The sequence below is a fragment of the Nostoc sp. genome (assembly GCF_036917555.1).
Classification (GTDB): domain Bacteria; phylum Cyanobacteriota; class Cyanobacteriia; order Cyanobacteriales; family Nostocaceae; genus Nostoc.
The window spans coordinates 1-115,343 of record NZ_JBALDD010000080.1 but is presented as its reverse complement, the minus strand read 5'-3'; the positions used below and the strand labels follow the sequence as shown (position 1 = coordinate 115,343).

At 42.0% G+C, this 115,343-nt stretch carries 97 protein-coding genes, 1 tRNA gene and 4 pseudogenes (1 of these 102 running past the window's edge); 56 read left to right on the top strand and 46 right to left on the bottom strand.

Annotated elements, in window-relative coordinates:
- A protein-coding gene (locus V7K60_RS31430; RefSeq protein ID WP_334931612.1) for a serine/threonine-protein kinase crosses the window boundary here: on the bottom strand, window positions 1–1,930 show its 5' portion. The gene continues 143 nt to the left of window position 1, outside the view; the window shows 1,930 of its 2,073 coding nt (coding positions 1–1,930); it begins with the start codon at window positions 1,928–1,930; the stop codon falls past the left edge of the window.
- A 544-nt stretch (window positions 1,931–2,474) separates the two neighbouring features.
- On the opposite strand from V7K60_RS31430, the gene V7K60_RS31425 reads away from it, so the two are divergent.
- Window positions 2,475–3,716, top strand: a complete 1,242-nt coding sequence (locus V7K60_RS31425) for a pre-peptidase C-terminal domain-containing protein (RefSeq protein WP_334931610.1) — start codon at window positions 2,475–2,477, stop codon at window positions 3,714–3,716.
- 58 nt (window positions 3,717–3,774) lie between these two features.
- On the opposite strand, the gene V7K60_RS31420 is transcribed toward V7K60_RS31425, so the two are convergent.
- The 6 genes and pseudogenes from V7K60_RS31420 to V7K60_RS31395 form a co-directional block, all read right to left on the bottom strand.
- Window positions 3,775–5,802, bottom strand: a complete 2,028-nt coding sequence (locus V7K60_RS31420; RefSeq protein WP_334931608.1) for a serine/threonine-protein kinase — start codon at window positions 5,800–5,802, stop codon at window positions 3,775–3,777.
- A gap of 528 nt (window positions 5,803–6,330) precedes the next feature.
- Window positions 6,331–7,440, bottom strand: a complete 1,110-nt coding sequence (locus V7K60_RS31415; protein WP_334931639.1) for a serine/threonine-protein kinase — start codon at window positions 7,438–7,440, stop codon at window positions 6,331–6,333.
- A gap of 394 nt (window positions 7,441–7,834) precedes the next feature.
- Window positions 7,835–8,395 carry a hypothetical protein gene (locus tag V7K60_RS31410; protein ID WP_334931606.1) on the bottom strand — a complete coding sequence of 187 codons (561 nt, stop codon included), beginning with the start codon at window positions 8,393–8,395 and terminating at the stop codon, window positions 7,835–7,837.
- Between the two features lie 145 nt (window positions 8,396–8,540).
- The gene (locus V7K60_RS31405; RefSeq protein ID WP_334931604.1) at window positions 8,541–9,767 is read right to left on the bottom strand and encodes a type II secretion system F family protein; all 1,227 of its coding nucleotides are present in this window, start codon (window positions 9,765–9,767) and stop codon (window positions 8,541–8,543) included.
- A gap of 75 nt (window positions 9,768–9,842) precedes the next feature.
- Window positions 9,843–10,973 (bottom strand): annotated as a pseudogene (locus V7K60_RS31400) (type IV pilus twitching motility protein PilT); the annotation flags it as partial.
- 135 nt (window positions 10,974–11,108) lie between these two features.
- Window positions 11,109–13,115, bottom strand: a complete 2,007-nt coding sequence (locus tag V7K60_RS31395) for a GspE/PulE family protein (RefSeq protein WP_334931600.1) — start codon at window positions 13,113–13,115, stop codon at window positions 11,109–11,111.
- 438 nt (window positions 13,116–13,553) lie between these two features.
- Here V7K60_RS31395 and grpE point away from each other — a divergent pair, with 438 nt between their 5' ends.
- On the top strand, window positions 13,554–14,300 hold the full coding sequence (gene grpE, locus V7K60_RS31390; RefSeq protein WP_334931598.1) for a nucleotide exchange factor GrpE: 747 nt from the start codon (window positions 13,554–13,556) through the stop codon (window positions 14,298–14,300).
- A 227-nt stretch (window positions 14,301–14,527) separates the two neighbouring features.
- On the top strand, window positions 14,528–16,486 hold the full coding sequence (gene dnaK, locus V7K60_RS31385) for a molecular chaperone DnaK (protein ID WP_334931596.1): 1,959 nt from the start codon (window positions 14,528–14,530) through the stop codon (window positions 16,484–16,486).
- Between the two features lie 231 nt (window positions 16,487–16,717).
- Here the strand turns inward: dnaK and V7K60_RS31380 are convergent, their stop codons facing one another.
- Entirely contained in the window at window positions 16,718–16,978 is a 261-nt protein-coding gene (locus tag V7K60_RS31380; RefSeq protein ID WP_334931594.1) for a hypothetical protein, read from the bottom strand.
- A gap of 167 nt (window positions 16,979–17,145) precedes the next feature.
- Here V7K60_RS31380 and dnaJ point away from each other — a divergent pair, with 167 nt between their 5' ends.
- The 8 genes from dnaJ to V7K60_RS31340 all read left to right on the top strand — a co-directional run bounded on the left by dnaJ (window position 17,146) and on the right by V7K60_RS31340 (window position 23,827).
- A complete protein-coding gene (dnaJ, locus tag V7K60_RS31375; RefSeq protein WP_334931592.1) occupies window positions 17,146–18,276 on the top strand; it encodes a molecular chaperone DnaJ in 1,131 nt (376 codons plus the stop codon).
- Window positions 18,276–18,533 (top strand): sulfurtransferase TusA family protein, encoded by a 258-nt coding sequence (locus tag V7K60_RS31370; RefSeq protein ID WP_334931590.1) that lies wholly within the window; start codon window positions 18,276–18,278, stop codon window positions 18,531–18,533. The genes dnaJ and V7K60_RS31370 overlap by 1 nt, the downstream gene beginning before the upstream one ends.
- Window positions 18,530–19,654: a small ribosomal subunit biogenesis GTPase RsgA gene (gene rsgA, locus V7K60_RS31365; RefSeq protein ID WP_334931589.1), complete on the top strand. Its 1,125-nt coding sequence runs from the start codon at window positions 18,530–18,532 to the stop codon at window positions 19,652–19,654. The genes V7K60_RS31370 and rsgA overlap by 4 nt, the downstream gene beginning before the upstream one ends.
- Window positions 19,655–19,746: 92 nt before the next feature.
- Entirely contained in the window at window positions 19,747–20,487 is a 741-nt protein-coding gene (locus V7K60_RS31360; protein ID WP_334931587.1) for a Uma2 family endonuclease, read from the top strand.
- A gap of 44 nt (window positions 20,488–20,531) precedes the next feature.
- A complete protein-coding gene (locus V7K60_RS31355; RefSeq protein WP_334931585.1) occupies window positions 20,532–21,101 on the top strand; it encodes a Uma2 family endonuclease in 570 nt (189 codons plus the stop codon).
- 646 nt (window positions 21,102–21,747) lie between these two features.
- Entirely contained in the window at window positions 21,748–23,337 is a 1,590-nt protein-coding gene (locus tag V7K60_RS31350; RefSeq protein WP_334931583.1) for a glycoside hydrolase family 57 protein, read from the top strand.
- Between the two features lie 117 nt (window positions 23,338–23,454).
- Entirely contained in the window at window positions 23,455–23,646 is a 192-nt protein-coding gene (locus V7K60_RS31345; RefSeq protein ID WP_442944500.1) for a DUF6888 family protein, read from the top strand.
- 4 nt (window positions 23,647–23,650) lie between these two features.
- Window positions 23,651–23,827 carry a DUF6887 family protein gene (locus V7K60_RS31340; protein ID WP_334931579.1) on the top strand — a complete coding sequence of 59 codons (177 nt, stop codon included), beginning with the start codon at window positions 23,651–23,653 and terminating at the stop codon, window positions 23,825–23,827.
- 83 nt (window positions 23,828–23,910) lie between these two features.
- Here the strand turns inward: V7K60_RS31340 and V7K60_RS31335 are convergent, their stop codons facing one another.
- From V7K60_RS31335 to petC, 4 genes are all read right to left on the bottom strand, one after another.
- The gene (locus V7K60_RS31335) at window positions 23,911–24,597 is read right to left on the bottom strand and encodes a Uma2 family endonuclease (protein WP_334931577.1); all 687 of its coding nucleotides are present in this window, start codon (window positions 24,595–24,597) and stop codon (window positions 23,911–23,913) included.
- Between the two features lie 246 nt (window positions 24,598–24,843).
- Window positions 24,844–26,193, bottom strand: a complete 1,350-nt coding sequence (locus tag V7K60_RS31330) for an ATP-binding protein (protein WP_334931575.1) — start codon at window positions 26,191–26,193, stop codon at window positions 24,844–24,846.
- 100 nt (window positions 26,194–26,293) lie between these two features.
- Window positions 26,294–27,295, bottom strand: coding sequence for a cytochrome f (petA, locus tag V7K60_RS31325; RefSeq protein WP_334931637.1), 1,002 nt, complete (start codon window positions 27,293–27,295; stop codon window positions 26,294–26,296).
- Window positions 27,296–27,400: 105 nt separating this feature from the next.
- Window positions 27,401–27,940, bottom strand: coding sequence for a cytochrome b6-f complex iron-sulfur subunit (petC, locus tag V7K60_RS31320; RefSeq protein ID WP_334931573.1), 540 nt, complete (start codon window positions 27,938–27,940; stop codon window positions 27,401–27,403).
- Between the two features lie 229 nt (window positions 27,941–28,169).
- Between petC and V7K60_RS31315 the strand changes: the two genes are divergently transcribed.
- The gene (locus V7K60_RS31315) at window positions 28,170–28,478 is read left to right on the top strand and encodes a DUF3067 family protein (protein ID WP_334931571.1); all 309 of its coding nucleotides are present in this window, start codon (window positions 28,170–28,172) and stop codon (window positions 28,476–28,478) included.
- A gap of 100 nt (window positions 28,479–28,578) precedes the next feature.
- On the top strand, window positions 28,579–29,193 hold the full coding sequence (locus V7K60_RS31310; protein ID WP_334931569.1) for a hypothetical protein: 615 nt from the start codon (window positions 28,579–28,581) through the stop codon (window positions 29,191–29,193).
- A gap of 22 nt (window positions 29,194–29,215) precedes the next feature.
- Here the strand turns inward: V7K60_RS31310 and tatC are convergent, their stop codons facing one another.
- Window positions 29,216–30,010, bottom strand: a complete 795-nt coding sequence (gene tatC, locus V7K60_RS31305) for a twin-arginine translocase subunit TatC (protein ID WP_334931567.1) — start codon at window positions 30,008–30,010, stop codon at window positions 29,216–29,218.
- 439 nt (window positions 30,011–30,449) lie between these two features.
- Between tatC and V7K60_RS31300 the strand changes: the two genes are divergently transcribed.
- Entirely contained in the window at window positions 30,450–30,680 is a 231-nt protein-coding gene (locus V7K60_RS31300) for a hypothetical protein (RefSeq protein WP_334931565.1), read from the top strand.
- A 56-nt stretch (window positions 30,681–30,736) separates the two neighbouring features.
- Entirely contained in the window at window positions 30,737–31,594 is an 858-nt protein-coding gene (locus tag V7K60_RS31295) for an SDR family oxidoreductase (RefSeq protein WP_334931563.1), read from the top strand.
- 19 nt (window positions 31,595–31,613) lie between these two features.
- Here V7K60_RS31295 and V7K60_RS31290 read toward each other — a convergent pair whose 3' ends face one another.
- Complete coding sequence (locus V7K60_RS31290) at window positions 31,614–31,757, bottom strand: hypothetical protein (protein ID WP_334931561.1); 144 nt, start codon at window positions 31,755–31,757, stop codon at window positions 31,614–31,616.
- Window positions 31,758–32,229: 472 nt separating this feature from the next.
- Here V7K60_RS31290 and V7K60_RS31285 point away from each other — a divergent pair, with 472 nt between their 5' ends.
- The 4 genes and pseudogenes from V7K60_RS31285 to V7K60_RS31270 form a co-directional block, all read left to right on the top strand.
- On the top strand, window positions 32,230–33,561 hold the full coding sequence (locus tag V7K60_RS31285) for a P-loop NTPase fold protein (RefSeq protein WP_334931560.1): 1,332 nt from the start codon (window positions 32,230–32,232) through the stop codon (window positions 33,559–33,561).
- Window positions 33,537–38,663, top strand: coding sequence for an nSTAND1 domain-containing NTPase (locus V7K60_RS31280; protein WP_334931558.1), 5,127 nt, complete (start codon window positions 33,537–33,539; stop codon window positions 38,661–38,663). Before V7K60_RS31285 ends, V7K60_RS31280 begins: the two co-directional genes overlap by 25 nt.
- 63 nt (window positions 38,664–38,726) lie before the next feature.
- The gene (locus V7K60_RS31275; protein WP_334931556.1) at window positions 38,727–38,957 is read left to right on the top strand and encodes a DUF433 domain-containing protein; all 231 of its coding nucleotides are present in this window, start codon (window positions 38,727–38,729) and stop codon (window positions 38,955–38,957) included.
- Between the two features lie 23 nt (window positions 38,958–38,980).
- A pseudogene (locus tag V7K60_RS31270) lies at window positions 38,981–39,307 on the top strand (DUF5615 family PIN-like protein); the annotation flags it as partial.
- A gap of 39 nt (window positions 39,308–39,346) precedes the next feature.
- Here the strand turns inward: V7K60_RS31270 and V7K60_RS31265 are convergent.
- Together V7K60_RS31265 and V7K60_RS31260 are read right to left on the bottom strand one after the other, a co-directional pair.
- Window positions 39,347–40,369, bottom strand: a complete 1,023-nt coding sequence (locus tag V7K60_RS31265) for a DUF262 domain-containing protein (protein ID WP_334931554.1) — start codon at window positions 40,367–40,369, stop codon at window positions 39,347–39,349.
- Window positions 40,370–40,382: 13 nt separating this feature from the next.
- Complete coding sequence (locus V7K60_RS31260) at window positions 40,383–40,982, bottom strand: hypothetical protein (protein ID WP_334931552.1); 600 nt, start codon at window positions 40,980–40,982, stop codon at window positions 40,383–40,385.
- A gap of 405 nt (window positions 40,983–41,387) precedes the next feature.
- On the opposite strand from V7K60_RS31260, the gene V7K60_RS31255 reads away from it, so the two are divergent.
- From V7K60_RS31255 to psb35, 5 genes are all read left to right on the top strand, one after another.
- Window positions 41,388–42,032: a Uma2 family endonuclease gene (locus V7K60_RS31255; RefSeq protein WP_334931550.1), complete on the top strand. Its 645-nt coding sequence runs from the start codon at window positions 41,388–41,390 to the stop codon at window positions 42,030–42,032.
- Between the two features lie 495 nt (window positions 42,033–42,527).
- A complete protein-coding gene (locus tag V7K60_RS31250) occupies window positions 42,528–43,688 on the top strand; it encodes a KamA family radical SAM protein (protein WP_334931548.1) in 1,161 nt (386 codons plus the stop codon).
- 229 nt (window positions 43,689–43,917) lie between these two features.
- Window positions 43,918–44,304 carry an SET domain-containing protein gene (locus tag V7K60_RS31245; protein WP_334931546.1) on the top strand — a complete coding sequence of 129 codons (387 nt, stop codon included), beginning with the start codon at window positions 43,918–43,920 and terminating at the stop codon, window positions 44,302–44,304.
- Window positions 44,305–44,394: 90 nt separating this feature from the next.
- Window positions 44,395–45,384, top strand: a complete 990-nt coding sequence (locus tag V7K60_RS31240) for a D-alanine--D-alanine ligase family protein (protein WP_334931544.1) — start codon at window positions 44,395–44,397, stop codon at window positions 45,382–45,384.
- Window positions 45,385–45,578: 194 nt separating this feature from the next.
- On the top strand, window positions 45,579–45,806 hold the full coding sequence (gene psb35 / locus V7K60_RS31235) for a photosystem II assembly protein Psb35 (protein ID WP_099102136.1): 228 nt from the start codon (window positions 45,579–45,581) through the stop codon (window positions 45,804–45,806).
- 125 nt (window positions 45,807–45,931) lie between these two features.
- Here psb35 and V7K60_RS31230 read toward each other — a convergent pair whose 3' ends face one another.
- Complete coding sequence (locus V7K60_RS31230) at window positions 45,932–46,372, bottom strand: Crp/Fnr family transcriptional regulator (RefSeq protein ID WP_104909222.1); 441 nt, start codon at window positions 46,370–46,372, stop codon at window positions 45,932–45,934.
- Between the two features lie 628 nt (window positions 46,373–47,000).
- Between V7K60_RS31230 and V7K60_RS31225 the strand changes: the two genes are divergently transcribed.
- Window positions 47,001–47,672: a cadmium resistance transporter gene (locus V7K60_RS31225; protein ID WP_334931542.1), complete on the top strand. Its 672-nt coding sequence runs from the start codon at window positions 47,001–47,003 to the stop codon at window positions 47,670–47,672.
- A gap of 232 nt (window positions 47,673–47,904) precedes the next feature.
- Here the strand turns inward: V7K60_RS31225 and V7K60_RS31220 are convergent, their stop codons facing one another.
- A complete protein-coding gene (locus tag V7K60_RS31220) occupies window positions 47,905–48,195 on the bottom strand; it encodes a hypothetical protein (protein WP_334931641.1) in 291 nt (96 codons plus the stop codon).
- Here V7K60_RS31220 and V7K60_RS31215 point away from each other — a divergent pair.
- The 3 genes from V7K60_RS31215 (at window position 48,107) to V7K60_RS31205 (ending at window position 53,876) form a co-directional block, all read left to right on the top strand.
- A complete protein-coding gene (locus V7K60_RS31215; protein WP_334931635.1) occupies window positions 48,107–48,571 on the top strand; it encodes a pentapeptide repeat-containing protein in 465 nt (154 codons plus the stop codon). The genes V7K60_RS31220 and V7K60_RS31215 overlap by 89 nt on opposite strands.
- 365 nt (window positions 48,572–48,936) lie before the next feature.
- Window positions 48,937–49,920, top strand: a complete 984-nt coding sequence (locus V7K60_RS31210) for a formylglycine-generating enzyme family protein (RefSeq protein ID WP_334931540.1) — start codon at window positions 48,937–48,939, stop codon at window positions 49,918–49,920.
- Window positions 49,921–50,312: 392 nt separating this feature from the next.
- Window positions 50,313–53,876 carry an AAA-like domain-containing protein gene (locus V7K60_RS31205; RefSeq protein ID WP_334931538.1) on the top strand — a complete coding sequence of 1,188 codons (3,564 nt, stop codon included), beginning with the start codon at window positions 50,313–50,315 and terminating at the stop codon, window positions 53,874–53,876.
- A 325-nt stretch (window positions 53,877–54,201) separates the two neighbouring features.
- Here the strand turns inward: V7K60_RS31205 and V7K60_RS31200 are convergent, their stop codons facing one another.
- Both V7K60_RS31200 and V7K60_RS31195 read right to left on the bottom strand, forming a co-directional pair.
- A complete protein-coding gene (locus V7K60_RS31200) occupies window positions 54,202–54,324 on the bottom strand; it encodes a hypothetical protein (protein WP_334931536.1) in 123 nt (40 codons plus the stop codon).
- A gap of 108 nt (window positions 54,325–54,432) precedes the next feature.
- Window positions 54,433–56,118 (bottom strand): SulP family inorganic anion transporter, encoded by a 1,686-nt coding sequence (locus V7K60_RS31195; protein ID WP_334931534.1) that lies wholly within the window; start codon window positions 56,116–56,118, stop codon window positions 54,433–54,435.
- A gap of 306 nt (window positions 56,119–56,424) precedes the next feature.
- Between V7K60_RS31195 and V7K60_RS31190 the strand changes: the two genes are divergently transcribed.
- The 5 genes and pseudogenes from V7K60_RS31190 (at window position 56,425) to V7K60_RS31170 (ending at window position 61,895) form a co-directional block, all read left to right on the top strand.
- Window positions 56,425–57,288, top strand: coding sequence for an alpha/beta fold hydrolase (locus V7K60_RS31190; protein ID WP_334931532.1), 864 nt, complete (start codon window positions 56,425–56,427; stop codon window positions 57,286–57,288).
- A gap of 25 nt (window positions 57,289–57,313) precedes the next feature.
- The gene (locus V7K60_RS31185) at window positions 57,314–57,496 is read left to right on the top strand and encodes a hypothetical protein (RefSeq protein WP_334931530.1); all 183 of its coding nucleotides are present in this window, start codon (window positions 57,314–57,316) and stop codon (window positions 57,494–57,496) included.
- Window positions 57,432–59,063, top strand: coding sequence for a hypothetical protein (locus V7K60_RS31180; protein WP_334931528.1), 1,632 nt, complete (start codon window positions 57,432–57,434; stop codon window positions 59,061–59,063). The genes V7K60_RS31185 and V7K60_RS31180 overlap by 65 nt, the downstream gene beginning before the upstream one ends.
- A gap of 116 nt (window positions 59,064–59,179) precedes the next feature.
- Window positions 59,180–59,781: pseudogene (locus V7K60_RS31175) on the top strand (Uma2 family endonuclease).
- Between the two features lie 662 nt (window positions 59,782–60,443).
- Window positions 60,444–61,895 (top strand): glycoside hydrolase 100 family protein, encoded by a 1,452-nt coding sequence (locus V7K60_RS31170; RefSeq protein WP_334931526.1) that lies wholly within the window; start codon window positions 60,444–60,446, stop codon window positions 61,893–61,895.
- A gap of 406 nt (window positions 61,896–62,301) precedes the next feature.
- Here V7K60_RS31170 and V7K60_RS31165 read toward each other — a convergent pair whose 3' ends face one another.
- The gene (locus V7K60_RS31165) at window positions 62,302–62,652 is read right to left on the bottom strand and encodes a hypothetical protein (protein ID WP_334931524.1); all 351 of its coding nucleotides are present in this window, start codon (window positions 62,650–62,652) and stop codon (window positions 62,302–62,304) included.
- A gap of 225 nt (window positions 62,653–62,877) precedes the next feature.
- Between V7K60_RS31165 and V7K60_RS31160 the strand changes: the two genes are divergently transcribed.
- From V7K60_RS31160 to V7K60_RS31150, 3 genes are all read left to right on the top strand, one after another.
- The gene (locus V7K60_RS31160; protein ID WP_334931522.1) at window positions 62,878–64,368 is read left to right on the top strand and encodes a 16S rRNA (cytosine(967)-C(5))-methyltransferase; all 1,491 of its coding nucleotides are present in this window, start codon (window positions 62,878–62,880) and stop codon (window positions 64,366–64,368) included.
- A 57-nt stretch (window positions 64,369–64,425) separates the two neighbouring features.
- Window positions 64,426–64,848 carry a tellurite resistance TerB family protein gene (locus V7K60_RS31155; protein WP_334931520.1) on the top strand — a complete coding sequence of 141 codons (423 nt, stop codon included), beginning with the start codon at window positions 64,426–64,428 and terminating at the stop codon, window positions 64,846–64,848.
- A 711-nt stretch (window positions 64,849–65,559) separates the two neighbouring features.
- Complete coding sequence (locus V7K60_RS31150; RefSeq protein ID WP_334931518.1) at window positions 65,560–66,213, top strand: hypothetical protein; 654 nt, start codon at window positions 65,560–65,562, stop codon at window positions 66,211–66,213.
- Between the two features lie 89 nt (window positions 66,214–66,302).
- Here V7K60_RS31150 and V7K60_RS31145 read toward each other — a convergent pair whose 3' ends face one another.
- On the bottom strand, window positions 66,303–66,455 hold the full coding sequence (locus V7K60_RS31145) for a hypothetical protein (RefSeq protein WP_334931517.1): 153 nt from the start codon (window positions 66,453–66,455) through the stop codon (window positions 66,303–66,305).
- A gap of 145 nt (window positions 66,456–66,600) precedes the next feature.
- Between V7K60_RS31145 and V7K60_RS31140 the strand changes: the two genes are divergently transcribed.
- Window positions 66,601–68,352, top strand: coding sequence for a hypothetical protein (locus V7K60_RS31140; RefSeq protein ID WP_334931515.1), 1,752 nt, complete (start codon window positions 66,601–66,603; stop codon window positions 68,350–68,352).
- Window positions 68,353–68,730: 378 nt separating this feature from the next.
- Here V7K60_RS31140 and V7K60_RS31135 read toward each other — a convergent pair.
- Window positions 68,731–68,922, bottom strand: a pseudogene (locus tag V7K60_RS31135) (ISAzo13-like element ISMae28 family transposase); the annotation flags it as partial.
- Window positions 68,923–69,082: 160 nt separating this feature from the next.
- Window positions 69,083–70,516: a cobyrinate a,c-diamide synthase gene (locus V7K60_RS31130; RefSeq protein ID WP_334931513.1), complete on the bottom strand. Its 1,434-nt coding sequence runs from the start codon at window positions 70,514–70,516 to the stop codon at window positions 69,083–69,085.
- 180 nt (window positions 70,517–70,696) lie between these two features.
- On the opposite strand from V7K60_RS31130, the gene V7K60_RS31125 reads away from it, so the two are divergent.
- Window positions 70,697–71,386: a glutathione S-transferase family protein gene (locus V7K60_RS31125; RefSeq protein ID WP_334931511.1), complete on the top strand. Its 690-nt coding sequence runs from the start codon at window positions 70,697–70,699 to the stop codon at window positions 71,384–71,386.
- Between the two features lie 425 nt (window positions 71,387–71,811).
- Here V7K60_RS31125 and opcA read toward each other — a convergent pair whose 3' ends face one another.
- The 7 genes from opcA to V7K60_RS31090 form a co-directional block, all read right to left on the bottom strand.
- A complete protein-coding gene (opcA, locus tag V7K60_RS31120; RefSeq protein ID WP_334931509.1) occupies window positions 71,812–73,194 on the bottom strand; it encodes a glucose-6-phosphate dehydrogenase assembly protein OpcA in 1,383 nt (460 codons plus the stop codon).
- 139 nt (window positions 73,195–73,333) lie between these two features.
- Window positions 73,334–74,863 carry a glucose-6-phosphate dehydrogenase gene (zwf, locus tag V7K60_RS31115; RefSeq protein WP_334931507.1) on the bottom strand — a complete coding sequence of 510 codons (1,530 nt, stop codon included), beginning with the start codon at window positions 74,861–74,863 and terminating at the stop codon, window positions 73,334–73,336.
- The gene (locus V7K60_RS31110; RefSeq protein WP_334931505.1) at window positions 74,856–74,981 is read right to left on the bottom strand and encodes a hypothetical protein; all 126 of its coding nucleotides are present in this window, start codon (window positions 74,979–74,981) and stop codon (window positions 74,856–74,858) included. Before V7K60_RS31110 ends, zwf begins: the two co-directional genes overlap by 8 nt.
- A 40-nt stretch (window positions 74,982–75,021) precedes the next feature.
- On the bottom strand, window positions 75,022–76,167 hold the full coding sequence (gene tal / locus V7K60_RS31105; RefSeq protein ID WP_334931503.1) for a transaldolase: 1,146 nt from the start codon (window positions 76,165–76,167) through the stop codon (window positions 75,022–75,024).
- A 292-nt stretch (window positions 76,168–76,459) separates the two neighbouring features.
- Window positions 76,460–77,509, bottom strand: a complete 1,050-nt coding sequence (fbp, locus tag V7K60_RS31100) for a class 1 fructose-bisphosphatase (RefSeq protein ID WP_334931501.1) — start codon at window positions 77,507–77,509, stop codon at window positions 76,460–76,462.
- Between the two features lie 325 nt (window positions 77,510–77,834).
- Window positions 77,835–78,098 carry a hypothetical protein gene (locus V7K60_RS31095; RefSeq protein WP_334931499.1) on the bottom strand — a complete coding sequence of 88 codons (264 nt, stop codon included), beginning with the start codon at window positions 78,096–78,098 and terminating at the stop codon, window positions 77,835–77,837.
- Window positions 78,095–78,226: a hypothetical protein gene (locus V7K60_RS31090; protein ID WP_334931497.1), complete on the bottom strand. Its 132-nt coding sequence runs from the start codon at window positions 78,224–78,226 to the stop codon at window positions 78,095–78,097. Before V7K60_RS31090 ends, V7K60_RS31095 begins: the two co-directional genes overlap by 4 nt.
- A 196-nt stretch (window positions 78,227–78,422) precedes the next feature.
- On the opposite strand from V7K60_RS31090, the gene V7K60_RS31085 reads away from it, so the two are divergent.
- Window positions 78,423–78,911: a DUF1499 domain-containing protein gene (locus tag V7K60_RS31085; protein ID WP_334931495.1), complete on the top strand. Its 489-nt coding sequence runs from the start codon at window positions 78,423–78,425 to the stop codon at window positions 78,909–78,911.
- Between the two features lie 338 nt (window positions 78,912–79,249).
- Window positions 79,250–79,321 (top strand) — tRNA-Val (locus V7K60_RS31080).
- Between the two features lie 41 nt (window positions 79,322–79,362).
- Here V7K60_RS31080 and V7K60_RS31075 read toward each other — a convergent pair.
- On the bottom strand, window positions 79,363–80,127 hold the full coding sequence (locus V7K60_RS31075; RefSeq protein WP_334931493.1) for a methyltransferase domain-containing protein: 765 nt from the start codon (window positions 80,125–80,127) through the stop codon (window positions 79,363–79,365).
- A gap of 402 nt (window positions 80,128–80,529) precedes the next feature.
- On the opposite strand from V7K60_RS31075, the gene hisC reads away from it, so the two are divergent.
- Entirely contained in the window at window positions 80,530–81,579 is a 1,050-nt protein-coding gene (gene hisC, locus V7K60_RS31070) for a histidinol-phosphate transaminase (protein WP_334931491.1), read from the top strand.
- 18 nt (window positions 81,580–81,597) lie between these two features.
- On the opposite strand, the gene V7K60_RS31065 is transcribed toward hisC, so the two are convergent.
- Complete coding sequence (locus V7K60_RS31065) at window positions 81,598–83,709, bottom strand: caspase family protein (protein WP_334931489.1); 2,112 nt, start codon at window positions 83,707–83,709, stop codon at window positions 81,598–81,600.
- A gap of 289 nt (window positions 83,710–83,998) precedes the next feature.
- Window positions 83,999–85,177, bottom strand: coding sequence for a sulfate adenylyltransferase (gene sat / locus V7K60_RS31060; protein ID WP_334931488.1), 1,179 nt, complete (start codon window positions 85,175–85,177; stop codon window positions 83,999–84,001).
- 193 nt (window positions 85,178–85,370) lie between these two features.
- Between sat and V7K60_RS31055 the strand changes: the two genes are divergently transcribed.
- A complete protein-coding gene (locus tag V7K60_RS31055; protein ID WP_334931486.1) occupies window positions 85,371–86,024 on the top strand; it encodes a Uma2 family endonuclease in 654 nt (217 codons plus the stop codon).
- A gap of 263 nt (window positions 86,025–86,287) precedes the next feature.
- Here V7K60_RS31055 and V7K60_RS31050 read toward each other — a convergent pair whose 3' ends face one another.
- The 3 genes from V7K60_RS31050 to mnmA all read right to left on the bottom strand — a co-directional run bounded on the left by V7K60_RS31050 (window position 86,288) and on the right by mnmA (window position 88,165).
- Window positions 86,288–86,689 carry a hypothetical protein gene (locus tag V7K60_RS31050; protein WP_334931485.1) on the bottom strand — a complete coding sequence of 134 codons (402 nt, stop codon included), beginning with the start codon at window positions 86,687–86,689 and terminating at the stop codon, window positions 86,288–86,290.
- Entirely contained in the window at window positions 86,679–87,023 is a 345-nt protein-coding gene (locus V7K60_RS31045) for a hypothetical protein (protein ID WP_334931484.1), read from the bottom strand. The genes V7K60_RS31050 and V7K60_RS31045 overlap by 11 nt, the downstream gene beginning before the upstream one ends.
- An 86-nt stretch (window positions 87,024–87,109) precedes the next feature.
- Window positions 87,110–88,165 carry a tRNA 2-thiouridine(34) synthase MnmA gene (gene mnmA / locus V7K60_RS31040; protein WP_334931633.1) on the bottom strand — a complete coding sequence of 352 codons (1,056 nt, stop codon included), beginning with the start codon at window positions 88,163–88,165 and terminating at the stop codon, window positions 87,110–87,112.
- Window positions 88,166–88,494: 329 nt separating this feature from the next.
- On the opposite strand from mnmA, the gene V7K60_RS31035 reads away from it, so the two are divergent.
- The 8 genes from V7K60_RS31035 (at window position 88,495) to V7K60_RS31000 (ending at window position 97,467) form a co-directional block, all read left to right on the top strand.
- Window positions 88,495–89,400 (top strand): hypothetical protein, encoded by a 906-nt coding sequence (locus V7K60_RS31035; protein ID WP_334931482.1) that lies wholly within the window; start codon window positions 88,495–88,497, stop codon window positions 89,398–89,400.
- Between the two features lie 12 nt (window positions 89,401–89,412).
- Window positions 89,413–89,631: a hypothetical protein gene (locus tag V7K60_RS31030; protein WP_334931480.1), complete on the top strand. Its 219-nt coding sequence runs from the start codon at window positions 89,413–89,415 to the stop codon at window positions 89,629–89,631.
- A gap of 288 nt (window positions 89,632–89,919) precedes the next feature.
- Window positions 89,920–90,753: a helix-turn-helix transcriptional regulator gene (locus tag V7K60_RS31025; RefSeq protein ID WP_334931478.1), complete on the top strand. Its 834-nt coding sequence runs from the start codon at window positions 89,920–89,922 to the stop codon at window positions 90,751–90,753.
- Between the two features lie 132 nt (window positions 90,754–90,885).
- On the top strand, window positions 90,886–93,501 hold the full coding sequence (locus V7K60_RS31020; RefSeq protein WP_334931476.1) for a TonB-dependent siderophore receptor: 2,616 nt from the start codon (window positions 90,886–90,888) through the stop codon (window positions 93,499–93,501).
- Window positions 93,502–93,611: 110 nt separating this feature from the next.
- Window positions 93,612–94,787, top strand: a complete 1,176-nt coding sequence (locus V7K60_RS31015; RefSeq protein ID WP_334931475.1) for a PepSY-associated TM helix domain-containing protein — start codon at window positions 93,612–93,614, stop codon at window positions 94,785–94,787.
- 300 nt (window positions 94,788–95,087) lie between these two features.
- Window positions 95,088–96,062, top strand: coding sequence for a cysteine synthase A (locus V7K60_RS31010; RefSeq protein ID WP_334931473.1), 975 nt, complete (start codon window positions 95,088–95,090; stop codon window positions 96,060–96,062).
- A gap of 87 nt (window positions 96,063–96,149) precedes the next feature.
- Complete coding sequence (locus tag V7K60_RS31005) at window positions 96,150–96,488, top strand: (2Fe-2S) ferredoxin domain-containing protein (RefSeq protein ID WP_334931631.1); 339 nt, start codon at window positions 96,150–96,152, stop codon at window positions 96,486–96,488.
- A gap of 52 nt (window positions 96,489–96,540) precedes the next feature.
- Window positions 96,541–97,467 (top strand): DUF5331 domain-containing protein, encoded by a 927-nt coding sequence (locus V7K60_RS31000; protein ID WP_334931471.1) that lies wholly within the window; start codon window positions 96,541–96,543, stop codon window positions 97,465–97,467.
- Window position 97,468: 1 nt separating this feature from the next.
- Here V7K60_RS31000 and ygfZ read toward each other — a convergent pair whose 3' ends face one another.
- Window positions 97,469–98,464, bottom strand: coding sequence for a CAF17-like 4Fe-4S cluster assembly/insertion protein YgfZ (gene ygfZ / locus V7K60_RS30995; protein ID WP_334931469.1), 996 nt, complete (start codon window positions 98,462–98,464; stop codon window positions 97,469–97,471).
- Between the two features lie 313 nt (window positions 98,465–98,777).
- On the opposite strand from ygfZ, the gene V7K60_RS30990 reads away from it, so the two are divergent.
- The gene (locus V7K60_RS30990; protein ID WP_334931467.1) at window positions 98,778–99,629 is read left to right on the top strand and encodes a toll/interleukin-1 receptor domain-containing protein; all 852 of its coding nucleotides are present in this window, start codon (window positions 98,778–98,780) and stop codon (window positions 99,627–99,629) included.
- Between the two features lie 361 nt (window positions 99,630–99,990).
- Here V7K60_RS30990 and V7K60_RS30985 read toward each other — a convergent pair whose 3' ends face one another.
- Window positions 99,991–100,479: a hypothetical protein gene (locus V7K60_RS30985; RefSeq protein ID WP_334931465.1), complete on the bottom strand. Its 489-nt coding sequence runs from the start codon at window positions 100,477–100,479 to the stop codon at window positions 99,991–99,993.
- A gap of 163 nt (window positions 100,480–100,642) precedes the next feature.
- Between V7K60_RS30985 and V7K60_RS30980 the strand changes: the two genes are divergently transcribed.
- On the top strand, window positions 100,643–102,571 hold the full coding sequence (locus V7K60_RS30980; RefSeq protein WP_334931463.1) for a serine/threonine protein kinase: 1,929 nt from the start codon (window positions 100,643–100,645) through the stop codon (window positions 102,569–102,571).
- Between the two features lie 98 nt (window positions 102,572–102,669).
- On the opposite strand, the gene V7K60_RS30975 is transcribed toward V7K60_RS30980, so the two are convergent.
- The 6 genes from V7K60_RS30975 to ndhL form a co-directional block, all read right to left on the bottom strand.
- Window positions 102,670–103,683, bottom strand: a complete 1,014-nt coding sequence (locus tag V7K60_RS30975) for a tetratricopeptide repeat protein (RefSeq protein WP_334931461.1) — start codon at window positions 103,681–103,683, stop codon at window positions 102,670–102,672.
- The gene (locus V7K60_RS30970; RefSeq protein ID WP_334931459.1) at window positions 103,644–104,141 is read right to left on the bottom strand and encodes a hypothetical protein; all 498 of its coding nucleotides are present in this window, start codon (window positions 104,139–104,141) and stop codon (window positions 103,644–103,646) included. The genes V7K60_RS30975 and V7K60_RS30970 overlap by 40 nt, the downstream gene beginning before the upstream one ends.
- A gap of 114 nt (window positions 104,142–104,255) precedes the next feature.
- Window positions 104,256–104,921: a heterocyst differentiation related protein gene (locus V7K60_RS30965; RefSeq protein WP_292872812.1), complete on the bottom strand. Its 666-nt coding sequence runs from the start codon at window positions 104,919–104,921 to the stop codon at window positions 104,256–104,258.
- Window positions 104,922–105,157: 236 nt separating this feature from the next.
- On the bottom strand, window positions 105,158–105,985 hold the full coding sequence (gene trpA, locus V7K60_RS30960) for a tryptophan synthase subunit alpha (RefSeq protein WP_334931457.1): 828 nt from the start codon (window positions 105,983–105,985) through the stop codon (window positions 105,158–105,160).
- A gap of 88 nt (window positions 105,986–106,073) precedes the next feature.
- Window positions 106,074–106,385, bottom strand: coding sequence for a DUF3007 family protein (locus tag V7K60_RS30955; RefSeq protein WP_334931455.1), 312 nt, complete (start codon window positions 106,383–106,385; stop codon window positions 106,074–106,076).
- A gap of 24 nt (window positions 106,386–106,409) precedes the next feature.
- Entirely contained in the window at window positions 106,410–106,622 is a 213-nt protein-coding gene (gene ndhL, locus V7K60_RS30950; RefSeq protein WP_094347179.1) for an NAD(P)H-quinone oxidoreductase subunit L, read from the bottom strand.
- Window positions 106,623–107,746: 1,124 nt separating this feature from the next.
- Between ndhL and V7K60_RS30945 the strand changes: the two genes are divergently transcribed.
- A complete protein-coding gene (locus V7K60_RS30945) occupies window positions 107,747–109,069 on the top strand; it encodes a hypothetical protein (RefSeq protein ID WP_442944498.1) in 1,323 nt (440 codons plus the stop codon).
- A 12-nt stretch (window positions 109,070–109,081) separates the two neighbouring features.
- On the opposite strand, the gene V7K60_RS30940 is transcribed toward V7K60_RS30945, so the two are convergent.
- On the bottom strand, window positions 109,082–110,002 hold the full coding sequence (locus V7K60_RS30940; protein ID WP_334931451.1) for a lysylphosphatidylglycerol synthase domain-containing protein: 921 nt from the start codon (window positions 110,000–110,002) through the stop codon (window positions 109,082–109,084).
- 335 nt (window positions 110,003–110,337) lie between these two features.
- Here V7K60_RS30940 and V7K60_RS30935 point away from each other — a divergent pair, with 335 nt between their 5' ends.
- The 3 genes from V7K60_RS30935 to V7K60_RS30925 all read left to right on the top strand — a co-directional run.
- Window positions 110,338–110,931, top strand: coding sequence for a hypothetical protein (locus tag V7K60_RS30935; protein ID WP_334931449.1), 594 nt, complete (start codon window positions 110,338–110,340; stop codon window positions 110,929–110,931).
- Window positions 110,932–111,698: 767 nt separating this feature from the next.
- Window positions 111,699–113,234, top strand: coding sequence for an AAA-like domain-containing protein (locus V7K60_RS30930; protein WP_334931447.1), 1,536 nt, complete (start codon window positions 111,699–111,701; stop codon window positions 113,232–113,234).
- Window positions 113,227–115,343, top strand: a 2,117-nt coding sequence (locus tag V7K60_RS30925; RefSeq protein WP_334931445.1) for an AAA-like domain-containing protein, incomplete at its 3' end; no start/stop codon positions are given. The genes V7K60_RS30930 and V7K60_RS30925, both read left to right, overlap by 8 nt.

The window sequence follows — 115,343 nt, the reverse complement described above, 5'->3', positions numbered from 1 at the left end:
TCCAAAGTTTGATTGTCTTGTCACTACTACCACTTACAAGGGTGATACCATTTGAACCTACGCTTGGCAAAAAGGCGACAGAATTAACCTTATCATTATGTCCTTTTAAGGTGTGAATTACCTTTCCTGTTTTCAGATTCCACAATTTAATTGTCTTGTCTTTACTGCCACTGGCAAGGATGACGCCATCGGGAGCAAAAGCGACTGAAAGAATCGACTCTGCATTTCCCTCTAAGGTGCGGATTAACTTTCCTGTACCCAGATTCCACAATTTAATTGTTTTATCCCAGCTACCGCTGGCAAGGGTTTCACCATCAGGACTGAAAACGACAGATGCAACACCACTGGTATGTCCCTCTAAGGTGCGGATTAACTTTCCTGTCTCCAGATTCCACAGTTTGATTTTCATATCCTTACTAGCACTGCCGCTGGCAAGGGTTTTGCCATCAGGACTGAAAGCTACAGAAGTAACTCCGTCGCTATTTCCCTGCAAGGTGCGGATTAACTTTCCTGTCTTCAGATTCCACAGTTTGATTGTCTTGTCTGCACTGCCACTAGCGAGGATTTTGCTATCAGGACTGAAAGCTATAGTCCAAATCCAATTGGAATGTCCTTCTAAAGTGCGGATTTCCTGTCCACCTGTCAGATTCCATAGCTTGATTGTCTTATCATCACTGGCACTGCCAAGGGTTGTACCATCAGGACTGAAAGCTACGGAATTCACGTCACTAGAATGCCCCTTGAAGGGTTTGGGTAGATAAGAATTTTCTGAGACGTTTTTTTGGGGCTGAATAGGCTGAGAAATAGGCTGAGAAATAGGTTCAGGAACCTCGCTGACTGTATGGGGACGAGACTGAAAATACCAAACTCCCCCTAATCCCAACACCAAAATGCTAGAACCTAACAGCAGTTGACTTTTCAGATTGTTAGTTGATTTTGGTGAAACTGGTTCCTTGTTTGCTGGGGTAGTTGCAAATGTTGGTGTAAGTATAGTTGGAGGCACTGATGACAATGGTGGTAGTTGAGGTGTCAAGTCAGTGATGACTTCATCAGCCGATTGATAACGCTTTTGGATGTCTAGTTGCAGCAGCTTATCCAAAACTTCACCCAACTCTACAGATATAGAAATTCCGTCTCTACCTGAACTGGTTAAATGTTCCCGCCAAGATGCAACCCAACCATAACCTTGGTATATCCACAGTTGAGATGGGCGAACTCCAGTCAGGAGATGAAAACAAGTAGCCCCCAAACTGAATAAATCACTGGCTGGGTAAGCTTTTCCATCTTGCATCTGTTCAAGTGCAGTGTAACCGTGTGAGCCAATAACAGTGCCTATTTTAGTCTGCACTGTTGCTGTCAGCAGCTTGGAAGCTCCAAAATCAATTAGGACTAATCGCCCGTCAAAGTGACGGCGAATAATATTCTGTGGCTTGATATCCCGGTGAATCACTCCCCGCACATGGATAAACTTCAGTACCAGCAGTAAATCTAGCAAAAGTTGGCGAATCTCCGTTTCGTTATAGTTTCCCCGCGTTTGCGATTCTTTGAGCAAGTTTTCCCCATTGATAAACTGCTGTACCAAAAATAGATAGCTATTTTGCTCAAAATAAGCTAATAAAGTTGGAATCTGCGGATGTTCTGCCAGTTCTTGGAGTCGGCTCGCTTCTTGTTTAAATAGTTCAACGGCCTTTGTTAGTGGCCCAGTTCCCTGAAGTTTTGGCGCGAATTGTTTAATAACACAACATTCATTCAGTTTGTGTACATCTTTTGCCAGATAGGTTCTACCAAATCCGCCTTCGTCTGATAAAACCTGAGTGGGACGATAGCGACCTCCTAGCAGGGGTATCAATTCCGCTCTACAACTGTGGCAATAGTTGTTTTTATCAGGATTTAAGGGTTTTTGGCAATCGGGATTCACACAACAGAGCATACTGGGAATCCATTTGAATTGGGGTATATATTCATCTTAAGTCATCCAGTATAATCTCTCTTGTTAGTAAATATCACTGAGACACCATAAAAATCCCCAATTTCCTTACCTCATCAGGTATTGAACAATTTAGATAACTTGCAAAAAATTGTGTTTGAGCGATGCCTCTTGACGAATTGATGGGCATCAAGTCTTTGTACATTACATCTGTGTGAGTCATTTAGTCAGGTTTACAAAAATATCTAGGCAAAAATCCGAAAAGCAGCAATTTAAGTTTGTAGCTCAGTATATACTTACGAAATTGAGATTTCCTCTAGTAGTCTAAATTGAAAATATAATTTTTCCGATTTGATTGTGGCAAACATTTGGGTATGTAGGATATACGAATTCATTTGATTACAGGCGATGCCTTTAGCAAGCCGCTAAGGTATATACACTAAATTTCCCTTTCTGTTTAAATAACTGCTGCGGTTAAAACAGCAACTAATATTAATTTTGTCTTTCAGAAAGAGACAAAATTACCAGCAAAATTAGGAGTGTAGTTATGCTATTAGACAACAAAAACTATCGCCACAAATTAAGTCATGTTTTAATTGGTTGCGTGACTAGTAGTTTGTTAATCACAAGTAATGTGCTGCCTATAAGTGCTTTGGTGAAATCTCAAAGTTCTCAAGACTTCATAATTGCTAAATCACCAGATGAGAGACAACCAGAAGCAGTAAAAAAAGGAATTGAGCAAATTCCTGCTTCTCAAGCATCAATATCTCCGAGACGGAAGACTTCTATTGAGTCACCAATACAGCAGACTCCTCGTGTATCGTCTCATAGAGAAAATTCTCAGCGAACTTCCAGCGTTTCAGATAATAGCTCTACTCCTAGATCGTCTAGACGTAGGACTTATAACTCGAACTCTAATCGTTCCAATGGTGGTGGCTCTGCATCTAGATCCTCTGGAACTAGAACTGCAAATTCAAACGCTAATCGTTCTAATGGTGGCTCCGGGAGAGTTCGCAAGCCAAGTTCTAATATAGCTACAACTGGGAACCAAAATCTCGATAATTCAGCACTTTCTTCGTCTGCAACACCAACTTACAAAGAGATTAACTTTGTAGATGTTGCATTAGGTATTTTAAGTAAGAGTGACTTTCAATCTGAAGGTAGATATTTTCATTTCTATGAGTTTGAGGGCAGAGAAAATCAATTAGTTCAAATTAGACTGATTGGCAGTAATGATACACGTAGATCCAATAACTTGAGTTTAAAACCCTTGTTGTTTCTGCACGATCCTGATAACAATATCATCGTTAAAAAAAGCGCTTTGGATAAAAGCAGTGGTGGCGATGATGCATTCATTTTTGCGCGACTGCCTAAGAATGGCACTTACAAGATTGCAGTTACTAGTCAAGATCCTGGAGATACAGGTCGCTATAGCTTGGCTCTTAGGAATGACAGAGCTAGCTATACTTTAGATGAATCAGACCAATTAACTGCCAAAAGCTCAACCCTGAAACAAAATGGAGGCGCTTACAATGTTTCTAATTTTCAAGGTAAAAAAAATCAGCTTATAAGTATTCGTGTAGATAGCGTTGATGAAGAGTTTTCTCCTTATGTAGCTTTACTAAATTCTCATGGACAGACGATCGCTATCGATAAAGACAAAGACAAAAGTGGTGTCTACAGTGCTTTAATTGACCGAGCTAGGTTGCCTGAAGATGATACATACTATATAGTTATTACTTCCAAAAATCCACAGGAACGCGGTAAATATAGATTGACTATTTTCTGAAGTAATTACTGATTGGGGATTTGTCATTAATTGTTGGTTATTCCTCCCCAATCCCCACTCACTCAGATAACCGCCAAATCTTAATAGTGTTATCTTCACTACCGCTAACAAGGGTTTTGCCATCAGGACTGAAGGTAACAGATGTGACGGTGTTGGTGTGCCCCGCTAATGTGAGAATTTCTTCTCCTGTAGCTGTATTCCACAGTTTGATAGTGCGATCGCGGCTACCACTAGCAACAATTTTACCATCGGCACTGAAAGCTACGGATGTGACAGTGTTGCCATGTCCCGCTAGGGTGCGAATTTCTCTTCCCGTAGCTAAATTCCAAAGTTTGATGGTGCGATCGCGGCTAGCACTGGCTAAAGTTTTACCATTTGGGCTAATAGCCACAGTTGTCACTGTTTGAGAATTTCCTTCTAGTGTGCGGATTGGGTATCCCTTTGCTAGATTCCAGATTTTGATTGTCTTGTCAAAACTGCCACTAGCCAGAATCACACCATCGGGACTGATAGCCACTGATCGCACCCAGAATGTATGCCCTGCTAGTGTCCGAATTTGCTCTCCTGTTGCCAAATCCCAGATTTTAATGGTGTTGTCATCACTCCCAGTAACTAGAGTCTGGCTATCAGCACTGATGGCTAGGGCATGAACTGAGTCAGAATGCCCTATAAGAGTGCGAATTTGTTTTCGCGTTGCTAGATTCCAGATTTTAATGGTGTTGTCATCACTAGCACTAACCAGAAGTTTGCCATCTGGACTAATTACTACGACATTCACCTCCTGAAAATGCCCGTTGAGTGAAGAGATTAGTTTTCCGGTTGCAAGATTCCAAAGTTTGATTGTGCGATCGCTGCCACTGCTGGCTATAGTTTTGCCATCGGGGCTGATGGCGACAGATAAAACTGAGTTTTCGTGCCCTTGGAGGGTGTTAACTAAGGAAACCTTACCCAAGCTAATCTGACTCAAAATCGCGTCATTTTTACCAGGATTATTGTGTTGAATCAACTTAGAAATCAAACTGGTTTGAATACGGCGAAAATTTTTATACCAAGATTCGCTGAATCCAAATAACAGAATGAAAGCACTTAGCAAGATTAAAATTCTCAGTAAGGGATAACTTTTTGCTAAAGATGGTGCTTTAGTTGGTGGTAATTTCCCAGATGACTTACCCGCAGGTGGCAGGGCGAGGAGTTGTTTTGGAGTCAAGTCTCTAAGGACTTCTTCGGCTGACTGGTAACGTTCATGGATATCTTTTTTCAAAAGCTTGTCGATGACAAAATCCAACTCAGGATTTAGCGGACTTTGCAAATACTCCCGCCAATTACTTACCCAGGCGTAACCAGATTCCATCCACAACTGAAACGGGGAATTTCCCGTTAGCAGATGAAAGCAGGTAGCTCCCACACCGAACAAGTCGCTGGCAGGGAAAGCTTTCCCATCTCTAATTTGTTCTAGGGGAGAATAACCATGTGAACCAATAGATGTGCCAGATTTCTGTTGAACTTTGGCAGTAAATTGCTTTGAGGAGCCAAAATCAATCAGACTTAATCGTCCATCATTTTTATTGCGAATAATATTTTCTGGCTTGATGTCCCGATGAATAATTTTGCGATCGTGGATAAATTTCAGGATGGGCAATAAATCTAGCAAAATAGATTGAATATCTCTAGCGTTATAAGCCTTGCGCTGTTGTAACTCCTTTAATAAATTTTCCCCATTGATAAACTGCTGTACCAAATATAGGCAACCGTCTTGCTCAAAGTAAGCTATCAAAGTTGGAATTTGCGGATGTTCTCCAAGGTCTTGTAATCGCTGCGCTTCTTCCGCAAACAACTCCATCGCCTTTTTTTGCGACCAAGTTCCTTGGAATTTTGGAGCTAATTGCTTGATAACACAGCGTTCATTGAGTTTATCTACGTCTTCTGACAGATAGGTTCTGCCAAATCCCCCCTCATCTGAAAGGACTCGGATGACACGGAAGCGATTTCTTAAAAGTGACACCAGGGGGGTGCTACAACTTTGGCAAAACTTCTTTCCATTGGGATTCAGGGGATTTGAGCAATCGGGATTTAAGCAGCAGATCATGATCTGACAGGCGCGACTGCATGACAACTTAGGCTAAGTTTGCCCCGAACTTTCCCTTAAGATAATTGACTCTCGCTTACTTGTGGTAGATAAACCCTGTTCTGGGGATTGGGGAATTACTTATATAATTAGCTTTTGTAAATAGTAGTCAGTCTTCCTCATCTGTGGAAAACTACGAGAGCCATAAGATTAATTATTCTATCGATTATATAATAATCTGAATAAAAATATTTTTTTGAACTTTTAAACCTAGTAATTTTGCTTGTATATTGGCAAGCGGTAATTGACTAAGTATTGAAGATAAACCCTGATTAATTAATCATTACTGACTATCAAATATAGTTAAAATGCTTACTAAATTTGTTTTGGCTATTTTAAATTGCCCATAATTAATTATTCATTTGATACTTTAGCTAAAAAAGGCTGCAACTTACAGCAGATTTCAAGTTAGTGAGGTACACAACGATTCGTCTGTTACTCAGGGATAAAGCGTGTTTTACTCCTGAATTCTGAATTCTGCTATATGGGCTATCTTGTTTCCTTGAATCTTGCTCTCCATTTCCGAATGGCACTAGCAGTTCTGGCTACAGGTGGCATGTATACATCATAATTTTCATGTTGTGTAATTTCATGTTGGGTCATTTTGTGTTGTGTAATTTCGTGTTGTATAATTTCGTGTTGTGTAATACTTTTATTATTTAATTTTTGGGTAGTTAGACAGTTAGCCAAAGTAGGCAAATAACTTTCATTACTTAAAGCTTTTATCACTTCATCGGCAGTCTTAAACCGCTCCTCTAAGGTAATTTTCACCATTTTTCCTAAAATCTGGGCGAAACTGTTGCTGATATTTACCTGTTTTTGCCAAGATATTTCACCAGTCTTTGGGTCGTAGTCCAATTCTAAAGGACTTTTAGCAGTCAACATATAAATACAAGTTACACCCAGTGCATAAAGATCACTGGCATAAACTGGACATAGAGAAAACTGTTCTGGTGGTGCAAATCCCTTAGTCCCGATAAAGTTGGTATTTGCAGCTTGATTGATTGAGTTTTCACAAGCATCAACTAATTTCTCTTTCACCGCACCAAAATCAATCAGCACTATGCGCCCATCATATTCACACCGCAATAAATTCTGGGGCTTAATATCCCGATGAATCACATGATGTTTATGAAGATACTGTAATACGGGTAATAATTCCTGTAAGAACTGCTTAACTGAGGCTTCACTTTTGGGCCCAGTTTGCCGCACTTCTCGCGCCAAAGTCAAACCCGGCACATATTCTTGAATTAAAAAGAACTCCCCATTTGCTTGAAAGTAATCTAATAGCATGGGAATTTGCGAATGACTACCGAGTTGTCCCAAAGTTCTTGCTTCTTTTTCAAAGCGCATACATGCCTTTTGCCAACTTTGGGGAGTAGTTACTTTTGGACAAAGCTGTTTAATGACACACAGTGGATTCCCAGGTAATACGGCATTTTTGGCTAAAAATGTCACACCAAAACCACCTCTACCCAAAATTTGTAGTATTTCATAGCGATCGCGAAATAGCCGTTTGGAACCACACATCTGAATCAACTGAGTTTGTTGTAAAATGCTCTCTTGAGAATTCGTTGTTTTTTGAGAAAAACGATTCAGATTCATTAGTATAAAATATCTACTCTTAAATGAATGTCTCTAATTCTATGACAATTCTTTATTGACAACAGTAAGATTACTGAATCTTTGCCAAATCCTCATTACTCTTCAAAAAGTAAAAATAAATTTTTGTAGAACTAGCCCTTTCACGGATGTGTGACGAGCTAATTTGTAGTTTAGTAGAGGTGAAAGTTTGTTTGCATGGGTACTTATAACAATTTTGTATGAAGATGCACATAATAAAACCCCTCTGGTTTAGCAAAAGGGGGACGGCGTAGCCGGGGGGTAAAAATATGTAGTTTCACGCTTAGTACATTTATAGAGATGCAAGTCGTTGCATCCTGACGTTCGCGGAGCGTCCCGCAGGGATGGGATGTTTTTTAACTATAAGTACCTAAGCTGGTGGAGTTTGTGAAGAGAAAATATCTGTGAGATTCTCCTCAACCAGCAAATCTGGTGTTTGCATAATAAATGGGAGTTCGGCTCCCACAAGACCTCTTTGGATGCGTTCTAAAGTCTCACTAAAAACGATAAACAGAGGATATATAGTATTAGCTCCCTCACTCAAAATATGACTGTGACGCAAAGGCATCAACCACTCATAGTCATTGTCTAGATAAACTTGGGTTTGTCGCCAACGTCCTAACAAATCAGAAAAGTCTTCGTGAGCGCGATGAATAAAGACTAAAATTTCGGCTCCAGTTTTAATTTTCCACTCTGGATCGCACATCAAAATTGCCACATCACAGGGTAAGCAAATCGTTTGTGGGGCTGTTGTAGCAGTATTGCGAAGCCGGACAATTGGCAAGGGTACAGTGATGACACTTTCATCTGGACGGCGCAGACTGGGAATCATCTCCAAGTATGGCCGATATTGCTTTAGTAAGGCGATCGCAGCTAGATGATTGCTGTACTCTGCCAAACTCGCTTCGTACTGAGATTTTTGCACAGTCATAGTTTATTAAATAGTGAGGAGTAAAGACGCGATTAATCGCGTCTGTACAGGAGTTAAGAATAAAATTAATCAGTTAGGAGTTAAAAGTTAGAAATCAAAATTTTAATTCCTAACTCATAACTTGTAACTCTTAACTATTAATCCTTTATCCCAGCTTTTCAAATACCGCAAACATAGGCAGATACATCGCTAGCAAAATAGTTCCAACCATTCCCCCTAGAACTACAATCATCACCGGTTCCAAAATACTGGTCATTGCTTTTACTGCTTGCTCAACTTCATCTTCATAGAAATCGGCAACTTTCATCAACATTGCATCTAATTCTCCAGTTTCTTCTCCGATACTAATCATCTGAATTGCCATAGCCGGAAAAACACCATCACTTTGTTGTAAAGCAATGCTAATCATACCTCCTTGTTGAATCTCCATACGGGCTGAGTCTATGGCATTGGCAATCACTTGGTTTCCTGATGTATCTCGGACAATTTCTAAGCAAGTTAAAATTGGTACACCTGAACGAGTCAAAGAACCAAAAGTCCGGCTAAAGCGGGCAACCGAAGATTTTTGAATTAAGTCACCAAACAATGGCATTTTCAGGGAAAGGCGATCAATTGTGATGCGACCAACAGGAGTTTTACCGTATTGTGTAAAGGCAAATTTTAGTCCGATAAGAGCAGCGAGAAGGACGAAAGCACCCGGACTTCTCAAAAATTTACTAGCATCCATCAAGAATTGCGTTAGAGGTGGTAATGAGATTCCAATTTGTGTAAAAATTGTGGCAAAAATTGGGATAAGAAAAATCGTCATACCCAGAAAGATTGCAACTGCGATAAAACCCACAACCGTTGGATAAGACAGTGCTGATTTAATTTGGTTTTGTAAACGGGCAACATCTTCTAACAACTTAGCTAAACGATTCAATACTTCGTCTAGAACACCACCAACTTCGCCAGCTTGAATCATACTCACGTATAATCCATCAAAACAGTCAGGATGCTTCCGCATTGCCTCTGAAAGATTCATTCCGCTTTGAACATCGGTGCTAATTTCCACAAGGGCTTGTTTCAATTTAGTATTACTACACTGTTCAGAAAGCACCCCCAGACTTCTAACGATCGCAACTCCCGCATTCATCAAAACGGCAAATTGACGCGAAAAAACGGCTTTGTCTTTCACAGAAACCTTAACTAAGGAATTCTGGAATTTTTTGAAGGCAACATCTGGCTGAAATCCTTGAGATTGCTTGAGTTCTTGAACTACAAAACCTTGATCTCTGAGATTAGTACGAGCTTGTACCAAGGATTCAGCAACAATTTTTTCTGTTCGGGATTTTCCTTGTGAGTCGCGAACACGGGCAACGTAGTTTGGCATAAATAAATTCAAAATTCAAAATTCAAAATACTCAAGGGGATGAAATATTCTTCATCTCCTCTATCCTTAGTTTCTTTAATGTGCTTTAGCAGCCACACCGGGTTTAGCACCTGCGGCAGCTTGCGGTGTAGAATTACCAATGAGACGTTGAATTTCATCTGGCTTAGAAGTCTTAGACATTGCCGCTTCAAAGGAAATCGTTCCTGCTTTGTAAAAATCGGCTAAAACCTTCTCTAAAGTTTGCATTCCCAATTTGCCACCAGTTTGAATAGCTGAGTAAATTTGAGATGTTTTGCCTTCTCGAATCAAGTTGGAAATAGCAGGAGTGACAATCAGAATTTCTTGAGCCATCACCCGACCATACTCACCAGGTTTAGGACTTTTCTTGGACACCAAGGTTTGGCTAAATACGGCCACTAACGAGTTAGACAACTGCACCCGCACTTGGGTTTGTCTTTCATGGGGGAAAACGTCAATAATCCGGTCAACTGTCTGTGCGGCGGAACTAGTGTGTAGGGTGCCAAATACCAAGTGTCCTGTTTCGGCAGCGGAAATTGCCAAAGAAATCGTTTCCAAATCGCGCATTTCCCCCACCAGAACGATATCTGGATCTTCCCGCAAAGCTGCTTTCAAAGCATTAGCAAAGCTCTTAGTATCTTCACCCAGTTGGCGCTGGTGAACCAAGCTTTTAATTGGTTCGTAGACAAATTCAATTGGATCTTCCACCGTCAAAATATGCTCTGCCTTGGTGCGGTTAATCAAGTCAATCATTGCCGCTAGAGTAGTAGTCTTGCCGGAACCTGTAGGGCCTGTCACCAGAATTAGCCCTCTGGGCTTATCTGTCATTTCCCGCACGATATCTGGCAAACCTAATTTTTCAAAGTTAGGAATCTTAGAACTTAATGCCCGTAAGCAAGCAGCATAAGAACCACGTTCTTTATAGACATTGACCCGGAAGCGAGCCAAACCTTTAACACCATAAGAACAATCCAACTCCCAGTTTTGCTCTAAGGTTTTACGCTGGGTGTTGTTGAGCATACTAAAAATCAGCCTTTGACATTGATCGGCTGTCAATACATGCTCACCTATGGGGGTGAGTTTGCCGCTGATGCGGAAGTAGGGAGGCAAACCTGCGGATAAATGCATATCCGAGCCACCCAATTCAATCAATTGCTCCATCAAGTCTTCAATCATCATTTCCATAGTTCTGCTTCCTTTTAATGTTTTTTATTTGTCCTTTGTCTGTTGTCATTTGTTTAAAGTTACTAAGTATCGACCAATGACCAATGACCAATGACTAATGATTAATAACCAATGACCAATGACCAATGACTATTAGTCTTAAAACCGAGCTGTCATACAGTAAGGACAATCCAGCCATTCTTGTTTCAATGTGGCATCACAACTCCGACAGGTAAGACCAGTCTTGCGTTTGGCTTTTAACTCTGCTTCCAAGCCAGTATCAGTAAACGTCACTCGTTCTACTTCTTCTAGAGTGGTGGAACCTTCACGCACTAAGTCCAAACTGTAAGCCAGTAAGGTTTTCATCCCCTCTTCTATTGCCACTTCCTTGATGCGTTCCGTGGGTGCATCTTCGTTGATCAGAGTTTGCAGATTTTCAGTGACTTGCATGACTTCATAAACACCACAACGCCCTTTGTAGCCGACACCATTACATTTTGGGCAAAGGTGATTTTTGGCTTTGGCATCTGCGATCGCATCTAATGTCAAGGTGTTAGCTTTGTAGAAGGTGACTCCCACATCCGAGGAAGCTGATAAACCATAACGAGCCAGTTCCTCAGTTGTGGGAGTGTAGGGAACACGACATTCAGAACATACACGCCGCACCAAACGTTGAGCTAAAACGCCAATTAGGGAACTAGAAACCATGAAAGGCTCAATCCCCATTTCTCCCAAACGAGCGATCGCTCCTGGGGCATCATTGGTATGTAAGGTAGTTAATACCAAGTGACCGGTCAAGGCAGCCTCTATTGCTGTTTTTGCCGTTTCCTTATCCCGTGTTTCACCCACCAGTAGCACATCTGGATCTTGCCGCAAGAAAGCCCGCAGAGCGGTAGCAAAATCTAACCCTTTTTCTCGAATCACCTGTACTTGAGTAATCCCTGGAAGACTGTACTCAATTGGGTCTTCTACAGTACTGATATTAATTCCGGGATCGTTCTTTTCAGAGAGTGCAGAATACAGCGACGTTGTTTTCCCAGAACCAGTTGGGCCAGTCACCAAAATTAGACCAAAGGGACGGCTAACCATATCCTGGACAATATGTAAAGTCTCTGGATCGGTAATTAACTTATCTAATCCCAATTGGGTGGAGGAGTTATCCAAAATCCGCAGTACCACCTTTTCCCCGTAGCGACTGGGTAAGGTATTCACCCGGAAGTCCACCTTACGTCCCTCAAACATCCGGCGGATACGTCCATCTTGGGGTAGACGGCGTTCAGCAATGTCTAGATTGGAGATGATTTTAAATCGGGCTGTCACTGCTGGGATGATTTTTTTCGGTAGGGGATCGAAAGCTTCGCGCAGTACCCCATCCTTCCGAAAGCGAATGCGTAAGTTTTCTTCTTGCGGTTCAATATGAATATCAGAAACGCCCTCATGCAAGGCTTTAGCCAGGATTCTGTTAACTAGGTTGATAACTGGGGCATCCTCTGCACCCTTCATCGCTGCCCCTAAATCAGCCTCCATTTCTTCAGGAGCATCCGAAATATCCAGATTTCCGAGGTTTTCTAAATCCTGATTAATATCTGTAAACTTTTCTTGTTCCAGATGCTTCTGCTTAACAGCCATTTCATCCAGGTATTGGTTGATTAGCTGCTGGTAGTCTTCCTGGGTAATCACCATGCGCTGCAACGCCAAACCTTGGGGGCGCAAGATCCGGTTCAGATCATCGGAAGCCTCTAGATTATCTGGAGCGACCATCGCCACTAAAACTGAGGGCGGGGTTTGGTCTTCGTGTTTCGACAGTGGTACTAAACGATGGCGACGGCAGATATCCACTGGGATGAGGGTTTCAATCAGGTTCCCCATCATCGTGTTGCCAACGGAATTGACTTCTGGATCGAGAAATTCAACTCCGTATAGTATTTTCAGTTCAAATAGCTGTTGTTTTTTGTATTGCCTAAGCAACTCAGGCGATAGTTGTTGCCCAGTGATTGACTCTAATACTTCTGTTAAGGGTCTGCCAGATTTGCGGCTTTCAATTAGTGCCTGCCTCATCTGTTCGGTATTGACATAGCCAGATTGCACTAGCTGGTTGCCGAAGGGCGAAAACTCTGTTCTGGTAGTTAGAGCGGTACTGCGCCGTTGTGGTGACGAGTAAGTCATAAATGAGCAATTGATTTGGGGAAACCTCTGCTTAAAGTATTCCCCTACCGTGAGACAGAATTCTCATTTCCCAAAAAAGTCCTGAGTCACGTCGCTTTGCTTTGAATTCAAAATTCAAAATTAAGGTGAGGTACAGATAATCGTAGGGAACATGGCTGTGCCTCTACCGTGTACTTCATTTACCTGAAATACGCTGTATTTTCAAATAAGATGAGGGGCGAGTCACATTTGGCGCTACTATTGCAAATTACTCGTTCGGGTTCCCGCCTTAGTAGCGTCTGGGCTAACGTGTTCACCATTTGTCACAATAAGAGGACGGTTACATCACTTCCAGGAACTTGTCGGCAATAAAATCAGCCTCAGTTGCAAGTCGTGGATGACGACGGTTGCAAGCTGTAGAGATACACTGCCATAAATAGGATCTGGAATGAGTAGACAATGATCAATGAAAATAAACAGATAAACAATACAAGCCAGCAATTGGGTGAACCAACAGAGGTAAAGCAAGCAATGAAGAGTGACTTTCCAGCCCAAATTAATTTCAATGAATCTGGTAGCGAGGTGACAGAGCAAGTGGCAGCCCAAACAAATATATCAGGAGATACTGCTGTCAATTCAGAAAATAGCGTTGCAGCAACTGAAAAAACTGAAGTAGAAAGGGCAGCTTTGGCAGAACTGACTCAACAAATCGAGTCTGTCAAAACGCAACTGGAAGAGCGTAGTACTCAATATATGCGGATTGCCGCTGATTTTGAGAATTACCGCAAACGCACTAGCAAAGAAAAAGAAGACCTTGAGTTGCAGGTGAAGCGGAATACGATTTTGGAATTGCTACCAATAGTCGATAATTTTGAGCGGGCGCGATCGCACCTCAAACCGCAGTCTGATGCCGAAATGACCATGCACAAAAGTTACCAAGGCGTTTACAAACAATTAGTAGATAGCCTGAAGCGCTTGGGTGTATCGCCAATGCGTCCCGAAGGTCAAGAATTCGATCCTAACCTGCACGAAGCAGTAATGCGGGAACCTACGGATGAACATCCTGAAGGAACAGTGTTAGAAGAGTTAGTGCGTGGATATTACTTGGGCGATCGCGTGCTACGCCATGCAATGGTCAAAGTAGCTGCTCCCAAGGAAGATACACCTTTTGCACCAGAAGATCAGTCGAGTTCAGCCAGCAGTTAAGCTGTAGTCGCTCGCCTCGCTGACCTGAAGTGCCTGGGTTATAGCAAGGACGAGCATCGCGTACCTAAAACTTGGACAAGGCTTGGATAACTCTGTTGTGTTTCAACTTCTTGATTGCTACCAGCAATAGGGGTTCCACAGACGTTATCCGCTAGCCTTTGTTCTTAACAAAAAAGTTAGTCCGCGACATATTACAGCAGAAATATTCAGTAAAAATACTGACAAATATGGGAAAAGTTATTGGGATCGACTTAGGCACTACTAACAGTTGCGTCGCAGTTTTGGAGGGTGGTCAACCACTTGTGATCTCCAATTCTGAAGGGGGACGAACTACTCCAAGTATTGTGGGATTTGGGAAGAGTGGCGATCGCTTGGTTGGTCAATTGGCAAAGCGTCAAGCCGTAACCAATGCTGAAAACACAATTTACAGTATTAAACGATTCATCGGGCGGCGTTGGGAAGACACTGAAGTAGAACGCGATCGCGTTCCCTATAACTGTGTCAAAGGTCGAGACGAAACCGTTGATGTCCAAATTCGCTCAAAAAACTACACGCCACAAGAATTATCCGCCATGATCCTGCAAAAGCTGAAGCAGGATGCGGAAAACTTTTTGGGTGAGGAAGTCACTCAAGCAGTGATCACCGTACCAGCATATTTTACAGATGCCCAAAGACAAGCAACTAAAGATGCTGGCACAATTGCTGGACTAGAAGTCCTGCGAATCATTAATGAACCAACAGCTGCGGCCTTAGCTTTTGGATTGGAAAAGCAAGATCAAGAGCAGCTAATTTTAGTATTTGACTTGGGAGGTGGTACCTTCGACGTATCGATCCTGCAACTTGGGGATGGCGTTTTTGAAGTGAAGGCAACTTGTGGTAACAACCACTTGGGGGGAGACGACTTTGATAATGCGATCGTCCTTTGGATGATGGAACGCTTCCAGCAACAAGAGAAAATCGACCTTTCCCAAGACAAAATGGCATTGCAACGCCTGCGAGAAGCAGCGGAAAAGGCAAAAATTGAACTCTCCAGTATGGTGAATACCTCTATCAACTTACCCTTTATCACAGCTGATGACACTGGGCCAAAGCATCTGGAAATGGAACTCAGTCGCTCAAAATTTGAAGAACTTGCCGCCAAATTAATTGAAGCGACCATCGAACCAATGATCCAAGCGCTCAAAGATGCGGATCTCAAACCACAATCCATAGATCGGATTATTTTGGTAGGTGGTTCTACGCGTATTCCCGCAGTCCAAAACGCGCTGATTAAGTTTTTCAACGGCAAAGCTCCCGATCGCTCTATCAACCCTGATGAAGCCGTAGCATTGGGAGCAGCTATCCAAGCAGGTGTGTTGGGTGGTGAAGTCGATAATCTCTTACTATTGGATGTCACCCCTCTATCCTTGGGAATTGAAACTTTGGGTGAAGTGTTCACCAAAATTATTGAACGCAACACCACAATTCCTACGAGTCGGTCACAAGTTTTTTCCACAGCCGTTGATGGACAAACCTCAGTGGAAATTCACATCCTCCAAGGTGAACGGGCGATGTCACGAGATAACAAGAGTCTCGGCAAGTTTTTGCTAGCAGGAATTCCCCCATCCCCCCGTGGTGTACCGCAAATTGAAGTATCCTTTGAAATCGATGTCAACGGCATCCTGAAGGTTTCTGCCCAAGATAAAGGTACAGGTAGAGAACAGAGTATCAGGATTACTAATACAGGTGGTTTGAGTAGCAACGAAGTCGAACGGATGCGCCAAGAGGCAGAACTGTTTTCTGAAGAAGATAGAAGACGTAAAGAACTGGTTGAACTCAAAAACCAAGCAGATAATTTGTTGTTCAGTTATGAATCCACGATTAAGGATAATAGCAACTTTATCGGCGACCAGATGAAAACCTTGGCCAGTGAAAAAGTTGTACAACTCCAAGCTGCAATGATTGACTCCAGCATTTCCACAGTGGAATTTAAGCAGCGCTTAGATGACTTCCAACAAACCTTGTTTGCAATTGGTGCTGATGTTTACAATCGAGCTAACAGCCAAACTGATGAGATTGAGGGGGGTTCATCTAGTCAATTTACCCCAGAAGTAGACTCACCAATGAATGGCACGCTAATACCACAATTCAACTTTGATTTTGACGAAGAAAGTACCGCTCAGGCTGATTATGAGGCGATAGATTAGGGGTTGGGCATTGGGTATTGAGACAAGACGCAGAGGGGCAGAGGGGCAGAGGGGAAAAACTTACTGCAACTTCTCCTCTGCTCCCCTGCTTTTCGACTCTCCCATTTCCCTAATTTGTAAATTTTTATTAAGATATTTTAATATATTTAAATATTTAGCGAAGTTTCACAAGACCCCAGCGGTTTGCTAGATTGTAGAAGCAAATTACTTTGGGCTAGGCAATGTGCAAGTTCAGGGCCAATCCAAAGCATAAGGGTGGTTTTCCACACCTAATGGTGCGGCTAGCCCCTCTGGTTGATGGGCGAGGTTTTCCTCTCCTACGTAGCACAATTGTAAAAGAGACAGCCGACTCGGCAGTGAGAAGTCTGAGCAGAGGCTTCCCCTGTTCTTAACTTCTATAGCTTTTGTCGTCTCCCACGAGGAAAGCACCTGTTGCTCAAGATTTGTCGGTGATTTTTGTAAAAGGTAAAGGGTAAAATCAGTTATTAACAAAAATTAATTTTATCTTCTGCCTGCCTTCCGGCAAGCCGCCCTCTAAAGGATAATGTGTTGCTCTTGCATATCTGTAGGCAAAACACTTAATCCATAGGGTAGCAAGTGACCGTGAATGGCGTTCTACTGACTTCTGCTTTCTTCCTTCTAACTTTTACCTTTGCTATATGGCCCGCGACTATTATGAAATTCTGGGTGTCTCTCGTGACACTGACAAAGAAGAAATCAAACAAGCCTATCGCCGTCTAGCCCGGAAGTATCACCCAGATGTGAACAAAGAACCGGGGGCGGAGGATCGATTTAAAGAAATTAACCGCGCTTATGAGGTACTCTCAGAACCCGAAACCCGCGCTCGTTACGATCGCTTTGGTCCAGAGGGTGTATCGGGTGCTGCTGGCGCGGGCTTTCAAGATGTCGGTGATATGGGTGGTTTTGCCGATATCTTTGAAAGCATTTTTAGTGGCTTTGCTGGCGGTATGGGTAATCCCACGCAACAAAGACGGCGCAATGGGCCTGCTAGGGGTGATGACCTGCGGCTAGACCTGAAGTTAGACTTTCGGGAAGCAATATTTGGCGGTGAAAAAGAAATTCGCATTTCCCATCTAGAAAATTGTGAAGTTTGTAGCGGTTCTGGTGCTAAACCTGGAACCCGCCCTCGGACTTGTTCGACTTGTGGTGGATCGGCTCAAGTACGCCGTGTGACTAGAACACCCTTTGGCAGTTTCACTCAAGTCTCGACTTGTCCCACCTGTAATGGAACAGGGATGGTAATTGAAGATAAGTGTGATGCGTGTGATGGTAAGGGCGCAAATCAAGTCACAAAGAAACTCAAAATTACCATTCCAGCGGGGGTGGATAATGGCACACGTTTACGGATTTCTAGTGAAGGAGATGCTGGTCAACGTAGTGGCCCTCCTGGGGATTTATACGTTTACTTGTTCGTGAATGAGGATGAAGAATTCCAACGGGATGGGATTAATATTCTCTCGGAAATCAAAGTTAGCTACCTGCAAGCGATTTTAGGTTGTCGGTTAGAGGTAGATACAGTAGATGGGCCAGTAGAACTAATCATTCCAGCTGGAACTCAGCCAAATACAGTGATGAAGTTGGAAAACCGTGGTGTACCCCGCTTGGGTAATCCCGTAAGTCGTGGAGATCACATGCTGAACGTATTAATTGATATTCCCAATAAAGTCACCCCAGAGGAGAGGGAACTGCTGGAGAAGCTAGCTAAAATTAAGGGGGATCGGACTGGTAAAGGCGGTCTAGAAGGATTCTTGGGAAATTTATTTAAGTGATGATGCCCTCTTCTGTTTTAACTCCCGATGCTCAACTTGATTTACGCGGCACCCCTTGCCCGATTAATTTCGTGCGGACAAAACTACGTCTGGAGAAAATGCCATTGGGGGGTTTGCTAGAAGTCTGGCTAGACCCTGGTGAACCGATTGAGCAGGTTCCTGATAGTTTGACAATGGCAGGTTATCAGGTGGAACAAATTACAGACTGCACTAATTATTTTTCTCTGTTAGTGCGCCGTCCAGCTGCTGACCAATGACAGGGGAAATTTTTGCCGCAACTGGACAGTTATTGGGTACAGTGGTGGCTGTACAGGCTAATTTTTACCGAGTACAGATGGATCAAGAGGCTGGGGAGCAGAGGAGCAGGGGAGCAGAGGAAAAACTGAATTTAAATGCCCCTTTGCCTTCGCCTCCTCCTCTCCTGCTTTGTACCCGGAGAACACGTCTGAAAAAAATCGGACAACAGGTGATGGTAGGTGATCGCGTTGTGGTAGAAAAGCCAGATTGGGCTGGGGGAAGGGGTGCGATCGCTGAGGTTTTACCCCGCCAAAGTGAGTTAGATCGTCCAGCGATCGCCAATGTCAACCAAATTCTATTGGTATTTGCCGTTGCCGATCCACCTTTGGAACCTTATCAGCTGAGTCGGTTTCTAATTAAAGCTGAGTCTACTGGTTTGGATGTGCTTTTATGCTTGAATAAAAGTGATTTAATTTCATCGCCAGAACAGCAACAAGTTAGCGATCGCCTGCTCGGTTGGGGCTATCAACCAATATTTATCAGTGTTAAAGATGGTATTAATACTGAGCAAGCAGCCAAATATTTGAGCAATAAAATTACTGTAATCGCTGGGCCTTCCGGCGTTGGTAAATCCAGCCTGATTAATATGCTGATTGACTCTCTTGATCTGCGAGTCGGAGAAGTTTCTGGTAAACTAGCTCGTGGTCGTCATACCACTCGCCATATAGAATTATTTAAGTTACCTAGCGGTGGTTTACTGGCAGATACTCCCGGCTTTAATCAGCCAGATATGGATTGTATCCCAGAAGAATTAATCCATTATTTCCCAGAAGCAAGAAAGCGGTTAGCAGTTGCTAGCTGTCGGTTTAGTGATTGTCTGCATCGAGACGAGCCTGAGTGCGTGGTGCGGGGAGACTGGGAACGATATGAACATTATTTAGAATTTTTGGACGCGGCGATCGCTCATCAAACACAGCTACACCAACAAGCCGATCCAGAATCTACCATGAAGTTAAAAAGCAAAAGCAAAGGCAAAGGGCAGAGTCAATACGAACCCAAGCTAGAAAGTAAAAAATATCGCCGGATTTCCCGGAAGACTCAGTTACAAGACTTGCAGGAGTTATATCGGGATGAAGAATAAGGAGCGCGATGTTTACGATCAGCTGCGCCTACGCATTTATAATCCAAAGGTTGGTCACGATAGCATAGATACAAACAGAAAAAGTATCTTGTATGTCTCAGCCCATTGCCAACACCCCTAGTTTACAAGCTGTCACTGAGAGTATAATTTTCCCACCAGGTGATATCTATAGTGATGAACCCCCCTTGGAATCTGATTTACACCGCGAACAAATTGATTTACTTATCCGCCTGATTAAATGGTGGTGGCGCGATCGTCAGGATTTTTATGCTACCGGCAACCTGACAATCTATTTCAGTCCCAACCAGAAAAAATCAGAAGAATTTCGAGGACCGGATTTCTTTGTGGTTTTAGATACAGAGAAAAAAGACCGCAAAAGCTGGGTTGTGTGGCAAGAAGACGGCAAATACCCCAATGTGATTATTGAGCTATTATCTAATTCCACTGCCTCAGTTGATAAAGGTTTGAAAAAGCAAATATACCAAAATACATTTCGCACTCCAGATTACTTTTGGTTTGACCCAAATAACCTAGAATTCCAGGGATTTCACTTAGTTGATGGGCAATATCAAGACCTTGTACCCACTGAGTCGGGTTGGTTGTGGAGTCAGCAGTTAGGACTGTATTTGGCAGTATCTTTGGGCAAATTACGCTTCTTTACACCAGATAGGCAGCTGGTGATGTTGCCAGAGGAAGAATCAAATCAACAGTTAGAGCAAGCAAATCAACAATTAGAACAAGCAAATCAAGAGCTAGAACAAGAACGTCAACGGGCTGCAATCTTGGCAGAACGCTTGCGAGCCGCAGGTATAGACCCTGAGCAAATATTCTGAAAAATAGAATTTTATCTCTAAACTAGGTATAGGAAAATAATGCTATGAACCAAACAATATTTAATAAAGTCCGTTGGACAACCTCGGACTTAGAATTACTTGCAACTGACGAATGGAAGCGCTATGAGATTATTGACGGAGAACTATTCGTGACTAGAGCGCCTCACTGGAAACATCAAGGCACTGCGGGCAATATATGCTTAGAATTACAAATTTGGTCTCGCTCTAGTGGGCTGGGGGAAACCCGTCAAATTCCCGGTATAATTTTTACAGATGCCGATAATGTTATACCCGACGTAGTTTGGATTAGTCATGAGCGTTTAGCACAATTGCTAGATGACGAAGGGCATTTGAGAGGAGCGCCAGAACTCATTGTGGAAGTGCTTTCTCCTGGGACAACTAACGAACGTAGAGATCGAGAAGCCAAGCTAAAACTATACTCATCCACAGGAGTCCAAGAATATTGGATTGCAAATTGGCAATTACAGCAGCTAGAAGTTTATCGCCGAGAAGCTGCCCAATTAAAACTGATCGCAACCTTGTTGGCTGATGACGAAATCACATCACCACTTTTACCAGGTTTCGGCGTTCGAGTTCAGCGTTTTTTTGTATAATTCTAGCGTAGGCGTAGCCCGCACTTCGGCTGCGCACTTCGGCTACGCTCAGGACAGGCTCAGTGACCACCGTAGGCATCGCTCATCAAACTTAGCTGCACCAACAAACTAGGCAAAGGGCAGAGCCAGTACAAATCCAAGTTATAAAGTAAAAAATACTGCCAAATTTCTCGGAAGACTCAGTTATAAATGACGTTTTTTTTAACCAACGTGAGTCTCCTACAAAAACGCACGTTAACCCAGAATATTGCCAGAAGAAGCAAACCCACAATTAAGTAAGTCGGCGATCAAAATTCAATGTACATGAAAAAATATAAATTTGAAGTAGGGTGTGTTACGCCATAGGCTAACGCACCTTGAATTGTTGAGGTGAGTTAGCTGAAAAATTGGCATAACGCTTACAAGCCAAAGGTCTTGAACCTGAGTAAATCTTTTCAGTGTAGGATTATACAATAAACAAATAGGCAGATTTTACAACTAGTTAACAACAAAAGGCGATGGAGGTACAACAATTGTTGTGTCCTCACAAGCACTGTAATTAACTCAATTGAAAACTATTCTTACGATCCCCATAAAGTCTTAAAATATTGTTAATTTCAGCCAAACCTCTCGACCTTCAACTTACAAGTATCACCCCAAAATCACTATGGCTATCGGCTACATCGCGCTTGTACTCCACGCACATCTGCCCTTCGTTCGTCACCCGGAAAGTGACTACGTGCTGGAGGAAGAATGGCTCTATGAAGCCATTACAGAAACCTACATCCCCTTATTGAAAGTATTTGAAGGCTTAAAGCGAGACGGTATCGACTTTAAAATCACGATGAGTATGACACCCCCTTTAGTGTCAATGCTTCGCGATCCTCTGCTTCAAGAACGCTATGAAGCGCACTTAGCCCAACTAGAAGAACTTATAGCATTAGAGGCAGAACATAATGTCAACAACGGACATCTTCGTTATTTAGCCGAACATTACGCTACTGAGTTTAGTGAAGCGCGTCAGCTATGGGAACGCTATGGCGGGGACTTGGTGACAGCTTTTAAGAAGTTCCAAGACAGTAACAACCTGGAAATTATCACTTGTGGCGCTACTCACGGCTATTTACCGTTGATGAAAATGTATCCACAAGCAGTATGGGCGCAAATTCAGGTAGCCTGCGAACATTACGAACAAACCTTTGGACAAGCACCCAGAGGCATTTGGTTGCCGGAATGTGCCTACTATGAAGGTTTAGATCGGATGCTAGCTGATGCTGGGTTACGCTACTTCCTCACTGATGGGCATGGCATCCTTTATGCCCGTCCCCGGCCGCGCTTTGGCACTTATGCCCCAATTTATACAGAAACTGGTGTTGCTGTTTTTGGTCGAGATCATGAATCTTCCCAACAGGTATGGTCTTCTGAGGTGGGTTATCCTGGAGCGGCGGAATATCGAGAATTTTATAAAGATTTGGGCTGGGAAGCAGAATATGAGTACATCAAGCCCTACATTATGCCCAATGGTCAGCGGAAAAATACGGGCATTAAGTATCACAAAATTACAGGGCGTGGCTTAGGTTTATCAGATAAGGCGCTCTACGATCCTTATTGGGCTAGGGAAAAGGCAGCAGAACACGCTGCTAATTTTATGTATAATCGAGAGCAGCAATCTGAACATCTCTATGGTATAATGCAACGACCGCCAATTATCGTTTCGCCTTATGACGCAGAGTTATTTGGACATTGGTGGTATGAAGGCCCTTGGTTCATTGATTACCTATTCCGCAAATCATGGTATGACCAAGGAACATATCAAATGACCCATTTAGCAGACTATTTGCGAGATCAGCCAACGCAGCAAGTCTGTCGTCCTTCGCAGTCGAGTTGGGGTTTCAAAGGTTTCCACGAGTATTGGTTGAATGAAACGAATGCGTGGATTTATCCGCATTTGCATAAAGCCGCTGAACGGATGATTGAAATCTCGCACTTGGAACCAGAGGATGAGTTGGGGGAAAAAGCATTGAACCAAGCAGCGCGGGAATTGTTATTAGCACAATCTTCCGACTGGGCTTTTATTATGCGGACGGGAACGATGGTACCCTATGCAGTTAGACGGACGCGATCGCACCTGATGCGATTTAATAAGCTCTATGAAGACGTTAAAGTTGGCAAAATTGATAGTGGTTGGCTGGAAAAAGTCGAGTTAATGGATAACATCTTCCCCGAAATCAACTATCGCGTCTACCGTCCGTTATAGTCTCATACAAAGTAATCAACAGTAGTAAGGTGGGCATTGCTCACCTTACATTACTAGTAAGGAGCGTTTACTTCGGCACCTTTCGGCTTCGCTCAAGGCAAGAAGCTCAGTACAAGTATTTTACCAACAACAGAGCAAGCCTTAGCCTGTGTACGGGTTTGTCAAATGCTGTCAAATCTTTATAAAGATATCCGCTTATTTCGAGTTGACGACAAAACTGGAGAAGTTTACATTCTATCTGCGGATGAACTGCAAATTATTGTTTATCGCAATGGCGAATGGGAGTTTGTCAATAAACCAGAATTATGAGCAAATGAGTTTTTCAGAATTGAGAGCTTATGTCGTAGAAAACTGTGAAGATATTGAAGCTATACGTTTTTTGATGAGTAAACGCGACCCTAATTCTCCAAAGTATCCTATGCCGATGACAGAAGCTGATATGCAAGCCCAGATGGAAATCATTAGGCGCAAGATTAATGGAGAACTTTGAGATTATTGTCTAACTTCAGTAAGCATAATTAGGGTGGGTAAATCATACTCACCCTATTATTTTATTAACACTGCCGGATTTAGCTAAAGGCTATCTGGATCGATATTTAATTCTCGGAGTTTAGCAGCTAATCTTTGCGCTTTCTCTTCTGCGGCTTGCCGTACAGTTGCTTCCTCTTCATGAGTTAGCAGTGTTTCACCCGTAGCTGGATTGTAAAAACGCAGTTTTCCTGCTTCCAGGCGCAACTCTAGCCCCAAAACTTGACTGGGTAAGGACACTGTACCATCTAGCAGGGTATTGGCTGCCACTAGGAAATAATTTCCATCGACCAAGTGTAAACCCTGGAGTTGGGGATTGAGATAATCCCCTGTGGGGTCATATTGGAAATATTCACGCACTCCCAAAAAGGCGTAAATTCCTTTCTTTGCCCCTTGGTCTTTGCTGCGGGTGGTTTTTGAGGTAATCTCTAGAACGAACTCTGGGGTTTGATTATTTTCTTCCCAGGTTTTGTAAGAGCGTTTGTCACGGTTTTCCACTCCAAACACCACAAATACATCTGGGGCTACGACTGATTCTGGATAACCTTTTTCGTAGTAAATAAATAAATTACCAGCCACGTATACATTTGGACGATTTTGGAAATAAATCCGCAGCGCATTTCTTGCATAAGTCAGGTAACTGCACTGGATATCTCCTTCAGCCATTGGCTTACCGTCCTCATCTGGATACTCTATTGGGGTAACGAAGATATACTCTACTGAGGCTGTCATGGGTAGTACCTCAACTCAACTAGGGCTAGATTCAATACTATCGCTCAAAATCCTGTTGCCATGACTGGGAGGTTGAGAAATCACGAAAAATTCCAAATCGCGTAGGCGTAGCTAGCCGTAGGCATCGCTTTCATTGAGCATCTGAATGAGAAATATTAGACGTTTCCAGATAAGATAAAGAAAAACTGGTGCGATCGCTAGTGCAGCGACTTGTTATGACGCAACCCCAAACCGAGAAATGTTCGCTTACTCTAGTTGACTGTCGCTTGTCAAATATGCAGCAAGCTCTTCTGAAATAACAAAACGAGCAACATCATTATAAGTAATTTCGTAAATCAGTCCGTAATTCTCTAAAATTCGTAATTTATTTCTCAAATGAGAGTGATCTTCAAAATAATACGCGAGAACCATGTTATTAGGGTCTGAATTGTAAACCCATTTATTGCTTAAAATGACAAATTCACGGATAAACGGATACTCACACAAGCCATTTTTCATATCTGCTAGAAGCTCTGGAATTAGTTTCTCAACGGACGAGAATACACTGTCTGATTGTTTAGGTAACAGAAGGCTGGGCTTAACGACACTCTCACGTGAAACTCTTAACCCTGAAAGCGTCTTCTCGATTTTTTCGAGTGTCCGTACCATTTTTTCAGGATTATCGTTCCTGATGGTAATTGGTGGAAGTGAGCCAACAACTTCAATTGGTGTTTCATAAATATAACGATTTGCAGAAAGATCGTAGTACTCTACTTCAAGACGAATATCTTTTCCAAATTGCTCTTCTGCTTGAAAAAAAGTTGCTACATCAAAGAAGAAAGGATTGTGGCGATCAATGAGAGATAGTTTTAGCGGAAAAAGTTTTTCAGAGTTCTTCATTATCTGAGGTGCAGGCGAGATTGTAATCTTGACATCGACTGCTGGAGCTTCGGTAAGAGCAAGAATACCAAGTTGAATAGCTTGTTCTTTTTCTGGTTTAAGTCGAAACAGATGAGTTAATCGCGGTTTTGAAAAGTGCCGTTTAGCCCAAATAGCATCAACAATAAAGTGTTTAGCCTGAACTGTATGGGCACCTGCTCGGATGTAGTAGTGCTTATCTGGAGCCATGTGTGGAGCAAAATAACTCTCATGAATCACAACTAGCAAAACTGCTGAATCAGTTTGGATTGTTCCTCTACCAGATGGATCTTGTATTAGCTTGAGGTCATAACTAGGAACTGGCTCTACTTGACTGATTATTTGATCAACCCAATCGCGTAAATCCTGCCTTCCAATCTTCAGAGGCAACCCCCTATCCGCATTACCATTACCTTCAACACCACCAACAAAGCACCCGCCTCCAGAATTCGCAAAGCCTGACACTGCACAGCCTAGTTTCTTTTTGAGTTCATTGTGTGAAGTCTCGCTTGACTTGAATTCAAAATTATCATCCTCTGCAATTGGAAGTTGCGTTAAGTCAAAGGTTTCGAGGTTGATTTTAGACATACTGTTAAACAATAATACCAATAACCTCAAATTAACACTGGACAGATTCTTCCATAAATCCTTTTTCAAAAAGGTGTATTTTGTTTGTGCTTTTAAAACATTTTCGCTCAAATACTAGCAGTTAAGTCCAAAATTTCCAGGCTTTGTGTAACTAACATATAAAAAAGACAGGCAAGATGCCTGTCCTACAAGAAATGATTTAGCAAAGAATTTAGAAATTCATTTCAGCAGCTTGGACTTTTTCAACCTGCTTCTTCTTCAGCACAAGCATAACTTGAGCTAACATTACAAGAGCGATGAACGCAATCATCCATTTGACTCTAGAAGCGTCTTGCAATACGATTTCTGCATCTATTTGACCGAATCCACCGACGTTCGGGTTGCTGGTCAAAGCATCACCAGTCTTAACTGCTTGACCTTCGGAAACAAGCAGGTCTGGCCCTAAAGGAATCGTATCAACGACAACATTACCCGATTCAGGTTGGATGTTTACTAAATATTTAACGTTACCGTCTCCATCTTCCTCTTTAGCAATCTTGGTAATTGTGCCAGTAGCGGAAGCGTTGTAAACATTGTTATTGCTCTTTTCACCTGTGGGAAAAACTTGTCCGCGTCCCCGATTACCACCTACGTGAACTGAATATTTACCGAAGTGGATGTTTTTGTCGGTTGCGGGGTTGGGAGAAAGAACTGGGAAGACGATTTCCTGATACTGTTCACCGGGTAAAGGGCCGACGATGACGACGTTATCTTTGTCTTCGCTGTAGGGTTGGTAGAAAGTGTCGCCAACTTCTTCTTTAAGTTCTTCGGAAAGACGGTCTTCAGGAGCAATCTTAAAGCCTTCGGGTAGCATCAGTACAGCGCCGACGTTCAAGCCAACTTTAGAACCATCGGCACCAACCTGCTGGGCGCTCAAATCGTAGGGGATTTTCACCACAGCTTTGAATACAGTGTCAGGTAGCACCGATTGGGGAACTTCCACTTCTGTAACCTTGGCGGCTAGGTGACAGTTGGCACAAACAATTCGCCCTGTTGGTTCGCGGGGGGTTTCGGGATAGGTTTGCTGTGCCCAAAAGGGATAGGCAGCAGCTGATTGGGGAAGGGCTAGATCGCTGGTGAAGTAAAATGTCACAGTAGCGATCGCTATGAGCAATGTTTTTACAATCGCTCTAGCACTGCGAGTTAACCTCGCTGTTATGAAAACATTTCTCATCTCTATAAGGGCGACAATTGAATTAGTCATTAGTCATTGGTCATTAGTCATTAGTCATTAAGCCCTGAACGAAGGACGAATGACTAAGGATTAAGGACAAAATTATTAAGCCCACCAAGCTGCATCGCCGGTGCGGAAGTCGGTTTCAGTCCAAGGGGTCAAAACGATTTTGTCGTCTTTTACATTGGTATGGGCCAAAGGTAAAGACAATGGTGCTGGGCCCCGAACAACCTTACCAGTTTCGTCATACTGGGAACCATGACAAGGACACTTGAATTTGTTCTCAGCAACATTCCAGGGGACGACACAACCTAAGTGTGTGCAGATGGCGTTAATGCCATAATCTTTGATCGCCTCTTTGCTGTCTACCACAATATAGGTAGGATCTCCCTTTAGTCCTTGGACTAGGTTGCGATCGCCTGCGTTCCGATTTTCTAGAAATTTAGTGACACTAACATCGTTACCTAGCTCGTCTTTTGCCGTTACACCGCCACCAGCACCACCTGCTGCTGGTGGAATAAAGTACTTGACAACGGGATACAATGCACCCAGAGCTACTCCAGTGACAGTCCCAAAAGTGAGCAGATTCATGAACTGACGACGCCCCATATCGGGCACGTCTGCTGATTCAGAAAATTGAGCCATAATCTACGCGCTCTTTGTGTATTTTGTTAAGCATTTTGACAAAAGTACTAGTACTTGAGCAACTCTTGTCTAAGTCGAAATGCTAGCGCTCACAACGATGCCATAATTCTTTGTTCCAAGATATAAAAAGCATCTTTTCTGTTAGCATTACATTTCTTTATATCCTTATCATACTGGAGTCACGGAACTTAACATCATAACTAAATGTAAAATCTGATTGAGAAAAGCTATGACAGGACAGGAATTACGCCAGATATTGCTTGATAAGTGGGGATACTCTTACGATGTCCAGTTCCGGCGGGCACAGGGAAAGATATTTTTGCAAGTAATGTGGAAATATCTGGAGCAAGCTTCTTTTCCCTTGAGTGAGGTGGAGTACCAAGAACATCTTGATAGCATTGCCAATTATCTTCATGGCTTGGGTGGGTCAACACAGGTACAAACTTTTATTGCCCAAACACGCGATCGCCCCCGGCTTGGCAAAGCTGTTAGCATCCCTCTAGATTTGGGTGAACGTTCTTCGGAATGGATATTATGACTGATTACTACATTAACGTTAATAAATTTCTGAGTATTTACAGTATTTTTTATTCAAAAATACCTTCAGAAAAAATATTGACAAATTGGAGGAAACTCAAATGAGCCGCCAACCATTGCTAGATCCAAATCGTTCGTATACTTTTAGTAATTACTTTGAGTTAGGGTTTGCGGTTGACGATTTAGTTGCGGAATTTGGTTATTCGTTCGAGCGGAAATTTATTGATTTACCTCAATATTCTGGCATATTAGACCGACTTGCTGACCTCAAGCAGCGAATTGAGGAAGTTTTACCCTATGTAGATTTGGAGAACGAAGCTACACGCCGAGAAATCCTAATCGCGCCAATTGTTGCCGATTTAATTCACTATTCCTGCGCTAAATTACGAATTGAATACACTATTAAAGTTGATAACCGACTTCAAGGTAATTTTGATTATTTCCTCAAAACACAAACTAATTTAATTGTGATTGAAGCCAAGCAAGCAGATATAAATAGGGGATTTACACAACTAGCAGTTGAGATGATAGCTCTTGATAGGTGGACTGATTCCACTCAAACAGAAATATTAGGAGCAGTAACAACAGGTAATGTTTGGCAATTTGGCAGATTGTATCGACAGACACAGCGTATTGAGCAAGCAATCAACCTTTATCGAGTTACCGAAGAGTTGGAAATGGTGGTTAGGATCTTACTAACCGCACTTATCAACTAAGTTGAGATTTTTTGGAATATCGTTATTTACCTGTAAGCTTCACCAGTCCAACACCGCCGAAATAAAGCGCTAAAACTGCTCCAGCTAAGAGACTTTGAGTCAAGGGGTCAGTAGAAGGTGTGAGGACGGCTCCTAAAACCACTGCTCCCATAATTACGTAACGCCAACCAGAAACCATGCGTTCTGACGAGACAATGTTCAAATTACCGAGCAACAGTTGGATGATAGGAATTTGAAATGCTAAACCAGTGCTGAATAACAATAGCAGCACAAATTCAAAATATTTATCAATTGACCAAAGTTGTTCGACTACATCTGCTCCGTAGCTAATGAAAAATTTCAACGCTGCGGGGATAAGAAGTAAATAGGCAAATACTAAACCCGCCCCAAATAGCACACTCGAACCTAAAACCACAGGCCCTAGTAAACGGCGTTCGCGGCGAGTCAGTCCTGGAAGCACAAACTGGATAATCTGGTAAAGAATGAAAGGACTAGTAAGTACGAAGCCAGTGTATGCTGCAACTTTCAGGGAGACAAAGAAATATTCTCCAGGTGCAAGTTGGAGAAATTTTACTCCTTGTGCTGGAACCTCAAGTAACTGGACAATCGGCTTAACGGCAAAGAAACAGCCAATAATGCCTACTGCTACGGCAATCAACGAATAGAAAATCCGCTGCCGCAACTCTTCTAGATGGTCGAAAAGGGACATTTCGACTTCACCAGGCAACTCATCAAGAGGATCGGTGTCTGAGTTGTCATATCCTTCTGGGTCGAGGTTAGGAACGTTTACAGTATCTACGTCTTGTGAAGGCGTCACGTCGCTTCGCTCCGAATTCAAAATTCAAAATTTGTACTGAGCGTAGCCGAAGTATTCAAAATTCACGCATTAACAATCCCCTAAATTTATTTATGGGCTTGTATCATGAGTGTTTGTCGGTCATCGACCATTTCGGTGACTCAGCATTCTTCATTATTTTATCTGGGGAATGCAGTTATTAAGATATGTTTTTGGGTGCTGTGGGTTTTTTTTCCTGTTTTTTGGGTTTGCATCTGCATAAGTTAGTAGGAAGCCATCTTGTAGGCAATGCCTAACCTAAAAAAAGGTGGAACCGATAATTTAGAAATCACGTCTTTGTAGCTAGTAGCGCTGCATAAATTCACACAACATCAACATTTTATACTCAGTTTTAAAAATCCGGTTCATCAAGGTGGCATCTATACATAGGGTAATCGGAAATTGTTAACTGAGGTTAGGTATGAACCGGATAATTTGCATTGCCCTCATGGCATTGCCTGTTTATTTATACAATGTTGAGCTAGGCAATACTTCTAGTAGTGACGTGACAATTGTTAAAAACCAATATCCCACAATAGTTGCTCTAATTGCTTACAGTACAAATGCTCAGTTACACATCTTGCCGTGGCAAATATCAGCTAGAGATGACCAAACCGAAGATTGCCTTCGTGCTGGCACTTGCAAAGATTGATACTAATTCGTAATTTGTAATTCGTAATTACGGCAGCCCATCATCAAAGAAAATTAATGGTTGTAGAAAATCAACGTACAGTAGTGGTTACAGGAGCCTCAACAGGAATTGGTCAAGCGTGTGCTTTGCTTTTAGACCAATTGGGCTTCTCTGTTTTTGCTGGAGTGCGTCAAGATGTTGATGCTCAAACGCTTAAACAGAAAGGGTCACAAAGGCTGATTCCGATTTTTTTAGATGTTACTGATGCTGAATCGATCGCAGCTGCGGTTGATACGGTAACAAATGCAGTTGGTGGTGGGGGAATTTTAGGTTTGGTGAATAATGCTGGAATTGCTGTTCCTGGGCCGTTAGAATTATTAGCGATCGCTGAATTTCAACACCAGATGCAAGTTAATGTCACTGGACAATTAGCAGTGACACAAGCATTTCTTGGTCTTCTACGCCAAAGTCGGGGTCGAATTGTCAATATGGGTTCCATTGCTGGTAGGAGTCCAACGCCGTTTTTGGGTGCTTACAACGCGTCTAAATTTGCTTTGGAAGCACTGACTGATGTGATGCGGATGGAATTACGACCTTGGGGAATCTCGGTTTCAATTATTGAACCTGGTTCGATTGCTACCCCAATCTGGGAAAAGTCTCTTAGTCAATCTGAAATAGCACAGCACGACCTACCACAATCGGCACAAAATCTCTACGGTCAAGCGATGAATATTGTCCGCAAGAAAATGCAGATTTTCGCATCTAAGGGAATTTCTGCGGATATTGTCGCTCAAGTTGTTGTCCATGCGCTGACTGCAAAACAACCCAAGACGCGCTATCTGGTTGGACAAGATGCCAAAATTGGAGCTGTGCTGAAGCATATTTTGCCCGATCAGCTACATGACAAGATAATTTTATACTCAATGGGGCTGTAGATTACTGATTGTCAATACTTCAGAGGTCGTCACTCTGAATGCAAAGGCTGTCATTAACAAAATCATGGTTTTCATCAACAAAATCATGATTTTCGTTAACAAAATCGTGATTTTCATTCACAAAGTCGTGATTTTCATTCACAAAATCATGGTTTTCGTTCACAAAATCGTGCTGATTTAAGAACGAAAAGCAAAATTTAGTCAAAAAGTAACTTTAAACTCAAGTTTACTTAACCAGCGTTTTGGTTAAAAGCCTTATGCTACAAGGATTGTAGATTATTATTTTGTAAAATTGCCGAAAGCTCGTTAATAAATCAAACTGATAATAAGTTCAAGAGAGCTACAAAACTGTACTTAACAGTACCTTTTTTTGTGTTGGATATTTTTAATATTCATAAGAGTACCTTATTTGATATTAGATATTTTTGCTATTTGTACTTATAGTAGTATTTCTGCTTACTTTAACTAAAACATCACCATTAATATGTGCTATATCGAACATAGATATAAACAATTATCCTGAATGCTGCTAGTTTAGTTAGTAGTTTGATTAAAATAAGGCATAAATTACCTAAAATCAATATATTTATCTAGTAAATTTTTGCATCCCCATTCCTGAGTGAACTTGATTAGTTATGCTCCTAGATTTAGAAAGATTTTATCAGGCTTGCAATCCCAGCAGACCTCTAATTATAGGAAACGCTAGCGATCGCAGGTACTATATCGATTTTGCTGCGGTGCGGGGTGGCAAAATTATCGAAGCTTTGCAGCGCACGATCGCTAGAATATCGCCGGATATCCCAACTTGTCAACTATTTACAGGACATCTCGGCTGTGGAAAATCAACAGAGTTGTTGCGCCTCAAAGCTGAGTTAGAAGTGGAGCAATTTCATGTAGTTTACTTTGAGTCTACCCATGTCTTAGAAATGGCCGATGTGGATGTGACTGATATTTTGTTAGCGATCGCTGGACAGGTGAGTGAAAGCCTAGAAGCGATGAAAATTAGGCTCAAACCTACCTACTTTAGCAAGTTGTTTGGTGAACTTGTAGATTTTCTGCAAACGCCAATTGACCTTGGGGTAGAAGCAGAGTTGTCTGTAGGGATTGCCAAAATTACAGCTAAAACTAAAGAAAGTCCCCAATTACGGCGGCGGTTAAGAGATTATTTAGAACCACGAACCGCAAATATTTTACAGTCAATTAATCAAGAATTACTAGAACGTGCTAACAAAGAACTGAAAGCCAGGGGTAAAAAAGGATTGGTGGTGATTGTTGATAACTTAGATCGAGTCGCAATTCGACCTTTACCATCGGGGCGATCGCTGCCAGAATATTTATTTATTCAGCGGGGCGAACAGTTACGCAAACTGAATTGTCATGTAGTCTACACTATTCCCCTAGCCTTGACTTTCTCCAACGATAGCGCCGAACTTCAGCATCGTTTAGGCGGTGGAGTCGCACCAAAAGTTTTACCGATGATACCTGTACGTCTACGCTCTGGTGAGATTTTTCCGCAAGGGCTAGCAATGATGCGGCAAATGGTGCTAGCTAGAGCTTTTCCAGACATTTTACCTAGCGATCGGTTAGGCTTAATTACAGAGGTGTTTGATAATCTGGAAACCTTAGATCGATTGTGCCTGATGAGTGGCGGTCATGTACGCGACTTACTAGGTTTACTGTTTGACTGTCTGCGAGAACAAGATCCACCCTTTGAGCGGGAATGTGTCGAACTGGTGATTCGAAGACAGCGGGATTACCGAGCCAACGCTATCGACCCTCATGAGTGGGAACTAATCTTTCAGGTGGTGCAACAGCAACGAGTTAGAGGTGATATAGAATACTACACCCTTTTGCGAAGTCTATTTGTATTTGAATACCGCGATCATCAGGGAGCTTGGTTTGCCGTCAACCCAGTTTTAGCGGAGACAGAAAAATTTAAATCATGGTTGAAGGACACGCACAAGTAGATATAACAGCAGCTAACGAGCGTGCTTTACGGAGTTTGGGGAGAGCAATTACCCTTTCTAGCGGTCAATTTTCCCTGGTTTTGGTGTGCTGCAATTATCGAGTTTTGCAAGAGCTTATGCTGCAACGACTCGAAGAACTCTCTTCAGGAGTACACTACATTCAAAAGGTAGTTCTGCCGCATAATGCCAGAAGTCTTTACACAAGTATTCATTTACAACTGCTAACCGAAGCTAATCCGCCATCGGCGTTGATGATTTTGGGTTTAGAGTCAGTAGATGGACTCGACGATTTACTGAGGTCTATCAATCATATTCGGGATGAATTTCGCAAACGCCACCCATTTCCCATGATTTTGTGGGTGAACGAGGAAATATTGCAAAAGGTAGTCCGTTTAGCACCAGATTTTGCAAGTTGGGCGGCGACACCGATTCGGTTTGAAATGACAACTCAATCACTGCTGCAATTTCTGCAACAGGAAACTGACTCTTTATTTGCCACAGTGTTAGCAAACGATGCTGCACAACACCAACCTCCTCAAGTTGCAAAGCATTATTTTACTGTCGAGCAAGTCTGGGAACATAGCTATGAACTCCACTTTGCGATTAGAGAGTTGCACAATCGTGGTATTAGCTTAGAGCCAGAATTACATGCTAGTTTAGAGTTTGTTTTTGGTCTAGATAATTATATTAGCGATCGCATCAATACAGGTTTAAGCCATTTTCAGCAAAGCTTGCAGGTTTGGCAAAAATTGGCAGAGACAGGGGAAGCAGGGGAAGCAGGGGGAGATGAGGGGGTATTTTCTTCGTCTACGCCTCCTAATCGCCCATCTCCCCTACTGCTGCGACAGGGAATCTTGCTGTTTTATATTGGGTTGTGTTATTGCCGTTTTGCAGAGCAAAATCAAATAGAAAACCGCCGCCATTGGTATACTGCTAAATCTTATTTTCAGCAATGCTTGAATATTTTGCAGGTGGCTGGGCGTTTAGATATAGTTGCTGGATTTATTAATCAACTCGCTGAGGTTTTGCAATATCTGCAAGAGTGGGAAGAATTGCAGACAGTTGCTCAAAAGTCTCTAGAGTTACATCAAACTTATGGTAGTCAAATCCAATTAGCTTGTGACTACGGTTTTCTGGCGCAGGTGGCTGTGCAGCAGTCGCGGTGGGTACAGGCGAGTATCTTAGCACACGTATCACTGCTGAAATTAGGTGAGGCACAAAAGCAGAACGACCCTTATAACTGCTTATTTCCATTATTATTGGGGCAAATTTACTATTTAGTTTTGGCGAAAGCACAGCGAAATTTAGGTGAGCTAGAAGTTGCTCGTGAATATCTCGACAAGGCGACAAAAGAACTGCCAGCAGCCTTAGAAAGCAGTGCCCATCAATACGATGCCCATCGTTATATTCGCTTATTGCGGAGACTGCGATCGCTCTACTTTGAAGAAGGGCGATATTTAGAAGCCTATTACATTCGACAAAAACGGCGTTCTGTTGAGCAGCAGTATGGTTTTCGGGCTTTTATTGGTGCAGGGCGTTTGCAACCCCAAAGACAGGCGACAAATCCAGCATTGATGTCACCTTCTGGAAGTAGTAGCGTTGCTTTAGAAATTGCGGCTTCTGGTCGAGAGCGTGATATTAATAACTTAATTGGTAGAATTAGCCGCGCCGATCAAAAATTGACGGTGATTCACGGTCAATCGGGGGTGGGTAAGAGTTCTACCGTCACGGCGGGTTTAGTGCCAGCACTGCAAAATCGAGCCATTGGCGATCAAATAGCTGTGCCTGTGGTACTACAAGTTTATACCGATTGGGCACGAGAATTAGGAAAATCTTTAAGTGAGGCGATGTCTAGTGATGCATCCCTGGCGATTTACGCTGATATTCAGCCAGAAGCAGCCATTGAACCGGAGGCTTTGCCTTACCCTGGCACACCGTTCACCATCGGTAGCATTTTACAACAACTCCAAGAAAATGCCGATCGCCATTTGATCACAGTTTTAATTTTTGACCAGTTTGAAGAATTTTTCTTTGGTTATAGCGATCGCAATCAAAAGCAAGAGTTTGATAAATTTATTAGCGATTGTCTGAATATACCCTTTGTCAAAGTCATCCTTTCCTTGCGAGAAGATTATTTACATCGTTTATTAGACTTTAAACATCTCTCAGCACTGGAAGCGATTAATAATAATATTCTCGACAAGCATATCCGCTATCAGTTAAATAATTTTTCGCCAGAATATGCTAAAGCAATTATCCGAAAATTGACGGAGCGATCGCAGTTTAATTTAGAACCTGCTTTAATTGATGCCTTAATCGAAGATTTATCCACAGAATTTGGAGAAGTCCGCCCCATTGAATTACAAGTTGTGGGAGCACAAATTCAAGATGAACGCATTACTACACTAGAAGAATATCAGCCATATAGACCCAACAAACTCATCGAACGATATATTAAGGAACTAATTAAAGACTGCGGCACAGAAAATGAACGAGCCGCTTTACTCGTCTTATACTTATTAACAGATGAAAGCAAGAACCGACCTTTTAAAACTCGTGCTGAGTTAGCGGCGCAGCTATCAGAGTTAGAAAATGCTGATAAATTAGAGTTAGTATTAGAAATTTTAGTGCGCTCCGGTTTAGTAGTTCTCTTTCCTGATGTCCCAGAACGCTATCAACTGATTCACGATTATTTAGTAGACTTGATTCGCTACCTGCAACAACAAGAATCGAGCTTACAGGTACAGCTAAATCAGTTGCGCTACAAAGTAGAACAAAGTAAAGCTGAGATTGAGCGACTTAAGAGCGAACTTAGTCAAAATAAGCAGCGTTCTAAATTGGTTGCTCCTCATCCCCAACAGGGATTAGACTTACTAACAGAACTGCGAGAATTACACAAGCGGGAAGAATTAAGTCAGTTAGAAATTGAGCAATTACGAGCTGAACTTAAAGAAAAAGAGTTAACAGCTAAACTTGCTGAAAGTCAAAAGAAACAAAGACTTAGTGAAGCTCAATTAAATCGTTCACTGAAAATTGCTCTAACCGCTTCCGTTCTCGCCATCTTGGGATTAAGTGTTTCCATAGTGACAGCAGTAGATAGCGAAATTAAAACCCTCAGTGCATCCAGTGAAGCCCTCTTTGCCTCGCAAAAAGGTATTGATGCCTTAAAAGAAAGTTTAAAGGCAGGGAGAAAATTACAACAAACAGTCTGGGTAGATTCCTATACAAAAGAGCAAGTACAGACGGCGCTTTATCAAGCAGTTTCAGGGGTAAGAGAATATAACCGCTTGGACGGGCATATATCTGGCGTCAATAGTGCTACATTCAGCCCCGATCGCTCTTTAATTGCCTCAGCTAGTGCGGATACTACAATCAAACTCTGGCATCCCGATGGTAGCTTAGTCAAAACCTTGTCGGGACATGAAGATGTGGTTAATAGCGTCAGTTTCAGCCCAGATAGTCAAATCATTGCTTCCGCCAGTCAAGACAAGACGATAAAACTTTGGAGTCGAGAAGGTCAATTGTTTGCCACCTTATTAGGGCATCAGGGTGTAGTGAATAGTGTTAGTTTCAGCCCAGATGGCCAGGTTATTGCTTCAGCGAGTACAGACAAAACAGTGAAACTGTGGAGTCGGGATGGTAAGCTGCTCAAAACTTTACAGGGACATGATGGTGCAGTTTTGAGTGTCGCTTGGTCAACCGATGGTCAAACTATTGCTTCCGGGAGTGCTGACAAGACAGTGAAATTGTGGAATCGGGATGGTAAGCCGCTCAAAACCTTGCAGGGACATGAGGATGCAGTCAAAAGTGTAGCTTGGTCGCCCGATGGTCAAACAATTGCATCTGCTAGTTTAGACCAGACAATCAAGCTGTGGAATCTGGAGGGAAAGCTACAGCGAACCTTATCAGGTCATAGTGCTGGAGTTACCAGCGTCAATTTTAGCCGCGATGGTAATACGATCGCTTCTGCAAGTACTGATGAGACAATCAAACTCTGGAGTTCTGAAGGTGTGCTGTTGGGAACCCTGAAGGGACATAATAATTGGGTGAATAGCGTCAGTTTCAGCCCAGACGGTCGTACCCTTGCCTCCGCCAGTCGAGACAAAACTATTAAACTTTGGCATTGGGACGATGTGTTACTACGAAAGCCCAAAGCCGATAATGATGACTGGGTAACTAGCATCAGTTTTAGCCCAGATAATCGCACCTTAGCAGCAGCAAGCCGAGACAAAACTGTAAAACTTTTCAGTCGTGATGGTAAACTACTTCGTACATTCACGGGGCATCAGGGTCAAGTTTGGGGTGTAGCTTGGTCGCCTGATGGTCAAATAATTGCCTCGGCTAGTAAAGATAAAACAGTAAAACTTTGGAGTCGTGACGGTAAACTGCTCAACACCTTACAAGGTCATAAGGATGCCGTTTTGGGTGTAGCTTGGTCGCCTGATGGTCAAGTAATTGCCTCAGCTAGTAAAGATAAAACAGTAAAACTTTGGAGTCGCAACGGTAAACTGCTCAATACTTTACAGGATCATCAAGAAGCAGTGAATTGGGTCAGCTTTAGCCCTGATGGCAAGTTGCTAGCCTCAGCCAGCGATGATAAAACCGTGAAAATCTGGAGTGTAGAGGGTAAATTACTATATACATTAACTGGTCATAGCCGCCGGGTGAATGGGGTTGCTTGGTCGCCCGATAGTCAAAGTATTGCTTCAGTGAGTATTGATAGCACAGTGAAGATTTGGAGTCGAGACGGGAATTTACTAGATACTCTCACAGGCGATGGCGATAGTTTTATCAGTGTTAGTTTTAGCCCCGATGGTAAGACTCTAGCAGCTAGCAGTGATGACAAAGTGAGGATTTGGAACCGAGCAGGGACGTTGCTGATTGCTTTGAAAGGTAATAAAGATGAGTTGACCAGCGTCAGTTTCAGCCATGACAGCAAGACTCTGGCTGCTGGTAGTGGCAATGGCACAGTAATTTTCCGAGATTTGGCAGATATCCAACTGGAAAAATTACTGGCACGAGGTTGCGATTTGCTACATGATTATTTGCAGACTAACCAAAAAGTAATGAAAAGCGATCGCGCCTTGTGTTCTGGTAGGTGATAGAGAAGAATGTTGAAAGGCGTTATATATTAAATTAATCATCTATCCAAATAATCCTAATTCATGCAAAAAATCGTATCCGATCCAAAAATAATGATGGGCAAACCTGTCATTTCAGGAACTCGTATTACAGTTGAATTAATTCTCGAAAAGCTTGCTGCTGGTGAAACATCTCAGCAAATAATCGAAGCGCATCCGCGACTTAGTGATGAAGGAATTAAAGCAGCTTTGGCATTTGCGGCTCAAGCTTTGCGTTATGATGTGGTTTATCCAACGATTGAGAAAGCTTCTTGAAGTTTTTATGAGACGAAAATTTAGATTGGCATATCGTTGAACGTCTACGGCTAGATGGTCACGAAGTTTTTTATGTTGTGGAAATGCAACCAGGAACTCCTGACGATGAAGTTTTGAACTTGGCTAATAATGAAAGTGCAATTTTGTTGACATCAGATAAAGATTTTGGTGAGTTAGTTTTCCGTTTGCGTCGAATTGCGGCAGGTGTGGTGTTAATTAGGTTATTCGGTTTATCTTCAAATGATAGAGCAGAAATTATTGCTAATGCCATTAATGAACACGTAAATGAATTATTAGGAGCTTTTACTGTTATTTCATTGAAAAGTATTCGCATTCGTAAAATAACGTAAATTTTAGATAACATTGAAGTCCCAACTTTACAACGTTCACTAGTTTACATTCATACTTTCTTCTAAAATATTACTTATAACTTGACCGCGAACATTACGCCCTTTTCTACTAGCAGTACCTTGATGTGTATAATAATAATATTGAGCAAACATATTTTTGGATACATTTTCTTTTTTATTTATATGTAGTTCTTCTTCTAAAGATTTTAAAGCATGAGCTAAAGTTTGCTCTTGAGGTAAATAACCATATTTGTTTTTTATTTTAATTAATTCAACAATTAAAGTAAATAAACTAGACTTCTTTATCCACAAGCTATCTGGAGGAAGATGAGAGCCAATAATTAATTTAGATGCTTCATTAAAACTATTAGACATTAATTCTTTATTTTGATATTCATTATTATACTTTTCTACATAGGTTTTTACTTCTTTATCACTATTAAAATAACCACCTTCTTCTATTGTTGACATAATTAACAATACATATTCAAGGTCTTTCATACGAGAAAATTCACCTTCACTAAATACCTCTAAACTTGTAAAAAGAGCATTATTTTCTAGAATATCTTTAGCAGTTGTGATGAACTCTCCTTCGTATAAAGAGTTGCTAATCTCTATTGCATTAAGTGCGTATTGTACAGAGTTTATTCTCTTAAAAACTTCTCTTATTTCACTTTCAGGAATTCTTCCTAAATCTCTGACGACAACTGTGTAATCAAAAAAATCTGTTTTTTCTTGTGTAGACAACTTTTCAAACTTCCTGATGTTTTTTATAGTGAATTCTGGTGATGCTGTGACATATTGGTAGATTGTACTTAATCTTTGTTGACCATCTACAACAAGCGTTTTTGATGTTTGAATATCAAGATCAATTTCACCATCAGCGAGATATACTTCAGGAAAAGGAAGTTTTAATAAAATTGTTTCTATAAATTTTTCTTTATGTGCATCATTCCATACAAGCTTTCTTTGAAAAGATGGAGCAAGTATTAAAGTACCAGTTTTCATCATATTAAATAAATCTAAAACTTTTTTATTAGTTGCAATACCATTTTTGCTCATTTTAAACATCCTCCTATCTCAGATTTTTGATATTCTGTATATGATATTTTTCAAACAGATCGGAATTATAATAAATACCCGCTGCTATTTTTTGGGGTGTATATTTATAAGAGATTGATTTAAAATATTCAAACCACTCATTTTTACGAGAATATTTAAATGGAAATAAATCTGGTCTTAGCCACCCTTTAAAAAAATATTTTAAAAAGTTTTTATATTTTTTTTCTTCTTTGTCAGTTCTAGATACCAGATTTATGTCGAAATCATATAACTCTGACCAAAATTTTTCAAAAATTTCTTTAGATATAATAGCTATATCTATATCTGATTCTTCAGAAAAAGAATTCCATAATTTCCTTGGAGCTATACTAAATCCTAATTTAGCTGAACCAACCATCAGTACACATTCTGGTCTTTCTTCAAAATAAGTAGCAATTTCATGTTTGAGGTCAAAATATTTATCTTCATCATCTTTAAAAACATAAGGCGTACCATGTATTATATATTTTTGAACAATTAATTTCTCTGTTAGAGAGTAATCACTTAATGCTGCTTTGAATATATCAATCTTTTGATTAATATGGCTTTGGTCAATTATTAGAGTCTGCCACATGGAGTATTTTATTTAATCAACATAACTTGAGCCAAGTTTTTATGGCTAAAAATACACATAATAGTAAATGTTAAAAGCTATCAAGTCAATAAGTGTATATACTTGAATAAATAGTAATTTGATTTTTTAGCTTTGTTAGGCCGAACAAAAGACACAGAATTTACGAACTATTAATAGTCACAGAATACAATCGGATAATTAAAATAAATATTTTCACAAAAAAGCGATCGCTTCTGACACCAACCAAAGGTGCGTAGGCGTAGCCCATCGGAGATATCGCTTTCTGTTACCTACCTCAAGCCGTTGTTTCAGAACTACGGCAGGAAAACCAGCCAGGACTCATAAACAAAGCTATACATCTTGGTAGGATTGAGTGAAGTACCCGTCAGCAAGGGAGCGAGGGCGATGTACGCAACCGTCACACAACCACTGACTTTTGAAGAGTTTCTTGCCTGGGACGATGGTTCAGGCAGAGAGTTTGAGCTTTTGGATGGGATTCCCGTGCCATTATCAGAACCAAATGCAAATCATGAGGATTTGATCGAGCGACTGTGTGCCTACTTAGAAAATCACTGCCAAGAGAATGACCTGCCTTACGTGTCGCGCCAGTCCAAGCAGGTTAGGCTCAAAACAGCACCAGGAGAAAAGGAAAAAAGCCGGAAAGCAGATATTGTCATATTTGCTAGAGAAGAATGGCAGAGGATGAAAACTAGCTCTAGTTCTGCTGCTGCATATATTCCACTACCCGGAATCATTGAGGTCGTTAGCAACAACTGGAAGGACGACTATCTGACAAAACTTGCTGAATATGTTCGCGTAGCGTCTCGAAGAGAAGACTTGGGCGTTTTCGAGTACATCATTGTGGACTATGCTGCTTTTGGTGGCATTCGGTTCATTGGCTCTCCCAAGCTGCCAACCATTACAATCTACCAACTTGAAGATGGAGAGTATTTACCCCCAAAGGTGTTTCGAGGGCAGGATCAAATTGATTTTAGATTGTTTGGGAACATTCCCTTAACGGCTGAACAGATTTTTGCAATGAGTCGCTGATTAGCAACGAGGAAATTTATTCTAGTCGTCTTCTCGCCACAATCGCCCAACGCTAATCAAATGTGGTGTAGCTGGCTGCATTATTTACACAGGTTGTAGATTGAGCGATCGCACCCAAAAAATCATTACATAATTAAATATGTGACATTGGTGTATGTATTAATACGGTGCAACAACACAGAAAGACCGACCGACTCAAGGTAACAAAGACACTGTAAGAGCGATCGCTATTATCACAGCACAAGTATATTTTGTATAAAAGTATATTTATCATGAACCTTGAAATAGATTTTTTTATTTTAACTAAAAATCTAGGTAAACATACTAATACACTGTGACAGAAATTTGCTTACCTTTAACAAGGGACTTGAGTAGGGACAATTCATGAATTGCCCCTACTTGTCTGCTTGCTTAATTGAGATGGTAGCTGGATTTGCGCCGCACTCTATTAGGCTGTGATTTGTTTATTTTTCTCAGCTTAATTTCGGTCTAATCATGATCAAAAACACTATTTTAGAGCCTCTAGTAACTGATATTCGGTGTGAAGAAATTTGTCAGATTTTGGGAGAGACTTACAATCAAGAACGCTGGAACGATTGGCGCTGGCAAATGCGGCATCGATTGACTAAGCTAGAACACTTTCAGAAATTATTAAGGCTTAGTACTACTGAAGAACAGGGACTTTTAATTGCACCAGAAAAGTTTGCTGTAGCTGTAACCCCATACTTTGCATCACTACTCGATCCAGAAGATCCGCTTTGCCCATTACGGTTACAAGTGATACCACGGCAAGAAGAATTAATCACTAGTCCAGCAGACATGGTAGATCCATGCGGTGAAGATAACGACACTCCAGTGCCAGGACTCGTACACCGCTACCCTGACCGAGTATTGCTGCTTGCCCTAGACAGCTGCGCCGCTTATTGTCGTTACTGCACCCGCTCTCGTTTGGTGAGCCAAGGTGAGATGTACCCAGTAACGCGGCGGTTGGATGCGATTGCTGCTTACCTGGAGGAACACACCGAGATCCGTGATGTGCTAATTTCCGGTGGCGATCCTTTATTGATGGCTGATGAACCTTTAGACAACTTGCTTAGGCGGCTGCGTGCCATTAAGCATATTGAATTTATCCGCATTGGTTCCCGCGTGCCAAGTTTCTTACCGCAGCGAATTACACCAGAACTGGTTGCCTTGCTTCGTAAACATCGTGTGTGGCTATCTTTGCACTTTTGTCATCTGCGAGAACTTACTCCAGAAGTCGCACAAGCTTGCGATCGCCTAGTTGATGGCGGCATTCCTTTAGGCAGTCAAACCGTACTGTTAAAAGGTGTGAATGATTCTGAAAAAGCCCTGAAGAATCTGTTTCACGGTCTTCTCAAGCTGCGTGTACGACCCTATTATCTTTATCAATGCGACCCAGTTGTTGGTACTGCACATCTGCGAACGAGTGTGCAAACTGGGCTTGATTTAATTTCTAAATTACGTGGTCATACTACTGGCTACGCTGTACCAACTTATGTAATTGATGCCCCTGGTGGTGGTGGCAAAGTCCCAATTCAAGCCGAGACTCTAGTTGCTTATGATAAGGGCACAGTTACAGTGCAAAATTGGGCAGGTAAGACGTACACCTATGTAGATCCAGTGGAGCAAGGCTAATATCGTGTCCGGCTAAAGACTTATCATTATAGACCGCAGTTCTTGCTGGGGAAAGAGGCTTTTCCGATTTTTGCACAGATGCGGTAATTATAAGTGATTAACCGGACTTGATATAACACTATATATTTGTACACGAGTTGATCGCCATCATCTAAAAGAGCCGATTGGAATATTTTTATTGAGTTCTTGGCAAACCAAAAAGCTAAGTAATAGCAGGAGATTAGTTGGAATGTTGATTGTTGGTAATACAAACCTAAAAGGTCGAGGTGTCTTCGCACAGAAGCACTTTTTGAAAGGAGAGATCATTGAGAGAGTGCCAGTTGTTGTTATATCCGCAGAACAGGTTGAATTCCTAGATAAAACAATTTTGGGCAACTATTACTACGATTGGGAAGATAAAGCTGCGGCGATCGCTCTAGGTTTATCTTCCTTGATCAACCATTCTTACCATCCCAATAGTTATTATGTGAAAAAATTCGCCGACCGAGAGTTGGATCTGATTGCCTACCGAGATATAGAAGCGGGAGAAGAAATTACTGCCAACTACAACGGTTCTCCTGATAATAAATCTCCTATATGGTTTGATGTTGTTGATGAGATATTGTCACTTAATTAACGATTTAGTAATTGGAATTCCTTAATTAAGATATCTGATTTGTACGTTAAAGCTAACAGAGAAAGTTTTCTCACTGGGAATTATCGGGCTATGGGGTTATTTATTGGTCTGTGTTATGACCTGAAAACAGACTACCTTAAGGCTGGTTTCAGTGCCTCTGAGGTGATGGAGTTCGACGATGAAGAAACTATCATCGGGCTGGAAACTGCACTGTTGCAGTTAGGTCATCAGGTTGAACGTGTCGGTAATGGTAAAGAACTTGCTCTGCGTTTGGCAAAAGGCGATCGCTGGGATCTGGTTTTCAATATTGCTGAGGGTTTAAAGGGTCGCTCTCGTGAAGCTCAAGTCCCGGCAATCTGCGAATTATTCGCTCAACCTTACACCTTTTCCGATCCGCTTACCTGCGCCCTGACGTTAGACAAAGCGCTGGCTAAGAGAGTAGTGCGCGATCGCAGTTTGCCGACAGCCCCCTTTGAGGTCGTGAATACTACCGCAGAAGCAGCAGCTGTGTCGCTGCCAATGCCACTTTTCCTCAAACCTATGGCAGAAGGCAGTTCTAAAGGGGTAACTGGACATTCTCTTGTCAAAGAACATGAGGAGCTAGTAAATGCTTATCAAGTGTTACACAAACTTTTTCAGCAACCAATACTCGTGGAAACCTTTCTTCCTGGTAGAGAAGTAACAGTAGGCATTATTGGCAACGGTAGCAACTCACGGGTAGTAGGTGTGATGGAAGTAATTTTTACAGGGCAAGTAGAAGCTTTCGCCTACACCACCCTCAATAAGGATGAGTATTTGGAACGGGTATCTTATCGTTTACTCATAGATCCTGAACCACTGGCAGCACAAGCAAGGCAACTGGCGCTGGATGCTTACCATACTCTTGGTTGCCGTGATGCTGCCCGCGTGGATCTACGCTGCGATGCTAGCGGTGTGTTGCAGTTTATAGAGGTTAACCCATTGCCAGGGCTAGATCATATCCGCTCAGACTTGCCAATTATGGGATGTTTGGGTGGTGTGACATACACAGAAATCATTGCTCAAATAGTCGAGTCTGCATGGCAAAGATATAAATGCTGAACAAGAGGCAGGGGGGCAAACTGACAGGTACAACTAGGTGCAACAAATCTACACCTGTCAGCTACTTCCCCCGCCCCTCTGCCCTTATTTTATGCAATATGAAGTTGCTCAAACTAAACTACAGAGGGATGTTAGGTGATACGCTCATCTTATAGTGTGTTAAATACTGTTACCTAACTGTGGAGAATATACTCATGAATTTATTATTTATGCAAACAGCAGCACCAGCTATAGATGCTGCCCCTCATTTTCCTGTTGCTTTTACCTTGGTGTATGTCGTTGGTTTTATTGCCGCTGTCACCATTGGGTCAATAGCTTGGTACAACTCGAAACGCCCCGCAGGTTGGGAAAGCAAAGAACGTCCTGATTTTGTGCCTAAAGTTGATAAAGAAGAAACTCCAGGTCTGGGTGAACCTAAGTAATAAGCAGTGATCAGTGCTGAGTTTAGTAGTCAAACTTACAGCAGTTTTCATTTATTTTGAACCACATTTACATTATCCAGAACCCCTGTAGAGACCTAGCACTGCGACGTCTCTACATTTGTCTATTAACTCTGCAAAGAGGTTACATTCATATCATCGTTCAATCTGCGAATCAGACGAGATAACTCACGAATGATATTCACCGCAATTTCGGGAGTTTCTTCGATCGCATCATATAGTTGCTCTTGCGTCAGTTCTAAAAATTCACAAGGCTCCAAAGTAGTTGCAGTGGCGGATCGAGGTTGAGTATCGAATACTGCCATCTCACCAAAGTATTTTCCCTGTTCCACCTCTGCCAACTGTTTATTCCCAATGTGAACTTTAACTCGACCGGAGACGACAATATAGAGCGATCGCCCTTCTTCTCCCTGTCGAAAGATGGTGTAATTAGCTGGAAATGACAATTCGTTCATCACTGAAGTGAGCCGCACAATAAAATCATCCCGCAATTCCTTAAAAATTGGGACTCGCCGGACAAATAATAAACGGTCAACACTGGTTAGCATAATTACAAGTTAAAATTCCAACATTACTGAACATCTCACAACTGAAGTCAGAGGGCGATTAGTCATATTAACCGATGTTAAATGCTAGCCGTCAAGGATATCCGAGGCTTTACTATCTGACAAGGGTTCTCTTCAATCAGAGCGATGCCTACGGTGGTCACTGAGCTTGCCGAAGTGCGGTAAACTACGCATAGAAGTTTCTCAAACAATAGCTCAGTATTCAATACTACTCGCTTTGTGCATTTTGAACTCAGAATTTTGTTTAGGGAAAAGGTTAAAAGTTTTTTCTTTCCCTTTTCCGTTCATGAGTGTCAATGGGTAGAAAGCCCAAAATATATAGTAAAATTTTCAATCACTTTTATTTATCCTTTTAAAAAACAAGAGTATTTGCTCTTATTTGGTAGAAAGCCATAATATTGACTCCATGAGCTCCCAAGGTACCTTGCTGAGAAAAAATCACCAATTTGATTGGAGGTGATGCCTCTAAAAATTGGGTAATTGGCTGATAAATAACGAATCTCGATCGGTTGTCGTTAGGAAAACAGTCACAAAATCTCCTAACCTGCCCTCACATTGAGAAGCAGAGAGGACTAAGACAAACAGCCTTGAATTATCGTGAGCAACAATTATGGCTTGGCTAATTAGTACATTATTGATTGGAATCTCTGTCGCTTTTGCAACTACCTTTGACGACAACTTATATTTGACAGCTTTCTTCGGGAAAGTCAATCGTAGCTTTCGTCCTAAGCATATTGTGATCGGTGAATTTCTGGGATTCACAGCCTTAGTGTTTGCTAGTCTCCCTGGTTTCTTCGGCGGTCTGATTATTCCCAGCACCTGGATTGGTTTGCTGGGTTTGCTTCCCATTGCCATTGGTATCAGTAATTTCATTAGTCGAGAAGAGGGAGAGACAGTGCAAGCTGTATCAGTTGACTTAACTTCTCCTATCAAATCTGCACGCCAGAAGAAATCACTATTAGCAACCATCCGCGATCCGCAAACCTACCGCGTTTCCACTGTCACCATTGCCAATGGAGGAAATAACATTGGAATTTATGTACCGTTGTTTGCCAGTAGCAATCTTCCAAGTTTGGGTGTAATTCTGTGTGTTTGCTATTTTACTGTTGGAGTGTGGTGCTTACTCTCTTACAACCTAACTCGTAATCCTCTCATGGCTCCCGTTTTAACTCGCTACGGTCGAAAAATCTTCCCCTTCGTCTTAATTTACTTGGGACTCTCTATCTTAATTAAAAGTGAAACATATCGACTTTTACCTAGTCTGGCAATGCTTGGGAATTAGGTATGAGGCGATTGCAATTCCTGATGAGTGCTATGTCCCTGATGTCAGCAAAAAAATCAGCGATCGTTTCCCATCCAAAAAGATTTTTAATCACTTTAATTTATCAATATGAATAACAATAATATTTGCTCTTATCAATCAAGTTATCTAAAGTGAGAATAAAGCACATTATCGATGGCTCTTATAAAAGCAAGCCCACCAATAGGAATCAGATTATGAAGGAACTAATGAATCAATCAAATTCTAAAAAATTAACTCGGTGGCTCGTAACAGCAGTATTTCTGGTAGTTGTCGCGGGATTTACTCTGCTTATCCAGCCCAGCGCTAGAGCGCGAACACTAACACGATCCATACCTACAGAATCTGAACTAGCTCCAGTTGAATTACCAATGGAGTCTGTAACAGTACCAGTAATATCTCCGGTTGTATCGCCAATGAAGCCTGTGACAGCACCAGTGATATCTCCGGTTGTATCGCCAATAGTGTCTGTAGCAGAAAACGTTAGACATTTATTACAGACCAATGAATGTGTTGGTTGTAACCTGGCTGGGGCAATGTTAAAAGATGTAAACCTGCAAGCAGCAAACTTGGAAGGTGCTAACTTACAAAATGCAGACTTAGAAAGGGCTAACTTGCAGCAAACAAACTTACAAGGGGCTAACTTTCAAGGAGCAGATTTAGGCAAGGTAAACCTTTGGGGAGCAAACCTGGTGGGAGCAAACCTATTTGATGCAGACCTAGAGAAAGCCAACCTCTTGGGAGCAAATCTGCAAACCGCTAACTTACAAAACGCAGACTTGGAAAAGACAAATTTGACAAATGCAAACATCCAGGGAGCTAACCTGATGGGCGTTGATTTGGAAGATGCTATCAGACCGGAAGGATTCGCTATTCAGTAACATCTTTTGTAGGGGCGCAAGGCCTTGCGTCCCTAAGTGGAATGCCCCAGATTCTGAGTCTGTGACTTAAGAGAAAGATGATTTTAACACCGTAAGCCGTCGCACCAATCAAAAATTAACAAACGCTTGTGATCTCAAAACTGTAGATAGCTGACCACAAGCGTTTTTGGTAGGTAATGCTGTGCAACACTTTTGCGCTGTCGGGGCTATTACTTTTGGTATTAACCACTCTCTACGCGCTTATTAACGTATTATTAAGTGTATAAACATTGGCAAATAATCCTGGTCGAAACGGATGATTGCAGGCTGGTTGATTATAGCCAAAGAGTACAAAGTACACAACTAAATTTGAGTTTGGCAATACTATGATAGGTACACAAGAACAGAAATATCTCTACCGTTTCAGCAAAGCACAGTTATTCTTTGAAAGCGTTGGTAATCAAGAGAAACTAGAAATGCTTGCAATTCCCGGTGGCATTTTTCAAATGGGATCTCCAGAAATAGAAATGGGGAGGGATGAGCATGAAAGTCCAAGGCACTTAGTAAAGGTAGCGCCTTTCTTCATGAGTAAGTATCCAATCACCCAGTTACAGTGGCGGCTCGTAGCAGCCCTACCCCAAATTAACCGCCCACTTGACCCTGAACCATCCGATTTTTTAGGAGACAACAGACCAGTGGAACGTGTCTGTTGGAATGATGCGGTAGAATTTTGTGCTCGGTTAGCCAAACAAACCGGACGAAATTACCGACTACCCAGCGAAGCTGAATGGGAATATGCTTGTCGCGCCGGAACCACGACTCCTTTTCATTTTGGTGAGACTATAGTTACTGAATTAGCGAACTATAATGGACGCTTCACCTATGGTTCTGCCCCTAAAATTATATTGAGTCCTGAAACAGCAAGTTTTGAGACTTTTGCAAATGGCAATGACTCTGGACGTGGGGATAAAGATGACTCTGGAGGTAAGGATAAAGATGACTCTGGAAGTAAGCCTAACAATCCCAGTCAAAATCACACGGGGGAAAATATATCTTCCTTTCTGCAGAAACACCAAGGCGAATATCGTAAACAGACTACTCCAGTAGGAATTTTTCAGGTTACTAATGCCTTTGGCTTATGTGACTTACATGGTAATGTCAGGGAATGGTGCGCTGACCAGTGGCATGATAACTACGAGCAAGCGCCGTCAGACGGAAGTGTATGGCTGTCTAATGATGAGAATCCATTCCGAGTGACGCGTGGGGGTTCGTGGAGTGACTACTCAGAGCTATGTAGGGCAGCAAGCCGCGCCAAGAGTGGATTGTACGACATAAGCTACTACATCGGCTTCCGAGTTGTGTTTACCTAAGCGTAAGTCTGTCAAGCTAGAGCCACTAGATAGAAATATATTGGCGTTGCTGAATAATAGGATGATTGAGGCGGAGGCACAGACGCAAAGACGCGGTGATTATTTATTGATGTAAATTCTCAAATCATCCCGCAATTATGCAACGCCAAATTATTAATAGACTTAGAAAGTCAGTGTGAAAAATGAAAGGTTTGCAGGGGAGCATCCCAATTTTGCACAAATAAATGCCGAACGACTATAAGTCGTGCGCCACATGATTGACTGCACCAAGCCGCAGGGTGAGGCGCTCCCGCAGGGTACGGCCGTTCGCCCCCATCCGTGTATTTCATTTGCCAGAGAAATGCTATAAGTGCTTCATAACTATGCATAATATATTAAATAACTGATTAGTGATGGATAGACAGCTAAACCCGTCTTATGAGTATCAAGTTGGTGGTACTTTACCAAGCGATGCACCAACATATGTGCAACGGCAAGCTGACCAAGACCTGTATGAAAGCCTAAAAGCAGGGCACTTCTGCTATGTCCTCAACAGTCGGCAGATGGGGAAATCAAGTTTGCGGGTGCAGACTATGCAACGTTTACAGAAAGAAGGAATTGCTTGCGCTGCTATTGATATCAGTGTTATTGATGCAACACAAGAGCAATGGTATGCTGGCATAATAGACAGTATTACTAATAGCTTGGAATTATACAGTTTTGATATAAATACTTGGTGGGAAAGCAATAGATTTTTACCATATGTTCAAATATTCAAAAAATTTATCCAAGAAGTATTACTAAAACTAGTTGAGACAAAAATTGTTATTTTTATTGATGAAATTGACAGTATTTTAAGCATAAAATTTAATACTGATGATTTCTTTGCAGTCATCCGAGAATGTTATAACAGCCGTGCAGACGAGCCAGCATATCAACGCCTTACTTTTGCACTTTTGGGTGTGTCTACTCCTTCAGACTTAATTGAAGATAAGCAACGGACACCGTTTAATATTGGTCGAGCCATTGATATAACAGGATTTCGGCTGGAAGAAGCACAGTTACTAGCAAAAGGGCTAGCTGCAATAGGTAATTTACAAGACTTGATGCAAGCAATACTAGATTGGACTGGAGGACAGCCGTTTCTAACTCAGAAAGTTTGTAACCTGGTGGCACAATCTGCAAAGGAAATCAAAGCGGAAAATCGGAATATAGCAGAAGACACAGAAGCACTAAATCCTGATTTTAAATCTACAATATATAAACCGCAAGATTTTGTTGCTCATGTTGTACAAACTCATATTATTAAGAATTGGGAAATGCAAGATGAGCCAGAGCATTTGAGAACAGTACAACAAAGACTGTTGCAAAGTAGCGAACAACGTACTGGAAGATTGCTAGCTTTGTGCCAACAGATTTTACAACAGAAAGAGATAGAAGCTGATGATAGCCCTGAACAAACTGAACTGCGGCTGACAGGAGTAGCAGTTAAACGCGATGGTAAGCTCCGAATTTACAACCGTATCTATGAGCAAGTATTTTCCCTAAATTGGTGCGAACGGGAATTAGTGAAACTACGCCCTTATGCTAATGCATTGAGTCAGTGGCTCACTTCTGGATGTCAAGATGAGTCGCGTCTGTTACGAGGACAAGCCTTGCAAGATTCACAAGCTTGGGCGGTGGGAAAAAGCTTGAGTGATTTAGATCATCAGTTTTTAGCCGCCAGCCAAGAGCTAGACAAGCAAGAAGTGAAGAAACGTTTAGATGTAGAAGAAAAAGCAAGGCTTTTATTGGAGCGAGCCAACAATGTTTTGATAGAAGCAAATCAAAAAGCTAATCGGCTGATACGTATAGGTACTGTAATCTTTGGGCTAACTCTTGCAGGTTCTGTAGTACTGGGAATAGTTACCTTACGGGGTATAGCAAAAGGTGATATTAATTCTCTTGTTTATGCTTCAGATGTTGCATTGTTGAGTTTAGATTCAGAGGGAGCTTTGAAAACAAGTTTAGAAGCTGTTGTGCAAATGCAACGTACACTGTGGGTAGATGCCGATACCCGCAGGGAAGTAGAACTAACATTACTGCACACAATTCACAACGTCGTGGTGCCAAGTACGTTAGGAGGACATGCCAAGGGAGTTAATAGCGTCAGTTTCAGCCCAAACGGTAAGATACTGGCATCTGCAAGTTCTGATAGAACTGTGAGACTGTGGGACATTGCCACTGGCAAAGAAATTAAAACTCTCACTGGACATACAAAGAGAGTTAATAGCGTCAGCTTCAGCCCAAACAGTAAGATTTTGGCATCTGCAAGTAGTGACAACACTGTAAAACTGTGGGACATTTCCACTGGCAAAGAAATCAAAACTCTCACTAGCCATACAGACGCAGTTGACAGCATTAGCTTCAGCCCGGATAGCAAGATACTAGCATCTGCAAGTAGTGACAACACTGTAAAACTGTGGGACACTACCACTGGCAAAGAAATCAAAACTCTTACTGGGCAGACAAATTCAGTTATTGGTATTAGTTTTAGCCCGAATGGCAAGACACTAGCAACTGCAAGTTCTGATAGAACTGTGAAACTATGGGATATTACTACTGGTAAAGAAATCAAAACTTTTGAAGGACATACAGACGGGGTCAATAACGTCAGTTTCAGCCCAAATGGTAAGATACTGGCATCTGCAAGTTCTGATAGAACTGTGAAACTATGGGATATTACTACTGGTAAAGAAATCAAAAATTTTGAAGGACATACAGACGGGGTTAATGACATCAGTTTCAGCCCAAATGGTAAGATACTGGCATCTGCAAGTTCTGATAGAACTGTGAAACTATGGGATATTACTACTAATAAATTACTCAAAACTTTTCAAGGGCATACAAACGGGGTTAATGACATCAGTTTCAGCCCAAATGGTAAGATACTGGCATCTGCAAGTTCTGATAGAACTGTGAAATTGTGGGACACTGCCACTGGCAAAGAAATTAAAATCCTCAGTGGACATACAGACGTAGTTCAAGACGTTAGCTTCAGCCTAGATGGCAAGATGTTGGCATCTGCAAGTCGTGACACCACGCTGAAACTGTGGGATACCACCACTGGTAAGTTACTCAAAACTTTTATGGGACATACAAAATGGGTTTTTGGTGTCTGTTTCAGCCCAGACGGCAAGATACTGGCATCTGCTAGTTATGACACCACGCTGAAACTGTGGGATATTACTACTGGCAAGTTACTTACAACTCTTAAAGGGCATACAAAGCCTGTTAATAAAGTTAGCTTTAGCCCAAACGGCAAGCTACTGGCATCTGCTAGTGCTGACAGAACTGTAAAACTGTGGGATACTACTACTGGTAAGTTACTCAAAACTCTTACTGGGCACACCCTTGAAGTTTGGGGAGTTGGCTTCAGTCCGAATGGTAAAGTACTGGCATCTGCCAGTGCTGACAGAACTGTGAAACTGTGGGATACTACCACTGGTAAAGAAATCAAAACTCTTACTGGGCATAGAAATGAGGTTAATAATGTCAGTTTCAGCCCGAATGGTAAGGTACTGGCATCTGCAAGTTCTGACAATACAGTGAAACTGTGGGACACTACCACTGGTAAGTTACTCAAAACTCTTAAAGGACATACAGAATGGGTTAGTCGTGTTAGTTTCAGACCAGATGGTAAGGTACTGGCATCTGCAAGTGGTGACAATACAGTGAAACTGTGGGATATTACCACTGGTAAGTTACTCAAAACTCTCACTGGACACACAAACTCGGTTCATAGCATCAGCTTTAGCCCGGATGGTAAGGTATTGGCCTCTGCAAGTGCTGATAATACCGTGAGACTGTGGAGGTGGGATTTTAATTATTTACTGAACGAAGGGTGCAATTTTATCAGCGAATATTTTAAAACTAATCCTCCTGATGATCAGAGTGACATGCATATATGTGACGGTTTAAAGAGAAACTCTGACTAAGTGTTACTTACCTTAAAATACATATTTTTATGCGCTAAACAGTACTAACAGAATTTTATAAATAACGAGATTTAAACTGCTTAAATTTTCTTATTTTCAAAGACTTTTAGGAATATTTTGTAGTAGAAATTTTATAGTCATACTAGATAGTGAACATACTACGAATCAGTACATTCGTTGATTGAATTTTTAAATGTCAAAAAAAAATATAGTAAAATTTAAAATTAATCTATTAGCGTATCTAATTAATCCATGATTCCTAGTGAGAGTAATGTGAAGGGCGTGATATACAAAGTCGAATGTTGGAAGTCTAATCTCTCTTTTGTCACTTTTGGCAGAGAATAATCTGTAACTCTTGCCCAGACAGCATTTTGCCTATAGAGCTTTGTTTTGAGGTTTCTATTAGTTTGCGATCGCTAATCTTCTCACTAAATCTAGGTTTCATCATTTAGGCTCAATTTTTATTTCCCCAGAGTGACAAAAGAGGGATTAGGCTTGCTTTTAGGGAAAACAAAGCATCGCTTTAGTTATTTTGGGTTGAATTAAAAAAATATTTTTAGTCATTTAATTCCATCAATTCTTTTGTTTTCAAATCAGCAGCTACAGGTTGAGAACATGCAATCTGAGGAGAGATAGAGCAAATCGCCTCTGTGGTTGTTTCAAAACAATTTGATAACCCAATTGTTTTTAACAATCCTGTGCGTTCTAGCAGTTGTTGGACTTCGGGTTGTAAACCTGTGAGAATTAATCGGCAATTGTGCCGTTCTAAGTCGTGATAAATATCCTCTAAGGCTACTAACCCAGTTGTGTCCATATTTGGCACAAACCGCAACCGCAGAATTAAATACTTTACTTCCGGTTCATCGCGGAGGAAGGTAGCAAATCGTTCAGCAGCACCAAAAAATACGGGGCCATCTACCCGATAAACGGCAATTTCCTTACCTAATTCTAGAGGAGTACCAGAGGGAAATACTTCAGTTTCAGGTATTTTAACTAAGCTTAAATCGCTCATCCGTTTAATAAATAAGGCTCCGGCTGCAATCAATCCCACTTCGACAGCGAGAACTAAGTCAAACAAGATTGTCACTAGCCAGGTGAGAATCATCACAGCAAAGTCTGAGTAGGTAGCACGCATCAATAAACCAATGGCTTCCCACTCAATCATCCGCAAGCTAACCACCATCAGAATCCCAGCAAGTGCTGCTAAAGGTATCTGTGCTGCCAGGGGTGCTAAAGTTAAAATGATGATGGCTAAAGCAAGACCGTGAATTACTCCAGATAGTCGGGTTTTACCGCCAGAACGGACATTCACAGCAGTCCGAGCGATCGCACCTGTGGCGGGGATGCCACCAAAAAATGGCACAATCATATTAGCCAAACCTTGACCAATTAATTCGCGATCGCTATTATGTTTCTCGCTGACTGTCATGCCATCAGCCACTACCGCCGATAGCAAAGATTCAATACTTCCCAATGCAGCTAAAGCCAAAGCTGGGTTAATTAGTTCTCGAATCACACTAAAATCATTCCAGTGGGGAATACCTTGAGGCATCGGTAAAGATTGAGGAATCGTGCCAATTGTTGGTACATTTAGATGGAAAGCAGAAGCGATCGCTGTTGCTAACACCAGTCCCACTAAAGAACCTGGTATTGTCGTATTAATTCTGGGCCATAAAACATTGGTTGCAATCACCACAACTGCCAAGGCAACTGCTGCCCAATTTAGAGCTTCTACATGAGTTAGACTTTGCCACAGCCCCGGCAAAAAATGTTCGCTACGTGGTAATTTTAAACCAAAGAAATTATTTAACTGACCACAAAAAATAATCACGGCAATACCATTAGTAAAACCTGCCGTCACTGGATAGGGAATAAACTTCACTAGTTGTCCAAGTTTGGCAACCCCTAAGGCAATTTGGATAATCCCAGCCATCACCCCAGCAATCCAAACTTTCTCAAGGCCGTACTTGGCGACAATTCCCACCAAAACCACAGCCATTGCACCTGTTGGCCCTGTAATCTGTACTGACGAACCACCAAAAATTGCGGCGACAATTCCCGCCACAATCGCGGTGTAAAGTCCCGCCTTTGGTTCTACACCACTGGCCACCGCAAAGGCTAAAGCTAAAGGCAATGCTACCACTGCTGCTGTTAGTCCTCCCGTCAAATCGCCACGCAGTCCACCAAACAAGCTACCCAGACGCAAAAGCTGTGGTTCTTTGAGGATATTAGATGTTGCCATATCGTCATTTTCAACTCTTATACACAATTTGCTGAAGCACACACAAATGTTATTCCATCTTTTCGGTAGATTTCATCAGAGTTGTCGAAAATTCCCTGATTGCGTATGGGTTTTGGTTCAAGTTCGCCTATTTGTTGATTAATGAAAGCGCAAGTTTGCTTGACATAATGGATATAATGTGTACTGTATGGTGTGCGATCGCTAACTTTGTTCTTTGGGATTTATAATAACAACGGTTGTAGCATTGCCAACAGCAGGAATTATGAACAATGAACATTGCCGTAAAGCTTTAAGTCTTTTTTCAAAATGAATTCATACACTGAAACAGAATTCTTTGTTGGTGCTATTCCGTACCAAATGTATGTTCAATATTACCGGCCGAGTCAAGACCAAAATTTAGTTCCGATTGTGCTTTTACATGGCGCCTTTCATACAGGTACTTGCTTTGTCAAAACACCCGATAATCGTCAAGGTTGGGCAGCATATCTGGCAGAACTTGGCCGGGAAACCTATATTGTTGACTGGCCAGGGCATGGTCGGTCGGGCTGTGTGCCAGACTTCGCTGTGATGTCATATCAACGGGTAATCAATGCTACAGTCGCGCTACTCCAACGGATTGGCCCGGCTGTGATTCTTACCCACAGTATGTCTGGTATCGTTGGTTGGCAGACGGCACAAACTCATCCCAAACTTGTTAAAGCTATTATAGGCATTGCACCAAGTTTACCAGCCAATCTATCACCAGTTATCACAAAAAACTCTTCTTTGGCTTTTCCCGAAGATCGTCCACGTATCCTGTCACGTGAAGATACTAAAAAGTACTTCACCAACTCAGATACTTTTCCGCAAGAGGCATTTGAGAATTACTTTTGCAGTTTGATTGCTGAGAGTGCGCGGATGAGCAATGAACTCAGAAATGTTGAAGGACGAGGGCTTTATATTGGCGACCCTCAGATACTATATGGTATTCCCATCTGTGTTATTACGGGCGACCAAGACCCGCGCCATCCTCGTGAGACAGATGCAAAAACTGCAAAATACTTCCGGGGTGATTTTATTTGGCTTCCTGAAGTTGGCCTCTCTGGTCACGGTCATCTGCCAATGCTTGAACACGGTAACTTAGCGATTGCTGACCTGTTTATCAATTGGCTGCATAGCAAAGGTCTATAGTTGAAGGCTTCAAAAACAAAAACCAGTGACACAAAACTCTAAAACAGGCGCAGCATTTATTGCAGGCGGAACTATAACAGGTGTTAGTGTTTCTGCAACGGTAGGTGGCATGGGACTAGCAGGCGGATTTGGTGCAGTCGGTATTGGTTGTAACTCCTGTAGTCGGTGCTGGCGCTGTAGCTGGTGCTGCTACTTATGGTGGTTTTAAAGCTATAGCAGAGGGAGATGCTGCTGCGATCGCTACAATGGGAATTGGTGCAGTCAGTGGTGCTGGTGTTTATAGCGTCGTCGGTGGTATGGGTTTAGTTGCACCGAAAGTAGGGCTGGCATTTGGGATTGGTGCAGTACCGATGGCAGGAATTGGTGCAGTAGTTGGACTCGCCGCCTGTGGTATTGCCAAACTGTTAGACGAATCAGGAATTAGCGAAACTCCAGCACAGCTTTTTGAGCGGATGGAAGAGAAAGTTTTGCAGATGAGCTACTATTGCGAAGCAGTGATGGAATTAGAAGCATTTTTATCTGGTGACGATCTCAACCAAAAATTTGCTGTTTTGGAAATCGAGGATGAGTTACAAGCGCTTAAGGCTAAATTCAAGAAAAAATCAGAATTTGTTACGCTTAAACCTTCTACTCCCAATATTGAACCAGAAAAAATATCTCTGACAACCCAGCTACCTGAAACTTGGAGATGTGTACGCACACTCAAGGGACACTTAGCGGCAGTTAATGCGATCGCAATCAGTCCTGATGGTACTACCTTAATCAGTGGCAGTGATGACAGACAAGTTAATTTGTGGAACTTGAAAACCGGAAAATGGCTTTACACATTCTTTGGACAAGCAGAAGCAGTTTTATCTGTTGCTATCAGCCCTGATGGACAGCAGATTACAAGTGGTAGTGTTAATGTCTACGACGGGCTACGCCTACGCAAAATTAGCAGTTGGCAGATGGACACAAAAAAATTTCTTCACACATTATTTTATTTAAACTCTAGTTATAGTCATAATGGTTTTGTTAACTCAGTAGCCTACAGTTCTGATGGAGCAATTCTTGCTAGTGGTGCTGCCGATAAAACGATTATAATTTGGGGACGCTACACGGGAACAGTAAAACGCACTTTGAATGGACACTCAGATGCAATTTTGTCTGTCACCATCAGTCTTGATGGTAAAACCCTTGCAAGTGGTAGTGCCGATAAAACTATTCGGCTTTGGGATACCAAAACTTGGGAACAACGCTACATTCTCACTGAACATTTGGGTGCAGTTAATACAGTTGCTATCAGTCTTAACAGTCAAACTCTTATTAGTGGTAGCACAGACACCACAATTAAACTTTGGAATCTCCCAACTGGAGAATTACTTTCCACTTTAACTGGCCACACAAGGGCAGTTTTGTCTGTTGCCATCAGTCCCGATGGAAAAACCCTCGCCAGTGCCAGCAGAGAGAGTACAATCAAACTTTGGAACCTCCACACTGGGGAATTACTACAAAATCTTTCTGGATGTAATCCCGTTGCTTTCAGTCCTGATGGCAAGACGTTGGTAAGCGGCGGTAATGGCGGAAGCATCAAGATTTGGAGTCAATTTACTTTCGACTCTGGATTATCTGGGGAATGGTGGGAAGTCTTGGGCTTAAATCAGAGCGATCGCCCCAATGTTGTTAAACTTGCCTACCACCGATTAGCCAGATTGTATCATCCTGATGTAAATAGTTCTACAATTGCAAAAGCCTCAATGCAAGCAATCAAGCTTATAAAGAATTCCAGCAGGTAACATAATGTTAGCAATTTATCGATGCTAATCAAAATATGAATAATATTTGAGGAAATAGTGTTATGTTTCAACATTTAGTAAAAGCGATAACTTTTGAATAATTTGTCGAATGGAAACTGGAGAACAGCAGATATGAATTATATAAAGAAGTAATAGTTGAAATGCAGCCGACAGGGGAACATGAGTTAGTCAGAGCATTTCTGATTATAGAACTCAATTTTGAGATTCAGAGGTTTAACCTAGCTTCTTCGATTCCTGCTCAAGTATTAATCAAATCTGTTGATAAAAAATCTGGTTATATTCCAGATTTGCTGGTATTAAATATCCCTAACTTAATGAACCACTTTGGAAAAAATCATCAACAGTTACTCAAGCTGCATCAATTCCATTAGTAGTAGAAGTTGTGAGTACCAATTGGCGAGATAATTACTTTCTCAAATTTGGTGAGTATGTTCGCGTAGCGTCTCGTTGGCGCAGCCTCTCGTAGAGAAGAGAGGAAATTATAATTTCAGAATATTGGATTGTTGACTATGCTGCTCTTGGTGGAAAACGGTTTATTGGCAATCCAAAACAACCGACAATATCAGTTTACAGATTAGTGGAAGGCGAGTACCAAGTAACTCAGTTTTATGGTAATGACCAAATTCAATCACCAACTTTAATAGAGCTAAATCTAACTGCTGAACAAGTGTTTAAGGCTGCTTTGGGAGAACAGTAATGAACATCATGCTAATACTCAGTACTTATGTATTTAGTATATCTCTATGCCTTATGGGCGGTATTTCGACTCAGTACTCTTGATTATTTTTGACGTACTCCGATAAATATTCCATATCATCTGTCAGCAGGGTAAGATATTTAAACCTTGAGAAGTATTGACATCTTAAAAATTTTGATAATTCATCTTGCATATTTTGAAAAAACGTTATAAATTATTAGATAATAGGGGAATAATCTGACTTATTAGTGTCAAAAACTAATCCTGCTCAAGTAAATACACTGCAACCAGTTTTAACTTCACACAAACCCTAAACAGCACTGAGGATATGTTTTTGTTTGGTAAAGCAAAGATTCTGGACAGACAACAAAACAATAAATAATCTAAAAATATATCTTATATGACTGTTTTTAGGAATTATGTTACTACTTGCAGTGGAGAGCAACAACTATAATTCACCAAAATAGTAATAGCTTACAAGCAATTAACTAACAATAAAGTTGTATAAATATCAGCAAATTTATTCCTTGTTAGTTGATTATTTTTTTGCAAAATTATCTTTGCTATTTAAAGAATCGTTTTTGTTATGCTGAGAATAGCAAAAATAATAAATTAAGACACATCTACCACAAATTCACAATCTTTATGGAGTTATTCTGGCAATGCACCTAAACGAATTGGAAACTACTGAGAATTTAAAAGAAGTGGAAGAAGCATGGCTAACACTAGAAAAATCAATTCTCTATTATCAAGGTCGCCCTGTTGGGACAGTAGCCGCTTATGATGCCTCTGTAGAAGCGCTCAATTACGATCAGTGCTTTGTGCGTGATTTTGTTTCTTCTGCTCTAATTTTTCTGATTAAAGGTAGAACCGATATTGTTCGTAATTTCTTAGAAGAAACCTTAAAGTTACAGCCTAAAGAAAAGGCATTAGAGGCCTATAAGCCAGGACGAGGATTAATACCAGCTAGCTTTAAAGTGGTATCAGACAATGGGCAAGAATATTTAGAAGCAGACTTTGGTGAACATGCGATCGCTAGAGTGACACCTGTAGATTCTTGCCTATGGTGGATTATTTTATTGCGTGCTTATGTAGTCGCTACAGAAGATTTTTCTCTCGCCTATCAACCTGAATTCCAAAATGGTATCAGGTTAATCATGGATATCTGCTTGGCGAATCGTTTTGATATGTACCCAACACTGTTGGTTCCAGATGGCGCTTGTATGATTGACCGTCGTATGGGCATTTATGGGCATCCTCTAGAATTACAAGTCCTCTTTTACACGGCATTGCGTGCATCTCGTGAACTGCTAATTTGCCAAGGTAATTCTGATATTGTTGAAGCCATTGATAACCGATTGCCTCTTTTATGTGCTCATATTCGCCAGCATTATTGGATAGATATTAATCGTCTGAATACAATTTATCGCTTCAAAAGTGAAGAATATGGCAAGGCTGCTGTTAATCTGTTCAACATATATATAGATTCTGTTCCTTATTATGAATTGGATAAGTGGCTACCAAAAAAAGGTGGTTATCTAGCAGGTAATGTTGGCCCGTCACAGCTAGATACTCGCTTCTTTTCACTCGGAAATTTAATGGCAATAATTTCAGACTTAGCCACCGAAGAACAGTCACAAGCTATTATGACTCTGATTGAGGAACGATGGGATGATTTGGTGGGAGATATGCCAATGAAAATTTGTTTCCCAGCTTTAGAACATGAAGAATACAGAATTGTGACTGGATGTGACCCCAAAAATATACCTTGGTCGTATCATAATGCTGGTAGTTGGCCAGTTTTAATGTGGATGTTGGCAGCGGCGGCTGTGAAAACTAATAGAACAAGTCTTGCACAAAAGGCGATTGAAACTGCCCAAGGACGCCTTAGTACAGATGAATGGCCAGAGTATTACGATGGGAAAAAAGGGCGACTGATTGGGAAACAAGCGAGGAAATATCAAACTTGGACAATCACTGGGTTCTTATTAGCAAAAGAACTGATGGCAAACCACACTTATTTACCATTAATTAGCTTTGGAAAATTACCAGCAGAACAGGTTTCTAGAGCATGTGAGTTCGAAATTGCCAGTGTAGACCCGTACATGTCTTGATAGGGTAAAGCGATCTCAAGGCTTACGTCTTTAATCATTCAAAAGCCCCCTGTAACTACAAGGGGGCTTTTACTGAATGTTTCCTGAGACGAAATTATTAAACAATACCTATTTTTACTTTTGTAGTCATGGCTTTCGACCTGTTACCTTAACCGCAAACCGAACAAAAGTGGTGCTGCGCTTTATCTTGTTCAAATCCTCTAATTTTTCAACGATTATTTGTGCGTGCTGCCTATCAATATAGGGATAACCCGCGTGTTCTTGGAAGATTTTGTTCAGTTGCTTTTTTGGATTTTGTACACCTTCTGGATTTTTCTTGTCCTTGACTTGAACCTGATGAGTTGGTCTTGAGAGAACAGCAGATATAGCACAAGCATCAGCGAGTAGCCATGCTTCTAAGTCTTCCTCAATACCAAACTAAGTGTACGTCTAGCGATGTCACTCCAGCTTGAACAAGGGATTCCATAATTGCGTCACAATCCTCTTTCTGGCAAGGGCGTTGTTTTTTCTCACGCCAAGGTAGATAGAGATCCCAAACAATAATAATGCGATCGCACCTTTCATTTAGCAACAAAGCAGCAACTTGACCACGTTTAGACAGTAAATTGGGCTTATTGTCAAGGGTAACACTGGAAATTTCGATGTCTGGTTGGAGCCTTCGCACTAGATTGCCTATAAAAACAGTTAAAGGAGTAAAATTGACAGTTCTACTGTCTTGCACAGCCTTGAAATTTTTTAATCGAAAGGATTCGAGCATGATTGTTTAATTAAAATTATTCTTGTTAAGATTTATTGATATATTGTCAAAAATCCCTGTTATTGGCATTCTATACTCCTGAAATGATTTTCCTTGACGGGAGTTAGGAAGTGGTAAGTGACGAGTCAGAGTGTGGAAAGCGAAGAAGAATAAGAAAATAAAAACTCTTCTATGCTCAGGGGCATCCTTCCCATTTTGGTACAATCCCAAATCTCAAATGTTTACATGACTAACCCCCGTCAACTAGCTTTTATCGCCCTGCGAGATGTTCATAAGGGGGCTTATGCTGATGTTGCCCTAGATAGAGTACTGCAAAAATTTAATTTGCCTGATTGCGATCGCCGCTTAGTGACAGAATTGGTTTATGGGAGCGTCAGAAGGCAACGCACTCTTGATACTCTCATCGATCAACTCGCTAAAAAGAAATCTCATCAACAACCACAAGACCTCCGCACCATCTTACATCTGGGCTTCTACCAACTGCGTTATCAAGAGCGTATTCCCACCTCAGCTGCTGTTAATACCACAGTCCAACTCGCTAAAGAAAACGGTTTTTTTGGACTCACGGGTTTTGTTAACGGTCTATTACGACAATACATCCGCCTTGCAGAGAAGATAAAGGGTGATCCGTTACAACTTCCAGAATCACCGGATCTGGAAAACCTCACTTCCATTCCTCTCTCCCCTAAAAGGGGAGAGGCTTTGAATTCTCCCCCAACCCTACAAGGGTTGGGGGCTGAGGGGTTAGGTTTCGCGTTAACTTTTCCAAATGATGTGAAAAGTCAGGTGGAACGCTTGGGCATTTTACACAGTTTTCCTGACTGGATTGTTCAAGTTTGGTTAGAACAACTGGGTTTGACTGAAACAGAACAACTGTGTGAATGGATGAACCAATCACCAACAATTGACTTACGCATCAACCCACTTCGCACTTCCATTGAAGAAGTTGAGGCGGCTTTGCAATCTGTTGGTGTTTTAGTGAGACGGATTCCTGATTTACCCCAAGCTTTACGATTTATTGGTAATACTGGGTCAATTCAAAAACTACCGGGTTTTAAAGAAGGTTGGTGGACTGTACAAGATAGCAGCGCTCAATTGGTAGGTCATTTGCTCGACCCCCAACCAGGTGAGGTGGTAATTGATGCCTGTGCTGCACCAGGGGGGAAAACAACCCACATCGCTGAGTTAATGGCAGATCAAGGTAAAATTTGGGCTTGCGATCGCACTCCTTCTCGTCTTCGCAAACTCCAAGAAAATTCTCAACGGCTGAATTTACAATCTATTCAAATTTGCACTGGTGACAGCCGCCACCTCAACCAATTTCAAAACACTGCAGACCGGGTATTACTTGATGCTCCATGTTCTGGTTTGGGAACCATGCACCGTCATGCTGATGCGCGTTGGCGACAGACACCAGAATCTGTCCGAGAACTTTCGCTATTGCAACAAGAATTATTAACACATACATCAACTTTTGTCAAACCTGGTGGTGTACTAGTTTATGCCACCTGTACATTGCATCCCGCAGAAAATGAAGAAGTAATTTCGGCGTTTTTAGCTGATTCACCTCAGTGGCAAATTGAGTCTCCCAGTGACGTTGAGTTACCTGATTTTACTGATAGTACACCTCAAGGTTGGTTTAAACTTTGGCCCCATCGACAGGACATAGATGGTTTTTTTATGGTGCGCTTAAGAAAAAACAATAATTCCCAGTGAATACTGTTTGGGATTGTACGATTTGGTAGAGGCCTGAATCTACCAGAGGAGGCAGCAATGGTTCCCCCTGACAATGTGAAAAATTTAGTTAAAATCCTGATTGGAGCAGCCTGGATCGATGGCAGAATCCAGCCAGAAGAACGGCAATATCTCCGCGAAATAGCTCAAGCTAAAGGTTTAGCTAACGACCCAGAAATTAAGCCTTGGCTGTACGAATTAGTTCCTGTACAGCCAAAAGAATGCTACGACTGGGTGCGGGAGTATTTAGGCGATCGCCCCAGTCTTGAAGATTGTGAAAATCTGATTGAAGCCATCAGTGGCCTAATTTATAGCGATGGTGAAGTTGCGGTCGAAGAAGCCAGACTCCTGACGCAATTGCAGGATATAGCGAAGCCGAATGAGTCAACTCAATCAGCTCCTACTGCGCTTCTCAAACAAATTCAAAAGCTTTACCGTCGTTGGGTTGAAGTCCAAAACTAACATGGAGTTATAAGTTGATCCAAGAGGAGGCGGTGAATTATCTCACCGCCTTTTTGTGTCTCTTTATCCCCATACTCCGCGATAAATCGCGTCTCTACATGAGGGTTTTGGGGTTATCGGGACTTAAACATTTTTGAAGCATAAACAAGCCTCAAATCCATACAAGGCAAGGAAAATACACCAAATGCTCAAGAATGCTTGAAACCCAGATATATCAAGAAACTAGGCAAAACGATGTCAAAGTCTCTCTGCATATAGATTTAAGGCTTTTTTATAGCTATTTTTTGTCTAAGTCCCATTAGGGACTTCCAGAAAATAAAATATACAGATAGTAAAAATGATAATCATTGTTAGGGGGGCGTGGGAGAGGCTGCCAACGGCAGCCTCTCCCACGCCAATTTTAATCTCTGGGATGTTGTAAAGACAAAAAGTAAGAAAGGTAGGAAAGGTACGATGTCTTACTATTTCTGTTGATTTCACTATTTACAGTTGTTAGCCTGTTATTAAATGTCTGTTAACTGATATTTAGGATTGCTGGATATGAGGTAAATAAAGCCTCTTTTTATTTCGCGTATTTAATTTAAAGCTTCTAATAATATCTGTAAAATTACTGGACAAAATCTCTGACAGTATTGTATTCTCCGTTTGTCCTCTTAGACCAACAGTATGAAATCATCCTATTATTCTTGCTTTTCAAAGTTCAATATATTGATGACTCTTTGCACATTTGGTGTATCAGTATTCAGTATTCCTGCGTTAGCATCTCCCGATGATGTTTGCATGAAAACATCATCAGGTCAAGTTGTCTGTGGAAAACCTGTACAAAGCCCAAATTCAAGTTCCCAGAAACCTGATAGTGATGAGACGATACAAACTGAAACAGTTGGTTCTTTAATCGTGGAACTAAAATTCTGTGCAAGAAAAATGAAGACAGTTAGTTGCACCTTTTCTCTGAGTAGTACTGTAGATGTAGAAGGGGTTGGTTTTAGTACGAAGAATTCTAGAATGGTAGACCCGGAAGGTACTGAATATCGCCCTAGTAAACTTCAAATCGGAAAGAATATTGCTGGAAGTAATGGCTTTACAAGAGTAAATATGGTGAAAGACATAAAGTATAAGGGTATTGTTGATATTGCAGAAGTACCCACTTCAACTCCTTATATCAGTTTATTAGAAATAGTGCTTGATTATACCATTAATGGCGCTCATTTTAACTTTCGGAATGTTCCTATTATTAATCCTGACGGTTCATCTGCTCCCGTTCCTGATACGCCAAAACCTCGCGTTTCACAACCATCATCAAATAATAATCCTGTTTCTATACCCAAAGTTTGCTTACCTATTGTAGGTTGCTTGCATCAGTGATGGGCTAAAATAAAGCGCATTTAACTTTGTTAAAAATTGACACTATTTGTTGATTTATCGTCGCTGAAATTTTTTGGCTCGTATGGTGGTTAGCTGCTTATGAGTGGATGTCGGGAAATAGAAGTTTCTACTAAAACTGAATTAACCTGCTCAAAAGCCCGTTGACGCCCCAATGCCAAACACTCACCAATGCGATTTAACAACTGCTGATATGAATCATCATTAACCGTTAAATCACTCATAACTCTAACCCCAACGAGAGCCAACTGCGTCTGAAATCTCTAAACAGTTGTAATAATGTAATTATCTATTTATGTAAATACAAATAGAATAAATTACTTTATTACATTAGCTTTTTAGCTCCTCCTCAACTGGAGAATTATTGTAATGAATGGCGTGAGAAAATTTGCTATTATAGCTGTTCTGTCTGGGCTTACAGCTTTAAACGTAATACCCTATAAAACTTTTGCTTACGATATACCACTAAAAAAACAAACAATCAAAGAAAATAGTTTTCAGTTCGACCATAAAACAGCACAAGTTAACCCGCAATCAGTAGCCAATTACCCATGCGACAACTTTTCAATTAACGCGGAGGATAAGATTTCTCCTGATGTTCCCAAAACAGAAGAAGAAAAAAAGCAGTTTGAGCTTGCCAATCCACCTAACCCTGGCTTAGTTACCTATAACTATTTATATAGGTCGGGTGATGTTCCAGACGCTGCCCGGCTTGCGCGTGTTTACGGTGTAAAGCCAGAAGATTGGAATGAACACCGCACACCAGGTTTTATAGTGAACGGACGTAAAGTCTATTTACGCTGGTTCCGTAATCAATACAGCGTGGTTGATTACGAGTATAAATTCGTAGCAGAATGCTATCAGAAGCCAGAGAAACCCAAAAATAAAAATGAACTCACTTTAACCAAAGCTACAACAACTGATGCTCAAAGTGTGACCGTAGACTATACCATTGAAATATCTGATCAAGAGGAAGCCAGCCAGCCTATTCATTTTGAGATTTATCGCTCACCCGTTGAGGATGCCGCTCCTGCAACACAAAAAATTGGGGAACAAGACATTTCCGATCCAACTTTATTAAGTTCAGGTAAGCATAACGTCAAGTTGATTTCTGGAACAGACCTAAAACCAAATACAGCTTTTCCTTACGTTGTTGTTGTCGCAACTTACAACGGTAAGAAAAGTACAACTTATTTTCAGAAGTGGATGCTTGGAGCTATATCGCATGGGTTTAATCGTTATGATTACATAGCTCCTACCTGGCTTGCGAGATATGCGGCTGGGAAAGTTAGCGATCATTTTGTGATCCCGGATTGGGAAATCCTTATGGCTGAGAAGCTAAAGAGTATAGACAAATATGATGATGTTATCGAGTTTAACTGGACTAGCACTTCCGGAACATCTAAACCGGGACTAGCAACAGAAGCTGGCACTAAACTTCGAGAAAAAATCTTAGATTGGATATCAATTCATCGTAAACAGCATACTGGGGATGTAGTTGATATTCATTTAATTGGCCACAGCCGAGGAACTGTTGTAGTTACCCAAGCATTAGTCGATTTAGTAACACAACTACGTGAGATTCATCTCGGTAGCTATATACAACTTACCCTTCTCGATCCCCACCCAGCAAACAATAAGCTTGAGCAAGCAACTTATGATTTGGGAAATAATCCAAATAACATGAAATCTTTGTGGGATAATATAAGTTCTGGTTCTCCACTTAGAGCTTGGATATCTTTTCCTAATCCTTTTATTCCTACAATCGTGGAGTTTCAGGAGTACGTGAATGAATCTAAAATGGCAACCATAAATTTCCAGAATGCGGCCGATGATCCTGCTGTAGAGATACCTTCGGGAGTAAAAAAGATTGATATATGGTATCAGAAGACTCTTGCAGATAATTTGGTCGAATCCCCAGATGAAGAATGGATGATAAATCTCTGGGGACTAAAGGACAATGCTATTCATAACAATAGTGGTGTGCCAATAGAATTAGGTAAAAATCTTTTTGATCTAACTACTGGAGCTAACGTGAAACCTGCTATTGGTCATAATGAAGTTCCAGATGTTTATGAAAAGCAAGTTGTTGAAACAGGGAATTTAAATCGCAGTGAATAGATATTCAAATTAATTTAAAATCTCCGTTTCAGAAAATAAAAAATAGCTGAGGAAAAGTAATGAATTTCCTCAGCTATTTTGTTGATAGAAATTTTTACTTCGTGAGCAATTACCTATTTCTCAAACTACGTGGAAATATCTGTAACTGCCTTTTAGAGAATTCGTAGTGGCAAAGATTTTTAGATTAATAACTATTTTTTAAAAATATGTTACTCCATAGCAAATATCAATAAACCATTTCCCTAAATCCGGGAAAGTTTCATGGTCATCAGTTTCTGTCGGAACTCGATTTCTACCACCACGGTCAAATGAACCAATACTTAGGGACTTCCAGGAAATAAAGTATACAGTTATTGAAAATGATAATCATTACAGAGTTATACCACTAGTTAATTCTTTAATTCCTTTATTAATAGTTACACGGTTCCATCCTAACTCTTGCTCTGCTAACGACCGTCCTCCGTGTCCTAATGCCACAACTGTTTGTGCTATAAATTTACGTTTGTTGGCTCCTTTTAATTGCCCGGCAGTTCCCTTCAACAACTTTTTTAATGAATCCGTTAGTTGTATTGACACCTATGCACACCCAAAAATCGAATCATCATCGAATTTACTACAAAAAGGGGAGGGAGAGGCTGCCGTTGGCAGCCTCTCCCTCCCCTCATAATGATTATCATTCTTATTGTCTGTATATTTTATTTTCTGGAAGTCCCTTATCTGAACTGTATTGTTAAATCCACGTTGCTGAAGATGCTACTTTTAGACATTCTTTAAGAAACTGCTGGGGAATTTCTCTACTTTCTCCCCAATGCAGATGAACATAAGAAGCATAAATATTTGCAGGTAAACCCCATCCTTCCCATCCCATATTTTCTTCACAATCGTAGCGATAAGTTTCAAATAGGGGCTGAGTGGGAGCTAAGGTTAAATGGGAACGATGAAATTCATGTCCGTAAACAGTTGTATTTGCCTTCACTAACAAATTATCTTGCAAAGCGACTGCACGACGATAGCCCAAAGTTAAACGCCCACTCATCACAGCAGATGTTGGTAGTACTCCCGCCATCGACCAAGATTTACCCTCAAAATCGATAATTTGCTCACACAAATACATCAATCCTCCGCATTCGGCAACTGTAGGCATTCCTTTAAGTATTGCCGTTTTCACTGCATCACGAACACTGGTATTTTTTGCTAGTTGCTGGGCAAAAACTTCCGGGAAACCACCGCCAAAATACATTCCCTGGATATCTTTTGGTATGTCAGCATCTTTTAAGGGACTCCAGAAAACCAATTCTGCACCAAGTTGTTGCAACAAATCGAGATTGTCTTGGTAATAAAAATTAAACGCGCGATCGCGGGCTACTGCAATCCTAACTGGGGATGAGGGAGATAAGGAGGATGAAGCAGAGCCAGAAAGGGGTTCTGATTTTAACAAAGGTAATAAGCGTTGCCAGTCAAAGCAAGTATCTCCTAAATCGGCGAGGCGATCGATTAAAGCATTAAGTTCGGGAAGTTCGGCTGTGGGTACTAAACCCAAATGGCGATCGGGAATTGTGATGTTATCTTGACGGCGCATTACGCCGAGAATAGGTAATTGTAAAGGTTCTAAGGAATCTTTGAGAAGAGAGAGATGGCGATCGCTCCCAACACGATTTAATACTACCCCAGCTATTTTAATTCGGGGATCAAAAGATCGATAGCCGTGAGCGATCGCAGCTACAGAACCAGATAAACGACTGCAATCCATCACCAACACCACAGGCAAATCTAACAGCCGCGCGATGTGGGCAGTACTCGCAAAATCAGTTGATTTTTGCTTTTCTTGCCCATGCCCCATACTTCGACTACGCTCAGTACAAGTGCCCCATTCCCTATGCCCAATTCCATCAAACAACCCCATCACCCCTTCCACGAGGGTATATTCACTCAGTTGACTATGATGGGCAAAACATTGCTGAACGTAGGCTTCAGAAGTCAATACGGGGTCTAAATTGCGACAAGCACGACCAGTTACGTGTTGATGAAACATGGGATCAATGTAGTCTGGCCCTACCTTAAAAGATTGCACCAGGCGATCGCGACGGCGTAAAGATGCTAAAAGGGTGAGCGTGACTGTTGTCTTACCCACCCCACTACGTTCCCCAGCAATGACTAAAGCCATAAATGAAACAAATTAGGTTTTATGCAGCAACTATTTCGATTATTGGCTGTGTGTCTATCGTCACTTTTTGCAAAAGCAGATACACCAGTTTCTCCAACCGACTAACTCAAACTTATACCAATTAGAAACAAGAAAACCAGCCAATTAGGAGAGTTAGGCTGAAAAAGTCTAATAGTATAGTTGGAAATTAGCCAAGAATCAGATAACAATAAGCTACCAAAAGAGGAACGTTTTATGATAGTTGTGCATCATCTTAACAACTCGCGATCGCAGCGGGTGCTGTGGCTGCTTGAAGAATTAGGTATTGAATACGAGATCAAATTCTATGAACGCGATCCAAAGACGATGATGGCACCGGAGTCGCTGCGCCAAGTTCATCCCCTCGGCAAGTCACCAGTAATCACAGATGCAGACTTGACGATCGCTGAGTCGGGTGCAATTATCGAATACCTAGTCGATCGCTACGGGAATGGTCGGCTAGTTCCAGCCTCCGGTACGCCAGAGCATCTGCGCTACAAGTATTGGCTGCATTACGCCGAAGGCTCTGCAATGCCACCGCTGGTGATGCGGCTGGTATTGAACAATTTCGGGGCAGGGGACAGCAGCGTGGTTAGCGGATTCGTCGCGCCCCAGATCAAACTTCACTTTGACTACATAGAAGGTGAACTCCGTAAAAATACGTGGGTTGTAGGCAATGAATTTACTGCCGCTGATATCCAAATGAGCTTTCCCCTAGAAGTAGTGGCTACGCTTCCCCAAGAGGTTGAGAACCGGCCAAAGCTCAAAGAATTTGTCGAGCGCATTCATGCGCGACCTGCTTACAAACTCGCCCTGGAGCGTGGAGGCAAATACGACCTATCCTTTCAATAGACTTCTTGTATGAATCAATGAGCTTTCACCCTAAATCCCTCTCCCAAGCTTAAGAGAGGGTCTTTGAAATTGGCTCCCCTTCTGCCAAAATTGGGAGAAGGGGTTGGGGGATGTAGCAAGATCCCGCAGGGCTGGCAAATTTTGCATTTTGTCAAGAAGCGATCGCCTTCAACAGGGCAACTGTACCAATCCTATAGGCGTTCCCGCTTCTTTTGTTGGAGACGCTACGCGTAGCTTGCTTCCCCGTTCGCGGAGCGTTCCGTAGGAAAGGGATACGGGTTGCCGTAGCCATCTATCCAAACTACTGACTTACTTAAAACCAAGGAAAATAAAAAAAACCTCCAGATTATTGAAATATCCAAAAATCTGAAGGGCTTGTAGTTGATTTTCACAATTTTGGTAACTTTTATGCTTTCCAAGCGAAACTAACTATTTGTTTCCAATTTGAAAATATTCGCTGTAATCCCCAGACTTTCTTCAAAAAGTGACTCACGACCCCAGCGTTGTACTTGCTGACTCAGCAATGCTTCCGCCTTTTGTTCTGAAAGTGAAGTCACCTGTTGAAACAGACCGGCAGATTGAGCACCACCGTGGGTTTCCATCCGCATACAACCACCAGTTTCTGAGCAAATTACTGTACCACAGTCTGCCTTCGGATTGGTCGAACTGAGACGCAAAGCAATCAAGTCGCCAGCAATCTCACCCACATCAGCAAGGGGAACACCCGCTAATTCGGCTTCTATTTGCCGTTGATCTTGAGCAATAAAGTTAATGCGAGTGATATCATAATCTCCGGTTTCCCTTTGATAGGAAACTGGCTGCCATTCTAGACGACTTGCCAACCAACCTAAAAATAATAATGCTTGTGCGGGGTTGCCTTTTTCATAATCAATAGTTACTCGGTCAACTTCCCGAAGGGCTGCCCGACGATGAGGTGAGTCGTATGCTTCAGCTGTCAATTCCTGCCATGCTGAGAGGCGACGCCAGTTGAGGTCAGCTAGGGGAACCCCACTTTCCACCAATTCTTGGAGGCGGAGTAAATCACTTTCTGGCTCGTTAAAGCGGCAAGAGTCCACAATCACATTATTGCAGACGTCTGCCAACCGCTTGAATAGAGTGTTATTGGGGTCTGGTGTTGCTTTCCACCAGAGAAACTTTGGTAAGCCGCCAATTAACAATGCTGGAATCATGCCCCCTACCCGTTCCAAGGCAGCAGCAGTTCCACTGAGAGTGATGTATTCGCAGCAAATTAGTGTACTTGACGATTGCTTTTGAATCGGGCAATAGGCAGAAACTTGAGCCTTGACCCCTTTATCTTCGCCAGTAATCGGAAATAGCGCGATGATGCGGCAAGGGTTGCGGAGGGCAATTTCATCAGCAATTCTGGGGCTTGGGGCATTTAAGCTTAAGCTGGGAAGTTCAATAGAACCATTGTCTCCCGTAGCCGCGTTTCCTTGACGTTTGATGAATTCTTCTCTCAAGAAAGCCAGGGTTTCAGGTGTTGCTGTTCCAGTATTTGGCAGTGCATATTTTGTCTGCACTTGCCGCAAGGCAGCTACCATCTGAGGCCCTAAAATCCCGTCAAGCGGGCCGTTGTAAAATCCCAAAGTGGCCAAAAGATACTGGGTTTCTTCGGGTTCGTAAACCACTAAGGTAAATGTAGTGGCGCGAGTAGCAGCAGGAAGCCCACCGTTTTCGCCAGTAATGCCGTAGCTTTGCCAAATTTGATTAAGTTCCGCATCTAATTCGTCAAGCGAAATATCTTTTGGTGCCTGAAGTGAAAAAATTGTAGAAGCTTGGGGAGCCATAGGAAATTTTGGATTTTGGATTTTGGATTTTGGATTTTGTCATTTGTCATTTGTTTTTACTAGTGACTAATGAGCGCCACTTGCTTCAACGGGGGGAACCCCCGCAACGCAGTGGCTCCTAATGACAAATGACTAATATTTACAGTCTGCGCCAGCGACGGCCATCCTGGTTAATTAAGAATTCTGCTTCTGCTGGTTCCCAAGTACCGGCTTCGTACTGGGGAATAGTAGTTGGGTCGGCGGGTGCATCCCAAACAGAAAGGGCTGGTGTTACTACTTGCCAAGCTGCTTCTACTTCGTCCGCCCTTGTGAACAATGTTTGATCGCCCATCATACAATCAAGGAATAGGCGATCATAGGCATCGGATGTTGCTTGGATGCCAAAGGAACCATAACTAAAGTCCATGTCAACGGAACGGGTACGAAATTCTGCCCCCGGCATTTTCACATCAAAACGCACGGAAATTCCTTCATTTGGCTGAATCCGCATCGTCAAAATGTTGGCGTTTGTCTGTTGGGCGGCAGATTGAAACATCCGAGACGGAACTTCGCGGAAGTGGATGGAAATCTCACTAACTTTTTTCGGCATCCGCTTACCAGTACGCAGGTAGAAGGGAACACCTTGCCAGCGCCAATTGTCTACCAAAAACTTCATGGCGACATAGGTCGGTGTGGTGGAGTTGGCAGCAACGCCTGGTTCTGTCCGATACCCTGGCACTGCTTGACCTTTCATCCAGCCAGCACTGTACTGTCCGCGTACTGCTGACCGCGACAGATTGTGAACATCAGCTAAACGAGTAGCTTGGAGTACCTTCACTTTTTCTGTGCGGATGCTGTCGGCATCCATTGCATTGGGTGCTTCCATCGCCGTTAGGCAGTAAAGTTGCATTAAGTGGTTTTGCAACATATCCCGTAGTGCGCCAACGCTTTCATAGTAACCAGCCCGGTCTTCCACACCTACGGTTTCTGCCACGGTAATTTGCACGTGGTCAACAAATTGACGATTCCACAACGGCTCAAAAATCGCATTGGCAAAGCGAAACACCAGCAAATTCTGGACTGTTTCTTTACCCAAGTAGTGGTCAATGCGGTAAACTTGGTTTTCTTTACAAAATTTCTGTACCACTTGGTTAAGACTCTGGGCAGAAGCCAAGTCGCGACCAAAGGGTTTTTCAATTACTAGACGATGTTTGTAGGGATCTTCTAGCATCCCGGCGCTTCCTAGCTGCTTAATCGCTTCAGGAAAGAATGAGGGGGCAACCGAGAGGTAAAACATTCGATTCCCTCGTGTGCCCCGTTTTTCGTCTAATTCACTCAATAAGTTTTTTAGTTTCTGGTAGCCTTCAGGGTTGTCTATATCCCCAGGACTGTAGAACAGACCTTGGGAGAAATCTTGCCAGAGTTCCCCTAAATCGACATCAGAATGTGCTTCTTCCATGCCCTTTTGCATTTGTTCACGGAAGTATTCGTGGCTCCATTCTCGACGTGCCACACCGACAATGGTTGTTTCTGGTGGAATACGCCGTTCTCGCCGCAATTTGTAAAGTGCTGGCACTAGTTTGCGCCAAGTGAGATCGCCAGAAGCGCCAAAAATGACTATAATCTGGGGTTCGGGCATCCCTTGTTGTTGCAGACCAACGCGCAAGGGATTTTCTAGCAGACTAACCATAACAATTTTGGATTTTGGATTTTGGATTTTGGATTTTGAGATTGGGCATGGGGGATGGGGCACTTGTACTGAGCGACTTGCCTTGAGCGAAGTCGAAAGGAGTCGAAGTATGGGGCATGAGTTATTTTCCTTGTCCCCTTATCCCCAATACCCAGTCCCTACACTGGTGACAATACCTTGATCTTTTCTTCTAAAGAGTTCATCAAGGACTGGAAGGGCTGGATAAACTTGTCAATACCATCGACTAACAGTTCATCCATTACAGTATCGAGATCGATGTTGATGTCGGGATCTTTGAGGTTTTCGATCAGCGTGTAAGCATTTTCTACATCCGTTTCTAAGCGATCGCCTACGTTACAATGATCGGCACAAGCTTTAATTGTCGCTGGTGGTACGGTGTTGACGGTATCATGGCCAATCAACTCTTCGATATACATCACGTCTCTGTAGTTGGGGTCTTTGGTGCTGGTGCTAGCCCAAAGTAGCCGTTGTACTGTGGCCCCTTTTGCTGCCAAATCTTGCCAACGCTCGCTTCTAATGATTTTCTTGTATTCTTGATACGCAATCTTAGCGTTAGCGATCGCTACTTTTCCTTTAACAGCCAAGAGCTTTGCTTCCACGGAAATATCATCAACGCCTTTTTTCAACTTAGCATCAATCTTGCCGTCAATGTTGCTATCGATCCGGCTGAGGAAGAAGCTAGCGACTGAAGCAATTTTACTGATGTCCTTACCTTCAGCCACCCGTTTTTCTAAGCCCCGAATATAAGCCCAAGCTGTGTTGATGTAGCTTTCTACAGAAAACAGCAGCGTAACATTAACATTTATCCCTTCGGCTATTACCTGTTCTACTGCTGGCAAACCAGGTTCTGTGCCGGGAATTTTAATCATTAAATTTTCCCGACCAACTTCTTGGAAATAGCGTCGGGCTTCAGCTATTGTTGCTTCAGTATCATGGGCGATAGTTGGCGGGACTTCGATACTCACATAACCATCTAGTCTATTCGAGGCTTCATAAACAGGGCGTAAAATATCACAGGCATTACGGATATCTGCAAAAACTAGGGATTCGTAAATTTTGTATATCGGTAAGCCAGCCCGAACTCCGGCTTCGATATCGCCATCATAAATGACGTTACCTGCGATCGCTTTTTCAAAGATGGCTGGGTTAGAGGTAATCCCAGAGATCCCTTGATTTTCAACCAGTTCTTTGAGTTCCCCTGATTGAATAATGTCACGGGTCAAATTATCCATCCAGATACTTTGACCGTATTGGTTAATTTCTAGTAGATGATTGGTAGCCATAGCTAGTTCATTTCACTCCTGTATAGTGATGCTTCTAAGTAAATTTGGCAAAACGCATCAAATATTGATGGTTACTTTTGAATTGTGACGTTGCCAATCACTTATTGCATCGGCCAGCTGAGATAATCCTTAATTGATCTTCAAAAAGCGCTATTTTGCATTTCCAATCCTAAATCACCATGATTAACGTTTAATTAATGGCAGATGAGAGTACAGCACAGAGGAAATAAGTCACTCTTATAAAACGTCTAAAACCCTTACGTAACAATAATTACGAATTACGAATTGTCTTCTAGTGTCCGTTTTGAATAAAAGACTCCACCTTTGCTACATCCTCTTTGCTACCAATAATTAAAGGCGTGCGCTGATGCAGTTTTTTTGGCACCACATCCAAGATATTTACTAGTCCTGTAGTAGCACGACCGCCTGCTTGCTCAATTAAAAAGGCGAGAGGAGCTGTTTCATAAAGCAAGCGTAATTTTCCTTCTGGGTTTTGAATTGTACCTGGGTAAAGAAACACGCCGCCTTGAACTAAAATTCTATGGATGTCGCTTACCATTGCGCCACTATAACGAGCGCTGTAGCCTTCTGTGCGATGAACGTAGCGAATGTATTCTCGAATCGATTCTTCCCACTGCCAAAAGTTACCCTCGTTCACACTGTAAACAGAACCGTGTTTAGGAATGCGGATATTCTCTTCTGTGAGAATAAATTCTCCTAAGCTGGGATCGAGGACAAAAGAATGAACGCCCTTACCTATAGTATAAACCAACATCGTGCAGGGCCCATACAGGATGTATCCCGCAGCGAGTTGCTTACGTCCATTAGTGAGGAGATCGGTTGCCTTACCATCGCTATCAGTTCCTTCTTGCTGGCGAATGGCGAAAATGGAACCTAAGCTGAGATTATTATCAGTGTTGGATGAGCCATCAATTGGGTCATACAGTAGGGTATAACGGCCAATGGGGCAATTTTCCGGGATGTAGTAGGGATTTTCCATTTCCTCAGACGCGAGGCGACATACTAAGCCGCTTTGCTTAAACACTGAGATAAATACATCATTGGCATAGACATCCATCTTTTTGACGGATTCGCCTTGGACATTAACTTCCCCAGTAAATCCGAGAACGCCTTCCATTAAACCAGCGCGACTCATGCGACGAGCAACCAGTTTCCCGGCCAGGGCGATGCGATTCATTAGCGCACTTAAATCCTGTGCATCTGGCGAAAAACTCTGAAGTTGTTGGAGGACGTGACGAGATAAGGTTGTACAGTCACGATCTAAAGCTCTGTCTGTAATATCGTCGGTAGATAAGTCTAAAGATTCTGGCGCTTTAGCCATTTTTATGTTCTCCGCAGCCACTAGCTGTTAATTGGATTTTAGTCATCTATAGCAACTTATAGTTGCTGCTTCTATCTTAGAAAGGTAATTTGATAACTTAGATGCGACTTTAGATAAACTAAAGAAATGAATCTTCTGTTACCCCTGCACGCAGAGCCTAGCTACTTCGACTTAACACGACTTTCTCAAACAAGCGGGTTATGCCTACACATCCTATTAACAAACTAAAATCCCCAGATTTGCGGCAGGGACTATAGGTTTACTCTGAAACATTAATACGAAACTACTATCAGATTTGCCCAAGGCAAGCAATCTCCCTAGTTAACTAAGATACTTTTGGTTGCTGCCATAAGATAAGTTTCAATTCAGAGCAGTAGCAAGCCTCATCACTGATTTGGTGTTCATGGTCAGCTATCCAATCATAAATTTGTGTTGCTTTTGCTAATGCCACTTTTTCTGAACGATAAAGCTGAGGAGTAGGGCAGTAGGCTTGGCCATTGATGTGTATAGCTGCAATCTGCCAATAATCGCTCTCTGGTACAACTTCTAAAAACCCGTTATTGTAAGGCTGGATTATTCCTATGTTCATCTACAACCATCAAACTTTCTAAGATTGGCCACAACAAAGCCGATACCAGCCAATTCTTCTAAGTCAAAGCTGGAATCACCAGGGAATACAGTCGCAACCCCTGCTAATGATTTTGGGTTCGTAGTCAATGGAAATCTGAATTATTGGTCACTTTTTTGGCTTGATTCCGTTATTGGCAGCAACAATGGCAAAAGGGACTGGTCGGCGCGGGTGCATTGGGATTGCCCAAACTCAGAGTATGGCTGGATAGATGATAATCTGTAGAGCAAACAGGCAACTGGCAGTACTCACCCGAAATAACCAAACAAAAGGAGTAAATTTATTATGTTTCTTTTGCTAACAGCGTTCCGGCAGCAATTCTTACGGAGTATCGCTTTTGCAATACTCTTAACTTTGATTAGTAGTTTAATACTTCCTGGGGCTACTTGGGCAGCTTCTAGCTTGGGAGTTGATAATGGTCATCTTAGTTCTTGCCCGGCTTCAAACAACTGTGTTGTCAGTCAAAACGCAGATGAAAAACACGCTATCGACCCGATTCCCTATCATGTAGACCGCAATGCAGCTAGAGAAATTTTACTAAAAGTTCTCAGCGTTGTTCCCCGTACAGAAATTGTAGAACAAACAGATAATTATATCCACGCTCTTTCTAAAAGCCGCATCTTCAAATTTGTTGATGATGTAGAATTTTATTTACCTGCTAATGAGTCAGTAATTCATCTGCGATCGGCTTCTCGCGTGGGAGAGTCTGATCTCGGTGTCAACCGCAGACGAAGCGAACAAATTCGTCTGGCTCTACGCGATTTAAACATTTGATTTTGTCGCTACTGTTCTCATTTAACTGATAGAAGTGCGATCGCAATACCATTTAAAAATTTATACTTAGTGGAGAAATGTCAGACTATCTGCAATGATTGTGCTTTGCATACCTTAGTAGAAGAAGCGATAACGTGCATTCACCCTGACGAATTTGAGGTTAATTGTTCTACTGTCATTTTCTGCAATTCATTTGAGCCAGCACTCATAATTGACAGTCCTTGCGTGACATACGGCAATGATGAAGAATAACGTCAAAAGTGTAGGCGCAGCAAGTCAGCCTTAGGCATTTCAGCTTACGTTGCTATTTAGTAAATTATGGTAATATAAAAGGTCTTGGGCGATTAGCACAGGGGTAGCGCACATCCTTCACACGGATGGGGTCACTGGTTCAAATCCAGTATCGCCCACTTATACATAGCAAAGTTTTCAGCTAACTAGCTTCAGTTTCTTAAATATGCCCCCACATTAAGATGCGCTTATAGGGGAAAAAGAACGGACGCTCATCCTCTAACAACTCAAATAGCTTCTGCTGATAGCTTTCCACAAATTGCTCATAGGTTTGGGCATCCAGTTGGGACTCATAAGCCGTTAGCAATGTCCCGCGATACCACTCCACCACGGCTTCTCGTGAGGGCAACACATGTCCATAAATTTGAAGCTTGACTTCCTGCTTGACAAACCCCAATTTATAAAGCAGCCTGGCGTATGTTTCTGGGGGAAGTACCTCTAAACGCCGCACATATCCTCCTAATTCTTGACTGAATTCCTTTGCAGTCTCAACTGCTATCTGATGCACTGGCTCACTATCCATCGTTGGTATTTGTACGGCAAGCTGTCCACCAGGTCGCAGTTTTGCCCGCAATTTCTCAAATAAAATCTCATGTCCCGTCAACCACTGCAATGCCGCATTAGAAAATACCACATCAAACTCCCCATCTCCTGGGTTTTCCTCAATCCGTCTTTGCTCAAACCGTAGTCCATTGCCTTCAAACTGACGCGCCTTTTCCAGCATTTTCTCAGAAGCATCTATCCCCAAAGTCTCCTGTGCTGCTAAGGTTTCATGCAGATATTTAGTTAACTTTCCGGTTCCACACCCTAAATCGAGAACTCGTAAGTTTTCTTGCCGATGTACCATGTCTACCAAGTCGTAGAATGGACGGTTTCTTTCAGCTTGAAATCGTTCGTATAGTTCTGGATTCCATTTATCTGGCATATTTTTATAATTCGTAATTCGTAATGACGCTCTCTACGTTCGTGCAGCGTGTCGAAGACAGACGCTCTTGATAGCTTGCTTCTCTGTAAGAGTATGCAGACCCGCTACCGCTACGCTAACGTAATTCGTAATTTATAAAGCCGTATTTTCTGATGTAAAGGACAAAAACCGATATCGTCAGAAATTGCGGGTTGAAATTTGCTTTAAGATACGCCATGAGGTGCGTAGGCGTAGCCCGCACTTCTCTACGAAAGGCTGCGCGTAGCTTGCTTCCACGTTCGCGTAGCGTCCCGTAGGGAAGTGGTACGGCATGGTTCGACTCCGGCTCCATCGAGCGAAGCCGAGATGCTCACCAGCCGCTCTGTTACCACCGTAGACATCCCACCCAATTTACTATGCCTTATGACCAACTACTTTCGCTCTAATGTTGATACAATGGCTAGCTATGTTCCTGGTGAGCAGCCTCAACGCGGTACACCAATTATTAAACTTAACAGCAACGAGAACCCCTATCCTCCTTCGCCTGCGGCATTAGCTGTGCTACAGAATATTGATGGTGAATGGTTGCGGCGGTATCCAGAACCCTTTGGGGGGGAGTTTCGGCAAGCTGCAAGTAAAGTTTTAGAAGTTCCTAGTGATTGGATAATTGTCGGAAATGGCAGTGACGAATTGTTGAGTGTAGTAATTCGAGCTTGTGCAGAACCTGGGAAGAAGGTAGTTTATCCGATGCCTACTTACGTGCTATATCGCACATTAACAGAAATGCAAGCGGCGGAAATTATTGAGATTCCCTACAGCAAAGACTACAGTTTACCAAAGGACGAATTAGTTGCTGCTAATGGGGCTGTGACATTTATTGCGTCGCCCAATAGTCCATCGGGGCATCTGGTGGCAACAAATGATTTGCGAAAATTAGCCAGCCAGTTATCTGGAGTTTTAGTGATTGATGAAGCATATATAGATTTTACCGAAGAGAATGCATTGGCTTTGGTTAAAGAATACGAAAACGTCATCGTGATTCGGACACTATCTAAGGGATACTCTTTGGCAGGATTGCGATTGGGCTTTGGGGTGGCAAATCCCAAACTGTTGCAGGGATTGTTTAAGGTTAAAGATAGCTATAACATTGATGCGATCGCTTGTGCAATTGGCACGGCTGCCATCACTGACCAAGCTTATAAAAATGCTTGTGTAGCAAAGATTAAGGCATCACGGACTAAGTTAGCAACAGACTTGAAACAATTAGGTTTTCATATCTGGGATTCCCAAGCTAACTTTTTGCTGGCGCAGCCAAGAGAAGGAAACGCAGAATATCTCTATCAAAAACTCAAGAAACGGGGAATTTTAATCCGCTACTTCAAGCAGCCTGGACTAGATGATAAATTACGCATCACTGTTGGGACAGATGAGCAAAATCAGGCTTTAGTAGAGGCACTAGTTACAAACCTTTAATTATTCACACCCACTTACTTACAACACTTGAAAACTAAAGCTAAGACTTGCCCAATTATTCACATCTAAGCTATGTGAATCGACTGTTGTACTGTTCATCTCTGTTTTGAGGGCACTAGCGTTATGTAGGTCTTGTAGCAAGGCTTGTACAACATCTAAAGAATTCAACAATGGGCCAATTGGCCCTTCTTCGGCTGTGGAATACTTGGCAGTGTTTAAGGCGGCAAGAGTTGTGTTAAAGGGGGCAGTACTAAAAATCAGTTGGTGTTCGCACTCAGAAGCTGGCCCTGAAATCATCCATTCGGAAGCAGTATTAGTTTGGGGTAGGGTGAGAGTTTCACCTGGAGCAATGACGACTTCTTTCAGGAGAGGCTTGGTGTCCGCAGTATTTGCTTCTTGGGGGGTTTCCCAAGAATAGAAGGCGATCGCTGTATGATTATTGTTTAATCCCAGTAAGATTAAATATACTGGGCGATCGCTCTGGTTTTCTACCCGATATTGCATTCGACTACCGATAGGGACAATCGGAGTAGGTAGTGATTTTTGAATCGAAGTTTCAGTTTTGAAATTTCGTACTGTTTCGCGCTGCATGATAACGCGAGGCGATATCTTGTTAATTATTTCTAAGGTTGCCTTCACACCCAAGCGGGAAGAACCTTGATTTTCTGTAAGTCGCCATAACTTGGCTGCTAACAAGGTTGATAATTTTGGTGCTAACTTTTGCACTGTTAATTTTACTGCTTCTCCTGCTTCCCCTATGGCATTAGAAATTAGTTCGCCACTAAGAGAAAATAGACCATAGCGACTAGGTGTTTGCTGTAGTTTGGCAAATAAATAATCAGCTGGTTTTTCCCCTACGACTACAGTGGAGACATGGGGAAATGCAGCAAAGGCACTTGTGGCATCTACCCGCTCAATTCTTTCCAATCCAGTATCCAAAGCAATTATTAAATGAATATTTCGGAGTAAAACCCGGACTGCTTCTTGGACAAGTTGCCCGACTTCTAGGGAATTTGCACCTTCTATTTGGGCAATTTGCGCTTTTGCTGTTAATCCAGTCCGTGATCGTAATACTAATTCTTCTGTTGTTGTTGCTAAGGTGAATCGAGAATTAACTCCGTAGTATAGCAGCACTTGGGGGGGTAATCCTGCTAACCACAGATGGACTGTTTTGCCATCTTCTTCAATCGCTCTCACAGCGCCTTCTGCACCAATAATACCGTCTGGTGGTAGAGACGTTAGATGTTGATTTTTTTGACTATTTAATAACGCTGGTTGCTGTTTACTACCCAATTGGGATAGAGAATTTTCTATATCCGAAAGGGCGACTTGAATTCTGGTAGTTGGGGTGAATTCCCACAAATACTGCGTCAAGGCGTAGGTAAATAACCCAGCACTAAAACCAGAAAAGAGTTCTTCCCTGGCAGGCTGCTTGGGATTTGAGGTAGCTGCTAAGACAATCGGCGTGCTGGATAACTTCTGAGTTTTAAGTTGTTGGAGAAAGTCGAGTTCTTCTGATGCTAGCTTTGCCTCTACTGATTCTGGAAGGGCGCGACTTTTTAATCCTAATAGTGGGGTTGCCGCATAATAGCTAGTATCTAATACTGCTGTGACTCGATCTGTAGGGAGCGATCGCAATAATAGCAGTAGAGTTTCTTCTAATACATAGTTGACTATTTTCTCATTTTGTGATATAAGATTGGCATTAGCTGACACCAGAGCATTTTGCATTGTTTCTGATGATGTCTCCAATTTGACACGACTGCCATAGCCGCTAAAGTGGAAGACGACTACATCACTGGGTTTAGCTTGCTTACCCAGGTGATCCAAAAAAGCTGCCTCAATGAATTCTCTACTAGCTTCTTCCTCAGTTAAGGTTAGGATATCTGACCCTTGGAAACCAAAGCGATGAATCAAAAGCTCTCTTTGTAGTTCTACATCCGTCAGACAACCACTGAGGGCTGGAATTTTTGGGTATTGGTTAATACCTATTAACAATGCCAACTTGCGCGGACTGGGTTGTGCCAAAGCCTGATAATAGCGATTTCCTAAAGACAACCACTCAGCTTCAGTTATCCCCAATACCGCGAGTATTGAGCCAATTCTCTGTAAAAACGTGCGACGTTTCATAATTAGCTATCAGCCCTCAGCTATCAGTTAGCAGCTTACAGGGCTGAACTCTGTATTGTAAAGTTACAAAAACGTGGGGAGTCGGAGGAGCAGGTAAGCAGGGGAGACAAGGGGGACAAGGGGGACAAGGAGGAATTATTGAAAATCTCTTATTTGTCTCCCCCTTCTTCCTTGTCTCCTTTGTCTCTTCTCCATGCCCACTTGCCCTGAGTTTACGGTGAGCGTAGTCGAACTGCGACTTGTGCTGAGCGAAGCCGAGGTAAGCCGAAGGGATGCCCAATGCCCTAAACTAAACCGTTACTTCTATCCGCATTGCCCGCGCCAACTCAGCTGCTACCTCTGGACGGGAAAATTCTGGTGGAGGTAACTCACCACGCCGCAGCATTTCGCGGACTTTTGTCCCTGATAGGTGAATGCGTTCTTCTGGCCTGCTGGGACTGGTTTTAGATGTTGCCATCTGCTTAGTGCGCGTGCAGTAGAAAGCGTGTTCAAATTTCATCGGCACAATGCCTAATTCACTTGGTGCAAATTCATCAAAGATATATTGAGCGTCGTAAGTGCCGTAATAGTCACCGACACCAGCATGATCTCGTCCGACGATAAAGTGAGTACAGCCGTAGTTTTTACGGACTAAAGCATGGAATATAGCCTCACGAGGCCCAGCGTAGCGCATTGCAGCCGGATTAATTGCCAGAGTTACCCGGTCTAAGGGGTAGTAATGTTCCAGCAAAATTTCATAGCAGCGCATCCGCACGTCAGCAGCGATATCATCCTCTTTTGTCGCCCCGACTAATGGGTGCAAAAATAGACCATCAACGATTTCTAAAGCGCACTTTTGAATATATTCATGGGCGCGATGGATGGGGTTGCGAGTTTGAAAGCCGACGATGGTTTTCCAACCCTTGTCTTGAAATAGTTGCCGTGAGGCAACTGGATCGATTTGGTAACTGGGAAACTGGGGATGAGGTTCGCGTTGCAACAACCAAATATCACCCGCCAGATTTACAGTACCTTGGTTATAAAGTACCTGTACGCCGGGATGATTGACATCATTAGTACGGTAGACTTTTATTGCTTCGCGGATTTTGTCGTAGTCATATTTTTGCGTAAGTTGCAAAACTCCGATAAATTCGCTTCTGGAGTTATCCAGACGGATTAAGCCGCCTTCTGGCAAAGGGGAAGCTACTTCTTCGCTTACCGATAGTGTAATCGGGATTGACCACACAAGACCGTTAGCTAATCGCATTTCTGTGACAGTGCGATCATAGTCTTCTTGGTTCATAAAACCCGTCAGTGGACTAAAAGCACCGATCGCAATCATTTCTAGATCGGAAACGGCGCGATCGTCAAGTTGCACTCGCGGCAAAAAGTCAGCTTTTGAGAGAAACTCTGCTCTTTGTTCTGGTGTGGCAATACGGTTAACCAACTGTCCACCGTGGGGGGCTATGGCATCTGGATTGTGACTCAACGTAGATCCCCTCTCTGCTTTTACTGTTATTGTTTCAGATTATGTACTAACTTATCAAATGCTGGTACGTACAGAAAAATAGTTTAGGGAATGGAAGAAATTTTGCAACTAACCTCCAACCGATCTGATTAGGTTAGGCTAAAGCTAATCCAGCCTCAAGTTTCAGAATAGTTCCTGTATAAGGAAAATGCTTATGACTGCTGTATCCCCCGTTGTTAAACCTGTTAGCCAAATGCGGCTAGCGCCTGGTAGTACAGTGAATATCCAGGATATAAGTTGGGAGGAATTTGAGTCTATTTTGCAAGAACTGGGGGAAAAGCGATCGCTACGAGTTGCTTACAGCAAGTCTACGTTAGAAATTAGGGTTCCTCTACCCGAACACGAAAAATCAAAGGACTTAATTTCGGATATTGTAAAAATCTTGCTGAAGATTGCAGGGAAAAGTTATGAACCCTTCGGTTCAACCACCTTCAAGCGGGAAAATATAGCGGGGGTAGAACCAGATGCTTGCTTTTACATTCAAAATTATCAAAGAATGATCGGTCGTCGCAAACTGGAACCAAACGATCCGCCTCCTGATTTGGTAATTGAAACAGATGTGACATCAAAAACAACTCTTGATGCTTATGAAGCGATCGCTGTTCCAGAACTATGGATTTACGATAGTAAAAAGCTGAGGATTTATTTACTCAGGGATGGACATTACATCGAATCTGATAACAGTCCTAACTTTCCAAATATCCCTCTAACTCAAATTATTGCCGCTACAGTTGAACGAGCTTGGCAAGTAGGAACCGTACAAGCTTTGAAAGAGTTTGAAGGGGCATTAGATAGAAGTAGTTTTTGATAGAAAGCACGTAGTCGTAGCTCTTTGCAAGTATCAATTTTGCCAATTCTTCCTAGTATCAATACGGTTCAATTAAGGAAATTTATCTTTTAAGGCATGGAAAGCAGGGGGAGAACAAAAGCTTAACTAAACTGTATTATTATCTTTTCTGAATCAGTTTTATGACAGTAAATAAAGAAAATTTAAAGCGAATCATACGACAAGCTGTGCGGGAAAGAATCGCCAAGCATAAAGGGTCAAACCAAAATTAATCAGTAATGATTTTAGTCACTCTGAAACTGCAAATATTCCAACAGTAGTAACCGCAAGTAATCTAACGTTCTAATATAACTTTTTATCTGTTCATAATTGCCATTACTGCCAAAATAAAAACTCGCAATCTGAGGTATATTTAAAACTCGCATAGCTTGTAATTGCTCAATTGCCTGGTCTTGATTGACAATTTGACCTGTGCTTTGAATTTGACTTGCATAACCTCTGAGATTTACTGTTAAAAGTTCAAGTTCTTCTAAAAGTGAAAACTCTTCATCTTCTGCTGGAAACTGAATAGAAATTTCTTGTCGTTCGCCTCGTATATTTTGATAAGTATTAGTCAACTGTGCTAATAATTGAATAATATTTTTCTTAATCAATTCTTGCTGATTTAAAATTGCTTTAGTCATCATTGACTCCATAAGTAACTATCTTTTCAGTACCATATTGGTCAGGTCTAACAATCAGATATTCATTGCCTTTACGGTATACAGCTGAACTATCTCCACGATATCCAGTTTTCGGAACTCTAATCGCTCCTTTTTTATTAAAGTTATGAGCTTTGCGTAGATACTTTAATGGGTCAATTCCTTTTCTATTAGCATGGTCTAAGATACTTTGGGCAACACTGGTATAGGTAGCAGCATTCCACTCACTTATGTATTGTTGAATCTCTGTCGTCTCTGTAGAAGTATAGCCTTCTAATAGCTGTATCAAAAACTGGTCAGAGATAGGTTTTTCCGGCATATATCCCATTTAAAAATAAAAATACCCCTCCTTACAAGTGAGGAAGGGTGATTTTGCTTTATGCCAAAACAGGGTAAGAGTTATTATTAACTAAATTGTTCAATAATTCCGCCACCTAACACTTTCTCGCCGTGGTACCACACCGCCGCTTGTCCAGGAGTGATGCTGATTTGGGGTTCATCAAACACCAAACGCACGCGGGAGTTTTCCAACGGAATCACCGTCACTGGTGTAGCCGTTGAACGATAGCGAATTTGCACTTCGGCATGAATTGGGGTAGATGGTTCCGCAATGGAAACCCAATTTACCCGATTTACAGTGCATTCTGGCTGAGTTACCTTGGTGCGATCGCCTACTACTACCTTATTATTTTCCGCATCTAATTCAATCACATACAACGGTTCGGCAGCAGCAATTCCCAAGCCTTTGCGCTGGCCAATGGTGTAGTGATGGACACCATCATGCTGTCCCAAAACTTTGCCTGTAACATCGACAATATCGCCTGTTTTGGGAGCTAAATATTTATCCAAAAATGCCCGCATGGAACCGTTACTTTCCACTAAGCATAAATCTTGACTTTCTGGTTTATCAGCAGTTTTCAGTCCGTATTCAGTCGCAATCCGGCGGGTGTCAGTTTTTTCTAGTTCGCCTAGAGGAAATATAGTTGCTGCAAGTAAATCTTGAGACAAATCATAGAGAAAGTATGACTGGTCTTTGTTACGGTCAACAGCCCTTAATAATTGATAACGTCCAGTTGCTTCGTCATAGTTAATTCGGGCATAATGACCAGTGGCAATGCGATCGCATCCCAATTCTTCACGAGCATACTGCACCATTGGCCCAAACTTCACCGTTTTATTGCACTGGGAACAAGGTAAAGGCGTAATCCCAGCACTGTAACCAGTTACCAGGTAATCGACAATATGCGTCTGAAAGACATCCCGAATATCGACAATCTGATGAGGAACACCCAGTTGTTCACAGATATCAGCCGCGTCGATCATACCTTCAGAGCAACATTGACCTTTGCCTTTCATTAGCCAAAGAGTCAAACCAATCACTTCATAGCCCTGATGGTGCAGGATAGCTGCGGCGGTGGAACTGTCAACGCCACCAGAAAGACCAACGACGACTTTTTTCATACAAAGCACGACACGATAGCTGCGTGGTTGTCCAATTGTAGCACACACTCTTTCAAAGCCTTGCTACTAAAGCGCTTCAGTTTTAACGTCACTGAATTAGCGTCGGCATAGCCCATCCTAGACATCGTTATTCACTCTTTCATCTAAGATTAATTACAGATGTATTTTTTGCCACGCAGATGAGCTAACTTTACGTTAACGCTATATAGTTGCTACAACGGTAAACTAATTAGTTCCTGATGGAAATTACCTAAAAATACTGTGACTACTTTCTAACTATTATGTCGAGTATGTCGAGAGGAATATCAAGTCAATTTATCCCATTTCAAATGCCGTGCCAAAGTTCTCAAGGTTGGAAGCCCACTATCAGACTTCTCTTTTTGTTAGTGGGAGGATGCTTTGTACTGATTCCCGACTCTACCCCAGCACAAGCACAAATCTTCAACAGCAACGTGCTATTGGCTCAAGAAACTAGTGAGATTTTACCGCCAATTCCCTTTGGTCAACAGCCATCACCGCAGTTACAACCAAGTCAAGCACAGGACTTCAATCAACCTGAAGTTAACTTTCAGCCCTCTCAACCATTACCGAACAATCAATTTGAGCAGAATTTTCAGCCCTCTCAACCATTACCGAACAATCAATTTGAGCAAAATTTTCAGCCCTCTCAATCTTCACAGTTTAGTCAATATAACCAGAACTTTGAGCGCTATTTAGTTTATGTTGATGGTAGTAATTTCCAGACACTACAAGCAATACGTCAGATTGAACCCAGTGCTTACATTCGCCAGTTCCAAGGTCGGACTGTAATTCAGTCAGGAGTTTTTAATAGAGTAACCAACGCCCAACAACGGGTGAATGAGCTACAATCACGAGGCATATATAACGCCCGAATTATCAGCTTTGGTAACGGACAGGAAATAAATGCAGACAATGGCAACTATAACTATAGAGACGATCGCAATATTATAAATGCGAATAGACAAGTTTCTAGATATTATGTCGCCATTCCCACCACTTCCGAACAGTTAAGAGCGATCGCAGCACAAGTTAGGCAGAATTTAGGCGGATTGACACAAGATTTAGGACGATCTAGCGGAGTCCTTGAAAGGATGCAACCACGAGGTCCACACGTAGCAGTAGGGCCTTTCCCCAATCGATTCCAAGCTGAAGAATGGAACAGGTATATGCGAAAGCTCGGATACGGTAATGCCAGAGTTTACTACGGAAAGTGAATAAATGGGGAGTTGGGAGTAAGATTAATAGCCATTGTACACAGAGGCGATCGCACTCGATTTAACAGTTACACGCTAGGATTACACCAACGGCAAGCCATCCAATGTAAGCATTATACAATTTTAGGCAAATCAGTAGTAAATCATGCCACCGCTATAGAACGAGTGCTGTTAGCCCTTCTTGCTCGCGTCGAAGCTGGGGAGGCTCGACCTCGCACCCTTCTTGCGTAGTTGAGGCTCAAAATTCCTCAGTCAAGCCTGCTGTGTAATGCTAACAATAATTATTAATCCTCAACCAAATTCTGCGAAAATTTCTTAATAAGAGTTGTTTTTGCTTTGCCCATATCAATAATGACACTGTTCCTTTGCGAGCCAGAATCTTTGGTACAATCCTCTTCCAATCATTTGTACCTGAATAGCTTACCTAATTTTGGGAAATTAGATAGCCCTCTTCATGATCCGCATAAGCATAGCCAGGGAAAGCGACAGATAATCTTGCTTTGCTCTGGAATTTATCTCGTGATTGATCAATACACCCTGCAAGAAAACTTAGTTGTAGAAACTGCTCCTGGAAAACCTGGATTTGATTTGGAGTTCAGTTTTATGATTTTGGGTGATAATCACACTGAGCAGACACTTGCAGGAGAAAATTTTCTATGTCTTGGATTTGAACCCGGAATCAGTGGGTTAGTTGACTGGCAAGCAGGACAACGAATTCTGAAATTTGATATTCATATTACAGTTGAGGCATTTGTGAATGCGATCGCCCATTGTTTAGAGCTGGTCGATCCGAAGCTGAGGCAGTTTCTTAAACATTCAGATCATATAGATTGTTTCCAAATGGGTGTTAACACACCTGCAATCTGTACAATCATTTACCAAATCCTAAATTGTCCCTATGAAGGGTTAACACGGCAGTTGTATCTAGAAGGTAAGGTGCTGGAACTGATGGCGCTACGTTTGGATCAGTACATCCAGAACGAACCACAGCCAAGGCAAAAATCATCATCAAAATCACAAGAGCGCGATCGCCTGCATTACGCAAAGGAAATCCTCATCCACAACTTAGAACATCCGCCATCTCTGTTAGAACTTTCTCAACAAGTGGGACTCAATACTCGCAAACTCAAAGAAGGCTTTCGACGAGAGTTTGATACAACGGTGTTCGGCTATTTGCATAGTCATCGGATGGAACAAGCCAGGAAATTTATGAAAGAAGGGCAAATGACTGTAGCAGAAGTTGCCTACGCGGTGGGCTATGCGAATCGTAGCCATTTTGCAGCAGCGTTTCGCAAACGGTTTGGCATGAATCCGAGTGAGTTGTTCAAAGAAACACAAAAACAGGAGATTTGAATTGTTCTGCTAAGAGTCATGGCGGTTCCGCTAAGAGCCACTTCAATTGTCTAAATCCTCTATTCTCAAGTAATGAGAATTGTTCTTAACAATTGTTTGTTGGAATTGTGAAACCGCGTGTGAGGTGAAAGCTTGAATAAGAAGCAACTATGGCAACTGCTAGCGATCGCAACAGCAGGATGGATTGGATTGGCAATTCCAGCATATGCCAAAGAAGTACCCCTAAAAGGACTGCAAGAAAGCGATCGCCAACTGATCAGGGCTATCATGCTAGCGCAATTGCCAGCACCCCAAACAGCGCCCTCAACAGAAGTTGTGCAAGTTACGGGAGTCAAAGTCAATCCCACCGAAAAGGGTGTAGAGGTGCTTTTACAAACATCCAAAGCTCAACAGTTGCAAATCACGAATCGCAGTGTTAATAATAGCTTTATTGCTGACATTCCTAACACCCAACTGCGTTTACCTAACAGTGAGGCGTTCACATTCCGCTCTGAAAAACCGCTTGCGGGAATTGCTGAGATAACGGTTACTAACTTGGATACAAATACTATCCGGGTGACCGTGACGGGTGAGGCTCTTGTACCAACAGTCGAGTTGTTTGACAGTCCAGATGAGGGTTTGATTTTTAGTGTTGCGCCTGTTGCTCCTTCTACACAGTCACAAACGCAACCAACACCTCAAAGTAACACCAAACCAAGTCAACCATCAGCTGAAGGAGATGAACCGATTGAACTGGTGGTGACAGGTGAGCAAGACACAGGATATAGCGTACCGGATGCATCGACAGCAACTAAAACTGATACCCCATTACGCGATATTCCCCAGTCGATTCAGGTGATTCCCCGCCGAGTGATTGAGGATCAAAAAATTACTCGCCTTTCTGATGCTCTCCGCAACGTACCAGGCGTAGTGACTAGCGGTAATCGTCGGAGTTTAGCACCTGATTACGTCATTCGAGGATTTACTACACAAAACACCCTGAGAAATGGGTTTACTTTTCCTGGTTCATCCACAACTCCAGCAAACGCATCAGCGGTATCCAATAATATTGAGCGAGTTGAGGTCTTGAAAGGTCCTGCTTCAGTCCTATATGGCAACCTTGAACCGGGAGGAGTAGTGAACTATGTGACAAAACAACCGCTAGAAACACCTTACTACGCAAGCGAATTTATTGTTGGCAGCGACAGCTTCTACAACCCCACACTCGATTTTTCTGGGCCGCTGACAACGGATAAACGCCTGTTGTATCGCCTCAATATTGGCTATGAAAATTCTGGTAGCTTTGTTGATTTTGTGAATCGGGAAAACTTTTCAATCGCGCCAACCCTAAGCTACAAGATTGGGGACTCTACCACATTGAATTTTGGCTATGAGTACATCAGGCAGGATGGAACGCCTTATAATGGTTTCCCAGCAAATCCGCTGGTTTTTCAATTACCACGCAACCGTTTTTTAGGAGAACCAGGCGATCGCGAGCAGAGTGACACTCATAATATTAATTTTACAATTTCCCATCGCTTTAATGACAATTTAGAAATTCGCAGCGGCTTTTTTACTCAGTTCACCAACTCCAAACGCTCGTCATTTCGCCTAGATTTTGGAGATTTAGACGGTTCATTAGCGCCAAGATTCTACGAAACAGGCACAGATGACAATCAACTATACTCCCTGCAAAATGATCTGATTTGGAAGTTTAATACAGGCACTGTGAAGCATCAACTACTGTTTGGACTTGAATGGACTAAATCTAGTGGTAACTTTAATTATGATGATAACTATACTGATTATTCCATTGATATTTTTGAGCCAGTTTATGGTGCGACTATCCCTAGAGAGTTTAACTTTTTATCATCACAACAGAAAGAACGAAATACCATTGCCCTCTATCTCCAAGATCAAGTCACGTTACTCCCAAATTTAAAGTTGCTAATTGGGGGTAGATATGATTTCAATCAACAGAGAGACATTTTTCAAGAGTTTAATAATATCAATATTGAGGAGCCGAGTGCCTACAATGCCACTAATCAAATTGATAATAACGCCTTCTCCCCACGCATTGGCATTGTCTACCAACCCATTGAACCTATATCGCTTTACGCCAGTTATAGCAGGTCTTTTGTTCCTAATGACTCTCGTACCAGAACTGGAGAAATTATTGAACCCACTCGCGGCACTCAATATGAAGCTGGTATCAAAACCGAACTTTTGGACAACAAATTATCAGCTACTTTAGCTGCCTATGAAATTACAAAGACAAACATTCCGACAAGAGATCCACAAGATCAAGAGGGTAACTCTGCGATTGGTGTAGGTGAAGTGAAAAGTCGAGGGGTTGAATTCAGTTTAGCTGGAGAACCGTTACAAAACTTGAATATTATTGCTTCTTTGTTTTTTAACCATACATTTGTCAGCGAAGACAATGACTTACCAGTAGGTGACAAATTAATAAATGCACCTAGTCAAGGCGCAAGTTTATGGATGAGTTACGAAATTCCAAAGGGAAACTTAAAAGGGTTAGGCTTTGGTGCAGGAGTGTTTTATGTGGGAGATAGAGAAGTTAGTTTACCTAACACATTCACAGTTCCCTCTTACGTTCGTGCTGATGCAGCAATTTTCTATAAACAAGATAACTGGCAACTTGGGCTGAACTTTAAGAACCTGTTTAACAAGCGGTATTACGAGACAGATGGTTTTATCCAACCTAGTGAACCATTGACTGTGCTGGGTTCGATTTCGGTACGTTTTTAACTAGTTAGGACGCTATTATTACTTGCTGTTTTTCAATGTCTTTAACTGTGACTTATTTGAGTTAATAAGTATATTTTGACAGTTAAATTGAAGCCCTTGAGTAATCCGTTATGACATCTACCAAACTTTCCCAAAACAACACTATCACCCCTAAAAGGCTCCGTAACTTTGTATTTTATCTCCACCGTTATCTCGGTCTAGTTTTGGGACTAATTATCGTGGTAATTGGTGTAACTGGCACATTGTGGATGTTTGATGCAGAAGTTTATCGTCTTGTCCTCAGTAAAAGATTGACGCAGGTAACACCACAGGGGAAACTGCTACCATTAAATGTGCTAGTAGAAAAAGTCCAAACTGCATATAGTAGTCAGCCTGACTTGAAAGTTAGCGGGATTAGCCCTGATTACTTTCAAACAGGCACTTCACCTGCATCTGTAGGCATAATTGACAAAAACGGCATCTCCTTAGATGTACTTCTCAATCCTTATACAGGTGAAATTCTTGGCACTCATCAAACAACAGGTGACTGGCTCGATATTGCTGGTAGATTGCATGTTGGCTCAGTCGCAGGCGATATAGGGGTGATAGTTTATGGCATTATTGGTTTGCTGATGTTTATTCTGTGCATCACAGGAATCTTTCTCTGGCCCGGTTGGCGCAAATTAGCTACAGGCTTCAAAATTAAACTCAACGCCCATCCCAAGCGAACAAACTTTGATATTCATAAAGTAGTAGGTATCTTCGCAGCTGTATTTCTAGCGATTCTAGGCTTTACAGGCTTTTGTATGAATTGGGGAAGCATGGTTAATCCAGTCATCCATGCTATTACTTTTTCTCCTTCTCCACCAGAACCAACCCTGGTTTCTATGCCGATTCCTGGTAAAAAACCAATTTCACTTCAACAAGCAATTCAAATATCAAATACAGCACTTCCCGGTGCTACAACTCCAATTATTTGGCCTCCCACTACACCTGAAGGGACTTACACCTTTCGCAAGCATTTCCCTGAAGATTTAAATTCATCAGGTTCAAGTGAAGTTTATGTCGATCAATACAGTGGAAAAGTTCTATCGGTCAAGAGCAGCCGTCAGTCATCTAGAGGCGATAAAGTGATTGAGTGGATTGGAAACCTGCATTTTGGTCACTATGGTGGACGCACAACAGAAATTATCTACGGTTTAGTTGGTATCACTCCCACCATTTTGCTGATTACAGGTTTTGTAATGTGGTGGTATCGCTATCAAAGGAAAAATAAAAAACAACCAGTTGAGTTTTATGATAAATAATTTTAAGGCTAATGAATAGCAAGCAGATAAGCGATCGCTACCACTGATTAACGGTAGTCAGGATTCTCCTGCATCTGTAGAATTTGTTCGAGCAATTGCTGCGCTGACTTCCGATCCTGTCGAGCTTGTTCGGCAAGCTGCCGATAATTCTCCTGTAACAGGCTAATTTCTTCGGCAGCCTGTCGATAATTCTCATCTAAGTGCCTGTTTGATGATGCTCAAAAGGTTGGCAAAGAAATAGATCCCAAATAGGTTCTATAAGTCAAAATTTTTATAGATACTCACACAAGTACAGTCAAAATGGATATAAAGAATGGCTTCGTTGGCGCTGTTGGCAATACCCCTTTAATTCGCTTAAACAGTTTTAGCGAAGAAACAGGGTGTGAAATCCTTGCGAAAGCAGAATTTCTCAATCCTGGAGGTTCCGTCAAAGACCGCGCTGCACTTTACATCATCGAAGATGCAGAAAAGAAAGGTCTACTCAAACCTGGTGGTACTGTTGTAGAAGGAAGCGCTGGTAATACTGGCATTGGACTAGCACATATTTGCAACGCCAAAGGCTACAAATGCCTAATTATTATTCCCGATACCCAGTCACAAGAAAAGATAGATGCACTGACAGCACTAGGAGCAGAAGTTCGTCTCGTCCCCGCCGTACCCTACAAAGACCCAAACAACTACGTCAAGCTATCTGGCAAAGTAGCTGCTGAGTTAGAAAATGCCATTTGGGCAAATCAGTTTGATAATTTAGCCAACCGCCTCGCCCACTACGAAACCACAGGTCCAGAAATTTGGACACAGACAGATGGTAAAATAGATGGATGGACAGCTGCAACTGGTACTGGTGGTACTTATGCTGGTGTAGCATTGTACTTAAAAGAACAAAATCCAGCAATTAAATGTGTTGTAGCCGATCCGCTGGGTAGTGGACTTTATAGCTATGTCAAAACTGGCGAAATTAAGATAGAAGGAAATTCCATCACTGAAGGCATCGGTAACGGTCGTGTCACAGCCAATATGGAAGGCGCACCTGCTGATGATGCCATCCAAATCGATGATAAAGAAGCTTTGCGAGTAGTTTACCAACTGCTGAGGAAAGATGGATTGTTAATGGGCGGCTCAACAGGTATTAATGTTGGGGCAGCTGTTGCCTTAGCAAAGCAGTTGGGGCCAGGACATACCATTGTCACTATCTTGTGTGATAGTGGTTCCCGGTATCAATCGCGGATATTCAACCTGGAATGGCTAGCCTCAAAAGGACTTTCAATAAATTAGTCATTAGTCATTAGTCATTAGTCATTGGTCATTAGCTTCCGACTTCCGACTTTTGGCAAATGACAAATGACAAATAACAAAGAACAAATGACCAACATCACTCAACCATCAGACTTCCCAAAAATCGATCAAGACTCTTCTGGTAAATGTGTGCGAATTTGTCAAAATCGTACTTGTAAAAAGCAAGGTGCAGTCAAGGTTTTAGCAGCTTTTACAGCTTTGCCCATCCCTGGTGTAACTGTAACGGCTAGCAGCTGTTTAGGACAATGTGGCAATGGCCCAATGGTGCTGATATTACCCGATATGGTCTGGTATAGCAGCGTTCAACCTGATGAAGTATCTCTACTGATAGAAAATCATTTGCTAGGTGGTCAAAGAGTCAAACAGATGCTCTATTATCGGTTTCATCCCCAGAAAGAAAGCTAATTAACAATATTAAACTCTGCAATCTTTTTGACTGAAGTGAGGCATCTACCCAATGAATATCCAGCAGCTGCGTCAATCCTTAAAAAAAAAGTGGCTTATTTACTACAAGCAAAATATTTCCTGGCTAGTCAAAATGCGAATTTGGGCCACTTACAATGGTTTGCGCCGTCCTTTGTCCGGTTTTATTTTGGCAACACTCTCTGTTTTGGAACCCCAGTTTGATGAAATACTTTCTTTTCTGCTGGAGCTGAATAACGATCCAGATAAAATAGTCGCTGCTTTAGGTCTTAACTTCAATCCTGATCAAGAGTTACGTTTAATAAAATCAGACCATTTTATAGCTACCACCCAAGTTGAAAACGAGTCGCCAGATGAGGAGTATTCTGAGGATAAACATCTGTCATCGGTTGTAACTGCTACTGCGCCTAATTCTCTTGCCAAAACTCTAGACTCCAACTTGCCACGCGCCGCTCGACTTGTGCCATCATTTACAGCTACCACTGAGGTAGTTCGTACACACCAACCTGAGTTGGTAGTTGCATTTGCTACTAAAATTGCTCCAGATACTCCAGCAAAAACGCCAGCCTCCGGTTTTGTAAGCGAATATCAACCACTACAATCGCCCCTTGAACGCCTCCCTTCAGGAAACTCGCTGACAATGACTGCTGAGGTTAACACCAAAGCCAAAATTATGCCATCTGCAGCGTTAGCTACTGAGGTTAAAAGCAACTCGCCATCTAACCCAATCCCTGTAGGTGCATTCCTGGCAATTACCACTGAGATTGACAGTAATGGCAAACCAGTGCGATCGCTAGCAATTACTACTAAGGTTAAAAGCAACGACAAACAACCGAATATTCAACCACAAGAGTTTAAAAGCAAAGTAAATTTACCAACTACAAATGCCCGTAGTATAGCTTCTTGGGTAGATGAATTTTGTTACGGCGCTAGGGAGAAAGAGAAAGATATTTTGATTTGAATTACGGGTATTCGTGAGAAACAAACGGGATTTCTACTATTTCACCCTCAGTTTCTCCCACTTTGACTTTTAAGCCTACACCACCAGCTTTGGTGCGAATGTAACCTAGTCCAAAGTAACCATCAGCTGTTTGGGTGTAACTAGTAAGTTTGCCGACCTTTTCATCTCCAACTGCGATCGCACTTCCAACTTCCACAGGGGCACTGAGGCGAACTCCAAACAGGTGTTGTTTTACACCTTTATATGTATTTAACCGAGCAATAGTTTCTTGCCCAATATAACAACCTTTAGTAAAAGAAATTGTTTGCCACAAGCCAACTTCTAGAGGATTGTAATCATCTGTGAGTTCTGCATCTGGGGCGGGGCGGCCTTGTAAGATTCGCAAGGCATCCCAGGCGCGATCGCTCATCTCTACCGCCCCAGCTTCTAACAGTTTGTTCCACACCGTTTCTTTGTCAGTATAGGGGAAAGTGAAGGTGTATCCGGGCGCAGCTAACCCGCTACCCACACCAATCCGCACACCCTCAGCTGGAGCGATCGTGTATACTTGGTGACTACCGTAAGGTTGTCCAATGAGTTCGCCAATACCCAACTTTTCTAAAACAGCATCGCTTCCTGGACCAATCAGGCTCAAGGTGTTGGTGTATTGGGTAATATCAGATAATTCCACCTTATCTGCATAGAAAATATATTTATCCAGCCATTCCATCAAAAACTGGCGACGGTTGGGTGAAACCAGCAAGATTACTGCATCTTCTCTAACGTAGGCGGTTACTAAATCGATTGTTCTAGCTGTGGAAGTGACAAAAACCGTATCACAACCTTGTCCTGGCTTGAGTATTTGGAAATTGTTAGTACTTTGGTTATGTAAGAAATTGAGGCGATCGTCGCCAGCTACTTTGATCCGTCCCCAGGCGGTGCGATCGCATATTGCAACCCTAACTCTGGCGGCTTGGATAGCTGCTGCGTCTTGATCGTCAAGTGTAGATGTTGGCATGGTGATGATAAGTTGCCCTGTTTGAATGTTGTCGCACTGGAAATCTTAGCAAATAAGCGTTTGCGGCTTCAATGCACATCCTCAGCACGACCAAGGTAGTGAGCTGAGGCATCAATTATCACTTTCGTCTTTGTCATGCCATTCTGCTTGGCATAACCCATTGCCTCTGTTCAAGCTCTGGCGGAATTCTAATACTAAATTGAGGTGAAGTCATACTGTAAATTCCACTGCATAATCTTAGTATACCAGTGTCATTTTTGTACAACATAAAAAAATACGTTTCTTTACTCTGTAGTACTGCAAATCACTAATTATGGTCAAAAAATACGATGTTGTACTATCTTTTGCAAGTGAAAATCGAGAATATGTTCGAGCAGTTGCAGTTACTCTTCATGCTGCTGGTATCAAAGTTTTCTATGACGAATTTGAACAGGTTAATCTTTGGGGCAAGAACTTGTATGTTCATTTAGATGAAATCTATCGTAATGAAGCACGCTTTTGTGTCATGTTTATTTCTAAACATTATTTAAAGAAAACTTGGACTAATCACGAAAGAGAAAGCGCTCAGGCTCGTGCATTCAAAAGAGAAGAAGATTATCTTTTACCTGCCAAGTTTGATGATACAGAAATTCCAGGGCTTCTTCCAACAATTGGTTATATCAAATTACAACAAATTACACCTCAAGAATTTGGACAGATTATTATTCAGAAGCTTATAAATGCAAACCCAAATTTTTTTTCTACTAAGAATGTACCCAAAGCTAGGGTTATTGCAGATAATAGTATTGAAACACCGAATATTAATAAACCCAAGGCTGACCAAAAGACTATTATCACACGTAACAACTCATTAAATGATGCTAAAAAACCAAAATCAAAGACCAAAAGTTTAAATTTTACTCTTGAAGGAATTAGTCAATTATTTAACGATAAACAGATAGTTTATAAGATTTTAACTAAAGGAGGCAAAAATAATTATACAGGAGTAGCGAAGAAAGGAGAAATTTACATAACTATTCAGAAACATTTACAACCAGGGAAAAATCGTGTTCCAGGATGCAAGGTTAAAATTGAGCGAATGAGTACTATTCAAGAAGCACAGGATAAGGCAGACAGAATTATAAAGATAAGTAAGCCTAAGTATAATAAATCAATAAAATATTAGCCAACTGCGCTCGCGCCTCGTCATCGATAAATTACTTATCCGTACGCTGGGCAGTATTTTACGACAAGCTGGGATAAGTGTAGAAGAGTTTGAGGTTTTATAAGGGCACGTAGGGGTGAAAAGGGCGAGGTTATCGCTTCTTCAAATTTAACGCCATGTTTTTCGATGTTGCTTTGTGCTTTATTTTCATCCTATTCAAATTCAATACCTTATAAACAATAAACAATATCCATTTATTAATTTTGCTTTTAAATTAACTGCTCCCTATGAGTGAAGATTTTGCTGCTTGAGGAAAAAGCGATCGCCTTACCTGATAAGCCCACGCAAGTGGGCTTAGTTCGTGTATTCTATTTTCAGGGCTTCAACTCTCTGGCAATTTAGCAAACGCCTGCTCAACCAACTCCTTTGACTTAGCATCTAAACGCAGCCAATCCACTTCACTGAATTCATCGATTAAACTAGTATCAATATCAGCAGTTTCCTTCTCTGGAGTGTATTCAAGAAAACACACTTGGTAACATAGTTCCCACAAATCGATACTCGCTTCTTGCTGTTGACGCTGCAAACGTAGATGATATCCTGGATGGGGCATCGGCAGACGAGCCAGAGTTCCTCTGATTTCATCTGCTTCTTGGGGTGTTGCAGTTTCCATTGCTTGCAATAGCTCAGTCACCAATGCTTTGATTTCATCAGTGGTGCTAGGCGGCCAAATCAGGACATCATGGTAAGTTCCTGTCCAGGAAGATTCATCAAGCTGCTTGCGGATATTATCGATAACGCGAATGAAAGCAGGTTGCATGAGGATTTCAGCCTGCTGCCATGCAACTGGATTTGTTATTTTAGGTGGCATTGGTAATAAACAGGGGCACTAAAAGAAAAATAAACAGTCTGCGTTTATTAAAAAGCTGCGTTTTTAATCTAAATCTTTTCTCAAGATAGCGGATTTCATTGAAGAAAATTTGGAGATATTTATTACCAGCTGGAAAATTAGGTAATAACTCTGGGGAGGGAATATGATCGGCAAGCTACTAGACCATCGTTACCAAGTAATTCGAGTCCTCGCAATGGGAGGATTTGGTCAAACCTACATTGCCCAAGATACTAGGCGACCAGGCAATCCCATTTGCGTTGTCAAGCACCTCAAACCCGGAACTGACCCCAGAGTTTTTGATACTGCTAAACGCTTGTTCAGCAGTGAAGCCGAAACCTTAGAAAAACTGGGCAATCATGACCAAATACCCAGGCTGCTAGCGTACTTTGACGAAAACCAAGAATTTTATTTAGTACAAGAATATATTGAAGGACATACCCTAGCTGAGGAACTTATACCTGGTAAGCGCTGGAGTGAAAGCCAAGTAGTTCAACTGTTGCAGGAAGTTCTAGAGATTCTGGAATTTGTCCATCGCCAAGGCGTGATTCACCGCGACATCAAACCGGATAATATCATCCGCCGTGTTTCAGATAATAAGTTAGTTTTAGTTGATTTTGGGGCAGTGAAACAACTGCGTACACAACTGGTAACAGTGGGCGGACAAGCCTCTGCTACAGTGGTTATCGGCACTCCTGGCTATATGCCCACAGAACAAGGGCAAGGTAAACCTCGTCCTAACAGCGATATCTATTCCCTTGGCATTATTGCCATTCAAGCACTAACAGGATTACAGCCAACAGAATTGCAAGAAGACCCGGAAACAGGGGAAGTTATCTGGCGGCATTCAGTAACCGTGAACCATCGACTGGCGGCAGTGTTGTCCAAGATGGTACGTTATCACTTTAAAGACCGCTACCAAAACGCTACGGAAGCACTGCAAGCATCTAAAGACGCGATTAATCCAGTACCTGCACTTTCCACACCTCAAGAAACCGCCAAAAATTCCAGTTACCAAGCAGCCAAATCTCAGCCTCAAGTATCTCGGCTGCAAACTATTGCAGTTGCACCAGCAAATCCTGTCCCTGCTAAACCTGCGCGTAAAGACTCTGGTAAATCCGACCCCTGGCCGATATTAATTGGTATATTACTGGCGGGTGGTGCGGCTGCCTTGGTAGCAAATGTATATCCAAATGTGAAAAATTTAGCTTTAAATCTTACAGGTAAAGATACCGCCTTAGCAAACAAATGCTCGGCTGTTGTTGTCGGAAATTCTAATATCCGTTCTGAACCTAGTTCGATAAATTCTGATAATATTGTGCAAACTGTTGCTAATAACACCAATTTTGAGGTGACTGGCAAGCGAACAAAACGAGGTTGGATAGAAGTTAAGCTTAAATCTGGTGATTTGGCTTGGGCACACCCGACCGTGATAACTAATAATCAGGAATGGGGTTCTTGCCTACGTGACAAAGGTATTGCAACTAGGATTGTAGATGATAGTAGCTTGATTGCGACTCGAACAATTCCCCAGCCAAAACCAAAATCTAGGGATGTAGTAACTCCATTACCAGAAAAGGCGAAGGGGTCAACTGACGATACTGGGAAAACAGAACGATCGCAGCCTAATGATAACAGTGCCAATATTATCGAACAAGCAAAAAAGAAGTATGATTCAGGGGATATAATTGGAGCGATCGCACTTCTAAGATCGGTTCCGGCAAATGCTGCTTCTGGTATCCAAGAAACAGGCAAAATGATTGCCCAGTGGCAAGATGATTGGGCTAAGGCAGAGGCGTTATCTAATGAAATCAACAAAGCAATAGATGATGGTAAATGGGATAAAGTTTTAGATTATAGAAACCATCCAGAAAAGTTGCCTAATACTCAATATTGGCGAAATAAAATCGAACCATTATTTAAACAAGCAGCCGAAAATCTAGCAAAACAGGCACTAACTGAGCTAAAAAATCAAGGTAATCAGAAAAATACCCAACAGAAACTTCTTGATACTAAGCAACCTGCCACTAAAGAAAGTCCTAATACTACAGAAACTTCTGAAGGCGGTTTGTGAAATCAAAGTTTGCTAATTAAAATGTTTCAGCATCTATTGGTAATAGGTAATAGATAATCTTATTAACTATACCTATTGATGTTGAACTAATTTCTCTTTTATTGATGTATATTTTCTGCAATTTTAAGGGCTTGTGCTAATAATTGCTCGCTTTTATTTTTTTGTTTTAATTGTGTGTACCCAATAGCGATCGCAGTTATCACCTTAACTTTATCATCACGGCTTTTGATAGTTTTAGCAACTTCAAGTGCTTGTGATAATACCTGCTCTGCTTTAGCAGATGGTTCTGCTTGAGTAGCTTGCTCAACAATTTTAGGCAAAACCAAGGTGCCGTTAGGATTAGACAAAATAGTTTCAGCCTTCTCTTTAAGTACATCCTCTTTAAGTACTTGAAAAGCTTGCTCATATTGACTTTTTTTTGTGTACTCAACAGCAACTACGCCCAAAGCTTCTCTTTGCCTATAAGAGTACTTTATTTCCTGGATCGCTTGAAAGGCTTGCTCATATTGCTCTGCTGCTGCACATATCTTAGCAATTTCAGCAAATAGTTCTGAGGTTTCCTGATTAATTGAATCAAAAATATCTTTATAAGAACGAGGGTAATCCTTTATCAATTTGGTAGTCTCAATAGCTTGATTGAATTGCCCCACTTTTGCAGAACCAATAGCAATATTATGCAAATCAGAATTTTTTACTCCACCATCTTTTTGTTTTTTAACACTTTGAAGGGCTTGGGCTAACAACTGCTCTCCCTTAGCCTGTTGTCCAACTTGTGCATACTTAACAGCCACTTTAGCAATATTGTTTGAATATTGTGCATTTTGTGAGACTTGCGCTAGCACTTGCAATGCCTTTGTTTTTTGTCCAACTTGTGCATATTTGAGTGCGATTTCAGCCATCTCATCAGTGGTTTTAGCTTTTTGAAGTGCTTGTACTAATATCTGTTCTGCTTCAGCCTTTTGTCCTGCTTGTACATACTTAAGTGCAACTTCAGACATTACTATAGATTGAGAAACTATAGATAGAAAAGTAATGCTATTTTCTTGAATGAAAAATAAATTATTATTTGACATTAATTTGGCAATTGGAAGAGCTTTTTCGTATTGCCCCACTTCCAGCGAGTAGTAATATGCTTCAACGCAACGTTTTTCTCTGTTGATTCGTATACTTGAAAAGATTTTGCTACTTGAAGTGCTTTGTTGTATTGTCCTATTTCTACATAAACAATTCCCAACTGCTCTAATAACTTGCGTCTACTAATGTAAATAGACTCATTTGTTTTAATAGACTCATTTATTTTGATAGTTTGAATAGCTGGGGCTAATAACCTCGAGGCTTTATCCTGTTGTCCTAATTTTGCATATCCGACAGCAATTTTAGCTAAAAGTTCTGCCTGGAGGGGTTGCCTACCATTATTTTTCTCATAAATGGCAACCTTATCCACAGGTTGACAAGCTACACCAAATATGGTTAATAATACTGCGTGAGCGCAGGTCGTCGTACTCCTACGCAGAAGCAAGCTACGCGTAACGTCTCGCAGAGAAGACATCGCCAGTTTTTTGAGTTTCATCCGCTTTTTGAGCTTGATTAATCACTCATGTACAAAACAAGCATCTAGGCAGTATTTTAACAGTGTTACCCTGTATATCTCTTACCTAGATGCTTTGTCCGATATTTTTTGTTGTTACTGCATTTCGTCGTATTCTGGGGCTTCAACTCGTCTTGCTTCCATCCGCGAAGCAGGCAGAAACTCAGCACGACGGACTGGAACTAAGGGCGGCGTATTTCCTTGGTAAGGGTGAATAACTTGTACAGTACGGGCTGGACGCTGCCGTGGTGAGAACAAAGCCAATACCCCAGCGACAACAACACCACCACCAATAGTGAGAGTTGCGCCTCCCACAGCCCAAAGCACGGGTGAAGACCACCAAGTATTTTGCGGTTGAAATGTTGCTGCTGTTTTTGGTTGGTTATTCTGCTGGGCTAATTGCCACTGCTGCTGAGTATTGAAATTTTGGACTTGTCCCTGGAGTTGTTGATTTTGCAACTTTAACTGTTCATTGTCGTTTTTTAAACGCTCCAGCTGCATCTGCGTGTTCAACTTCTCCATCTCTAGGCGCTGGTCAGTATTAGTACCAGTCGGTGGCTGAACCTGATTGGGATACATTGGTTGCCCATAAGGCCCGTAAGGATACATTTGTGGCTGCATTCCTTGGGGCGCGACTACACCTGGGATTTGTGGAGCAACAGCAAAGTTAGGTTGTAGAGGGGTATTTGTTCCTTTGAGCAATACGAGAGCCGCCAGCCCAGCTACGGCCACTCCGCCGATAAATGCCATACTCTCACTCATCGCTTTTGCTCCTCGATTGCGACGTAACTATAATCATTCTTGACTGACTCACTCTCACACTCATAAATTATGCCTACTTGATTTCACATAATACTCAAACTATAAGCGACTCTATCAGCTAGTTTTTTTACACGATCATATCTGATGTTAATATTCAAGACCATAATGGTCAAATTGTCTATCAAATAAGGATAGCAAAACTACACTGTTATACTTTTTTAATCTACTTTCTCCGTCTAATCAAGAGGAGTATTTGTGCTGGTGTTGGTGGTTTTGATGGCTGCCTTGAGACTTTGGCAAAATTGGGCGATCGCATTTAGTCCTTGCTCTGGTGTCCCTTGGGCTAACCGTTTTACAACAGCGCTACCCACGATCGCACCATCTGCGCCCCATTCCCTTACCTGTCGGGCTTGTGCAGCTTCAGAGATGCCAAAGCCGACTGCGATGGGTTTATCAGTAACACTACGAATTTGTTTGAGTAAATCGGACACGCGGATTTCCAGTTGCGATCGCACCCCTGTTACTCCAGTGACGCTGACTAAATAAATAAATCCTTGGGAAGAACGAGCGATCGCTTCGATCCGTTCAGCAGAACTGGTGGGAGCGATCAACAAGATTACGTCAATTCCCATCTCACTAGCTGCTTGGAGCAATCCTGCTGCTTCTTCTAAGGGCAAGTCAGGTATTACCAATCCTGCAACCCCAGCCGCAGCAATTTGCCCAAGAAATTTTTCAATTCCCCTGTGCAAAATTGAGTTGTAATAGATTAACAGAATAATCGGCGATCGCAATTTGGGAGTAATCCCTTGCAGCATTTCTAGCACCTGCTCTAACTTCGTACCCCTTTGCAAGGCGCGGGTAGCAGCAGCTTGAATGACTGGCCCATCAGCCAAAGGATCGGAATAGGGTATACCCACTTCTATAATGTCGGCTCCACTACGATCTAGAACCTGCAAGGCTTTTGCTGTTGTTTCTAAATCTGGATCGCCAGCAGTGATAAACGGAATCAGAGCGCACTCACGATTGTGCCCAAGGGTTTTAAAGCAATCAGAAATCGCAGTCATTTAGTCAAGTGTCAAAGTTCAAGAGTCAAGGGTCAAGGCTCAAAATTCGGACTTTGAACTCTGGACTCTTGACTCATCAATGATAACTTTACACCTGAGATTGCTCTTCTTGTTCTATTTCGGCTTGAATTCGTGCTAGTTCTTCGGGAGTAAGCTCGTCTAACCGCTTTTGCAGAAAGTCTTGCTCATACTGTTCCCGCTGTTGGTGGTAGGTCATTTTTTGTCCCACCGCACGGAAAAAATAGGTGGCTAACCAGCCAACTAACCCACTGACTAGTAAGACTTGGCTCCATATACCAGCTTTCTGATTATCCAAACCGACTAGCTGCAATCCCAAATATGCCAAGCCGCCGGCAATAAAAACACCCAAGCCAATTCCAATAACGTCAATCCGTCGCATGAGAGTTATGACCTACCAATCTCGTTAAACTTGAACTTGTCGCCGTTGGGGTCGGAAATTTGCAAACGGCGATAGAACCAACAGACCCGGAAAGAAGAAAAACACCAAAAAGTACATAAAGACACGCTCAATGGAGCTAGCTACATACCAACGCTGCTTCAGGTACAGCAAAACAGCAATGGGGATTACCAAAAGGTAAGCTCCAGCCAAAATCAGATATAGCAGGGCGACAATCATAACTTTCAAGTCTTAAGCATCTGTTTTCCATCATAGGCTGAAGAGACAGACTCAGAGAAGTATAGTCATAATGCTTTCAACATAACTGTGCCAGAATTCCTCGAAACCGCTAACAAAGAGGCGAAAGCGCATTGGTGGGCTGGAGTACTTTTACTGTGGGCGATTCAACGGATTTCATAACAAAAGCTAATATCATGCTATTATGTGAATCCACTAGCAAACAAATGCTTTAGTTAAACAAGATCGAAAACTCATCCAGATTATTACGAGAAAACCAAAAAGACTTTCTTTCTTTGGCAAGCGATCGCACAATCTGGAAAAAATATTTTCAATCTAGTTGGACAAAAGACACAATTGATGGTGGAATAGATAGGGAGGTATTTGCTACCTCTAGAAAATAACTAGTTACACTAGTTGCTAAACACCTTTGGGGGTGTGGCGGAATGGTAGACGCTACGGACTTAAATAATTGAGCCTTGAAGGAGAAATCCCTCAAGTGGAAGCTCTCAAACTCAGGGAAACCTAAATCTGGTGACAGACATGGCAATCCTGAGCCAAGCCGAAGAAAGTCCTGAGTCATGAGTGTTGAGTGCTGAGTAAATTTAAAACTCCTAACTCTTAACTCCTAACTCATCAATTGTTCGGAAGGTGCAGAGACCCGACGGGAGCTACCCTAACGTTAAGTCGAGGGTAAAGGGAGAGTCCAATTCTCAAAATCTGAGTTGGCTATTGTCATCAGGTAGCAGTGAAAACTGCAGGAGAATGAAAATCCGTTGACCGTAAAAGGTCGTGTGGGTTCAAGTCCCTCCACCCCCACTAAAAATTTAAAATACCGAAACGCTTCGATAGAAGTTATGGGCGGGTTATATCTAATCTATAGATAGACTCGCCCATATCCATATATTTATGTATGTATGGTCTTTTCTGGTTATAAATAAGTAATTTCACTGAACTATTTGATGAAGTTTTAAACAATTTGTCTTTAATACTTTATTTATAGTCCCAGTTAATCAAATTTGTGTAAAAAGATGACTGAATTTCTGAAGAATAGATTGATGCTCCTGTTCACCAAGGTTAAGCTGGTAATAATATGAACAGGAAGCCTTTTTGTCCTGATAACTGAAATGACCACTAATCTTTTATCAATTAGTCAGGAAAATCCCCATTGTGTTACGTCTAACTCTATACAATTAGATGTGCAAACCGCCCAAGAGGAGGTTTATAGCTTCTTTGTGGAAATTGTCAATAAATTGCCACCAGAGGATGTTTTACGAGAATTCAAAGGTTTATTTATAGACGGTCTTGATTCCGAATATTCCGATTATATACCCGGAATATATAATATTTTTTTAGATAATAATGAACAGGAATTATATAATACACTTAAGCGGTGTTGCTACATCATAGTTAATAATTGGAAAACTAACCGAAAAGACAAATATATCCAAGACTTAGTTAATTTATTTGTTAATGAAAATCTGAAAATAAAGGACAATAATCCTCTAGTAGTAAAAACTTGTAAAATTTGGTTAGAGAAGTTTGCTAACAGCAAAGATTACAAGGATCTGAAATTATTTGCTACTAAATATGAAGAATCATCTAAAGGTCATTGGGCTAATCGCTACACTTCCTATTTATTGATCGATCAATCTGTTAATAATAAGAACCCTAAAGAGCAACAAGAGGCTGCTAAAAGGCTTTCTAAACAGATAAAAGACAAATTTAAGTTTGAACTAGCAATGTATATTGCTCGTTCTCAATCTGCTGTCTCAAGCACAACGCGCTATAAAAATCCCAGTATTTTGGGAGACCAAGCTCTGCGCTTAATAAAAGCAATTGTCTTAAAGAGAGGCGTATTTAGTCATGATAATATTGCCCATATATTTCTTAAGCAAACTGAAAATCAAACTCTGAAAGAATTTAAAACTAACCTAGAAAAATATCTATTTTTTTCTGTAGAAAATCAAGAATCAGTCGAGACTTGGCGGCAGCAATTTACACATAGTTTATCCTTATGGAAGACAGATTATAATCAAGAAATTATTACTAAAGAATTTTTCTTGAGAACTTGTAATCGAGTGATTGATTGCTTGACAATAGAAAATGCTAAAGAGCCTTCGCAATTATTTATCTTATTAATTAACCAAGGTCATGCTCTCACCTTGGTAATTATATTATTAAAGGTTATTTTGATTTGTAGAAATTCCCGGAGACATTTAGAAACTCGGATTGCTCATTTAATTCGTTTTTACGAAACCTATTCCGAAGAGGAATGCAAAGGAGTCATAAATTTTATCGAGATTTTTAATATCACGTTCGCCATTTATGCAGAAAATGTAGAATATAACTTGATTAAGATGGAAGAAGAACAACAAAGCAGTAATCAGCAATTAAATCTGGATAGTTATCGTGTGTTTTCACAGATGAAAGTAGATAGACAAAAATGAATTTTGCCTGATTCATGATTTTGCAAGGCGTTCATCTAAGCAAGCTAGGGCAGCACCCACAGTTTCAGCTAGAATACTAATGAGGCGATATAGAGCGATCGCACTAAATACTAAGGCAGCTGGAAAGTGGTGTCGTAAAAGTTCATACGCAGTCGCTTCAAACACACCTAACCCACCAGGCGCACCCGGTATAACAAATCCCAACAACCAAGCGCAACTAAAAGCTCCTAATAACAAAGGAATTTGATTCGCATTCAACGAACCCAAGGCAAACATAGTTAATATAAACCCTGTGGCGCGTAGTCCCATAAAGCCCACTTCTCCTAACAAAGGACGTAAAGGGTAGCTTTTAACACTGAAGGGAACAGTTGCTTGAGTGGTAGCAGCAGACTTTTTTGCTTTTAATTTATATAAAAAACGAATAACTGGGTTCAAAAACCAGGGATGAATCGCACTAAGGACTACAGCTAAACTCAGAAATTGTAGTATTTGGATAACAAGGGTAGTATTAGCTGCTGCAAATTGGCTACTGCATAAGACAATGATGATTAAAGCAGCCGCTAGCATGAGTAGCGGTTCTAGTAAAACGCTTAAGGTGGCTACAGCAGTAGGAATATTGGCATTTTTGGCGGCGACAATTCGTCCGTAGTGATGCCAGATATTACCTGGTAAATACTTAGCGATGTTCGTTTTTAGGTAAACTTGGATGAATTGGGGAGATGATACAGGTTGATTTAACTCTTGAAGAATCCAAGTCCAAATCCAGCCTGCCCAAGTATGAGCTAGTAAAGTTACCCCTGTAGCGATCGCCATAATTGCCCATCCTACATCATCAATGCGGATAGCAGTTACCTCAATCCAATTATCCTTCAGAGCTTTCCCTAAAAAAAACAGCGTCCCCCCCAAAATTATCCAGCGTAAAAATTGTTTCATGAATTTAGTCATTTAACGGTAGAGCAACAAAGGCTAAATACCTCAAATATTATGGGACATCAGCTATATATCCAAAGCTTTGGAAGTCTCAAACAGGTTGATGTAGGTCTTTTGACGACAACCATATTATTTTAGTTTATATCTCCCTAGAGTTAGATAAAATTATTCCTTTTGCGCTAATTAAAATGTGACTTGCGCTAGAGGTAAAACTTATTTAACTATTCATACTATTGATTAAAGTTATTATTCTTTCTGAATGCTTGGGATACAAAATTAATTCCAAATGCTATCTTGGTTGAAGTTTAACTAGTCACAAAAATGCAAGGAGTGAAACTATGAAAAAAGCAATGACTTGGCTGAAAAGCATTCGTCCCTTGAAAGTTTTAACTGTTTTTTTAGCAGGAATATTCTTATTTCTGACACAAGCATGTGGTGCCCCAGGAATAGCAACACAACCACCACAGCCTGACACTCAATCACCTTATTCCAAACGATACGATCCTACAAAAGATTATCCTCTCTCTTCTCCTGCGGGTGGAATAAATAACTTTAGTGATGTAGAACCCAGAGGGAGATTAGATGAAAAGGCAGCTAATGATAGAGCTGATGCGCTGGCAAAAAATGCTCAAAAAAATATTGAGCAGAAAGGAGCCGACAGCCCAGGGCAATATGGTGAAAATTTCAAACAAGGTACACCACTTGGCGAAAGAGTGAAGAACCTGGGTGAAGATATCGGCAGTTCAGCTGAAGAAGTTCGCAAAGGTGTTGTTAAGGGAACTCAGCGAGGAATTGAAAATATTAAGGGTAATACCCAAAATGCAGCCGAAGACGTGACGACAAATGTTCAGCGTGGAGCTGAGGATGCTGGTAAAAATGTTAAGCGCACAGCTGAGGATGCAGGCAACAGAGTGAAGAGGGCAGTTGATTGAAATTAGTCATTTAATTTCTTGTAAAAATTTGAAAGCGCCCATAGACTTATAGTCTGGGGCTACCTAAAAAAAGCCTGCGTAGACAGGCTTTTTTTGGGTTTGAGATGGGGGTTAATTCCCTTAAACTCTATTAATAGATATCTCTAGAAATTAAATATGCGTTATCCAGAACCCTTGTAGAGATGTAGCACTGCTATGTCTCTACATTCTTTTTACTCATCATATCTCTATATAGCGGTTCTCGTTTACATGAGCTACACCTGTAGGGGCACTGCCGTGCCCATACGTGTCAACTTAAGCCAAGGCTCATGGAATTCGCGGCTACACAGGCTCTCGTCCGCCGCCGCAAACTAACGGAAAATCAAAGTTTTGAAACTCACCTCCGTGGGTTTTGTTTGTGTAAACGCGGTTTCTAACCACCCATTTCGCGTTAAGTTAACACCAATGTGCCGTGCCCCTACACTCGTGATGTTGTACCGCATCTGAATGGAAACTGCTATAAGTCTTTAAACTCCATTAATGAGTCTTTTAGCTCCGTGAACGATTTTTTTGTACTGTCGGTAATTGCCTGCAACTGCGCTGTAGTAGAGTGTAACTAATTAATAGCGCCGTGAATAAAATCCTGATTTTTTCTGCTAATCCTCAAAATAGGGAAAAACCGCCCTTGGATGACGAAGCACAGAATTACCTAACTTTTATACCAGATTGACTCGCAACTAGACAAGCTTTTCCACTCAAAAAGCTGAAGGAAGACAAGGTTAATAGTAATGTTAAACTCACAGGCTAAACGCATCTTCATCAGCTACAAGCGTAATGCTAGTCCTGATGAACCAGTGGTGGTGCAAGTCTTCCAGGCGCTATCGCAGCAGCACAAAGTTTTTATCGACCAAACGATGTCCGTTGGTACACACTGGGCTGAACGTATTGAAGCAGAAATCCGCCAAGCTGATTTTCTAATTACTTTCCTTTCAGCCTTGTCAACCAGCAGCGAGATGGTGGTGGCAGAAATAGAGACAGCACACCACTTGGCAAAATCACAGTCAGGACGCCCGATAATTCTCCCGGTGCGTTTGGCGTATCAAGAACCGTTCCTGTATCCCTTGAGTGCTTACTTAAATGGGATTAATTGGGCGTTCTGGAAAGATGCAGAAGATACGCCGCGCCTGATTGCAGAGTTGTTGCAAGCTGTCTCTGGCGGTGCATTGGCTATCAGTAAAGAAAAATCGAAAGCAGATTTACTCCAGAAGAGTCAACCGTCACCCCTACCCCATCCCTTTCCTTCAGCACAGCCAGTCTCCCTGGAAATGCCGGAAGGGACAATGGAGGCGCAATCTGCTTTTTACGTGGAACGCTCATCTGATGCACTTGCTTTGCAGACTATTGAGCGGCAGGGTGTGACAATTACAATTAAAGGCCCCCGGCAAATGGGCAAAAGTTCACTGTTAATCCGCACAATTAATACTGCTGTGAATGCAGGGAAGCGGGTTGCTTTGCTGGATTTCCAATTGTTTGATAAAGCCGCCTTAACTAATGCTGACCTTTTCTTTCGCCAGTTCTGTACTTGGTTAACCGATGAACTGGAAATGACTGACAAAGTTGATGAGTATTGGAATATGCCTTTGGGCAATAGTCAGCGTTGCACTCGCTACGTCGGGCGCTATTTGCTGAAGGAGTTTGGCAACCCTATTGTCTTAGCGATGGATGAAGTTGAAAGGGTTTTTGATACTGATTTTCGCTCTGATTTCTTCGGAATGCTGCGAAGTTGGCACAACAGCCGCGCCACTACTCCCATCTGGAAGCAACTGGATTTAGCGCTGGTGACTTCCACTGAACCCTACCAGCTAATTGATAATCTCAACCAATCCCCCTTTAATGTTGGGCTAGTAATTGATTTAGAGGACTTTACAGCAGCACAGGTTGCTGATTTAAACCGCTGTCATGGTTCACCTTTCAACCCCAGCGAAGAAAAGCAATTAATGGCGTTACTGGGTGGACATCCTTATTTAGTACGCCTTGCACTCTACTTAGTTGCTAGCGATCGCCTCCATCCTACCGAATTATTTGCCAATGCGATCGCAGATAATGGCCCCTTTGGCAATCATCTACGTAACCACCTCTTCCGGCTGCATAACAAACAGGAGTTGGTTCACGGTATGTCCCAAATAATTCGCCAGAACACCTGTGAAGATGAGCGCATCTTTTTCCGTTTGCGGGGCGCGGGTTTAGTGCGTCGAGAAGGGCGTGTAGTGTTTCCCCGTTGTCAACTTTACACCGATTATTTCCGGGAGCATTTGCGTGGCTAATCCAAGCATTTACACTGTAGGCGGGACGGTGCAGGCTGGCGGTGGCATTTACATTCCCCGCCAAGCTGATGAAGAATTGCTCAGTTTATGTCGGTCAGCAACTTTTGCTTATGTGCTGACGCCGCGCCAAATGGGTAAGTCTAGCCTGATGGTACGCACGGCAGAAACATTAAGGGACGAGGGAATTCGCTCAGTAATTGTTGACCTTCAGGAATTGGGGGCAAATGTCACAGCTGAACAGTGGTATTTTGGCTTTTTGGTCAAGCTAGATGACCAACTGATGTTTAATACAGATGTGGTGAGTTGGTGGCAAGAACACCAGCATCTGGGAGTATCGCAACGGCTAACACAGTTTTTTGAGAGAGTTTTGCTGGCTGAAGTTGATGGGCAAGTGGTGATTTTTGTCGATGAAATTGACTCTACCCTCAGTCTGGATTTTACCGATGATTTTTTTATTGCAATTCGTTATCTCTATGTTGCCCGTGCTACTAATCCTGAATTTGGGCGGCTTTCTTTTGTCTTAATGGGGGTAGCGACTCCCGGCGATTTAATTCGTGATGCCAAGCGCACACCGTTTAATATTGGACAGCGTGTCGATTTAACTGATTTTACCTTTGAGGAAGCCTTACCCTTGGCTGAGGGATTGGGATTACCCAGCAATGAAGCCAACCAGATATTACGCTGGGTGTTGAAGTGGACGGCGGGACACCCATATTTAACGCAGCGTCTCTGTGGTGCTTTGGTAGCAGAAGCAAGTAGGGAATTTGTAGAAACGCGATTTATCGCGTCTTTAGAGAGTAGGGATGTAGAAAGAATAGTTAACAGCACATTTTTTGGCATGATGAGTGAGCAAGACAATAACTTGCAGTTTGTGCGGGATATGCTGACTAAACGCTCACCAGACCCAGAGGTTTTGACTATTTACCGCGAGATTCGCTGGGGTAAGCAGGCAGTTGTTGATGAGGAACAGTCTTTGGCTAAATCTCACTTGAAGCTATCGGGGGTGGTGCGGCAGGAGAATAATGTTTTGCGGGTGCGGAATGAAATCTATCGGCAGGTGTTCGATTACAAGTGGATTAATAAACATTTGCCGTTTAACTTGCGGGATAGGTGGGAACAGCTTAAACCTGCACTGCCTTATGTGATTGTAATGGTAGTGTTTTCGATATTATCGACGGGAGTCACTTGGTATATTTACAACCAAAATCTGATTGCCCAAGATGCCCGCGACAGTGAAAAAGAGCAACGTCTAATTGCCCAAGATGCCTTGAAAAGAGAACAAATACAGCGACAAGAGGCAGACCGTCAAACTAAAAATGCTCAGTACCAGCAGAAAAAAGCAGAGGAACAACGCCGGGAGGCAGATAAGCAAAAGCATATTGCTAATCAGGAGAGTGAAAGAGCTAAAAAAGGAGAGGAGCAAGCAAAGTCTACACAACAATTAGCTGAAGAAAGGGGAAAAAAGTTAGCAAATGCACTTGATAAAACCAAAGCGGCGGAACAATTAGCTAAGGACAGACAGGCAGATGCTGAAAAGCAACGAGATTTTGCCAAGTTAAAAGAACAGGAAGCAACTGCTGCTAAAGCATATGCGGATAAAAGTCGGATAAATGCTGAAATTCTTGCCAATAGTCTTAAATCACAAAACCTGATGGCATCAAATTTAGAGCTTGATGCTTTAGTAGCAGGCTTGAAGGTAGGAAAACAACTCAAAACACTAAATAAAAATGTAGAACCAGATACCCGCATTTTGGCAGTAGCCACACTTCAGCAGGTGGTTTATGGAGTCAAGGAACGTAACCGACTAGAAGGTCATAGCAGTTATGTTAATGGTGTGGCATTTAGTCCCGACGGTCAAACCATTGCCTCTGCCAGTGATGACAAGACGGTAAAGCTGTGGAATCGCAACGGGCAACTCCTGCAAACTCTCACTGGTCATAGCAATTCGGTTTATGGCGTGGCATTTAGCCCCGACGGTCAAACCATTGCCTCTGCCAGTTCAGACAAGACGGTGAAGCTGTGGAATCGCAACGGGCAACTCCTGCAAACTCTCACTGGTCATAGCAATTCGGTTTATGGCGTGGCATTTAGCCCCGACGGTCAAACCAT

Coding starts and splice junctions, on each gene's coding strand:
- V7K60_RS31210 (WP_334931540.1), top strand. CDS start 48,937: ATGATAGGTACACAAGAACAGAAATATCTCTACCGTTTCAGCAAAGCA.
- V7K60_RS31420 (WP_334931608.1), bottom strand. CDS start 5,802: ATGATCTGCTGCTTAAATCCCGATTGCTCAAATCCCCTGAATCCCAAT.
- V7K60_RS31300 (WP_334931565.1), top strand. CDS start 30,450: ATGAACCGGATAATTTGCATTGCCCTCATGGCATTGCCTGTTTATTTA.
- V7K60_RS31240 (WP_334931544.1), top strand. CDS start 44,395: ATGGGGTTATTTATTGGTCTGTGTTATGACCTGAAAACAGACTACCTT.
- V7K60_RS31085 (WP_334931495.1), top strand. CDS start 78,423: ATGTTTCTTTTGCTAACAGCGTTCCGGCAGCAATTCTTACGGAGTATC.
- V7K60_RS31340 (WP_334931579.1), top strand. CDS start 23,651: ATGAGTTTTTCAGAATTGAGAGCTTATGTCGTAGAAAACTGTGAAGAT.
- ndhL (WP_094347179.1), bottom strand. CDS start 106,622: ATGATTGTCGCCCTGCTATATCTGATTTTGGCTGGAGCTTACCTTTTG.
- V7K60_RS31370 (WP_334931590.1), top strand. CDS start 18,276: ATGATGCCCTCTTCTGTTTTAACTCCCGATGCTCAACTTGATTTACGC.
- grpE (WP_334931598.1), top strand. CDS start 13,554: ATGATCAATGAAAATAAACAGATAAACAATACAAGCCAGCAATTGGGT.
- V7K60_RS31150 (WP_334931518.1), top strand. CDS start 65,560: ATGACTCTTTGCACATTTGGTGTATCAGTATTCAGTATTCCTGCGTTA.
- V7K60_RS31245 (WP_334931546.1), top strand. CDS start 43,918: ATGTTGATTGTTGGTAATACAAACCTAAAAGGTCGAGGTGTCTTCGCA.
- V7K60_RS31095 (WP_334931499.1), bottom strand. CDS start 78,098: ATGAACATAGGAATAATCCAGCCTTACAATAACGGGTTTTTAGAAGTT.
- tal (WP_334931503.1), bottom strand. CDS start 76,167: ATGGCTACCAATCATCTACTAGAAATTAACCAATACGGTCAAAGTATC.
- V7K60_RS30970 (WP_334931459.1), bottom strand. CDS start 104,141: ATGAAACTCAAAAAACTGGCGATGTCTTCTCTGCGAGACGTTACGCGT.
- V7K60_RS31225 (WP_334931542.1), top strand. CDS start 47,001: ATGGCTTGGCTAATTAGTACATTATTGATTGGAATCTCTGTCGCTTTT.
- fbp (WP_334931501.1), bottom strand. CDS start 77,509: ATGGCTAAAGCGCCAGAATCTTTAGACTTATCTACCGACGATATTACA.
- opcA (WP_334931509.1), bottom strand. CDS start 73,194: ATGGCTCCCCAAGCTTCTACAATTTTTTCACTTCAGGCACCAAAAGAT.
- V7K60_RS31045 (WP_334931484.1), bottom strand. CDS start 87,023: ATGCCGGAAAAACCTATCTCTGACCAGTTTTTGATACAGCTATTAGAA.
- V7K60_RS31190 (WP_334931532.1), top strand. CDS start 56,425: ATGAATTCATACACTGAAACAGAATTCTTTGTTGGTGCTATTCCGTAC.
- trpA (WP_334931457.1), bottom strand. CDS start 105,985: ATGACTGCGATTTCTGATTGCTTTAAAACCCTTGGGCACAATCGTGAG.
- V7K60_RS31355 (WP_334931585.1), top strand. CDS start 20,532: ATGAACCAAACAATATTTAATAAAGTCCGTTGGACAACCTCGGACTTA.
- V7K60_RS31005 (WP_334931631.1), top strand. CDS start 96,150: ATGACCAACATCACTCAACCATCAGACTTCCCAAAAATCGATCAAGAC.
- V7K60_RS31205 (WP_334931538.1), top strand. CDS start 50,313: ATGGATAGACAGCTAAACCCGTCTTATGAGTATCAAGTTGGTGGTACT.
- V7K60_RS31000 (WP_334931471.1), top strand. CDS start 96,541: ATGAATATCCAGCAGCTGCGTCAATCCTTAAAAAAAAAGTGGCTTATT.
- V7K60_RS31215 (WP_334931635.1), top strand. CDS start 48,107: ATGAAGCCTGTGACAGCACCAGTGATATCTCCGGTTGTATCGCCAATA.
- V7K60_RS30945 (WP_442944498.1), top strand. CDS start 107,747: ATGACCACTAATCTTTTATCAATTAGTCAGGAAAATCCCCATTGTGTT.
- V7K60_RS30955 (WP_334931455.1), bottom strand. CDS start 106,385: ATGCGACGGATTGACGTTATTGGAATTGGCTTGGGTGTTTTTATTGCC.
- V7K60_RS31255 (WP_334931550.1), top strand. CDS start 41,388: ATGTACGCAACCGTCACACAACCACTGACTTTTGAAGAGTTTCTTGCC.
- V7K60_RS31295 (WP_334931563.1), top strand. CDS start 30,737: ATGGTTGTAGAAAATCAACGTACAGTAGTGGTTACAGGAGCCTCAACA.
- V7K60_RS31310 (WP_334931569.1), top strand. CDS start 28,579: ATGAGCCGCCAACCATTGCTAGATCCAAATCGTTCGTATACTTTTAGT.
- petA (WP_334931637.1), bottom strand. CDS start 27,295: ATGAGAAATGTTTTCATAACAGCGAGGTTAACTCGCAGTGCTAGAGCG.
- V7K60_RS31425 (WP_334931610.1), top strand. CDS start 2,475: ATGCTATTAGACAACAAAAACTATCGCCACAAATTAAGTCATGTTTTA.
- V7K60_RS31360 (WP_334931587.1), top strand. CDS start 19,747: ATGTCTCAGCCCATTGCCAACACCCCTAGTTTACAAGCTGTCACTGAG.
- V7K60_RS31010 (WP_334931473.1), top strand. CDS start 95,088: ATGGATATAAAGAATGGCTTCGTTGGCGCTGTTGGCAATACCCCTTTA.
- petC (WP_334931573.1), bottom strand. CDS start 27,940: ATGGCTCAATTTTCTGAATCAGCAGACGTGCCCGATATGGGGCGTCGT.
- V7K60_RS31015 (WP_334931475.1), top strand. CDS start 93,612: ATGACATCTACCAAACTTTCCCAAAACAACACTATCACCCCTAAAAGG.
- zwf (WP_334931507.1), bottom strand. CDS start 74,863: ATGGTTAGTCTGCTAGAAAATCCCTTGCGCGTTGGTCTGCAACAACAA.
- V7K60_RS31265 (WP_334931554.1), bottom strand. CDS start 40,369: ATGAGCAAAAATGGTATTGCAACTAATAAAAAAGTTTTAGATTTATTT.
- V7K60_RS31140 (WP_334931515.1), top strand. CDS start 66,601: ATGAATGGCGTGAGAAAATTTGCTATTATAGCTGTTCTGTCTGGGCTT.
- V7K60_RS31195 (WP_334931534.1), bottom strand. CDS start 56,118: ATGGCAACATCTAATATCCTCAAAGAACCACAGCTTTTGCGTCTGGGT.
- V7K60_RS31335 (WP_334931577.1), bottom strand. CDS start 24,597: ATGACAGCCTCAGTAGAGTATATCTTCGTTACCCCAATAGAGTATCCA.
- V7K60_RS31250 (WP_334931548.1), top strand. CDS start 42,528: ATGATCAAAAACACTATTTTAGAGCCTCTAGTAACTGATATTCGGTGT.
- V7K60_RS31160 (WP_334931522.1), top strand. CDS start 62,878: ATGACTAACCCCCGTCAACTAGCTTTTATCGCCCTGCGAGATGTTCAT.
- V7K60_RS30985 (WP_334931465.1), bottom strand. CDS start 100,479: ATGCCACCTAAAATAACAAATCCAGTTGCATGGCAGCAGGCTGAAATC.
- V7K60_RS31275 (WP_334931556.1), top strand. CDS start 38,727: ATGCAAAAAATCGTATCCGATCCAAAAATAATGATGGGCAAACCTGTC.
- V7K60_RS31260 (WP_334931552.1), bottom strand. CDS start 40,982: ATGTGGCAGACTCTAATAATTGACCAAAGCCATATTAATCAAAAGATT.
- V7K60_RS31405 (WP_334931604.1), bottom strand. CDS start 9,767: ATGCCAAACTACGTTGCCCGTGTTCGCGACTCACAAGGAAAATCCCGA.
- V7K60_RS31230 (WP_104909222.1), bottom strand. CDS start 46,372: ATGCTAACCAGTGTTGACCGTTTATTATTTGTCCGGCGAGTCCCAATT.
- V7K60_RS31165 (WP_334931524.1), bottom strand. CDS start 62,652: ATGCTCGAATCCTTTCGATTAAAAAATTTCAAGGCTGTGCAAGACAGT.
- ygfZ (WP_334931469.1), bottom strand. CDS start 98,464: ATGCCAACATCTACACTTGACGATCAAGACGCAGCAGCTATCCAAGCC.
- V7K60_RS31130 (WP_334931513.1), bottom strand. CDS start 70,516: ATGGCTTTAGTCATTGCTGGGGAACGTAGTGGGGTGGGTAAGACAACA.
- V7K60_RS30965 (WP_292872812.1), bottom strand. CDS start 104,921: ATGAGTGAGAGTATGGCATTTATCGGCGGAGTGGCCGTAGCTGGGCTG.
- V7K60_RS30980 (WP_334931463.1), top strand. CDS start 100,643: ATGATCGGCAAGCTACTAGACCATCGTTACCAAGTAATTCGAGTCCTC.
- V7K60_RS31285 (WP_334931560.1), top strand. CDS start 32,230: ATGCTCCTAGATTTAGAAAGATTTTATCAGGCTTGCAATCCCAGCAGA.
- V7K60_RS31410 (WP_334931606.1), bottom strand. CDS start 8,395: ATGACTGTGCAAAAATCTCAGTACGAAGCGAGTTTGGCAGAGTACAGC.
- V7K60_RS31200 (WP_334931536.1), bottom strand. CDS start 54,324: ATGATGAAACCTAGATTTAGTGAGAAGATTAGCGATCGCAAACTAATA.
- V7K60_RS31155 (WP_334931520.1), top strand. CDS start 64,426: ATGGTTCCCCCTGACAATGTGAAAAATTTAGTTAAAATCCTGATTGGA.
- V7K60_RS31035 (WP_334931482.1), top strand. CDS start 88,495: ATGCCGTGCCAAAGTTCTCAAGGTTGGAAGCCCACTATCAGACTTCTC.
- V7K60_RS31055 (WP_334931486.1), top strand. CDS start 85,371: ATGACTGCTGTATCCCCCGTTGTTAAACCTGTTAGCCAAATGCGGCTA.
- V7K60_RS31170 (WP_334931526.1), top strand. CDS start 60,444: ATGCACCTAAACGAATTGGAAACTACTGAGAATTTAAAAGAAGTGGAA.
- V7K60_RS31395 (WP_334931600.1), bottom strand. CDS start 13,115: ATGACTTACTCGTCACCACAACGGCGCAGTACCGCTCTAACTACCAGA.
- V7K60_RS30930 (WP_334931447.1), top strand. CDS start 111,699: ATGTTAAACTCACAGGCTAAACGCATCTTCATCAGCTACAAGCGTAAT.
- rsgA (WP_334931589.1), top strand. CDS start 18,530: ATGACAGGGGAAATTTTTGCCGCAACTGGACAGTTATTGGGTACAGTG.
- hisC (WP_334931491.1), top strand. CDS start 80,530: ATGACCAACTACTTTCGCTCTAATGTTGATACAATGGCTAGCTATGTT.
- V7K60_RS30935 (WP_334931449.1), top strand. CDS start 110,338: ATGAAAAAAGCAATGACTTGGCTGAAAAGCATTCGTCCCTTGAAAGTT.
- V7K60_RS31280 (WP_334931558.1), top strand. CDS start 33,537: ATGGTTGAAGGACACGCACAAGTAGATATAACAGCAGCTAACGAGCGT.
- V7K60_RS31145 (WP_334931517.1), bottom strand. CDS start 66,455: ATGAGTGATTTAACGGTTAATGATGATTCATATCAGCAGTTGTTAAAT.
- V7K60_RS31350 (WP_334931583.1), top strand. CDS start 21,748: ATGGCTATCGGCTACATCGCGCTTGTACTCCACGCACATCTGCCCTTC.
- V7K60_RS30990 (WP_334931467.1), top strand. CDS start 98,778: ATGGTCAAAAAATACGATGTTGTACTATCTTTTGCAAGTGAAAATCGA.
- dnaK (WP_334931596.1), top strand. CDS start 14,528: ATGGGAAAAGTTATTGGGATCGACTTAGGCACTACTAACAGTTGCGTC.
- V7K60_RS31110 (WP_334931505.1), bottom strand. CDS start 74,981: ATGCCCCATACTTCGACTCCTTTCGACTTCGCTCAAGGCAAGTCGCTC.
- psb35 (WP_099102136.1), top strand. CDS start 45,579: ATGAATTTATTATTTATGCAAACAGCAGCACCAGCTATAGATGCTGCC.
- V7K60_RS30940 (WP_334931451.1), bottom strand. CDS start 110,002: ATGAAACAATTTTTACGCTGGATAATTTTGGGGGGGACGCTGTTTTTT.
- V7K60_RS31050 (WP_334931485.1), bottom strand. CDS start 86,689: ATGATGACTAAAGCAATTTTAAATCAGCAAGAATTGATTAAGAAAAAT.
- V7K60_RS31075 (WP_334931493.1), bottom strand. CDS start 80,127: ATGCCAGATAAATGGAATCCAGAACTATACGAACGATTTCAAGCTGAA.
- V7K60_RS31065 (WP_334931489.1), bottom strand. CDS start 83,709: ATGAAACGTCGCACGTTTTTACAGAGAATTGGCTCAATACTCGCGGTA.
- V7K60_RS31315 (WP_334931571.1), top strand. CDS start 28,170: ATGACAGGACAGGAATTACGCCAGATATTGCTTGATAAGTGGGGATAC.
- dnaJ (WP_334931592.1), top strand. CDS start 17,146: ATGGCCCGCGACTATTATGAAATTCTGGGTGTCTCTCGTGACACTGAC.
- mnmA (WP_334931633.1), bottom strand. CDS start 88,165: ATGAAAAAAGTCGTCGTTGGTCTTTCTGGTGGCGTTGACAGTTCCACC.